Origin of the sequence: Pseudomonas moraviensis (assembly GCF_900105805.1) — a bacterium.
Classification (GTDB): domain Bacteria; phylum Pseudomonadota; class Gammaproteobacteria; order Pseudomonadales; family Pseudomonadaceae; genus Aquipseudomonas; species Aquipseudomonas moraviensis_A.
In genome coordinates this window covers 1-111,831 of sequence record NZ_LT629788.1, presented here as the reverse complement: position 1 = coordinate 111,831, position 111,831 = coordinate 1, and the positions used below count along the sequence as shown (strand labels likewise).

The 111,831-nt window shown below is 59.5% G+C and carries 117 protein-coding genes and 2 pseudogenes (1 of these 119 only partly in view); 49 read left to right on the top strand and 70 right to left on the bottom strand.

Annotated features, from left to right (window positions below):
• From BLU71_RS00595 to BLU71_RS00500, 20 genes are all read right to left on the bottom strand, one after another.
• Positions 1–1,805, bottom strand: partial view of a phage tail tape measure protein gene (locus tag BLU71_RS00595; RefSeq protein WP_083352078.1) — the 5' portion only. The gene continues 1,366 nt to the left of window position 1, outside the view; only the first 1,805 of its 3,171 coding nucleotides appear in the window; its start codon is at positions 1,803–1,805; the stop codon falls past the left edge of the window.
• Between the two features lie 10 nt (positions 1,806–1,815).
• Positions 1,816–2,064: a DUF1799 domain-containing protein gene (locus BLU71_RS00590; protein ID WP_083354289.1), complete on the bottom strand. Its 249-nt coding sequence runs from the start codon at positions 2,062–2,064 to the stop codon at positions 1,816–1,818.
• Between the two features lie 62 nt (positions 2,065–2,126).
• On the bottom strand, positions 2,127–2,510 hold the full coding sequence (locus BLU71_RS00585) for a phage tail assembly chaperone (protein ID WP_083352077.1): 384 nt from the start codon (positions 2,508–2,510) through the stop codon (positions 2,127–2,129).
• Positions 2,511–2,513: 3 nt separating this feature from the next.
• Positions 2,514–3,167, bottom strand: a complete 654-nt coding sequence (locus BLU71_RS00580; RefSeq protein WP_083352076.1) for a phage tail protein — start codon at positions 3,165–3,167, stop codon at positions 2,514–2,516.
• A 72-nt stretch (positions 3,168–3,239) separates the two neighbouring features.
• A complete protein-coding gene (locus tag BLU71_RS00575; RefSeq protein ID WP_083352075.1) occupies positions 3,240–3,656 on the bottom strand; it encodes a phage tail terminator-like protein in 417 nt (138 codons plus the stop codon).
• Positions 3,653–4,090: an HK97 gp10 family phage protein gene (locus BLU71_RS00570; RefSeq protein WP_419866578.1), complete on the bottom strand. Its 438-nt coding sequence runs from the start codon at positions 4,088–4,090 to the stop codon at positions 3,653–3,655. Before BLU71_RS00570 ends, BLU71_RS00575 begins: the two co-directional genes overlap by 4 nt.
• Positions 4,090–4,476, bottom strand: a complete 387-nt coding sequence (locus BLU71_RS00565) for a hypothetical protein (RefSeq protein ID WP_083352074.1) — start codon at positions 4,474–4,476, stop codon at positions 4,090–4,092. Before BLU71_RS00565 ends, BLU71_RS00570 begins: the two co-directional genes overlap by 1 nt.
• The gene (locus BLU71_RS00560; RefSeq protein ID WP_083352073.1) at positions 4,476–5,516 is read right to left on the bottom strand and encodes a hypothetical protein; all 1,041 of its coding nucleotides are present in this window, start codon (positions 5,514–5,516) and stop codon (positions 4,476–4,478) included. The genes BLU71_RS00565 and BLU71_RS00560 overlap by 1 nt, the downstream gene beginning before the upstream one ends.
• The gene (locus BLU71_RS00555; RefSeq protein WP_083352072.1) at positions 5,513–6,034 is read right to left on the bottom strand and encodes a DnaT-like ssDNA-binding protein; all 522 of its coding nucleotides are present in this window, start codon (positions 6,032–6,034) and stop codon (positions 5,513–5,515) included. The genes BLU71_RS00560 and BLU71_RS00555 overlap by 4 nt, the downstream gene beginning before the upstream one ends.
• Positions 6,035–6,084: 50 nt before the next feature.
• A complete protein-coding gene (locus tag BLU71_RS00550) occupies positions 6,085–6,477 on the bottom strand; it encodes a hypothetical protein (protein ID WP_083352071.1) in 393 nt (130 codons plus the stop codon).
• A gap of 12 nt (positions 6,478–6,489) precedes the next feature.
• A complete protein-coding gene (locus BLU71_RS00545; protein WP_083352070.1) occupies positions 6,490–7,452 on the bottom strand; it encodes a DUF2184 domain-containing protein in 963 nt (320 codons plus the stop codon).
• A 1-nt stretch (position 7,453) separates the two neighbouring features.
• Positions 7,454–7,933 carry a structural cement protein Gp24 gene (locus tag BLU71_RS00540; RefSeq protein WP_083352069.1) on the bottom strand — a complete coding sequence of 160 codons (480 nt, stop codon included), beginning with the start codon at positions 7,931–7,933 and terminating at the stop codon, positions 7,454–7,456.
• Between the two features lie 10 nt (positions 7,934–7,943).
• A complete protein-coding gene (locus BLU71_RS00535) occupies positions 7,944–9,074 on the bottom strand; it encodes a DUF2213 domain-containing protein (RefSeq protein WP_083352068.1) in 1,131 nt (376 codons plus the stop codon).
• Positions 9,071–10,870, bottom strand: coding sequence for an anti-CBASS protein Acb1 family protein (locus tag BLU71_RS00530; RefSeq protein ID WP_083352067.1), 1,800 nt, complete (start codon positions 10,868–10,870; stop codon positions 9,071–9,073). Before BLU71_RS00530 ends, BLU71_RS00535 begins: the two co-directional genes overlap by 4 nt.
• A complete protein-coding gene (locus BLU71_RS00525) occupies positions 10,867–12,147 on the bottom strand; it encodes a terminase large subunit domain-containing protein (protein ID WP_083352066.1) in 1,281 nt (426 codons plus the stop codon). Before BLU71_RS00525 ends, BLU71_RS00530 begins: the two co-directional genes overlap by 4 nt.
• Complete coding sequence (locus BLU71_RS27600; protein WP_083352065.1) at positions 12,122–12,769, bottom strand: terminase small subunit; 648 nt, start codon at positions 12,767–12,769, stop codon at positions 12,122–12,124. Before BLU71_RS27600 ends, BLU71_RS00525 begins: the two co-directional genes overlap by 26 nt.
• Before the next feature lie 148 nt (positions 12,770–12,917).
• Positions 12,918–13,139, bottom strand: coding sequence for a YodC family protein (locus BLU71_RS00515; RefSeq protein WP_083352064.1), 222 nt, complete (start codon positions 13,137–13,139; stop codon positions 12,918–12,920).
• A 116-nt stretch (positions 13,140–13,255) separates the two neighbouring features.
• On the bottom strand, positions 13,256–13,438 hold the full coding sequence (locus BLU71_RS27595) for a hypothetical protein (RefSeq protein ID WP_083352063.1): 183 nt from the start codon (positions 13,436–13,438) through the stop codon (positions 13,256–13,258).
• Complete coding sequence (locus BLU71_RS00505; RefSeq protein WP_083352062.1) at positions 13,398–13,784, bottom strand: hypothetical protein; 387 nt, start codon at positions 13,782–13,784, stop codon at positions 13,398–13,400. Before BLU71_RS00505 ends, BLU71_RS27595 begins: the two co-directional genes overlap by 41 nt.
• Positions 13,781–14,095, bottom strand: a complete 315-nt coding sequence (locus BLU71_RS00500) for a phage holin, lambda family (protein ID WP_162276419.1) — start codon at positions 14,093–14,095, stop codon at positions 13,781–13,783. Before BLU71_RS00500 ends, BLU71_RS00505 begins: the two co-directional genes overlap by 4 nt.
• 178 nt (positions 14,096–14,273) lie before the next feature.
• Here BLU71_RS00500 and BLU71_RS00495 point away from each other — a divergent pair, with 178 nt between their 5' ends.
• Together BLU71_RS00495 and BLU71_RS00490 are read left to right on the top strand one after the other, a co-directional pair.
• Complete coding sequence (locus BLU71_RS00495) at positions 14,274–14,456, top strand: type II toxin-antitoxin system HicA family toxin (protein WP_083352061.1); 183 nt, start codon at positions 14,274–14,276, stop codon at positions 14,454–14,456.
• Between the two features lie 50 nt (positions 14,457–14,506).
• Positions 14,507–14,971, top strand: a complete 465-nt coding sequence (locus tag BLU71_RS00490) for a type II toxin-antitoxin system HicB family antitoxin (protein WP_083352060.1) — start codon at positions 14,507–14,509, stop codon at positions 14,969–14,971.
• A gap of 262 nt (positions 14,972–15,233) precedes the next feature.
• On the opposite strand, the gene BLU71_RS00485 is transcribed toward BLU71_RS00490, so the two are convergent.
• The 11 genes from BLU71_RS00485 to BLU71_RS00430 all read right to left on the bottom strand — a co-directional run bounded on the left by BLU71_RS00485 (position 15,234) and on the right by BLU71_RS00430 (position 21,312).
• Positions 15,234–15,503, bottom strand: a complete 270-nt coding sequence (locus BLU71_RS00485; protein WP_083352059.1) for a hypothetical protein — start codon at positions 15,501–15,503, stop codon at positions 15,234–15,236.
• 167 nt (positions 15,504–15,670) lie between these two features.
• Positions 15,671–16,252 (bottom strand): hypothetical protein, encoded by a 582-nt coding sequence (locus BLU71_RS00480; RefSeq protein ID WP_083352058.1) that lies wholly within the window; start codon positions 16,250–16,252, stop codon positions 15,671–15,673.
• A complete protein-coding gene (locus tag BLU71_RS00475) occupies positions 16,249–16,860 on the bottom strand; it encodes a recombination protein NinG (RefSeq protein WP_083352057.1) in 612 nt (203 codons plus the stop codon). Before BLU71_RS00475 ends, BLU71_RS00480 begins: the two co-directional genes overlap by 4 nt.
• Positions 16,851–17,174: a hypothetical protein gene (locus tag BLU71_RS00470; protein WP_083352056.1), complete on the bottom strand. Its 324-nt coding sequence runs from the start codon at positions 17,172–17,174 to the stop codon at positions 16,851–16,853. The genes BLU71_RS00475 and BLU71_RS00470 overlap by 10 nt, the downstream gene beginning before the upstream one ends.
• Entirely contained in the window at positions 17,164–17,571 is a 408-nt protein-coding gene (locus tag BLU71_RS00465) for a recombination protein NinB (protein ID WP_083352055.1), read from the bottom strand. The genes BLU71_RS00470 and BLU71_RS00465 overlap by 11 nt, the downstream gene beginning before the upstream one ends.
• Complete coding sequence (locus tag BLU71_RS00460) at positions 17,568–18,140, bottom strand: hypothetical protein (RefSeq protein WP_083352054.1); 573 nt, start codon at positions 18,138–18,140, stop codon at positions 17,568–17,570. Before BLU71_RS00460 ends, BLU71_RS00465 begins: the two co-directional genes overlap by 4 nt.
• A gap of 1 nt (position 18,141) precedes the next feature.
• Positions 18,142–18,948, bottom strand: a complete 807-nt coding sequence (locus BLU71_RS00455) for an ATP-binding protein (RefSeq protein WP_083352053.1) — start codon at positions 18,946–18,948, stop codon at positions 18,142–18,144.
• Positions 18,938–19,720 (bottom strand): hypothetical protein, encoded by a 783-nt coding sequence (locus BLU71_RS27590; RefSeq protein ID WP_083352052.1) that lies wholly within the window; start codon positions 19,718–19,720, stop codon positions 18,938–18,940. Before BLU71_RS27590 ends, BLU71_RS00455 begins: the two co-directional genes overlap by 11 nt.
• Entirely contained in the window at positions 19,720–20,520 is an 801-nt protein-coding gene (locus BLU71_RS00445; protein ID WP_083352051.1) for a phage antirepressor protein, read from the bottom strand. The genes BLU71_RS27590 and BLU71_RS00445 overlap by 1 nt, the downstream gene beginning before the upstream one ends.
• Before the next feature lie 328 nt (positions 20,521–20,848).
• The gene (locus BLU71_RS00435) at positions 20,849–21,064 is read right to left on the bottom strand and encodes a hypothetical protein (protein ID WP_064588254.1); all 216 of its coding nucleotides are present in this window, start codon (positions 21,062–21,064) and stop codon (positions 20,849–20,851) included.
• Between the two features lie 32 nt (positions 21,065–21,096).
• Positions 21,097–21,312, bottom strand: coding sequence for a transcriptional regulator (locus BLU71_RS00430; protein ID WP_083352049.1), 216 nt, complete (start codon positions 21,310–21,312; stop codon positions 21,097–21,099).
• Between the two features lie 109 nt (positions 21,313–21,421).
• Between BLU71_RS00430 and BLU71_RS00425 the strand changes: the two genes are divergently transcribed.
• The 12 genes from BLU71_RS00425 (at position 21,422) to BLU71_RS00370 (ending at position 27,973) form a co-directional block, all read left to right on the top strand.
• Complete coding sequence (locus tag BLU71_RS00425) at positions 21,422–22,144, top strand: XRE family transcriptional regulator (protein WP_083354287.1); 723 nt, start codon at positions 21,422–21,424, stop codon at positions 22,142–22,144.
• A gap of 15 nt (positions 22,145–22,159) precedes the next feature.
• Positions 22,160–22,537: a zinc ribbon domain-containing protein gene (locus tag BLU71_RS00420; RefSeq protein ID WP_083352048.1), complete on the top strand. Its 378-nt coding sequence runs from the start codon at positions 22,160–22,162 to the stop codon at positions 22,535–22,537.
• Between the two features lie 464 nt (positions 22,538–23,001).
• Positions 23,002–23,280, top strand: a complete 279-nt coding sequence (locus BLU71_RS00415) for a hypothetical protein (protein ID WP_083352047.1) — start codon at positions 23,002–23,004, stop codon at positions 23,278–23,280.
• Positions 23,281–24,263: 983 nt separating this feature from the next.
• Positions 24,264–24,500: a hypothetical protein gene (locus BLU71_RS00405; protein ID WP_083352045.1), complete on the top strand. Its 237-nt coding sequence runs from the start codon at positions 24,264–24,266 to the stop codon at positions 24,498–24,500.
• The gene (locus BLU71_RS00400) at positions 24,497–24,730 is read left to right on the top strand and encodes a hypothetical protein (RefSeq protein ID WP_083352044.1); all 234 of its coding nucleotides are present in this window, start codon (positions 24,497–24,499) and stop codon (positions 24,728–24,730) included. The genes BLU71_RS00405 and BLU71_RS00400 overlap by 4 nt, the downstream gene beginning before the upstream one ends.
• Positions 24,727–24,921 (top strand): hypothetical protein, encoded by a 195-nt coding sequence (locus tag BLU71_RS00395; protein WP_083352043.1) that lies wholly within the window; start codon positions 24,727–24,729, stop codon positions 24,919–24,921. The genes BLU71_RS00400 and BLU71_RS00395 overlap by 4 nt, the downstream gene beginning before the upstream one ends.
• Before the next feature lie 241 nt (positions 24,922–25,162).
• Complete coding sequence (locus tag BLU71_RS27190; protein WP_156889202.1) at positions 25,163–25,309, top strand: hypothetical protein; 147 nt, start codon at positions 25,163–25,165, stop codon at positions 25,307–25,309.
• A gap of 11 nt (positions 25,310–25,320) precedes the next feature.
• Positions 25,321–26,187: an ATP-binding protein gene (locus BLU71_RS00390; protein WP_083352042.1), complete on the top strand. Its 867-nt coding sequence runs from the start codon at positions 25,321–25,323 to the stop codon at positions 26,185–26,187.
• On the top strand, positions 26,184–26,855 hold the full coding sequence (locus BLU71_RS00385) for a 3'-5' exonuclease (RefSeq protein WP_083352041.1): 672 nt from the start codon (positions 26,184–26,186) through the stop codon (positions 26,853–26,855). Before BLU71_RS00390 ends, BLU71_RS00385 begins: the two co-directional genes overlap by 4 nt.
• 9 nt (positions 26,856–26,864) lie before the next feature.
• Entirely contained in the window at positions 26,865–27,107 is a 243-nt protein-coding gene (locus BLU71_RS00380) for a hypothetical protein (protein WP_083352040.1), read from the top strand.
• The gene (locus tag BLU71_RS00375; RefSeq protein ID WP_083352039.1) at positions 27,104–27,568 is read left to right on the top strand and encodes a hypothetical protein; all 465 of its coding nucleotides are present in this window, start codon (positions 27,104–27,106) and stop codon (positions 27,566–27,568) included. Before BLU71_RS00380 ends, BLU71_RS00375 begins: the two co-directional genes overlap by 4 nt.
• Before the next feature lie 75 nt (positions 27,569–27,643).
• A complete protein-coding gene (locus tag BLU71_RS00370) occupies positions 27,644–27,973 on the top strand; it encodes a hypothetical protein (protein WP_056785320.1) in 330 nt (109 codons plus the stop codon).
• On the opposite strand, the gene BLU71_RS00365 is transcribed toward BLU71_RS00370, so the two are convergent.
• On the bottom strand, positions 27,966–28,532 hold the full coding sequence (locus BLU71_RS00365) for a hypothetical protein (protein ID WP_083352038.1): 567 nt from the start codon (positions 28,530–28,532) through the stop codon (positions 27,966–27,968). The two genes, BLU71_RS00370 and BLU71_RS00365, sit on opposite strands and share 8 nt — an antisense overlap.
• Positions 28,533–28,627: 95 nt before the next feature.
• Between BLU71_RS00365 and BLU71_RS00360 the strand changes: the two genes are divergently transcribed.
• From BLU71_RS00360 to BLU71_RS00305, 12 genes and pseudogenes are all read left to right on the top strand, one after another.
• A complete protein-coding gene (locus BLU71_RS00360; RefSeq protein ID WP_083352037.1) occupies positions 28,628–30,691 on the top strand; it encodes a DNA cytosine methyltransferase in 2,064 nt (687 codons plus the stop codon).
• On the top strand, positions 30,688–31,002 hold the full coding sequence (locus BLU71_RS00355; protein WP_083352036.1) for a DUF4406 domain-containing protein: 315 nt from the start codon (positions 30,688–30,690) through the stop codon (positions 31,000–31,002). Before BLU71_RS00360 ends, BLU71_RS00355 begins: the two co-directional genes overlap by 4 nt.
• Complete coding sequence (locus tag BLU71_RS00350; RefSeq protein ID WP_231982454.1) at positions 30,999–31,763, top strand: hypothetical protein; 765 nt, start codon at positions 30,999–31,001, stop codon at positions 31,761–31,763. Before BLU71_RS00355 ends, BLU71_RS00350 begins: the two co-directional genes overlap by 4 nt.
• 46 nt (positions 31,764–31,809) lie before the next feature.
• Positions 31,810–32,688 (top strand): annotated as a pseudogene (locus tag BLU71_RS28030) (hypothetical protein).
• 49 nt (positions 32,689–32,737) lie between these two features.
• On the top strand, positions 32,738–32,932 hold the full coding sequence (locus BLU71_RS00340) for a hypothetical protein (RefSeq protein ID WP_083352035.1): 195 nt from the start codon (positions 32,738–32,740) through the stop codon (positions 32,930–32,932).
• A 50-nt stretch (positions 32,933–32,982) separates the two neighbouring features.
• Positions 32,983–33,231: a hypothetical protein gene (locus BLU71_RS00335; RefSeq protein ID WP_083352034.1), complete on the top strand. Its 249-nt coding sequence runs from the start codon at positions 32,983–32,985 to the stop codon at positions 33,229–33,231.
• A gap of 43 nt (positions 33,232–33,274) precedes the next feature.
• A complete protein-coding gene (locus tag BLU71_RS00330) occupies positions 33,275–33,517 on the top strand; it encodes an excisionase (protein ID WP_083352033.1) in 243 nt (80 codons plus the stop codon).
• Positions 33,498–34,601: a phage integrase Arm DNA-binding domain-containing protein gene (locus BLU71_RS00325; RefSeq protein WP_083352032.1), complete on the top strand. Its 1,104-nt coding sequence runs from the start codon at positions 33,498–33,500 to the stop codon at positions 34,599–34,601. Before BLU71_RS00330 ends, BLU71_RS00325 begins: the two co-directional genes overlap by 20 nt.
• 50 nt (positions 34,602–34,651) lie before the next feature.
• Positions 34,652–35,014: an ArsC family reductase gene (locus BLU71_RS00320; RefSeq protein WP_083352031.1), complete on the top strand. Its 363-nt coding sequence runs from the start codon at positions 34,652–34,654 to the stop codon at positions 35,012–35,014.
• A 31-nt stretch (positions 35,015–35,045) separates the two neighbouring features.
• A complete protein-coding gene (dapD, locus tag BLU71_RS00315; RefSeq protein ID WP_073476070.1) occupies positions 35,046–36,080 on the top strand; it encodes a 2,3,4,5-tetrahydropyridine-2,6-dicarboxylate N-succinyltransferase in 1,035 nt (344 codons plus the stop codon).
• A gap of 147 nt (positions 36,081–36,227) precedes the next feature.
• Positions 36,228–37,433, top strand: a complete 1,206-nt coding sequence (locus tag BLU71_RS00310) for an aminotransferase class V-fold PLP-dependent enzyme (protein WP_083352030.1) — start codon at positions 36,228–36,230, stop codon at positions 37,431–37,433.
• The gene (locus BLU71_RS00305) at positions 37,430–37,834 is read left to right on the top strand and encodes a SufE family protein (protein WP_083352029.1); all 405 of its coding nucleotides are present in this window, start codon (positions 37,430–37,432) and stop codon (positions 37,832–37,834) included. The genes BLU71_RS00310 and BLU71_RS00305 overlap by 4 nt, the downstream gene beginning before the upstream one ends.
• Before the next feature lie 104 nt (positions 37,835–37,938).
• On the opposite strand, the gene tcdA is transcribed toward BLU71_RS00305, so the two are convergent.
• Positions 37,939–38,757 (bottom strand): tRNA cyclic N6-threonylcarbamoyladenosine(37) synthase TcdA, encoded by an 819-nt coding sequence (gene tcdA, locus BLU71_RS00300; RefSeq protein ID WP_065615290.1) that lies wholly within the window; start codon positions 38,755–38,757, stop codon positions 37,939–37,941.
• A gap of 214 nt (positions 38,758–38,971) precedes the next feature.
• On the opposite strand from tcdA, the gene BLU71_RS00295 reads away from it, so the two are divergent.
• From BLU71_RS00295 to BLU71_RS00280, 4 genes are all read left to right on the top strand, one after another.
• On the top strand, positions 38,972–41,563 hold the full coding sequence (locus tag BLU71_RS00295; RefSeq protein WP_083352028.1) for a glycosyltransferase: 2,592 nt from the start codon (positions 38,972–38,974) through the stop codon (positions 41,561–41,563).
• 239 nt (positions 41,564–41,802) lie between these two features.
• A complete protein-coding gene (dapE, locus tag BLU71_RS00290; protein WP_042606970.1) occupies positions 41,803–42,954 on the top strand; it encodes a succinyl-diaminopimelate desuccinylase in 1,152 nt (383 codons plus the stop codon).
• Entirely contained in the window at positions 42,954–43,763 is an 810-nt protein-coding gene (locus tag BLU71_RS00285; RefSeq protein WP_042606969.1) for a putative RNA methyltransferase, read from the top strand. Before dapE ends, BLU71_RS00285 begins: the two co-directional genes overlap by 1 nt.
• Before the next feature lie 75 nt (positions 43,764–43,838).
• Entirely contained in the window at positions 43,839–44,216 is a 378-nt protein-coding gene (locus BLU71_RS00280) for a hypothetical protein (protein ID WP_064364265.1), read from the top strand.
• Between the two features lie 91 nt (positions 44,217–44,307).
• Here BLU71_RS00280 and BLU71_RS00275 read toward each other — a convergent pair whose 3' ends face one another.
• Positions 44,308–44,517, bottom strand: coding sequence for a cold-shock protein (locus BLU71_RS00275; RefSeq protein ID WP_007908870.1), 210 nt, complete (start codon positions 44,515–44,517; stop codon positions 44,308–44,310).
• Positions 44,518–44,755: 238 nt separating this feature from the next.
• Between BLU71_RS00275 and plsB the strand changes: the two genes are divergently transcribed.
• The 3 genes from plsB to BLU71_RS00260 all read left to right on the top strand — a co-directional run bounded on the left by plsB (position 44,756) and on the right by BLU71_RS00260 (position 48,487).
• A complete protein-coding gene (gene plsB / locus BLU71_RS00270; RefSeq protein ID WP_083352027.1) occupies positions 44,756–47,257 on the top strand; it encodes a glycerol-3-phosphate 1-O-acyltransferase PlsB in 2,502 nt (833 codons plus the stop codon).
• Between the two features lie 117 nt (positions 47,258–47,374).
• Positions 47,375–47,770, top strand: coding sequence for a YbaY family lipoprotein (locus BLU71_RS00265; protein WP_083352026.1), 396 nt, complete (start codon positions 47,375–47,377; stop codon positions 47,768–47,770).
• Between the two features lie 27 nt (positions 47,771–47,797).
• Positions 47,798–48,487: a DUF4197 domain-containing protein gene (locus tag BLU71_RS00260; protein WP_064364267.1), complete on the top strand. Its 690-nt coding sequence runs from the start codon at positions 47,798–47,800 to the stop codon at positions 48,485–48,487.
• A 7-nt stretch (positions 48,488–48,494) separates the two neighbouring features.
• Here BLU71_RS00260 and BLU71_RS00255 read toward each other — a convergent pair whose 3' ends face one another.
• The 3 genes from BLU71_RS00255 to BLU71_RS00245 form a co-directional block, all read right to left on the bottom strand.
• A complete protein-coding gene (locus tag BLU71_RS00255; protein ID WP_083352025.1) occupies positions 48,495–49,874 on the bottom strand; it encodes a Fic family protein in 1,380 nt (459 codons plus the stop codon).
• A gap of 575 nt (positions 49,875–50,449) precedes the next feature.
• Entirely contained in the window at positions 50,450–53,521 is a 3,072-nt protein-coding gene (locus BLU71_RS00250; protein WP_042606963.1) for an efflux RND transporter permease subunit, read from the bottom strand.
• Between the two features lie 6 nt (positions 53,522–53,527).
• Positions 53,528–54,628 carry an efflux RND transporter periplasmic adaptor subunit gene (locus BLU71_RS00245; RefSeq protein ID WP_083352024.1) on the bottom strand — a complete coding sequence of 367 codons (1,101 nt, stop codon included), beginning with the start codon at positions 54,626–54,628 and terminating at the stop codon, positions 53,528–53,530.
• 94 nt (positions 54,629–54,722) lie between these two features.
• Here BLU71_RS00245 and BLU71_RS00240 point away from each other — a divergent pair, with 94 nt between their 5' ends.
• On the top strand, positions 54,723–55,358 hold the full coding sequence (locus BLU71_RS00240) for a TetR/AcrR family transcriptional regulator (protein ID WP_064364271.1): 636 nt from the start codon (positions 54,723–54,725) through the stop codon (positions 55,356–55,358).
• A 107-nt stretch (positions 55,359–55,465) separates the two neighbouring features.
• Here the strand turns inward: BLU71_RS00240 and BLU71_RS00235 are convergent, their stop codons facing one another.
• A complete protein-coding gene (locus BLU71_RS00235; protein WP_083354285.1) occupies positions 55,466–56,248 on the bottom strand; it encodes a class I SAM-dependent methyltransferase in 783 nt (260 codons plus the stop codon).
• 92 nt (positions 56,249–56,340) lie between these two features.
• On the opposite strand from BLU71_RS00235, the gene BLU71_RS00230 reads away from it, so the two are divergent.
• Positions 56,341–56,961 (top strand): energy transducer TonB, encoded by a 621-nt coding sequence (locus tag BLU71_RS00230; RefSeq protein WP_083352023.1) that lies wholly within the window; start codon positions 56,341–56,343, stop codon positions 56,959–56,961.
• Between the two features lie 3 nt (positions 56,962–56,964).
• Here BLU71_RS00230 and BLU71_RS00225 read toward each other — a convergent pair whose 3' ends face one another.
• The 7 genes from BLU71_RS00225 to ppc form a co-directional block, all read right to left on the bottom strand.
• Positions 56,965–57,657, bottom strand: coding sequence for an extensin family protein (locus BLU71_RS00225; RefSeq protein ID WP_083352022.1), 693 nt, complete (start codon positions 57,655–57,657; stop codon positions 56,965–56,967).
• Between the two features lie 2 nt (positions 57,658–57,659).
• Complete coding sequence (locus tag BLU71_RS00220; RefSeq protein ID WP_064364272.1) at positions 57,660–58,496, bottom strand: isocitrate lyase/PEP mutase family protein; 837 nt, start codon at positions 58,494–58,496, stop codon at positions 57,660–57,662.
• A gap of 30 nt (positions 58,497–58,526) precedes the next feature.
• Entirely contained in the window at positions 58,527–59,387 is an 861-nt protein-coding gene (locus BLU71_RS00215) for a DUF72 domain-containing protein (RefSeq protein WP_083352021.1), read from the bottom strand.
• Positions 59,387–59,695: a hypothetical protein gene (locus tag BLU71_RS00210; protein ID WP_024011752.1), complete on the bottom strand. Its 309-nt coding sequence runs from the start codon at positions 59,693–59,695 to the stop codon at positions 59,387–59,389. The genes BLU71_RS00215 and BLU71_RS00210 overlap by 1 nt, the downstream gene beginning before the upstream one ends.
• Before the next feature lie 310 nt (positions 59,696–60,005).
• Positions 60,006–60,680 (bottom strand): tRNA (adenosine(37)-N6)-threonylcarbamoyltransferase complex dimerization subunit type 1 TsaB, encoded by a 675-nt coding sequence (gene tsaB, locus BLU71_RS00205; protein WP_065615304.1) that lies wholly within the window; start codon positions 60,678–60,680, stop codon positions 60,006–60,008.
• A gap of 94 nt (positions 60,681–60,774) precedes the next feature.
• On the bottom strand, positions 60,775–61,425 hold the full coding sequence (adk, locus tag BLU71_RS00200; RefSeq protein ID WP_042606954.1) for an adenylate kinase: 651 nt from the start codon (positions 61,423–61,425) through the stop codon (positions 60,775–60,777).
• A 300-nt stretch (positions 61,426–61,725) separates the two neighbouring features.
• The gene (gene ppc, locus BLU71_RS00195; RefSeq protein WP_083352020.1) at positions 61,726–64,356 is read right to left on the bottom strand and encodes a phosphoenolpyruvate carboxylase; all 2,631 of its coding nucleotides are present in this window, start codon (positions 64,354–64,356) and stop codon (positions 61,726–61,728) included.
• A gap of 212 nt (positions 64,357–64,568) precedes the next feature.
• On the opposite strand from ppc, the gene BLU71_RS00190 reads away from it, so the two are divergent.
• From BLU71_RS00190 to BLU71_RS27185, 4 genes are all read left to right on the top strand, one after another.
• Positions 64,569–64,913, top strand: a complete 345-nt coding sequence (locus tag BLU71_RS00190; RefSeq protein WP_042606952.1) for a hypothetical protein — start codon at positions 64,569–64,571, stop codon at positions 64,911–64,913.
• A gap of 355 nt (positions 64,914–65,268) precedes the next feature.
• Positions 65,269–65,673, top strand: coding sequence for a DUF4398 domain-containing protein (locus tag BLU71_RS00185; RefSeq protein ID WP_024011747.1), 405 nt, complete (start codon positions 65,269–65,271; stop codon positions 65,671–65,673).
• A gap of 55 nt (positions 65,674–65,728) precedes the next feature.
• Positions 65,729–66,517, top strand: a complete 789-nt coding sequence (locus tag BLU71_RS00180) for an OmpA family protein (RefSeq protein WP_083352019.1) — start codon at positions 65,729–65,731, stop codon at positions 66,515–66,517.
• A 197-nt stretch (positions 66,518–66,714) separates the two neighbouring features.
• Positions 66,715–69,237, top strand: coding sequence for a hypothetical protein (locus BLU71_RS27185; RefSeq protein WP_156889201.1), 2,523 nt, complete (start codon positions 66,715–66,717; stop codon positions 69,235–69,237).
• Positions 69,238–69,305: 68 nt separating this feature from the next.
• Here BLU71_RS27185 and BLU71_RS00170 read toward each other — a convergent pair whose 3' ends face one another.
• The 15 genes from BLU71_RS00170 to BLU71_RS00105 form a co-directional block, all read right to left on the bottom strand.
• Positions 69,306–69,635 (bottom strand): hypothetical protein, encoded by a 330-nt coding sequence (locus tag BLU71_RS00170; protein WP_064364277.1) that lies wholly within the window; start codon positions 69,633–69,635, stop codon positions 69,306–69,308.
• Entirely contained in the window at positions 69,632–70,537 is a 906-nt protein-coding gene (locus BLU71_RS00165; RefSeq protein WP_064364278.1) for an alpha/beta hydrolase, read from the bottom strand. Before BLU71_RS00165 ends, BLU71_RS00170 begins: the two co-directional genes overlap by 4 nt.
• Positions 70,538–70,687: 150 nt before the next feature.
• On the bottom strand, positions 70,688–71,938 hold the full coding sequence (locus tag BLU71_RS00160; protein ID WP_166554750.1) for a flavohemoglobin expression-modulating QEGLA motif protein: 1,251 nt from the start codon (positions 71,936–71,938) through the stop codon (positions 70,688–70,690).
• Positions 71,939–72,122: 184 nt separating this feature from the next.
• Positions 72,123–72,836 (bottom strand): TetR/AcrR family transcriptional regulator, encoded by a 714-nt coding sequence (locus tag BLU71_RS00155; RefSeq protein WP_039762412.1) that lies wholly within the window; start codon positions 72,834–72,836, stop codon positions 72,123–72,125.
• A 105-nt stretch (positions 72,837–72,941) separates the two neighbouring features.
• A complete protein-coding gene (lysS, locus tag BLU71_RS00150; protein WP_042606948.1) occupies positions 72,942–74,444 on the bottom strand; it encodes a lysine--tRNA ligase in 1,503 nt (500 codons plus the stop codon).
• 114 nt (positions 74,445–74,558) lie between these two features.
• Positions 74,559–75,654 (bottom strand): peptide chain release factor 2 gene (gene prfB, locus BLU71_RS27180; protein ID WP_116658289.1). Its coding sequence is split into 2 segments (ribosomal slippage): positions 74,559–75,581 and positions 75,583–75,654, totalling 1,095 coding nucleotides; the frame shifts between segments, so codons are not numbered across the junction.
• Positions 75,655–75,961: 307 nt separating this feature from the next.
• Entirely contained in the window at positions 75,962–76,963 is a 1,002-nt protein-coding gene (locus tag BLU71_RS00145; RefSeq protein WP_083352017.1) for a response regulator, read from the bottom strand.
• A gap of 48 nt (positions 76,964–77,011) precedes the next feature.
• Positions 77,012–78,022: a chemotaxis response regulator protein-glutamate methylesterase gene (locus tag BLU71_RS00140; protein WP_042606945.1), complete on the bottom strand. Its 1,011-nt coding sequence runs from the start codon at positions 78,020–78,022 to the stop codon at positions 77,012–77,014.
• A complete protein-coding gene (locus tag BLU71_RS00135) occupies positions 78,019–80,289 on the bottom strand; it encodes a hybrid sensor histidine kinase/response regulator (protein ID WP_083352016.1) in 2,271 nt (756 codons plus the stop codon). Before BLU71_RS00135 ends, BLU71_RS00140 begins: the two co-directional genes overlap by 4 nt.
• Complete coding sequence (locus tag BLU71_RS00130; protein ID WP_042606943.1) at positions 80,286–80,969, bottom strand: chemotaxis protein CheW; 684 nt, start codon at positions 80,967–80,969, stop codon at positions 80,286–80,288. The genes BLU71_RS00135 and BLU71_RS00130 overlap by 4 nt, the downstream gene beginning before the upstream one ends.
• The gene (locus BLU71_RS00125; RefSeq protein WP_083352015.1) at positions 80,969–82,237 is read right to left on the bottom strand and encodes a CheR family methyltransferase; all 1,269 of its coding nucleotides are present in this window, start codon (positions 82,235–82,237) and stop codon (positions 80,969–80,971) included. Before BLU71_RS00125 ends, BLU71_RS00130 begins: the two co-directional genes overlap by 1 nt.
• Entirely contained in the window at positions 82,234–82,770 is a 537-nt protein-coding gene (locus BLU71_RS00120) for a chemotaxis protein CheW (protein WP_064364284.1), read from the bottom strand. The genes BLU71_RS00125 and BLU71_RS00120 overlap by 4 nt, the downstream gene beginning before the upstream one ends.
• Positions 82,770–84,392 carry a methyl-accepting chemotaxis protein gene (locus tag BLU71_RS00115; RefSeq protein WP_064364285.1) on the bottom strand — a complete coding sequence of 541 codons (1,623 nt, stop codon included), beginning with the start codon at positions 84,390–84,392 and terminating at the stop codon, positions 82,770–82,772. The genes BLU71_RS00120 and BLU71_RS00115 overlap by 1 nt, the downstream gene beginning before the upstream one ends.
• Positions 84,393–84,469: 77 nt before the next feature.
• Complete coding sequence (locus BLU71_RS00110; protein ID WP_231982452.1) at positions 84,470–85,558, bottom strand: acyltransferase family protein; 1,089 nt, start codon at positions 85,556–85,558, stop codon at positions 84,470–84,472.
• A 5-nt stretch (positions 85,559–85,563) separates the two neighbouring features.
• A complete protein-coding gene (locus BLU71_RS00105) occupies positions 85,564–86,676 on the bottom strand; it encodes an acyltransferase family protein (RefSeq protein WP_156889200.1) in 1,113 nt (370 codons plus the stop codon).
• A 914-nt stretch (positions 86,677–87,590) separates the two neighbouring features.
• Between BLU71_RS00105 and BLU71_RS00100 the strand changes: the two genes are divergently transcribed.
• The 8 genes from BLU71_RS00100 to BLU71_RS00065 all read left to right on the top strand — a co-directional run bounded on the left by BLU71_RS00100 (position 87,591) and on the right by BLU71_RS00065 (position 98,779).
• Positions 87,591–88,106 carry an Hcp family type VI secretion system effector gene (locus tag BLU71_RS00100; RefSeq protein WP_007949952.1) on the top strand — a complete coding sequence of 172 codons (516 nt, stop codon included), beginning with the start codon at positions 87,591–87,593 and terminating at the stop codon, positions 88,104–88,106.
• A 133-nt stretch (positions 88,107–88,239) separates the two neighbouring features.
• Positions 88,240–90,282 carry a type VI secretion system tip protein TssI/VgrG gene (gene tssI, locus BLU71_RS00095; protein ID WP_083352012.1) on the top strand — a complete coding sequence of 681 codons (2,043 nt, stop codon included), beginning with the start codon at positions 88,240–88,242 and terminating at the stop codon, positions 90,280–90,282.
• Positions 90,272–91,015 carry a DUF4123 domain-containing protein gene (locus BLU71_RS00090; RefSeq protein WP_083352011.1) on the top strand — a complete coding sequence of 248 codons (744 nt, stop codon included), beginning with the start codon at positions 90,272–90,274 and terminating at the stop codon, positions 91,013–91,015. Before tssI ends, BLU71_RS00090 begins: the two co-directional genes overlap by 11 nt.
• Entirely contained in the window at positions 91,012–95,850 is a 4,839-nt protein-coding gene (locus tag BLU71_RS27955) for an RHS repeat-associated core domain-containing protein (RefSeq protein ID WP_083352010.1), read from the top strand. Before BLU71_RS00090 ends, BLU71_RS27955 begins: the two co-directional genes overlap by 4 nt.
• Positions 95,847–96,263 carry a hypothetical protein gene (locus BLU71_RS00080; RefSeq protein WP_064364373.1) on the top strand — a complete coding sequence of 139 codons (417 nt, stop codon included), beginning with the start codon at positions 95,847–95,849 and terminating at the stop codon, positions 96,261–96,263. Before BLU71_RS27955 ends, BLU71_RS00080 begins: the two co-directional genes overlap by 4 nt.
• Positions 96,264–96,637: 374 nt before the next feature.
• The gene (locus BLU71_RS00075) at positions 96,638–97,861 is read left to right on the top strand and encodes a hypothetical protein (protein WP_231982450.1); all 1,224 of its coding nucleotides are present in this window, start codon (positions 96,638–96,640) and stop codon (positions 97,859–97,861) included.
• A 178-nt stretch (positions 97,862–98,039) separates the two neighbouring features.
• Entirely contained in the window at positions 98,040–98,327 is a 288-nt protein-coding gene (locus tag BLU71_RS00070) for a barstar family protein (RefSeq protein WP_064364374.1), read from the top strand.
• Positions 98,328–98,434: 107 nt separating this feature from the next.
• A complete protein-coding gene (locus BLU71_RS00065) occupies positions 98,435–98,779 on the top strand; it encodes a hypothetical protein (protein WP_071174496.1) in 345 nt (114 codons plus the stop codon).
• A gap of 124 nt (positions 98,780–98,903) precedes the next feature.
• On the opposite strand, the gene BLU71_RS00060 is transcribed toward BLU71_RS00065, so the two are convergent.
• Both BLU71_RS00060 and BLU71_RS00055 read right to left on the bottom strand, forming a co-directional pair.
• A complete protein-coding gene (locus BLU71_RS00060) occupies positions 98,904–99,626 on the bottom strand; it encodes a tellurite resistance TerB family protein (protein WP_064364376.1) in 723 nt (240 codons plus the stop codon).
• Positions 99,627–99,804: 178 nt separating this feature from the next.
• Positions 99,805–99,990, bottom strand: a complete 186-nt coding sequence (locus BLU71_RS00055) for a hypothetical protein (RefSeq protein ID WP_016771524.1) — start codon at positions 99,988–99,990, stop codon at positions 99,805–99,807.
• Between the two features lie 403 nt (positions 99,991–100,393).
• Here BLU71_RS00055 and BLU71_RS00050 point away from each other — a divergent pair, with 403 nt between their 5' ends.
• Entirely contained in the window at positions 100,394–102,022 is a 1,629-nt protein-coding gene (locus BLU71_RS00050) for a glucan biosynthesis protein D (RefSeq protein WP_064364377.1), read from the top strand.
• A gap of 177 nt (positions 102,023–102,199) precedes the next feature.
• On the opposite strand, the gene BLU71_RS00045 is transcribed toward BLU71_RS00050, so the two are convergent.
• From BLU71_RS00045 to BLU71_RS00035, 3 genes are all read right to left on the bottom strand, one after another.
• A complete protein-coding gene (locus tag BLU71_RS00045) occupies positions 102,200–103,306 on the bottom strand; it encodes an NADH:flavin oxidoreductase/NADH oxidase (protein WP_041478189.1) in 1,107 nt (368 codons plus the stop codon).
• Between the two features lie 267 nt (positions 103,307–103,573).
• Complete coding sequence (gene recJ, locus BLU71_RS00040; RefSeq protein ID WP_065615862.1) at positions 103,574–105,283, bottom strand: single-stranded-DNA-specific exonuclease RecJ; 1,710 nt, start codon at positions 105,281–105,283, stop codon at positions 103,574–103,576.
• Between the two features lie 54 nt (positions 105,284–105,337).
• Positions 105,338–105,880: a YaeQ family protein gene (locus BLU71_RS00035; RefSeq protein WP_007908961.1), complete on the bottom strand. Its 543-nt coding sequence runs from the start codon at positions 105,878–105,880 to the stop codon at positions 105,338–105,340.
• Between the two features lie 146 nt (positions 105,881–106,026).
• Here BLU71_RS00035 and BLU71_RS00030 point away from each other — a divergent pair, with 146 nt between their 5' ends.
• Positions 106,027–107,226 (top strand): CaiB/BaiF CoA transferase family protein, encoded by a 1,200-nt coding sequence (locus tag BLU71_RS00030; RefSeq protein ID WP_065615861.1) that lies wholly within the window; start codon positions 106,027–106,029, stop codon positions 107,224–107,226.
• A gap of 222 nt (positions 107,227–107,448) precedes the next feature.
• On the opposite strand, the gene BLU71_RS00025 is transcribed toward BLU71_RS00030, so the two are convergent.
• From BLU71_RS00025 to BLU71_RS00005, 5 genes and pseudogenes are all read right to left on the bottom strand, one after another.
• The gene (locus BLU71_RS00025; RefSeq protein ID WP_016771530.1) at positions 107,449–107,730 is read right to left on the bottom strand and encodes a DUF3509 domain-containing protein; all 282 of its coding nucleotides are present in this window, start codon (positions 107,728–107,730) and stop codon (positions 107,449–107,451) included.
• Positions 107,731–107,893: 163 nt separating this feature from the next.
• Positions 107,894–108,301 (bottom strand): response regulator, encoded by a 408-nt coding sequence (locus BLU71_RS00020; RefSeq protein ID WP_042606921.1) that lies wholly within the window; start codon positions 108,299–108,301, stop codon positions 107,894–107,896.
• A gap of 117 nt (positions 108,302–108,418) precedes the next feature.
• Positions 108,419–109,792, bottom strand: coding sequence for a transporter substrate-binding domain-containing protein (locus BLU71_RS00015; protein ID WP_064364380.1), 1,374 nt, complete (start codon positions 109,790–109,792; stop codon positions 108,419–108,421).
• 120 nt (positions 109,793–109,912) lie between these two features.
• A pseudogene (gene thrC, locus BLU71_RS00010) lies at positions 109,913–111,324 on the bottom strand (threonine synthase).
• Between the two features lie 105 nt (positions 111,325–111,429).
• The coding region (locus BLU71_RS00005; RefSeq protein ID WP_156889199.1) for an ACT domain-containing protein at positions 111,430–111,831 on the bottom strand (402 nt) is incomplete at its 5' end.

Below are 111,831 nucleotides of genomic sequence, written 5' to 3'. Positions count from 1 at the left end.
TTTTTGTATTCGCCGAGGATCAGCGACAGCTGGTTTTTCGAGTCGTTGAACTCGGTCAGATTTACCGCTGAGGTAGCGGCTTTCGGATCCTTGTTTTTGTCGCGGATGTTCTGAATCGTCTTCGAGACAACCGCTTCCTGCACCAGTGGGTCGTTGGGGTTCGCCTTCCGCAGCGCTTCGACGTCTCGCTTGTACTCCTTGATCAGCTTGTTGCGCTTCTCCTCGTTGGTGAGGTTGGAATCGCTGATTGCTTTGAGTCGCAAGCTTGCGTCGATACCGTCGCGCTCGGTTTTCGCCCGGTCAGCGTCAGCCTTGGCGCCGGCGGTGATTTCCTCTTTGCGCTTTTGCAGCAGGACGATCTGCTGCTCAAGGAACTTGGTGGACTGGCTATTGGCGCCCAGTTCGTCGCCGAAAAACGACGAGAGGAAGCCGCCGGACTTACGCCCATCAAGGATTTTCTGGTAGTTGGCGATCTGCGAATCAATCGACTGGGTACGACCAACATCCAGAGTCGCGTCCAGCGCGCCGGCCGCTGCTGCTTTGATTTTTTGCCAGGCGCCCTCAATCAGGCCGAGATTCGCTGTCACCTCACCGGTTCGATTTTTGATCGTATCGGCATAGGTGTCAGTGAGCAGCTTCGCCGCCCCGATGGTGTCGCCCTGCTCTTTCAGCGCCACGATCTGCGAATAGACCGAGGCAGTGAGGAAGTTGTACTGGTCGTTCAACTCCTTCGCCGCGGCGACGGGGTCCTTGGCAATCTTCGCGAACTCGGTGATCGTTTCGTCGATGGCTTTGCCGGTGGCCTTCTCCATCTGCAGGGCGGCTTCGGTGATCTCTTCGAAGCTGCCACTGGCAATCTTCCCGTTGCCTGCCAGCTTGGCCAGCACCTCGGCAGCAGCGCCTGTGGTGCCGACCGTTGCGCTTACCTGCTGCGCCATCGACGCCAGCTGAGTAGCGCTTGTGCCGGCAGAGTTGCCGGTGAAGATGATTGCCTTGTTGTACTCGTCGGCCTCTTGGCTGCCCTTGTAATAGGCCAGCGTCAGCGCGCCCACTGCCGCCGCAGCGACAGTGAACGGGTTGACCAGGCCAAGTACGTAACCGCCAAGAGCCCTGGCTGCCGGGCCCGCACCGCCAAACATATCTTTGAGCTGGCCGCCTTGCTGGAGGAAGACGGTGAGAGGGGCTTGTCCGCCCTGCAGCGAAGTAACGATGTCGGTGAACTGTGCAGGAACACCCCGGAGAGCATTCTGCAACTGCTTGGCCGACATTTCGGACTGCACAGCAGACTTACTGAACGATCCGAGTCCTGCGCCCGCCTCAACGCTCTGCTTGCTGATCTGACCAAATACCGGATTCCCCGGTCCTGTCCAAGCACCAAGACCTTTCATTCCAGTCGAAAGGAACGTCAGCTTCTGTCCAGACTCGGCGAACGCATTGCCAGCTGTTTTGGTGGAGACGGTCAGCGAATCTAGCCACTTCCGTGCTTCCTGAGTCGAAGATAGCGACTCGACGAATGTGCCGTTTTTAATGGCGTTGCCGAGAGAGAACATGCCAGCTTCTGCGGCGGTAGTGCCACCGTAGAGCTTGCGGAATGACTCAGTGGCTTGGTCGACGTCTCTAGCCTGATCTTTCAGCTGCGCCGACGACTTCCGCGACGATGCTTCAAGCTTTTCTGCGCTTTCGGATACGGCCTTGACCGATTTTTCTGCGCGCCCACCTGCTGCCGTGAGCTTGTCGAGGTCGGAGCTCGCCTGCGCAGCATCGGTCGAATCGACCTTGATGCCGAGTTCAGCAATAGAAGTCATGCGGGCTCCGTTATTTCGATTCGCTCATCACGAGCATGGCTTCTGCTTCCATGACACGGATGTCGTGGAAGACTTCAGGGATTTCGCGCCGCTTCATGCCCAGCATCGAGGCCACCGGCGGCAAGGCGTTGTAGTCCAGCCCGGTAGCCCCACCCATGCCTACGCGCCACTGCGTGGACATCGCCTCGAACAGCAGAAAGGCCCGCCAGTTGTCTGGCCAGACCTCGAACTCTTCTTCAGGGATGTCGGCGAGCGTCATGCCGAAGGCTGCCAAATCAGCTTCGGACGGCCCGGGCTCGTAAAGGACGCGGGCGGCGCCGGTCAGTTTCCCAGGCGGGCCGGTTGATAGGCGCTCTGGTACGCGGAAAGCACAGCCTGAGGAGCGCCAATGCAGGTGGTGACCAACGCCGTCAGCGACTCGTCCGAGAGCTTCTCGTCGAAGCCCCAGCCCTCGATGATGTCCTTGAGCTGGCCGACCTGCAGCGCGATTTCGGCGCCGGTCGCTTCCTGCCAGTTCAGCTCGTCTTCCTGCACCTTCTTGGCATGCTCGTCGCGCGCCGCATTCCACTTATCGAAGTGCGCGGCCAGGGCCAGCCGATCCATGTACTTGAATTCGAACTCAACACTGACCGGCTCAGCGCCAACGCGTGGAATCGCGACCTTTTCCTTGAAGGTTGGGTTCTGGGATATCTTGATCTTGGCCATGGGTTACACCGCCGCTGCGTAACGGGTTGGGCGGCCAGCGAGCGACAGAGTGATGATTCTGGTCATCAGGTTGTTGCGGCTGAGCGCCGGGGTCGACGTAATCGACACGTAGCAGTTGTAAACGATGCTACTGCCGCCTGGTAGATTCAGGCGAAGCACACGGGTCTGCTTGTCTTCGTCAGCCGCTTCGACGATGGCCACGTAAGGCAGGTCAGGATCGTCGGCGACAGTGACCGCCATACTGATTGGGTTCTTGGTCGTTGGAAGCTGGCGATCATCATCATCTGCCAGAAACCCGAAGGTGAGGAACTGCTGATCGCCGCCGCTGGAGTTCAGGTCGGTGATCTGCGATATCTCGGTAAAGCCGGTGACTTCGCGCACGGAGCCAGCACCGGAGCCCGCCGGATACGGTTGGAGGTTGGTGGTGTTGATACCTTCCAGCGCAAAAGTACCGGTCAGACTGTTCGCAACGCGGGCAGCCCGATCATTCAAGCGAGTCCAACCCGAGGTCACAGCGATAATGTCGCCATCAGACAGGCCGTGCGCTGCTGCGGTCGCCACGGCTGGGTTGGCATTGCTCAGCGCTGTGACAGGAATGGCAGGGCCGAATGCAGATGCGATTTCGAGCGTGGCGCCGTTGGGGAGTCGAAAGCCCATGGTTGTGTTTCCTCTGTGCAGAAATGACAAAACCCGCTCAATGGCGGGCTCTGGGTTTGCCCAACGGGCGGTTTAGTTGGTGTCGGACCGGTATTGAAACGAAGCCGACACCGTGAAGGTGTTGCCGTCTGGTATCCCCGGCCCGGGCGCTACCGGCGTCATAACCAGTGCGACAAGTCCGGCGCGGGGAATACGCAGATTGAGCGGGAACAGCGCTGCCAGTTCATCAACGATGCCGCTCGCCTCGGTCCGGTACTTGCCGGAGGGCGTAACGATGTTGACCTGAAACACGCCGACGTAGACCCGGTGGTCGCCGCTCAGCGTATTGCTGGCCGTTACAGCCGGCAACGTGAAAGCCCGCAGGTACGTCTCAGCAGCGGCAGGCGTGTAGGTTTCATTCTCGACCACCACTTTCAGCGGCTTGGTCCGAGCCTTTGCCCACGCGAGCAGTCGCGACTCGAAAGCAGCGGCAATGATGTTGTGGCTCATACCTGGTTGTTCCTGATGGCTTCGAGAACGATCTGCTGAAAGCGGGCGAGCGTGATTTGCACCATGCCTGCCGGCGCCTGATCAGAATGGCCGTACTCAAGAGGAATGCCGTACACCAGGTTGTTGACGATGTAGGCGACTTGCCCGGCCTCAAGATTGCTCACCTCGGCGACCAGTGCGGCGATGGTCTCGTGCCCTGCCTTGTCGAAGGTGTCGATGCTGTGATTGGATGGCGAGCCTACGCTGAACTGCCAGTTTCCTTTGAATCGGCCTGTGTCCACCGGCGACAACCGAATGACCGAAGAGCCGATCTCGATGACCACCTCGCGGAACACGTCGTCGATTGCTTCCTTCGCCCGCTCAGCGAATGCCGCAAGGCTCTCCGCAAAGCTGCCCTCTTGGCCGCCGTAACGGCCGGTCATGTGATTGGCCATTACTTGCGCACCTGAAGTTCGAAGCCGACCGCGAGGCCGGCAAAGTTCCACGGAGCAACGGCTATCACCGTGTACACCGTGCCGTCGAATGTGATTTTGTCGTTGCTCTGTGGTGCCGGCATGTCTTCGCCAGTCAATTGAACCGGCGACACCAACAGCTTCACGTCGCCGCGAACGATTAGCGTGCCATCGATGTACTTATTGTCGTATTCCTCGCGGAAGCCTGATCCGTTCACGACCAGCTCGCTGGGTGCAGGCGGCGCATCTGGGTCGTATTCCCCAACGATCTCCCGACGGAGGACTAACTCCAACCCTTTCCCGCCCTTACTGCGCGGCGCAAGCATGCGGGTTGCCGTAGCCTTGGCGCGGTCATAAATGTCTGGCATCACTTGCGCCTTATTCTGTAGATGGCGGAGCATCGGCATCCCGCGCGGTCTTTCCACCCCGCTCCAAGCGATGCATCACCCGGATAGCGAAGAAGTGCACCAGTGGGGCTCTGGAAAGGCTGATCCTTCTGCACAACCTGCCCGCCAAGGATCGTGTGAGCATGGCGAACCTTATTGTCGCGGCGATCGCGCCATTCCTTTTCTACCGAATCGCGATCAAGCCCTTGAGCAATCAACTGCTCATACACCTGGTCCCGGCCAGCACCGAAGGATTCCAGCGCCTCAGCCTTGGAAAGCATCTCGGCGTAGGTCTTCATCAGCCGATCAGCGTAGCGACCGGCGATCTTGTCGACGTCAGCCCGAGCAACAGGCGTACCGGCATTGATGGCGCGGTTAACGACGCTGTCGAACCGACGATCCCGGCGCTTGCGCTGCAAATAGTTGCGCATCTCGTCAGGATTTCCGCTCAGCAGTTGCTGACGGGCATTGATGACGTACTGCGCGTAGTTACCGGGCAGGCCAATCACACCACCTGAGCGCGAGCCTGTTTGCGCGCTTACTCGTCCAAGTAAATCGAGCGCCGCCTGCCGTGGGCTGCGGGTCATCGGCGTGGCGCCTATTTCGACCTGCAGCGAAGGCGTAGCCACAGTGCGGCTGCGCGAACCCATGACTGCCCTGATCGCCTCGCGCACGTTCACATCAGCGTCGCGTCGAATCTCGGCGGCTTTCTCCATCAGCCACTGCTCTGGCTCAGGCTTGCGGACGTCGAATTCAAATCGCCCCAGATCCTTGGGGATTGCGATCGCCTTGATCTCGAACTTGGCGCCTGCTAGGTAAACATTTCGAGCCAGCTCGAGGAAAGCCGCCAGCGCGCCCAGGCTCAGCAGCGCTGCCAGCCCGTTTTCGTCCTGTTCGGCTATCAGCCGCTCAACTTCAGCCACCTTTGCCGCGCCTACCACCAGCTTGATCTGGTCCATGTAGGCCTTCTGCATCGCAGGCTCCATTCCCTCGATGGCCTGGATGATCTGCGCCGGGGTCATACCACGAACACCGCAGGAAGCGTGTAGCGAGCCACCAGCACAGGAGCGATCATCTCGTCGATGATGCTGATCACCGGCCTGACCGACGCCGCGCCATCTGCGCCCGCCGCGACAGAGAATTCCTCCTCAATCGGGCCAACCTTCTGACGCTTCACCGTGGATGCGGCCACGAAGTCAGGGCTCAGGCTGCCCGGCTCGACCAGTTCACGCAGCGCTGCTTCGTACGTTGCCTGTTCAACCTCAACCGGAACTTGATCGGGCGGGATTGCATGACCCTCGTAATCCTCAGCGCCAGTGCGCGGCCATTCCCTGGCTTGCCCCCTGCCCTCGGTCTTCACGCCGGGGAACAATGACTGCCACACGCCAGAAGCCAGCAGCTTCCGGTAGCGGCCGTCGATGTAGACCGATGCCCGGATCAGCGCGGCCTGCTTCGCCACGTCATCGCCGGTCCACGCGGCATTCGCGCGCGCAGCGTGATAGGCGTCGGCGGCTGCGACGGTTCCGTAAAAGTCTGGCATCGGGATATCTCGAATAGGTGGAGCGTCATGCGCTCCGGTTTTGCGGGGTGTTACGCCTTGGCGGCAGCCAGTGCGGCCTGCAGGGCTTCCAGATTTGCTTCGGCGTCGAACTCAACGTTCAGCGCCTTCAGCTCGTCGATGACCTTCTGCTTTTCGGCATCGGCAGCAGCCTCGGCTTCTTCCAGCTTCTTGCGCAGGGTTTCGACTTTGCTGTTGCCAGCGGCATCGATGCCCAACGCCTTCAGCTTGGCGAGCAGTTCCGCCTTTTCTTCGCCGTCAGCGGCAGGCGCCTTGCCATCGACGCTCATGAAGGCGAGACGCGACGCGCCTTTGTGCCCTTCTGGCGTCAAGTCCAGGTCTTGCGTTTCACCAGCGAGGACGTAGACAACGCCAGCCGTGGTGTGCACGCCCTGAAGCGCCTTCGAGTTGTTGGTCACTTTCATGTCGACCTCCTATCAGGCTGCTGGTGGGGTGATTTCGTCGAGGTACGCCACGGCGCCCGGCAGACGGATCTCGGTGCCGCCGGTACGCGCGATAATGCCGGTCTCGAAACCCATGATGGACTTCTGACGCGGAGCCAGCACGCGGCGCGGCATTGGCAGGTGGAAGCGAACCACCTCCGGATCCTTCCGGTACGCAACCAGGCGACCGCCGCCATCAGCGGAAGCATTGCGAGCTTCGCGCAGGGGAGCGATGTCCAGAGGCAGGCCGGTTTCAGCAGTGTAGATGTTGTTCTTACGAACGTACTCCAGCACGGTGATCATGCCGTCGCCTACGCCCAAGCGAGCCGTTGCGATGTAGCGGAATGCATCAGGTGGCAGGCGCAGCGTGTCAGCCCACTCGACTTCGCCGGTGTTGGTTCGGATCGATCCCAGCACACCGTTGATGTCGGCCATGATCTGATCGACAGTCTTGGCGGACCAGAAAGTGGAGCTGCCGGTACCGGTAGCGGCCGCATCGACGCGGGAAACGTTGCTGTCGTTCAGCAGGCCGGTCCAGCGCTTCTCGGTGCTGCCGACGAATGCGATGGAGTTCAGCAGGCGCTCAACCTTGTCAGCAGCGGAGTACGCTTTGGTGCCGCTCAGGTTGATGCCGTACAGCTGCGCCTGGTTCACTTCTTCCAGGTTCCATTCCCAGCCAGAGCCGATCATCGCGAAATCGTGCGATGCCTGATCGTGGGTCGCGGAGTTGAACGGCATGTCGGTGCCGGAGCCGGACAAGAACTTCGCTTCGCCGGCGGTATCGACGGTGAAGAAGGTGGTGCCGATGGCCCACGGTGCGCCCTCGGTCACAACCGGGATGCTTGCCGCGTAGTTAAACGCGGGATAACGGCGCGTGTAGATGCGGGTTTCGATGTTCCGGCCTTGGGCCAGAACAAACGGGAACGCCGACTGAGCGTCTTCAAAGACTTGAGGCATGTTAAGCGCTCCGATGTTTGAGGGAGATTTCGACGATGTCGCCGTTCGCACCAGTGGTGTCGAAGAAGGCGCCCGGGATGAGCACGGCGCCTGCGGCAGCAGTGGTCACGTAGCGATTGGTGGCGGCGACGTAGTACACGTCATCACCAGGCACCACCGCAGCGCCGGCAGTGACATACATCTGGCCGTCGGTCATGAAGGCACCGGTGAAGTCCTGCGGATAACCGTCGATCAGCGTGGAGCCGGTAGCAACCGGTGGAACCGCAGGGCTCAGCACGGCCAGCCCGAGGAAAAGAGTGCCGGTGGCGGCGATCTTGTGATCGTTGCCTGCACCCGCAACGCGGAAGCCCGGTGCCCCGAAGACAATGCCCTCGGCGTTCGAGACGGTGCGGCTGATCTTGTTGCACTTCTCTTCGTTGGCGACCAGGCCGGGCACGCCCTTGGCTGGAGCGTTGGTGTACGTGGTTTGGTAAGTAGCCATGGTGTGCTCCTTATGCCTTCGGCAGGTGGGCGGTTTGCATGTCCGAAATCATCTTCAGGCGTGCTTTTTCCGAATCATCGCCGCCGGCTGCACTGTCCTGATGGATCATGTGGTGACGGAACGGGTCATTGGCCGGGTTCTTGGCAGCGTCCTCGACCAGGATCTCGAAGCGCGCGTCGATGTAGGCATCAGCCTTGCCGGCCACGGCCGCATCGCCCAGCTTGGCGACCACGACAGCCTTGCGGATGTCGGCGTCGGTCTTCCCGGTGTAGTCGGCGTCAGCGATCGACTTGGCCTTGCTGATCAGGTCAGCGCGGGCGGTGACGCGCTTGTCGATATCGGCATCGCTGAGCTGCTTGGCCTTGAGGGCGTCGATCTCGGCGTCTTTCTTCGCCAGTTCGCCATCCTTCAGCGCCAGCGCAGCGGTATGCGCGTCGGTCAGGGATTTGATGTTTACCCCGGCATCGGCCAGCTGCTTGGTCAGCTTGTCGATCGCCTGGGCGCCTTGGTCGGTCGTCTGGACGGACAGGCCATCAACGATGACCGTACGCAGTGAATCAGCCATGTCATGGCCTCCTTGGGGGGTGTGTGGTTTATGGTCACCGATGCGAAGGTGCTCGCCACCCCGAGCGCGATGCTCAAGGCTGAGGTGATTCATTTTCATAGGGCCGAGGAAGCAGTCGTACTGCTCGCCATCGGGGGAAACGCCATCCTGAAACACGACCTCGGCGCCGTAGCCCATGGACAGCTCGCGCTTGCCGGACTCGTAGTCCTCGATCGCCTTGGCGTCCATCAGCACCAGCGGCACCTTGACGAACTGCCCGTCGCGGACAACCTCGCCACCGGTTTGGCCGATCGCGACGTCTTTCCAGTTCTTGGAGTTGACGCCGTCCCCGCCCGGGTGGCCGTTGGTCATTGGCCGGTATGCGTACGAGTGCATGGCGTCAGCGTGAAATACCGCGCTCTCTGGTCGGTACACACGAACGATCGGCTTATCCCGCAGACCGTGTTCGTTGTCCGGGTCGATCTCGGTACCCAGATAATCCTGAATACCGGTGCGCGCGACCCGTGCCTCGGCCACCAGATAGCCGTCCTCGGTGCGCCGCACTCCCGTGACTGGCACGGAGTCGGTGAAGATCATGGGGCGAGCTCCTCGAAGATCTCTGGACCCAGCTCAATCGCGCCACGGTATGGCTCGACCTTGTCGATATCGACGCTGCCAGGTTCGTAGGTGAAGGTGATGTGGGGCTGATAGTCCGGCCAGTCCCAAGAGGCTCCCGCCTCAACGATCGTGACGTGCCGCCAAGCCAGCTCGGAGCTGTTGAACAGCAGCACCACCGCGCCTTCGCCGAACTTGTCGATCAGCCTTGCGCCACCTGGTGCAATCTTGAGCTGGCCCTTGCCATCGCCGGACCATGACTCGCCGACCTTCATCCAATCGACCGGGTTACGGCTGTAGGCGACGGTGACGTGCAGGTCAGCATCTGGGACTGTGGATTCGAAGCCCTGCGACTTGGCCCACTCGATGATCTCGCCACCGTTGATGACCTTGCGGGACACATACAGAGAGCGAGGCGCGGCGTCAGTGATCGCTTTCTTCGCCACCGGCTGATCCGCAGCGGTGCCCGGCAGATCGGCGTCGTCATCGTCGTCATCGGGCAGCTCGCGGCCGAACTTCTCGATCGCCGCTTCCAGCCCCGGCATAACGCTCAGCTCAACCAACAGGTTCACAGCAGCAGTCGAAAGCGCATCCTCAGGGAACAGGCCGGAGTCTTTCAGCGCCTTGATGGTATCGGCGGTGGTCTTGCCGATATCGGCTCGCTCTTTCGCCGTGGCCTGCCAGAGTGGCGCCCAGGTGTAGTGCACCTCTTTCGGCCGACTGCCGAGCGCGGAGCGGATCAAGCCCTCATCCAGCACGCTCATGGCTGGCTTGATCTCCAGCTTCTGGCGTGACGCGACGTTGTCGTAGTAGTTGCGAGTGTTCTCTTCGCCATTGGCGCCCAGCCCTGTCGAGGACTGGCCGAACATGCGGGTGCCGGGGATATCGAACGCGCCGGCGACGCCCTGCTCTGTCTTGGCGATCACCTCCGGCAGGTTGCCGAAGCTGGCCGACTTCGAGCTGTGCGTCTCTTGCCCGTCGAGAATCAGTGTGCCGTTGATGCCTTTGGCAGTGGCAGCCAACCGCAAGCGCTCCAGCAGCAAGCGCTCGTAGTTCTTGTCTTGCATGCTCGACATCAGGTTCGGGATGTTGATGACGTCGATCTTGGCCTCGTAGACCAGGCTGACCACGTTGGCGACCGTCTCGTCGTAGTGACGCACAGCCGGCATTGCCGACAGCAGCACCGAGTCGCCCCAGCCGAAGCCAGTGCCTACGGCAAGCTCAGAGTCTGGATGCGGCACGCCGACGAAGATGACAAGACGCGACGGATGAATTTCCACCGTGGAGCCCGGCAGCCGGTACGCCTTTGGCTTGCCGAAGCGCGGGCTTTGCGGGTCCTGCTCGATCTCCGTGGCGCTGAGTTGACGGCGGGTCATTACCGTCAGGTACTTGATGCCGCCCTTCCCGATTCGATCCGACTTCAGCTCAGACGCTGTGTCACGCTCACCGGTGCCGATGAACACAGCAGCACCACCGAACAGGCGGGCCTTCAATAGGGCCTCAAGAATCTTGCCCTTGACGTTCAGGCGATCCTCTTCGGCTTCGATCAGCTCGATCTGAGCCTTGTCGGCCTGCCAGTTGCGCCAGTTGCGGCACGCATCTACGGCCGGAATACTCACGCCCTTCTGCGCTGTCCATGATCCACGGAAGGCGTTCAGCAGTTGCTGATCGTCCATTACAGGAAGCGCGTAGTGCGAGTGCGATGCCTTGTCGCGCGCAGTGCCCAGTCCTGCGACCAGGTTCTGCAGGCTGTCTTTCAGATAAGTGAATGCGCTCATTGGTCGCTCACGTTCGCGAGTGTGTAGCTGCCCGCAATCGGGAAGCGCTGGACAATGAAGTAGCCGAGTGCGTCGACCGGGTCTTCAGTGCCGTCCTTGTTGGGTTCGCCTTTTTCGTCGTAGGCCTGCTGCTCAAGCACCTGCGTACTCACCGGACAGTTGTCGGTGTTCACCAGGTAGCGGCGTTTCTGATCGATGTTGAGCATCATGGCGTTCACGGCCAGTACCCGATCGCGAACCGCTGGGTTCGAGGGGTTGACCATGACCATGAAGCCGGCCGCGCGGAGCAGGCTGTGATCCGACTCGCTGCCGCTGACGCTCTTGCGGTTCTTGCCGCTGGCGTCCGGGTAAACCGTGATGCTGTGGCCCGGATATCGCCGTTTGAGCTCAACGATCATCGCCGGCGTGTCGAACAGGTGAGTGGCCTCTTCCAGCAACAGCGGCAGGCCGTCACGAATGACATGCACCGTCGCGGCCATCCGGTTGATGTTGAAGTCCATGCCGATGTGCAATTGCTCGCCCGGGCGGATCGTCGCGTCGATGTGGTTCTGCTTTCGGCAGAAGTTCGGGTAGACGCTGCCCGACGTCAGGTTGACGAACAGGCCGTCGATGTATGCATCCACCAGGTTGGCCGGGTACGACTCACGCAGCGACTTGATGTAGTCCTTCGGCAGGTTTTTCGCGTTTTGCCGCGTCGAAGCGTGCACGATGCCGTACAACGGGCGCTGGCTCGGGTTGGCGGCAAGCTCCTTGACGAACTTGCGATAGACCCAGTTGAAGCCCTCCGGCGTCGTGGTGACGTCGATGGTGTTCATGGCTCGCGTAGGCCAAACCGTAGACATCCGCGCGATGATCTTCTTCCACGCGCTGTCAGCCTTCTTGATCGCCATGCAGTCGATCTCGTCGACCAACGCATGAGCGATGTTGAAGCCGACGATGCGGTGCGGGTGCTCCATGCTCTTGCAGACGATCGTCGACAGGCACCGGCCTCGGTTGTCGCGCAGGTACACGCGCTTCTTGCTCGGCACGATGTCGGCGAACAGACCGAAAGCCTCGGCCACCACCGGCATGGTGTCGTAGAAGATGTCCGCGATCTGCGGATAGGTCGGCGCGAAGTAGCCCTGCGGAATGCCTGGATGCTCCAGTGCGTTGATGCACATCCGGACACATCCCACGAACGTCTTGCCGCTACGGTAGCCTCCGACGAACGCTGAAAACTTCTTGGGGTGACTGATGAACTCGAACTGCGGCTTATTCAGCTTCAGGGTCGCTTGCATCTTCTACCCCGATGATTACTTGCTTGGGCTCGGGCAGGCCCTGATTCGGGTCTTCCAGTTCGCGGCGCAGCTTCTCGTTGAGCAGGCGCTTGTTCTCGACCTCGATGCGCTTGAGCTCGGTGTCGAGATCGGCATGGCCAGGCGGCGAGAACATTCCAAGGTGGCGGCCGATATCGACCAGTGCGCCCTTTTTGTCGTGCAGCTTGACCTTCAGGCCATCCCTACTCTGGGACACCTCGGCAATGGCGCCGGCGGTGTTGTCGTCGATCTCGGTTGAGTCGATCAGCGCTAGCCCGTGGTACGGGACCATGTCCTCTGGCGCGTCGTCCTCACCATCGACCATGCGCACCTGCGTCTCGCCCCAGCGCACGACCTTACGGATGTCGCTGAAGCCGATCTTCGCGAGTTCTTTCAAGACCATGTCCTGAGTGATCTCTACCCGACTGGACCTCGCTTTCATCCCCTTTTCAATTGCTGACTGGATGTCAGGTTTTGTCAGGTTCTCATTGCTGATGGATCTGGCTGTCCTTTCGCTATACCCCGCGCGGATAGCGGCTTGCGTGGCGTTAAGGTCTATCAGGTACTCGTCGACGAAGCGCTGCTGTTTTGCTGTCAGCGCCATAGGGATTCCTTGAGACTTTTTGGTGCCTCGCTCAGGCGTTTAATGAAATGGAAATATCGAAGTTGCTATGGCGTGAGGCATAAAAAAAGGCCGATATCCTTGAAGGACTCGGCCCAAGCTCAGCATTTTTCAAATCACATACAACCTATCAACCACGGCCTATCGCAATGCCCATTGCTGGCAACGTATAGATCTTGAGTGTTTCCGCATCGAACACGTCTTCAAACCGTTTTGTCTTGTCAAACCACTGGCACTTGACGCCATCTTTCGGCCCGGTTCCGTAACCGCTGTAGTCGCCCAACTCAACGACCGTCATCTTCGGACCACCACTGCGCAACACAACTACATCGCCCTTCTTGAACTCAGCCATATCAATCTCCTGTGAGTGGAGATATGTCCATGGGGATCAAATGCCATCATTTCAATAGCAAATACGATTTAAAGATGTCGCGACACAATTTGCACTCTCGCGAAACGTGTCGCGACCTACTTGCTCTGACTGCGCTTGATCTGCGCGTCCACCTGGTCTGCACAGGTGTCGAGCAGGTTGATGGCTTGGTTCTTCAGCTCCCACAGCTGGCCGTTGTCAGCGAGGTCTTCATCAGCTACCCGCTCACAAGGCACCAGTTCAGGGGGCTCGACTCTTACCGCCGCTGCCTTGGTTACCACCGCCGGCTTTCCCGCGCAGGCCGTCAGGCAGAGGCTGAGCAGCCCAATCACGAACAGGCTTGCTGTTGCGCTTGAGTTCTTCAAAGTTCTTCTCCGCCTTTCTGGCTTTGGCCTGGCTGGCCTGTAAGCGCTTATTCAGGTCTTTCTGGTAATCGGCGTTGCGCTGGGCTTCGGCGCGTAGCGTGGTGATCGTGGCCTGGCTTTCGAGATTGGCGTCGACCGCCTTTTTCTTCTCGCTGGCTTCGAATGCCACCTCCCCGCGAAGGGCAACGACGCGCGACTGCTGTATCCCAATGAGGAGCAAGCCAACCAGGGCAATGATGATTGCTGCAGCGAAGGTCTTCATGCGGCATCCGCCTTGCGACCGAGGAATCGGGTCACCAGCTCGCGAATGGCCGTCACGCCGAGGAAGCCGATCGTGCCACCGGCAGCGACCGACAGACTGGAAGGCCAGGCCATCCACTCGATAATGCTGGACGCGACCAAGCTCAGCGATCCACAGATCAGCGCCTCGAAAACGATACGGCGCTTACTGGTTTCCTTCGCGTCGTACATGACTCGAAGCAACGATACGGTGATGGACATGATCACGCCCTGCCAGAGCGGATTGCTCAACGCCAGCCAGATCTTGGCCCATGTGTCTGGCTTGTCAGGCATGTTTGGCATCCGGGTTGCCTCCCCCTTGGGGAGATTAGATTGATCGGCCTGTGCAGATATTTGCAGGGGATCCGAATTAAGAATTTCCGTTTCCGAACGCGAGGGGAAATACACATAAGTGTTTACACTAAACACTTATGTGTTTAAACTGGCTCCATCAACACACAAAGGAGGGTTGATGAAGTACAGCGAGTTCAGAAGATGGTTGGAGGCCCGAGGGGTCGAGTTTTCGAAGTCAGCAAAAGGCAGCCACTTCAAGATTCGCTACAAGGACCGGCAAACGATCTTTCCAAGCCACGGATCGAAGGAAATAGGTGAAGGGCTTCGGAAAGAGATAATCAAACAACTGGGCCTCAAATGAGGCCCCAACTCATCTGCTCGCGACAAGTCAGCTCTCAACAGAGGAAATTTATGTACAACTACAAAATCGTCGCTCACGAAGAGTCCGATCATTTCTGGTCGACATGCCCAGACATCCCAGAAGCTCATAGCGCTGGGGATACGCTGGAGGAGCTGCTGGAAAATGCTGCCGATGGGCTTACCTTGGCGCTCTCGATTTACGTGGATCAAAAACGTGAAATTCCTCACGCGTCCGGACAGGGCGATCACCACGTGCGGCTTTCGGCCGTCACGCTGGCAAAAATCATCCTCTGGAATCAATTGATCCACACCGGAAAATCAAAAGCAGACCTGGCTGCGATGCTGGGTATCTCTCCTACAGCAGCCGCTCGGCTTGTTGATTTCGAGCACACGTCGAAGATGGAAAGCTTGGAGGACGCTCTCGATCAGTTCGGCCTTCGACTGCAGATCGTGAAGGAGCATGCATTTGCCGCTGGCACCGGGCGACCTCCAAAAGGTTTGGCTCCGAGGCCCTGAATAGGTGCGCTCGTCTTTCCGAGCTGTCGGCCAAAGACGATCCCAGCGTCGACGCCCCTTTGCATCGATCTCGCTGCTCCTGTCTCGCGCCACCCTGAAAGCATTGTGAGGTCAGGGTGCGCGGGCTGCCGGCGTTGATCCGTGCGTCGCACTATCCGGCTATCGACGTCCAGGTCTTCCCGAAGGCTGCCCTGGCTGCAGGTGAATTTCAGGCAATAAAAACCCGGCGCGGTGGCCGGGCTTGTAAATTCGTTAATGCTGATTATTTCGACTGCCTGAGCAACTCGTTGATAGCCCCCACGCAGATAGCCACTGGCGCATCAGTCGACGGGAAGGCAAACAGGGTTCCTGTTGGACGCACAGCGCGAATATATGGCAGGTCGGTTATCCGATCCGCGAACGCCTTCTCGATGCAATAGGCGATCACTTCCCTCTCGCACTCAACCCGCCACAAGTAGCTATTACCGCTCAACTGCTCAACATCGTCCTTGATGGACTCGATCGAGACATGGCTCAGAGTATACGTTGTCATATCAAGCTCCTTTTGGTTGGAGCCGAGATGATACATGCAGCGATTACCTGAAACGGAAAAACCCGGCGCAATGGCCGGGTTTCGTGGATCATTGAGTAAGTTGCCGGAGGCAAAACTCTAACAGTGGCGAAATCATGCCATGAGCCGCACGGGAACGCAATAGGCCCTCAAGCAGCCTCGCGCATTTCGTAAATCACGGCGGCAACCGGGCTCAAAGCGCGGCGATCCAAATCCTCGCAGCACTCGAAAATCAGCTGGATTACACCGCCCCAATCCCGCTCCCAGTTGCACGATTCCAGCCGCACCTCGTACACCTGCCACATCCACGCCCGGAACTTCTCGGCGTTGGCCAGCGGGTCCTCGTTTGACGATTGGCCGCCTTGGTGCATGTACCGGTACCGGCGCATGATCCCCTTCACCACATATTCCAACTTCTCCCGCTTCGCGGCCGTCATGCGCGGCGATCGAGTTTGCACCAGCACGAAAACAACCTCTTCCGCCGCCTCGCGGATATCGTCGCTCTGCTCGGCTGCGTACATGAAATCACCGAAGACGCGGATCTGCGGATGTAGGCGCTCGATTGCTGATTGGATGTGCCCAGCAAGTGCGCCGTGCACAGCATGATTTGCCGTTGGCCCACGCTCAGTGCTCTGCACTACAACGCCGAGCTGGACGACGTCGGAGGTCTGGCCGGGGGCCGGGTTGTATTTGCAGTCATGCCAAGCCTGGCGCGCTGAGTTGATTTTCATGCTGCAGCCCTCTTCAGTTCGCGGGTCTTGGCCCGGTATTCGGCCTTGATGGTTTTGATTTCCCCGATGGTGTACTTGCGGGGCTCATGAGGCCCTTCGAGCCAAGCCACGGTTTCGGCGCCGATGCGCTGCACCAACCGGATGCGGTACTCGACCGCGTTACCGGACAGATTGCGGTTGCACTTCACGCACTGGCGGTGGATGTTCAGCGGCTCGAATCGCAGCTCAGGGCAGGCGCCGACGGATCGGTAATGGCCGGCGTCCCAGCGGCTGCCCGTCATCAGGTCGTTGTCGTTCGGCATGGAGTCGCAGCTGATGCAGGGCAGGTGCGCGTCACGCAGGCGGACGTACTCGTTCACTGCGGCCTGGGCCTCGCGCAGGTGATCCGCCCTGGTCTTCAGCTTCTCCTTGCGCACCTGGATCTCGCGGCGGTCGCGCTGGGCGATTGCCTTGCGAGCTTTCTCGGTGTTCGCCGGCGCCATGGCCAGCGCGCACTTCGGACTGCATACCGCCTGCCCCAAGCGCTGCGGCGGGAAGCTGATGCCGCACGCTGGGTTCTTGCACTTCTTCGGCTTCGGAGCCTTCTTCTCCTTGAGGGCTACGCGCATGGTTCGGCCTCCTTGGCTTTCTGCTGCTCGGGGGTGAAGTCGCCGCGCAGGGGCATCAGCCATTGCTGTCGGCACGGTCCAGACCGGACCATGATTTCAAACTGGATATACCCGCCAAAAAGAGACTTCGATCCGTCCAGACTTTCCACGATCCAAGTGGGCACTTCGCGAGGCTTGAAGCACACGCCCTCATGCATGAAGGAACCGCTGTTGGGAGCGATGTACTCAACTAGGCGAACCGTTTTCCCGATATTCTTCGGCGCCGCCGAGTTGATGATCAGGGCCAGATCGCCCGGCTTGAAGTTACTGGTCATAGCGGCCGTCCCAGTGGTCAGTTGCGCTCCACTTCACGTCATGCTCGGCGCCGAACGCATGCATCAGCTCGAACAGATCGCTGAACCACTTCTGCGATTGCTTGCGGGTCGATACGGCCATCACCACGAAGCCACCGTCGAGGCCTGGCTCCGCACGCTGCTTCTCCAGAGAGGCACTGAAAAGGCACTTCCAGTCTTCACTGGTCAGCTTCTTGCCGTGCCAGACCACCTGCTCGGATACGTCCTTGAGCATTGCCCACATCTTGCGGTTGCAGACGTCAGGGCGCTTCTCGTCGCGGATCACCACGACCTTCGGCTTGCTCAGGTCGATAGCGTGCAAGGCGCCGGCGAGGCGGTTGATATCGCTTCGGTCGCGGATTGTGTATTCGGGGTTCATGGGTTCTCGCTCCTACAGGCAGAGCGCTCTGGAACGGGCGTTTCAGCCGAAGTGGACCCTTGCTCGCTCCCACAGGTGAGCGGCCGCTCGTTGCTCATAGCCGTCGCGGCATTCCAGACCTTGCACCAGGCGCATTCGGTTCCAGACTTTGCGCCGTTACCTTGATCCCAAACTCCGGGGATGGCGTGACAGTGCCCGGGCGCGTTGCCATTGCGGCTGGTCTGGTTAGGTATCTCGCTCACTACGCAAGCCATCACGCTTCGCAGCGCCTCGTTCTCGGCCTTGAGTTGCTCAATCTCCTTGAGCGTCCCAGCCTTGGCATGCGCTGCTGCAGCGTCGGCGATCCCCTTGACCGCTTCGGTTACAGCGGCGCGGATGATCTGGCGCTCCGGCGATGCGGAAAGTCGATCGTTCTCGGCCAGCAGCTCCAGCGCCACCTCCTCCACGGTCTTCTCCCCGAGGAATTCCTGCAGAGCCTCGGTGTTGCGCTTCCAGTCTGCGCAGTCGGCACGGTAGGACGCGGCTTCGGCCCACAGCAGCTTCTGGAGTTTTTGTTTGTCGATAGTCATTTCAGAAACCCTCCTTGCCGCGCTGAGATTCCCAATCGAACGGGACAACGATCATTCCGCCCTCGCGCAAACGGTCGACGCAGCGGTCACCCATGGCGGCCGGCAACTGGCTGGCTTCGAGATTGGAGATCACCACCGTCGGGCGCTCCTGCTCGTACCGGCCGTTGATGATTGCGAACAGGGTCGTCAGCTCGAAGTCGCTCGGCTGCTCCTTGCTTACGCCTACCTCGTCCAGCACCAACAAATCGGGATCGATCAGGCTCGACAGGATCTCGGCCTCGCTGCGTTCGCTGTGCTTGTCGTACGTGGAGCGGATCGCCTGAAGGATTGCGCCGACAGTGCGGTACACGGCCGTGCGAGACGTGTTGTGCAGCAGCTCGTTGGCCATGCCGGCGCCGAGGTGCGTTTTGCCGGTACCGGGCTTGCCAATCATCACCATGCAGCGACCGGTCTTCAGGATCTCGTCGAAGATCTGGACGTAGTGCTGGCAGAACCGCAGGGCTTTGCGCTGGCCTTCGTTCTCGGCCTGGTAGTTGCCCAGGGTGCGAGTGGTAAAGCGTTTCGGGATCAGCGCATCGCCCAGCTTGCGAGCGAGGGACATGCGCAGTTCCATCGCCTTGTTGGCCTTCTCGGCCGCGTCGGCTTTCTCGCGGGCAATACGGCTGCATTCGGGGCAGTTGCTTCTGAGCTCCCGGCCTAGAACGGCATAGACCTTCTGCTCGTAGGCGCCGTGGGTTTCGCACTCAGCAGGCTGAATGCGAGTGCCCGGCGGCAGTTCCTGCGTGGCTTGGACTTGCTCAGAGCGCATAACTGCCGTCCTCCCGCATCTTCAGGCCTGATGTGTAATCGCGATCGGCGAAGCCGGTGTGGCGGGATTGCGGGAACGGGTGCACGTTGCTGGCGACCTTGTCCGGGAAAATGCCGGTCCAGCCGTTGGAGATCGAGGTGGCGAGCACCTGATCCGGCGCGGCATGGCCCAGTAAGGCCTTGGCCTGCTGCTCACAGCTCTTGGCGGTCAGCGGCTTGCGGATTTCCTTGCGGTGCTGGCACCAGTCGGCCCATGCCTTTTCGGATACATTCTCGGGCTTGGCAGTGAGCGGATCGAATTTGCCAGACTTCGCCGGTGCGCCAGCACCATGCTTTTGATCTTGCTCTTTCTTCTCTTCTCTTCTCTTCTCTTCTCTGGTCCGCGTTTTGTCCGCATCGCTTGCGGACACATTGCGGACAGAGTTGTTTTTGCGGTCGTTACGCTTGCGCTCGCTGTCGTTGGCCCGGCGCTTTGCACTGGCGCCGTTGTGCTCGTCAAAGCGAGGCATTACAAGGCTTCCATCGTCCTGCACGGACGCCCATTCCACTTCGATCATGGCCTGGGTAAAGCCCGGCCAGCCAACCACCGCGTCCATCGCATCGACGCTGTAACCGTGCAGCACACCGTCGTCGGAATGGGTGTCGAAGATGCTCCACGCAATGTGCAGTCCGCCAATGATCCGAAGTCTGTCCGCTTTCAATGCGGACACCATGCGGAAAACTTTCGGATGTGTCTGAAGGTCGATTCGCATTTTGATCCAGTCCCCGGCCATTACGCGGCCCTCAGTGCTTTGTCATGGGTGAACAGTCCGTCCCAGGTCTTCTTCATTGGCAGCTCGCCAGCCAGGTAAAGGTCATACAGGCGCACGGCGCCCTTCTTGAGCAGGACTGGTGTGAAGGAAACGAACGGCTCTTTGCCGTGGGGAGTGACTTCGTGCTGATGCTCGGTCATGTACTTGTCGCGGGCGTAAGACGCCACACGGAAGCGCAGTCCAGATTTGCTCTCGTTGTAGAGCCAGCTGCGGCCTTCGAGGAACTTGCCCACCTGCATGACGTTGACCCCATTGAGGCCCTTGCAGAATTGGGTGTGCGTCATCCCCTCTTTGAACAGGTTCTCCATGGAATGGATTTTCGAGGCTTGGGCTTCGACTTGGATCGACAGCTGCAGACGCTGCTGCTCGGCCTCGAACGCGATCTGGATAAGATCCATGCGGGAGAGTTCGCGAGGCTGAGACAGGGCATTGATCTTGGAGACGACCGAGCGGCGAACTGCTTTCGACTCCCGCATCGAGATCAGAAGGCACTGATCCTTGGTCAGCATCAACGCCTCAGAGGCTGGGCCGCGCTGATTCCTTACTACGAAAGTTTCGTAGTATTCGCCGTCCAGCTCGTCGCGGCACCGCGCGGTGAAATCATTGCGACGAACTTCGCTTTCGCCAAATTCCTTTCGGGCCGCGTTGACCAGGTCGAGCAATTCGAAGCTGCTCATTTTTTCACGCGACACGTTTTCACCGTTGCCAAATTGTGTCGCGACACTGGCCGGGGTATTGATCGTTGGAATTGATTGGTGCATGATTCGCTCCAGTTGTTACTGCTGTTGAAAAAGCCACCCTCGTCCGGTGGTTTTTTTATGCCTGTTGAAAAGTGGGCCCTTCTTCAGGCCCTGTGTGAGGGCCTCACCTATCCGGTAGAGGGCCTCTTAAGTCCCACCAGTGTCAGGACTGGCGCTTTGTGCCTGCCAACGAAGACCGTTGCTCCCGAGGTGATTGCCTCGAGAAGGATCTCGTTTACCGCCTCTTCAAACGTCCACCCTCTTGCCTCCATGAGTTGGTGAACTTTGGCGCGGGTCTCTGGCGGCACGTTTTCTTCTGTGAACTGCATTCGTGCCCTCCTGAGGGCCTCTAGCCCGCGATATTCTTGAGGTCCTTAAGGTCCTCGGGCATGAGTGCTTCGATTGCGCCATTGACTGCTGCCCACTCCAACATCTCGAAAAGGTACGTCGCGTACTCCCGACGGCTTTTGTCGGCGGCGCGCTGCAACTGTCGATCGAGCAATGGATACAGACGGATCTTCCTGGCGATGTCTCGGCGCTGGTTGAGGGGGTCTTTGAAGCCCATACGGGGATTGCTCCTTGGTGATTGAAAAATGGTTATGCGGCTTTACTGGTTTCGTCGGGGTACAGGTCGGGGCGCAAGTCATGGCGGGATACGCCGGTTGCCTGCTCGACGGGAATTACACGCTCGGCCGGAACCCGGCCGGTGGCGCACCAGCGCTGTACGTTTTGTGGCGTACAGCCAAGGACGCGAGCGAGGGCCGACTGGCCGCCTGCTGCCTTAGCTGCACGCTCTGCTGCGTTCTGTTCCATAGCGTCCTCGTTAAACTGGTAATTACAACGCAAAGTTACAGCTTTTGAATCGCTACTACAAGTGAGAATTGCAATGCTATCTACAAGTTCGAGTTGTATTCTCGCGGCCATGACTACTACCTCTTCCCGAATCGCTGCAGCCCGCGAGGCTGCTGGACTGAATCAGTCCGAGCTCGCGCGCAAGCTCGATGTGAGCCCGCAATCCGTCCAAGCCTGGGAATCCGGGCGAACGGTCCCGAGAAATCCGAAGATCAAAATGCTGAGCGACGTGCTAGGGGTTTCGGTTGCCTACCTGATGGGCGAGACCGGCCCGCTCGAAAGCCAGAGCCGCACTGCCGACACTTCGTTGAGCTCAATCGAAACGTGGGATGACGAGACGCCTCTTGGTGACGACGAGGTCTACGTCCCCTTTCTCAAGGAAGTCGAGCTGGCGGCTGGCACTGGGCGATTCGCAATAGAAGAAAGCGACAGCGCAAGGCTTCGCTTCTTCAAGAAGGATCTGCGCAACAACGGCGTTCAATTCAGCAACGCCAAGTGCGTGACGGTGAGCGGCAACAGCATGATGCCGGTGCTGAGGGATGGCGCCACAGTGGGCGTCAACATGGGCAAAAATTCGCTCGGCGATATCGTCGACGGCGAGATGTACGCGGTGAACCATAACGGTCAGCTTCGTGTGAAACAGGTTTACCGGACTCCGACGGGCATCAAGCTTCGCAGCTTCAACCACGACGAGCATCCGGACGAAAACTACACCTTCGAGCAGATCCAAGAGCAGCAGATATCGATTCTTGGACATGTTTTTTGGTGGGCGATGTACTCTCGCGCAAATTGAATCAGAGGCTTCAACATGGACGAAGCGGTAAAGACCTGCCCTTATTGCGCAGAAACGATCAAAGCCGAAGCCATCAAGTGCAAGCACTGCGGCACCAGCCTTCTGACTGGAACGGTCAGCGGCGAACCGCCAAAACCAGCCCGCAAGCCGATCTGGCCATGGTTCATATTGGTTCCGCTGGTTTTGTTCGGATTGCTCCTTGTGATCGGCGCTCTATCGGGACCGCCTTCGGAAAAAGATCGTGATCGCCTGGCTATAGACCTGTGCTGGAAGGACTACGACGACCAACTGGCATCCGCGCAGACGAAGACGTTCGTGCGCGGCGCATGCAGAGGCATGGTCGACAAATTCGAAGCGAAACACGGTAGATCCGCAACACTACGTCGAGACTAAACACCTCGCTATCAAATAGAGCCCGCCAAGCGCGGGCTTTTTTACGCCCGCAGAAAAGACCACCCATGCATAACTGCAAAAATAATTACAACTCTTGCTTGCACATTACAATTTTCAGTTGTAGATTTGCCTCAACGCCAAAGCAAGAAGGCGCCAGGGCCTCAACAGACCCGCCGCTCTTTAACAACCAGCGCCATGAACGACTACCCGGCCAGTCCGGTTAGGTCACTCCCGGCTCCATCGGTGGGAGGTCAGTAAACCGATGAACAAAACCGCACTTGCCTCTACCGGCGACCGGCGATCCGACAGGCCCGAAAGCCTGCCAACGCGCAGACCACTGCGACGGCGGACGAGGTGTTGACCGAACTGAGTGAATGACCTGGTAAGCGGGTGCGGAGAAAAACAGATTTCACTGGCTGGCCTTGGCGACAGGGCCAGACGGGAAATCAACCGAGGGTTACGCAATGAACCAGATTTCAATCGTTGGGTACGAAAGCGAATGCAACTGCGAACACTGCGGTCGCTCGCTGAAGCACGGAATCAAGTTGAGCGACGGCCGTATCGTCGGCGCTACTTGCTTGGACAAGAAACTGACCATGCCGCGCCTGTACCAAGGCAATAAATTCCGCTTCGGCGCTGAGTTCATCGTGAAGGTCGCAAAGGTTGTGCAGTTCTACAGCCCGGCGAACTGGTCGCGATTTGGTGTATCGGCATCGTCAGCAACTTTCGAGGCGGCGCAATGAGCGCGGCATGGCCTGACGAGATCAGCGCGCTCGAACGGTTGGTGTCTGGAGCCAAGCGGCACGGAATATCAGAAGACAGTGTCGCTTTCATACGGAGTCGATACGAAATGCTGGGGTTGATGGTCGAGGCATATCAGAAAGCCTTGGATGAGATTGAAAAGATAGAGACAACCAGCGCCACGACAGCCTGTCGTTAACTGCCCTTATGCAGCGATGGTTGAGAGCGTGGGTGGTCACGCTGAAAGCTGCCTTGAACCCACCCGATCCTCTCTATGAGAGCGCATCGGGGTGTGATCTGAATCCTGCCGCCAAGCAGCATAGCTTCCATCCAGCGAGACCCGGAGGAATGAACACGGGTTGATGCAGGGATTGGCACCTGCCAGATCACACCCCGATGCGGACGAAGCTGCGGCCTATAACCGCCCACCTGCATCACCGCAACACGCAGATGAATGCCCGGGCTGACGGGCAAGTGTAAGACCTGAGGGATCGCGGGAATCGTGGCCGGTAGAGTGAGTAAGCGCCCAGATGGCCACGGCGAGTCCAAGAATAAGCGGCTGAAACCTTCGCCCCGGTGAAACTCCGGTGTCACTAAGGCCGCTAATAGTAATGCCGGGATCAGCTCCGGCCATCTGCATCACCCCATTCAATAGGTGGCCACTGCCTGCCCAGTGAGCGAGTGATAGGAGCTACCGCCATGAAGCGCTAACCAGCCGTTGCCGAGCAACAGCCTACCCGGCCGCTACAGTGTCGGGCGCTTGGGCCGACGAGAGAATATCGGCCCCGGAGAGCGCGCCTTGTCAGCGCCCCGAAGCGGGTATAGCCCACAGGATCTGCTGGTGACATCAGCGCCGGAAAAGTAACCGGCAACCCTTCCCCGACCAATCCCGAATGCACTCCCCTCCGCGCCCAACGGCAACCAGCGGAGCGGATGAGTGCATCCGAGTTTTGTTGGATCAACACCCGCCACCACGGAGGCGACCATGGCAACCAGCTATGCAGACAGTGCGCAGGCCCGAGAGTGGGATCGGCGCTTTGATGAATGGGGCCGCCCCAAAGCGCCGAAGGTTGAAGACTTTCACGACTACGAAGCCGCAGCGCAAGAACTCACAAAGCGTCAGGCGCTGATGGCAGCTCAAGAGTTGGTCGACCGCAAAGCGCGGGCCAAGCGAGTCGCGGCAGCGGTGGTCGCCTACGGCGAATTCTGGGGGCTCAAATGAACATCCAGCAGCGCGACCATCAAACGGCGGTGACCTGGATCGAGGGCGAGATCAGCAACATGATCCGCGACCTCGGCAAGCCCAACGCCAGCGCCGCCGCGACATCCTGCATCACCCTGGCCTTCATGCTTCGTGCCATCGACGACAGCGAGCACCGTCACTACCGCGCTCGCATCGACCAGATCTACGCCACCTACAACGCCACCGCCTCGCAAGGAGCTGCAGCATGACAACCCCTTTGGTGAAATCGCTGGTCGATGAGCAGCTCGACGACATCGAGCGCCGCATCGCGATTCTCGGCTTCGGCCTGCCCTTCAATGAAGTGATCGGCCGCAAGCGGGAGGATCTGGTCGACAGCCTCCCGCAGCGCCTGTCGGTGACCATGAAAGGCGGACGCATCGCGGTGAGGGCTCGGCCATGAATCTATTGTACTGGTTTCTCGTTGTGATCTTGATTGCCGGTGCCGGCGCCTACGGTGTCATTCGCGATGGCTCGGGCACTTGCCAGGTTCCGCGCTCCACCACCTATCACGTATTCCGATGACCAGCCTTCAGCGTGCACGCCGCATCCTGATTCGGCGCGGCTCGTTTCGGGTCCTCTTGATTTACACCTTCCTGATGCTGCTCAGCGCTCTCGCCGATCGCGTCACACAGTAGGTACCCATGAACCACTCCCCCCGCTTGGCCGCCCAGCTCGACTGGATGACGGTCGGCGCCTTCTCGCCCGAGCAGTTCAGCGGCGAGCAGCGCAAAGAGTACGAAGACGAAGCCCGCCGCATCGAACAGCAGTGGGACAACCAACCGAACTGAGGAAACTCGCAATGTTCAAGAAAGCCGAACGCAAGCAGGCCAAGCTACGGCTGGCACTTGCTGGGCCATCTGGTTCAGGCAAAACCTACTCCGCTCTACTGCTCGCACAAGGGCTAGGCGGGCGAATTGCAGTGATCGATACGGAGCATGGCAGCGCCTCGCTGTACGCGGACATCGCGGACTTCGACACGCTTGAACTGCATGCGCCCTACTCGCCTGAACGATATGTCGACGCCATCACCGCTGCCGAGCAGGCCGGTTACAGCGTGCTGATCATCGACAGCTATTCCCATGAGTGGACAGGCTCCGGCGGATGCCTTGAATCGAACGAGAAGCTTGCCCACCAGAAATTCAAGGGCAACACCTGGGCGGCCTGGAACGAGACAACGCCGCGCCACCGGAGGCTGACCGACAAGATCCTGACCAGCTCGCTACACATCATCTGCACCATGCGGAGCAAAACGGAAACCGTGCAAGGCGAAGGGAAGAAGATTCTCAAGCTGGGCATGAAGTCTGAGCAGCGAGACGGCACCGATTACGAGTTCACCGTCGTGCTGGACCTCACTCACGACGGGCACACCGCCATGGCGAGCAAGGATCGAACAAAGTTGTTCGAGGAGCCTGAACTGATCACCGAAGAGACCGGCCGGCGATTGCTGGCGTGGCTGAACTCGGGTGTAAGCCCTGAGGAGCGCGCCAAGGAGCTGCTGGTGGATGCACTGGCCGATATCGCCACAGCCAAGGACATGGCCTCGCTGCAGTCGGCATTCAACGCGGCCAAAGCCATCGCCGTCGGCTTTGACGATCTCGTTCAGCAGGTCGTGGCCGCCAAAGACAAGCGCAAAAACGAACTTTCCCCACAAAGGCAATCAGCATGACCGCATACATCTTTGATAGCGAAACAACCGGCTTGAACGATCCGCATCTGGTCGAGGCGGCCTGGCTGAAACTGAGCGGCGTCAGCAGTCTCGCGGTGACTGACTCTTTCCTGCACCGCTACAAGCCGGGCAAGCCGATTGAGCTGAGCGCGCTCGCCACCAGCCACATTCTCGATGAGGAACTGGCTGACTGCCTGCCACACACCGATTTTGCCCTGCCCAGCGACGTCGTCTACCTGATCGGGCACAACGTCGACTACGACTGGCGCGTGATTGGCGAACCGGATGTAAAGCGAATTTGCACCCAGGCCCTGAGCTCGAAGCTGTGGCCGAACGCGGGCAGTCACACCCAGTCGGCGATGATCTACCTGCACTACCGCGCCGAAGCGACCGGCCTGCTCCGCAATGCCCACGCCGCGCTCGACGATGTGAAGAACTGCCGCCTATTGCTGGTCAAGATCCTCGATCAACTCGCTGCTGAGCTTGGCCGGCCGGTTAATGACTGGGAGGAGCTCTGGCAGATTTCCGAGGATGCACGCATCCCGACGGTCATCGGATTCGGCAAACACAAGGGCACCGCCTTCGCGGACTTGCCAAGCAACTACCGGCGCTGGCTTTTGAACCAGCCCGACCTTGACCCATTCGTTCGTAAAGCGCTTTCGCGCTGATGGTGACTCATGATCAGCAACCACCTCAACCTCGTCGAGCAGCACCGACCCGACGCCGAGTCGATCGCTGCACGAATCGCGCAGTACCTGGCCGCCGGCGGACGGATCGACCAACTGAAAAGCCCGCCGCGCAATCCGCTCCCACCGCCCCGCTCGAAGAAAATAGACCCTGAAACGGTCCTCAAGCGCCGGCCGAAGCCGATATCGGCCGCTGACCGCAAGGCTCTGCGCAAAATGGCGGACTCGCTATGAAGTCGAAACGCAAACCCAACAACGGTTTCGCCCGGGCTGAGCGCAGCTGCCGGGCGCTGCTGCGCACCAACCACGTCGCGGTCGTGAACATCGATCCCAGCGGCAGCCAGATCATGGCGAACTGGAAGAGCTGCAAGCAGATCCGCAGTCTGGCGATCGCCAACGCGATCTTCGATTTCTCCTACCGCTGGACGATCTACATCGCCGCTATGTGCCGAGACGAGCGCGGCGCCGAGTACATCAAGTCGGTGGAGATCTCGCCGGACGGCATCTACAAGGTCGAGCGCCTCACCGATGCCATCGAGCATTACTACCTGGAGCTGCGCAACAGCGCGAACCCGAACCATCTGGTGGCGTCAGGCTGGATCGCCATTCCCGACGAAATATCGATGGACGAAGCCCAAGCCGCGAAGCTGTTCTACGCCGCCGGCGCCTGGCATCAGGTGAAGGTAGCTGCGTGAGACGTTCCAGACCACAACAACGCAAACGACAGACCTGGCTGGACTTGCCGGCCAGCGGAATTGAAGAGGTAGGCCATGGCCAAGAGCAATGCAGATCGCTCAGCGAAAGCCGCGGCGAAGAGGAAGGAGCGCGGCGAAGAGGAAATCAGGCTCCACTGCCTGCCCGGTACGCGCCAAGCACTTGCTGAGTTGATGGCCTGGAGCGGCATCGAGGAACAAGGCGAGGCGATCACGCTGATGATTCACCATCTGCACGGACTTGGCCCGGGCGGCGCCCTTCCCCTGCTCACACCGCCGCGACACGAAATCACGATAAGCGAAAACGTGTCGCGTATTTTTGAACTGGAATCACGCCGCGCGATTTCTCGCTATTCAGACGATGAGATACTGGATCCGATTAATTAGTGTTCAGGCGAATAATTTCGAAATGTCCCAAGTAAAAAGAAATTCCAAAGGCGCAGCTAGCAAAGAACACAACCGCCGAACCCCACTTGAGTATTTGAAAGGAAATCTCGCCTCTTTTAACACGCCTCCACTCGGACTTAAGTATTGCCTGACTCTGGACCACAATGCTTTCGATTAGGGCCTCATAACGCTCAGGATCAGAACCAATCCCATCAGTATCCGAAATCAGTTTCAAAAATTCTTTATGTTCATCCTTGTTCATCCTCAATCGAATTCGGTTGATAAGAAGTGCTATCTCAATGAAGTCATTTTCTTTGGAGAGGACGTACTCGGAAATTTTCTCCTGAGATAGGTTTTTGGTTATTTTCGATATGCTTGCCACAACCATGAAATGTGCGACCAGCTTTGACACATCGTCTCTCAGCCCGTCGATCCACGCCTGCCTGAACTCAGAGGTTTTCTGATCTTTTGCGAGGATCGCTAGCGCAAGCGAAATGCCCCCGCCTATCAGAGCAACAGCAATGGCCCCTATGAGAGGTATTAGTAGGTCCTCCTTCACGCTGTTCCTCCTGTTTAGTAATTGATTCGGCCCCATGCCGGGCCGAACACAAATACCCCACTTATACGAATCACGCCAGCCGGCGAGGATCCCCTATGTCCGCACAACAGAAGAAACACCCCTTCGATTTCAAAACTCAATACGGACTCGGCTTCAGCACTCAGGACGATGAGATCGTTGTCGACTTCTTCTGCGGTGGCGGCGGCGCCGGCACCGGGCTGGAGATGGGCCTTGGCCGCGCGGTGAATGTCGCGAAGAACCACAGCCCGCAAGCGATCAGCATGCACACCGTGAATCACCCGGGCGCCGTGCACTACACCACCGACGTGTTTGACGGTGATCCGGACACCGAGTGCGGCGGCAAGGCCGTGGGCTGGTTCCACATGTCGCCGGACTGCACGCACCACAGCCAGGCCGCCGGCGGCCAGCCGCGCAAGCGCGAGATTCGCAATCTGTCGTGGATCGGCCTGAAGTGGGCCGGCAAGAAGAAGCCGCGCGTTATCAGTCTGGAAAACGTGAAACAGATCCTCCAGTGGGGGCCGCTGATCGCCAAGCGCTGCAAGTCGACCGGCCGCGTGATGAAGCTGGGCGGTGCCATCGCCGAGGCTGGCGAAGTCGTGCCGGTCCACCAGCAGTTCCTGGTGCCTGACCCGAAACGCCGCGGTCAAACGTGGGCGGTGTTCGTCGCCGAGCTGCAACGCCTGGGCTACGCCGTTGAATGGCGGGTCATCAAGGCCTGCGACTTCGGCGCGCCGACCAGCCGCGAGCGACTGTTCATGATCGCCCGTTGCGACGGCCAGCCGATCGTGTGGCCTGAGCCGACCCACGCGAAGAACCCGGCGAAGGGCCAAAAAAAGTGGCGCACCGCCGCAGAGTGCATCGACTGGACCATCCCGAGCAAAAGCATTTTCGACCGGGCAAAGCCGCTGGCACCCGCCACCCTGCGCCGGATCGCCAAGGGCATGAAGAAGTTCGTCATCGATGCCGCTGACCCATTCATCGTGCCGATCGCGAACTGGTCGGGCGAAAGCGTTCAGTCTGCCCATGAGCCACTGCGCACGGTGACGTCTTGGCCGCGTGGCGGATCGTTCGCCATGGCCAGTCCGATCATCGCGCCAGCAACGCATCAGGGCAGCGATCGCATCAACGATCCCCACGCCCCACTGCCGACTGTGACGTGCGCAAATCGCGGCGAGTTGACGCTGATCAGCCCGGTGATGGTCACGGCTGCGCACGGCGAAGGTAAGCCGGGCGGCGTTCAGCGCTGGGGGGACGGCAGCAAGTTTGCTGGTGACCCGCTGGGCACAGTTACTGCGAGCGGCGGGCATTCAGTCGCCGCCGCGCACCTGGTGAAGTTCAGGTTTGCGGACGATGGCAAGGCACTCTACGAACCGCTGCCGACCATCACCAGCGGCGGCGACTACAAGCGTCCCGCCGGCGCCGCCCACGCCATGGGAATCTCAACGGTGTTCATGGCCCAGATGAACGGCGGGTTCAACACCACCGACGCCAAGAGCGTCGACGATCCTATGACCACTGTGACGAACACCGGTAGCCAGCAGCAGCTGGTGACGGCGACACTGATCACCAACACCACCGGTCACGCTGCAACTGATCTGACGAATCCGGTACCGACAGTCACAACAGGTCAGCATCATGCGGTTTGCTCCGCCCACCTGACTACGTTGCGGAAAAATTGCGTTGGGCGCGGGATGGATGAGCCGGTGCCGACAATGACTGCCGGGGCGGAGCATCACGCGCTGCTGGAGTACACGCTGTCACCTGAGCACGAAGAAGGCGCACTGCGAGTCGCCGCATTCCTGATCAGCTACTACGGCACCGAGAACATGAGCGCAGCCGACGCGCCAGCACCAACCATCACCACCAAGGATCGGCTGGGCCTGGTCACCGTCACCATCAAGGGCACGCCTTACGTGATCGTCGATATCTGCCTGCGGATGCTGCAACCGGCCGAGCTCTACAAGGCTCAGGGCTTCCCCGCCGACTACATCATCAGCCACGGCGCCGACGGCAAGCCGTTCACCAAAACCCAGCAGGTACACATGTGTGGCAACAGCGTAAGCCCGCCGCCGATGGCCGCGCTGGCTCGGGCGAACGATCCATGGAAACAGTCGGTACAACAGCAGGTGGCAGCATGAAGCGCATCTACCTCAGCGGTCCCATGACCAACATGCTGGACCTGAACTTCCCGCTGTTCCACTCGACGGCCGCCACCCTGCGCGCCGCCGGGCACAGCGTCATCAACCCCGCCGAGCTCAACCCAGACCCCGGCACCTGGAGCGAATGCATGCGCCGAGACATCGCCGCCCTGATGGAATGCGACACCGTGGCCACCCTGCCCGGCTGGCAGGACTCTCGCGGCGCCAGCCTCGAAGTCCACATCGGCAAGGAGCTCGGCATGAAGGTTGTGAATGCCCATGATCTGGTATCGATGGAGATTGCAGGATGAACGAGCAAACCTTTCAGCGTGAAGACCGTTACATCGTCATCAAACACACTGATATGGAAAAATTGCCGCACCTGGTCCGGCGCAACTTCTCCGGGCGTTGCCGGAACTTCTACGAGCAAATGTTGATTGCCGGCGCGCCTGCTCGCCGGTTTCTGGTGATCGAGAGCGACTGGCCTGAGTACGCGCCGGCCTGGCAGATGATCGAACGGCGCATGACCGGGCAGCCGCCCGTGACTGCTGCCGAGGAACTTGAAGCGGTGCTGCACTGGCGTGATAAGCACGCGGTCGCGATCAAAGAGCGTGACGCCCTGCAGCAGCGCCTGAACGCAGCGGATCAGCGGATTGATGAGCTGGAGCAAGACAAGGCGCGGCTTGACGCTCTGGATTCCAATTGCTGGGACGTTCGCTTCATCAGCAGCCCCAACGGCGACGCCGGCGACAGCAGCATCAACATCGAGGTCGTCGGCCATTGGATGGATCAGCCGTTCGAGCGCGTCATTGGCGAGAACTACAGCGAGAATCTCCGCGCTGCCATTGACCAGGCCATGACGGCTCCGGCTTACCCACCTGCCCGTCCAGAATATCCTGAGCCGGAATCCGGCATGGATGACGACTGGCATATGAACCCGTGCAAGCAAGGTCACCGCGATGTCGGCGCGGCCGGCGGTGTGGCGGCGTGCAACCAGTGCGACGAGAAGATCGAAGCAGCCACCACGCAAGAAGCCTTCGAGCGCTGGAACGCAACGCACCCTCAGCAGTAACTCCCTCCCCCTTCAAAGTCAGCCGCTATAGCGGCAAGGAACCGGCATGCCCAGGAAAAACCACCTCATAGTCGACTCCGGCTGCACGCAGGACAACGAGCGCTGGTCGCTATCGGCCTGTGGCCTGAATGAAGAATCCGAAGTCGAGTGGGACGGTACCCACAACCGCGATCTTGTCAGTTGCAAGCGATGCCAGGCGAAAATGGCCAAGCCCCGCCCGGCGCCGGAACCCTTCCACAAAGAGCGCCCCATCCTTTTCAACGGAGCGATGGTTCGCTCGATCTTGTCCGGGCAGAAGACGGTCACGCGCCGGCTAGTCAAAGGCAACCAGATCCCGAGCCGCAGCAAATCTGACTCACCGGAACATCAGTGGATCGCAGTGGTTCAAGACCATCCGCGCTGGGGGTTCGCTGCTTTCGGTGCGACTGAGGAGGAGTGCGCGGCGGAGCTGGCTATGTACGGTGGTTGCCCTTACGGGCGGCGAGGCGATCGCCTTTGGGTTCGCGAAACCTGATACTGCGATCACGACGAAGTCATGCGCGGCCCTTACCTCAAACCGGATGACTTGAATGTCAGTGAGGCACGCGACGACGGCACCCTGGTTTACGCCGCCGACGGGCTTACCCCATATGAAGCCGATCAGCCAGTCTGGAAGCCAAGCATCCACATGCCGCGCTGGGCCTGCCGCATCCTGCTGGAGATCACCGACGTGCGCGTCGAGCGGTTGCAGGAAATCACGTACGAACAGGCCGCAGCCGAGGGGGTGCATCGCGGGCCGCTCCGCGAATGGTGCGCGAGCGACGAAGGCGGCGCATGCCACAAATACCCGATACCAGCATTCCGCGACCTTTGGCAATCCACCGGAGGCGACTGGGACGCCAACCCGTGGGTCTGGGTCGTCGAGTTCAAACGGGTGACGCCATGATCGCCCTCGCCTGGTTCGCCTACGTGTACTGCTACAAGGGGCCGCGGTGATGAGAGTTGTTCCACACACCGGCTGGCTTCGGCGCCGGCTTGAAGCCGCAATCATCGTCTTGGCTGCTTGGCTCATCGACGGCCGCAACGTGCAGCGATCGGGCGTCGTATCCCGCCGCGATAACAACGACATGCGGTACATGGCGGAAAAGCTCGAAGACATCGCCGATCGCATCAAACGCCAGTACCCGTAACCCCTCCCCAACTCAACAGCCTGCCGGTGTACGGCGGGCGAGGAATCCGCATGCCCGAATTAACGTACGACCAGAAGCTGGTGGATTACGCGACGGCGCCGAGAGCATCCGCCGGCACCATCTGCCAGATCGAGAACGGCGACTTCGTGAAGCATTGGTGCGGCAAGCTGCGCGGCAAGTTCATCCAAGTCGGCCCCACCTGGAAGGCCGCCAGCAAACAGCAAGCAATCGAAAAAGCTCGAGAGTTTCGCGAGCAGTGCAGGGCAGAAGCAAAAGCAAAAGGCTTGCTGCCTGCATAACCCATCACCACCTTCTGCCGCCACGCGCGGCATGGAGCATCACATGAGCAAAGTCACCCTGGATGAATGGGCGGCGGCCGAGTTCAAGACGCCGCCCAGCCCCAACACGTTGCGTAAATGGGCGCGCGAAGGCCGGATCGCGCCAGCACCGGTGAAGCACGGGCGCAGCTACTATGTAGACTCCAACGCCCACTATCAGGAACCTGACCAGCAACCAATCCGCATTGTCGGCGGCAGCCTGATCAGCAGAATAGAGAGAGCACGCAATGGCGCCCAGGCCGCGTAACACAGGGTCAAAGGATCTTCCCCCGAATCTCTACCGCAAGACCGACGCACGCAACGGCGGCACCTATTACACCTACCGCGACCCGATCAGTGGTCGCGTGTTCGGTCTGGGCAAGGACAAAGAATCAGCGATCCGTGAGGCGGTCGCTGCGAATCACGCCGACGCCATCAAGCCAACGCTGACCGAGCGCATCAGTGCGCCGGCGCCAGCACCGGGCAAACTGTTCTCGGAATGGCTGGATGAATACCGCGAGCTGTTCGCCGAGCGCAAGCTGTCCGCAAGCAGCAACAAAAACGTGCGCATGCGGATAAACCGGCTTGACGCCGAGTTCGGTTCGAAAGGGATAAAGGAAATCACCACGATGGATGTGGCCGATTACCTTACAGGTATGGCCAAAGAAGGAAAGGCGCAAATGGCCAGGGCGATGCGCTCGCTGTTGCGAGACGTGTTCGCCGAGGCTCAGGCGCGGGGGTGGGCAGACACCAACCCGGTCGAGCTGACGAAGGCGGCGCGGGTGAACATCAAGCGCGAACGGCTGACGCTGGAACTGTGGCAGGCGATTTACGCTGAGGCGACGAAGCCATGGCTTCGCAGGGCAATGGAGCTGGCAGTGCTGACCGGCCAGCGCCGGGACGATATCGCCTCGATGCTGTTCAAGGATGTGCACGACGGCTTCCTGCATGTCGTGCAGTCCAAGACCGGCGCGCGCCTGCGCATCAGCACCGAGCTGCGGCTTGACTCGGTCGGGTTGGACCTATCAACCGTCATCAAGCAATGCCGCGATCGCGTTCTGTCACAACACCTGGTGCATCATGCACAGGCGGCGGGCCGGGCGAAAGCTGGTCAAGCGGTAGTGCTGGATACGCTGAGCTCCGCATTTGCCGAGGCTCGGGACAAAGCCGGCGCGAAGCTGGGGATAACTTTCGGGCGGCAACCGCCGTCCTTCCATGAACAGCGATCGCTTGCCGCGCGCCTTCATGAACTCGAAGGTCGTGATGCCCAGAAGCTGCTGGGACACCGCTCGGCCGCAATGACCGACGTGTACCGCGACAGTCGAGGCGCCGAGTGGATCGACGTGGCATAATCACCGGCTAAATTTTGGGGCGATATTGGGGAAGTTTTGGGGAGGATTTTATGCCCAATGAAATCAAGCACTTACAGCTTTACGGCATCAAAGCCTGCGACACCATGAAAAAGGCGCGCACCTGGCTCGATGAACACGCTGTCAGCTATGACTTTCACGATTACAAGACCGCCGGTATTGACCGTGAGCACCTGACCCAATGGTGCGACGAGCACGGCTGGCAAACGGTGTTGAACCGCGCAGGCACGACCTTTCGCAAACTCGACGACGAATGCAAAGCCGATCTCGACCAGCCGAAAGCCATCGAACTGATGCTCGCCCAACCCTCGATGATCAAGCGCCCGGTGCTCGATCTCGGTGACCGAACCCTGATTGGCTTCAAGCCAGATATCTACGCGGCCGCTCTGAAGTAAGCAGCCCGTCACTCTTCGTAGAGGTATTCACATGTCCAATTCCCTGTTCAGCATCGCCTTTGGTGTCGGCACCCAGAACCGTCAAGGCGCCTGGCTGGAAGTTTTCTACGCACAGCCACTGCTCAATCCTTCGGCCGAGCTGGTCGCGGCGGTTGCGCCGATCCTCGGTTACAGCGAAGGCAACCAGGCCATCACCTTCACCACCGCCCAGGCTGCGCAACTGGCCGAAGCGGTGAAAGGCATCGATGCCGTGCAAGGCAAGCTGCTGACCCGTCTGGCCGAAAGCCACAAGCCGCTGGTCGCCACCCTGCTGGCCGAAGACGCGCAACTGACCTCCACGCCTGAGGCCTACCTCAAGCTGCATCTGCTCTCGCACCGCCTGGTCAAGCCGCACGGCGTCAGCCTCGCCGGTATCTTCCCGCTGCTGCCGAACGTGGCGTGGACCAGCCAAGGCGCGATCGACCTGAGCGAACTGGCGGAAATGCAACTCGAAGCGCGTCTGCGCGGCGAACTGCTGGAAGTCTTCTCGGTGGACAAGTTCCCGAAAATGACCGACTACGTCGTACCGGCCGGCGTGCGTATCGCTGATGCAGCACGTCTGCGTCTGGGCGCCTACGTCGGTGAAGGCACCACCGTGATGCACGAAGGTTTCATCAACTTCAACGCCGGCACCGAAGGCCCGGGCATGATCGAAGGCCGCGTTTCCGCTGGCGTCTTCGTCGGCAAGGGTTCGGACCTGGGCGGCGGTTGCTCGACCATGGGCACCCTGTCGGGCGGCGGCAACATCGTGATCAAGGTCGGCGAAGGCTGCCTGATCGGCGCCAACGCCGGTATCGGCATTCCACTGGGCGACCGCAACACCGTCGAGTCGGGCCTGTACGTGACCGCCGGCACCAAGGTTGCGCTGCTCGACGAACACAACAATCTGGTCAAGGTGGTGAAGGCGCGTGAACTGGCCGGTCAGACTGACCTGCTGTTCCGTCGCAATTCGGAAACCGGTGCTGTGGAATGCAAGACCCACAAATCGGCGATCGAACTGAACGAAGCGCTGCACGCTCACAACTAAGCGCCTGGACGATCGATTGTAGGAGTGAGCCTGCTCGCGATAGCGGTGTATCCGTTGCGGATACGTTGACTGACACACCGTCATCGCGAGCAGGCTCACTCCTACAGGTTTGGCGTACATCCCGCCCAATTTCACAGGGCTGAACCCATGATGATTCCCTCCCCCTGGCGCGCCGATTACCCGGCCATCGCCGCGCTGCAACGGCAAGACCAGACCTATCTGGACAACGCCGCCACCACGCAAAAACCCCAGGCCCTGCTCGACGCACTGACGCATTACTACGCCAATGGCTCGGCCAACGTGCATCGCGCGCAACACTTGCCCGGCGCCCACGCCACGCAGGCGTTCGAGGACAGTCGGCGCAAGGTTGCCCAGTGGCTGAACGCGGGTGACAGCGGGCAGATCATTTTCACCCACGGCGCCACCAGTGCGTTGAATCTGCTGGCTTACGGTCTCGAGCATCTGTTCGAGCCCGGCGATGAGATTGTCATCAGCGCTCTGGAGCATCACGCCAACCTGCTGCCGTGGCAGCAACTGGCGCAACGCCGCAACTTGAAGCTGGTGATCCTGCCGCTGGACGTAGACGGCCTGATCGACCTCGCCGCCGCCGTGCAGCTGATCGGCTCGCGCACCCGTTTGTTGGCGGTCAGCCAGTTGTCCAATGTGCTGGGTGCCTGGCAGCCACTGACCGCTTTGCTCGGCATGGCCAAGGCGCAGAACGCTCTGACCGTGGTCGATGGCGCGCAGGGTGTGGTGCACGGTCGCCATGATGTGCAGGCGCTGGGTTGCGACTTCTATGTGTTCTCCAGCCATAAGCTCTATGGCCCAGATGGCCTCGGTGTGCTGTTCGGGCGCAACGCTGCGCTGGAGCAGGTGCAGCCATGGCAATTCGGCGGCGAGATGGTGCTGGACGCCAACTATCACGATTCGCGCTTTCGCCCGGCGCCACTGGGTTTCGAGGCGGGCACTCCGCCGATTGCCAGTGTCATTGGCCTCGGTGCGACCCTGGATTATCTGGCCGGGCTGGATCAGCCAGCCGTGTCGGCCCACGAAGCGGCGCTGCACGACTATCTGCTGCGCGGCCTCGCTGCTCGTAATGGCATTCGTCTGCTGGGCAAGCCGCAATTGGCGCTGGCCAGTTTCGTCGTCGAAGGCGTGCACAACGCCGATCTCGCGCACTTGCTGACCGAACAGGGCATCGCCGTGCGCGCCGGGCATCACTGCGCCATGCCGCTGATGAAAAGCTTCGAACTGGCCGGCGCGATTCGCGTGTCGCTGGCGCTGTACAACGATTCGGAAGATCTCGAGCGCTTTTTCGAGGCCCTGGATCAGGCGCTGGAGTTGTTGCGATGAGCTTGCCGGTTGAAGCAGCCGAAGCGCTGCAGACTTTTCAGAATGCATCGGGCTGGGAACAGCGAGCGCGGTTGCTGATGCAGTTTGGTGATCGTCTGCCGCCGTTGGCTGACGCGCAAAAGTGCGAGGCCAATCGAGTGCATGGCTGTGAAAGCCAAGTGTGGCTGGTGGGGGATTTGCGCGACGGGCACTGGCAGTTCAGGGCGAGCAGCGATGCGCGGATGATTCGTGGCCTGGTGGCGTTGTTGCTGCTGCGGGTCAACGGTTTGTCGGCGACCGAGTTGCAACAGGTGGATCTGCCGGAGTGGTTCAATCAGCTGGGACTGTCACGGCAGTTGTCGCCTTCGCGCAGTAATGGCCTCAATGCCGTGCTCACGCGGATGAATGAGTTAGCTCAATAAAAGCGGCTGCTCCGCAGCCATCGCGAGCAGGCTCACTCCTACAATTTGGAATGCGTTCCCCTGTAGGAGTGAGCCTGCTCGCGATAGCGCCCTCAGCCTCAACTTCAAGCCTGAGGTTTTACTCGGTCAGCAGGGCGCCGCACCCCCGCGACAATCTTGTCCACAGCCTTGGTCGCCGCGACCATGCCGAACGTCGCCGTGACCATCATCACCGCGCCGAACCCGCCGGCGCAGTCGAGCTTCACGCCGTCGCCGACAAAACTCTTCTGCAGGCAAATGCTGCCGTCCGGTTTCGGGTAGCGCAGCTGTTCCGTGGAGAACACACACGGCACGCTGTAGTGCCGGGTCACGGTGCGCGAGAAGCCGTAGTCACGGCGCAAGGTCGAGCGCACTTTCGAGGCCAGCGGATCATTGAAGGTGCGGTTGAGATCGCAGACCTGAATCAGCGTCGGGTCGATCTGCCCGCCCGCGCCACCGGTGGTGATGATCTGGATCTTGCGGCGTTTGCACCAGGCGATCAGCGCCGCTTTGGCGTTGACCGCATCGATGCAGTCGATCACGCAGTCGATGTTCGGCGTGATGTATTCGGCCATGGTGTCGCGGGTAACGAAATCGGCCACGGCGTGCACCGTGCAATCAGGATTGATGCCGCGCAGACGCTCGGCCATCACCTCGACCTTGGGTTTGCCCACGGTGCTGTCCAAGGCGTGCAATTGGCGGTTGGCATTGCTGACGCAGACGTCATCAAGGTCGAACAGCGAGATCTCGCCCACCCCGCTACGGGCCATGGCTTCCGCCGCCCAGGAACCGACGCCACCGACGCCGACGATCGCCACATGGGCAGCGCGCAAGCGTTCCAGGCCCTCGATGCCATACAAACGGGCGATGCCTGCAAACCGCGGATCTTCTGTACTCATGACCATTACCCCAAAAACCGGCGCGCATTATAGGGCTACGCAGCGGCAAGTTTTAAGCTGCAAGCGACAAGTGTAAGAACTTAAGTCAGAGTCGGATGCCCAATGTCAGGCATTTTCCCGGCAGTTGTACGACTGGTTAACCACCGGTGTAGGATGCGCGCCACTCGGACGTCTATCCGACCGAATCTTCGTTCCACAGCCTTTGGAACCCGAAACAGCTATGTCATCGCGTAAATTTGGACTCAACCTGGTGGTGGTGCTGGCCATCGCTGCACTGTTCACCGGTTTCTGGGCGCTGGTCAATCGCCCGGTCACGGCGCCGAACTGGCCGCAGCAGATCTCCGGCTTCTCGTATTCGCCATTCCAGCAGGGGCAGTACCCCCAAAGGGATCAGTACCCGTCGGACGACGAGATGCGCCGTGACCTGGAAATCATGAGCAAGCTGACCGACAACATCCGTATCTATTCGGTCGACGGTTCGCTGGGAGACATTCCGAAACTGGCTGAAGAATTCGGCCTGCGGGTCACCCTCGGTATCTGGATCAGTCCGGATCAGGAACGCAACGAACGGGAGATCGTTAAAGCCATCGAACTGGCCAACACCTCGCGCAGCGTCGTGCGGGTAGTGGTCGGCAACGAGGCACTGTTTCGCGAGGAGATCACCCCTGAGGCGTTGATCGTTCTGCTGGATCGGGTGCGCGCTGCCGTCAAGGTACCAGTGACTACCTCCGAGCAATGGCACATCTGGGAGAAATACCCGCAACTGGCCAAGCACGTTGATTTGATCGCCGCCCACGTCCTGCCCTACTGGGAGTTCATTCCCGTCGACAAGGCCGGCCAGTTCGTCTTCGACCGCGCCCGCGATCTGAAAAAACTGTTCCCGAAAAAACCGCTGCTGCTGTCCGAAGTCGGCTGGCCGAGCAACGGGCGCATGCGCGGTGGTGCCGATGCTTCACCGGCGGACCAGGCGATTTACCTGCGCACACTGGTCAACAAGCTCAATCGCCAGGGCTTCAACTATTTCGTGATCGAAGCCTTCGACCAGCCGTGGAAGGCCAGCGATGAAGGTTCCGTCGGCGCCTATTGGGGCGTGTTCAATGCCGCGCGCCAGCAGAAATTCAATTTCGAAGGCCCGGTAGTAGCGATTCCGCAATGGCGCGTGCTGGCGATCGGCTCGGTGGTGCTGGCGCTGCTGTCGCTGACCCTGCTGATGATCGACGGCTCGGCCCTGCGCCAGCGCGGCCGGACGTTCCTGACCTTTATCGCATTCCTGTGCGGTTCGGTGCTGGTGTACATCGGTTACGACTACAGCCAGCAATACAGCACGTGGTTCAGCCTCACGGTGGGATTTCTTCTGGCACTCGGTGCGCTCGGGGTGTTCATCGTCCTGCTCACCGAGGCCCATGAACTGGCCGAAGCGGTGTGGATTCACAAGCGCCGGCGCGAATTCCTGCCGGTGCTTGGCGACTCGGACTACCGGCCGAAAGTCTCGATCCATGTGCCCTGCTACAACGAGCCGCCGGAGATGGTCAAACAGACCCTCGATGCACTGGCCGCGCTCGATTATCCGGACTTCGAAGTTCTGATCATCGATAACAACACCAAGGACCCGGCGGTGTGGGAACCGGTGCGCGATTACTGCGAAACATTGGGCCCGCGCTTCAAGTTCTTCCACGTATCGCCGCTGGCCGGTTTCAAGGGCGGCGCGCTGAATTATCTGATCCCGCACACCGCCAAGGACGCCGAAGTCATTGCGGTGATCGATTCCGATTACTGCGTGCACCCGAACTGGCTCAAGCACATGGTGCCGCACTTCGCCGACCCGAAAATCGCCGTGGTGCAGTCGCCGCAGGATTATCGCGACCAGAACGAAAGCACCTTCAAGAAGCTTTGCTACGCCGAGTACAAAGGTTTCTTCCACATCGGCATGGTCACCCGCAACGACCGTGACGCGATCATTCAGCACGGAACCATGACCATGACCCGCCGCTCGGTGCTGGAAGAGTTGGGCTGGGCTGACTGGTGCATCTGTGAAGACGCCGAGCTGGGCCTGCGCGTGTTCGAAAAAGGCCTGTCGGCGGCGTATTACCACGACAGCTACGGCAAGGGCCTGATGCCGGATACCTTCATCGACTTCAAGAAACAGCGTTTCCGCTGGGCCTACGGCGCGATCCAGATCATCAAGCGTCATACCCGCAGCCTGCTGCGCGGCAAGGACACCGAGCTGACCCGTGGCCAGCGTTATCACTTCCTCGCCGGGTGGCTGCCGTGGGTTGCCGATGGCATGAACATTTTCTTCACCGTCGGCGCGCTGTTGTGGTCGGCGGCGATGATCATCGTCCCGCAACGGGTCGATCCGCCGCTGCTGATTTTCGCAATCCCGCCGCTGGCGCTGTTTGTGTTCAAGGTCGGCAAGATCATCTTCCTCTACCGCCGCGCGGTGGGGGTGAATCTGAAGGATGCGTTCTGCGCGGCACTGGCCGGCCTGGCGTTGTCGCACACCATTGCCAAAGCGGTGCTGTACGGCTTCTTCACCAGCAGCATTCCGTTCTTCCGCACGCCGAAAAACGCCGACAACCACGGTTTCTGGGTGGCGATCAGCGAAGCGCGTGAAGAGCTGTTCATCATGCTGTTGCTGTGGGGCGCGGCGCTGGGGATTTTCCTGGTCAACGGCATGCCGAGCAATGACATGCGCTTCTGGGTGACCATGCTGCTGGTGCAGTCGCTGCCGTATCTGGCAGCGCTGATCATGGCGTTCCTGTCGTCGCTGCCCAAACCTGTGGCCAAGGCTGAGCCGGCACCGGTCGTCTAAATCCGCAACGCAGCACTAAACGGCGGCCAACGGTCGCCGTTTTGCTTTAAGATAACCGCCATTTTGCGGGGCTTGGCGGCGTCCCCGGTTCGACTGACCGAACCCAATCCCTGTAGGAGTGAGCCTGCTCGCGATGGCGGTGTAACAGTCGATATGTATGTTGACTGATTAACCGCTATCGCGAGCAGGCTCACTCCTACAGTTGTCCGCGCCCACATTCATGATCTTCGGAGTTTTCCATGACGGCCCACGCCGACCTATCGCCGACCCTTCAACTGGCCATCGACCTGATCCGCCGTCCCTCCGTGACCCCGGTCGACGCCGACTGCCAGAAGCAGATGATGCAGCGCCTGGGCGACGCCGGTTTCACCCTGGAGCCGATGCGCATCGAAGATGTGGATAACTTCTGGGCCACTCACGGCAACAACGACGGTCCAGTGCTGTGCTTCGCCGGTCACACCGACGTGGTGCCGACCGGCCCGGTGACGGCGTGGCAGATCGACCCGTTCAACGCCGTGATCGACGAACACGGCATGCTCTGTGGCCGTGGCGCGGCGGACATGAAAGGCAGCCTGGCGTCGATGACCGTCGCCGCCGAGCGTTTCGTCGCCGATTACCCGAATCATAAAGGCAAGGTCGCGTTCCTGATCACCAGCGACGAAGAAGGCCCGGCGCATCACGGCACCAAAGCAGTGGTCGAGCGTCTGGTGGCGCGTAACGAGCGTCTGGACTGGTGCATCGTTGGCGAGCCGTCGAGCACCACGCTGGTCGGCGATGTGGTGAAAAACGGCCGTCGCGGTTCCCTCGGCGCCAAGCTCACGGTCAAAGGCGTGCAGGGTCATGTGGCCTACCCGCACCTGGCGAAGAACCCGATTCACCTCGCCGCTCCGGCGCTGGCCGAACTGGCCGCCGAGCACTGGGACAATGGTAACGACTTCTTCCCGCCGACCAGTTTCCAGGTTTCCAACCTCAATTCCGGTACCGGCGCGACCAACGTGATCCCGGGCGATCTGGTGGCGGTGTTCAACTTCCGCTTTTCCACCGAATCGACTGTCGAAGGCCTGCAAAAGCGCGTTGCCGATATCCTCGACAAACATGGTCTGGACTGGCACATCGACTGGGCACTGTCCGGCCTGCCATTCCTCACCGAGCCGGGCGCGCTGCTCGATGCGGTGTCGTCGAGCATCAGGGACATCACCGGTCGTGAAACCAAGGCGTCGACCAGCGGCGGCACCTCCGATGGCCGCTTCATCGCGACCATGGGCACGCAAGTGGTTGAACTGGGCCCGGTCAACGCGACTATCCACCAGGTCAACGAGCGCGTGCTGGCGGCGGATCTCGATGTACTGACCGAGATTTACTACCAGACCCTGATCAAGTTGCTCGCCTGATGCTCGCGTGTCCGATTTGCAGTGAACCGCTCAATGCGGTGGACAACGGCGTGGTCTGCCCTGCCGGGCATCGATTCGACCGTGCACGTCAGGGTTATCTGAACCTGCTGCCGGTGCAGCACAAGAACAGCCGCGACCCGGGCGACAACCAGGCGATGGTCGAAGCGCGACGTGATTTCCTCAACGCCGGACATTACGCGCCAGTGGCCAAACGTCTGGCTGAATTGGCGGCCAGTTTTGCCCCGGAGCGCTGGGTCGACATCGGCTGTGGCGAGGGTTATTACACCGCGCAAATCGCCGAGGCTTTGCCCCATGCGGATGGCTATGCGCTGGACATTTCCCGCGAAGCCGTCAAACGCGCCTGCAAGCGCAACCCGGCGATTACCTGGTTGATTGCCAGCATGGCCCGCGTGCCATTGGCTTCGGGCAGTTGCCAGTTTCTCGCCAGCGTCTTCAGTCCGTTGGACTGGGAGGAAGCCAAGCGTCTGCTCAGCGTCGGCGGCGGCCTGATGAAAGTCGGCCCGACCCGTGGCCATCTGATGGAATTGCGCGAGCGTCTGTACGACGAGGTGCGCGAGTACACCGACGACAAGCACCTGGCTCTGGTGCCGGCCGGCATGGCGCTGGCCCATAGCGAGACGCTGGAATTCAAGCTGACCCTGGACAAGCCCGAGGATCGCGCCAACCTGTTGGCGATGACACCCCACGGCTGGCGTGCCAGTGCCGAGCGTCGCGCGGCCGTGATCGAACAGGCCGAGCCGTTCGAGACCACCGTGTCGATGCGCTACGATTATTTCGTTCTTCAATAACTTTTGGTCTCGGGCACAGGCCCGGGGCCGGCTAAATCCGCGAATGGATTTTTCAGACCCGCAGTGAGGACATCCATGCGCCAACCGGACATCGAGATTTACCTGAAAGACGCCGACGTCGACCACAAGGCCATTTCCGCCTGGCTCGGCGCAGCGCTGGGCCCGTGCAGCGACTGGGTGCAGAAAGGCCAGACGTACAAGTGCAAGGCCGGCAACGTACCGGTGACCTGGCTGCCGAAGGCCGTGGGCAAGTGGAACAGTCTGTACCTGGAAAGCGACCAGACGCCTTGGGACGATGACATCGCCTGCGCCCGCGCAGCCTTTGCCGCGCTGAACGTCGAAGTGCGTTGCGCACCGGGAACGTGGGTCGAAGAAGAGGGTGAAGAAACCGCCGATCGCTGGATTCGCATCAGCGCAGACGGAGAAGAAGAAATCACCTGGAAAACGGCCTGAAAGCAAAAGATCGCAGCCTTCGGCAGCTCCTACGGGGTCATGTGTACACCTGTAGGAGCTGCCGAAGGCTGAGATCTTTTGGTCTTCAAGGTTACAGGCCTACAACATCCTCGGCCTGCAAGCCCTTCTCGCCGGTAATCACCGCGTACTCGACCTGTTGACCTTCGGTCAGCGAGCGATGCCCTTCGCCGCGAATCGCGCGGTAGTGCACGAACACGTCCACCCCGTCTTCGCGCTGGATAAAGCCGTAGCCTTTGGCGTCGTTGAACCACTTCACGTTGCCGGTTTCACGTGTTGCCATCTGTTCATACTCCTTTTTTATTATTGAACAGGCTTTTCGCAGGAAAGCCTTTGAGGAACGTCAGCCTGCGTCCGACGTCCATGACAGGGCACCGGCAACAGAGCGCCGAGTATATGACAGGCGCAGAAACTCTCAACAGGAGATTAGTTCGGCGCTTTTTTGCCGATTTTCGGTGAATCCGGCAAACTGTCGCCCACTTGAGCAATCGCTCGGTTCTATTCACTCACGCAGAAGCCGTATGACCCGTTCCCCGTTCCGCCGTCTTGTGTTTGGCACCCTGCGCCGCCTGCTGTATCTCTGGGTTCGCTCCGAGACCATCAATCAGTCGTCGTTCACCCTCAACCTCGACCGCAGTCGTCCGGTGTTCTACGTCCTGCAAAACCCTTCGCTGACCGATCTGGCGGTGGTCGACACCGAGTGCACCAAGGCCGGCCTGCCGCGTCCGGTGCTGGCAGTGTCGGTGGGTTCGTTGATCGAGCCGGCGGCGTTTTTCTATCTGACCCCGGACCCGGACTGGCTCGGCCGCCAGGACAAACGCGGTGCGCCGCCGACCCTGACCCGTCTGGTCAGCGCGCTGACGCAGAACGCTGCCGAAGACGCGCAGATCATTCCGGTCAGCGTGTTCTGGGGTCAGTCGCCGGACAGCGAAAACAGCCCGTGGAAACTGTTGTTCGCCGACAGTTGGGCCGTTACCGGACGCCTGCGCCGGCTGCTGAGCATCATCGTCCTCGGGCGTAAGACCCGCGTGCAGTTTTCCGCCCCGATTCATCTGCGCGAACTGATCGATCACAACAAGGGCCACGAACGCACCGTGCGCATGGCCCAGCGCATCCTGCGGGTGCACTTCCGCAACCTGAAAGCCGCAGTGATCGGCCCGGACATTTCCCACCGGCGCAATCTGGTCAAAGGCCTGCTCAACCAGCCGCTGGTCAAACAGGCGATCCTCGACGAAGCCGAGCGCGAAAATATTTCCCCGGAAAAAGCCAAGGCTCAAGCCCTGCGCTATGGCAACGAGATTGCTTCGGACTACACCTACACCGCGATCCGTTTTCTCGAAGTGGTGCTGAGCTGGTTCTGGAACAAGATCTACGACGGCATCAAGGTCAACCACATCGAGGGCGTTCAGAACGTCGCGCAAGGTCACGAAGTGATCTACGTGCCATGCCATCGCAGCCACATCGACTACCTGCTGCTCTCGTATCTGCTGTTCCGCAACGGCCTGACCCCGCCGCACATCGCTGCCGGCAACAACCTCAACATGCCGGTGATCGGCAGCCTGCTGCGCCGTGGCGGCGCGTTTTTCATGCGTCGCACGTTCAAGGGCAACCCGCTGTACACCTCGGTGTTCAACGAATACCTGCACACCCTGTTCACCAAAGGTTTCCCGGTCGAGTATTTCGTCGAGGGCGGCCGCTCGCGCACCGGACGCATGCTGCAACCGAAAACCGGCATGCTCGCGATTACTCTGCGCAGTTTCCTGCGTTCGTCGCGGATGCCGATCGTGTTCGTCCCGGTGTACATCGGTTACGAGCGCGTGCTCGAAGGGCGCACCTATCTGGGCGAGCTGCGCGGGGCGAGCAAGAAGAAAGAGTCGATCTTCGACATCTTCAAAGTGATCGGCGCGCTGAAGCAGCGCTTTGGTCAGGTCGCGGTGAACTTCGGTGAGCCGATCAAACTGGCGGAATTCCTCGACGCCGAGCAACCGGACTGGCGCCAGCAGGAACTCGGCCCGCAGTTCAAACCGGCGTGGCTCAACGAAACCACCAACCGCCTCGGCGAGAAGGTCGCTCGGCACCTGAACGAAGCGGCGGCGATCAACCCGGTCAATCTGGTGGCGCTGGCGCTGCTGTCGACCACGCGTCTGGCCCTGGACGATCGCGCCATGGCACGGGTGCTGGATCTGTATCTGGCGCTGCTGCGCAAAGTCCCGTATTCGCCGCACACCACCTTGCCGGAAGGCGATGGCCGTGCGCTGATCGAGCATGTGAAAGACATGGATCTGCTCGCCGAGCAGAACGATGCGCTGGGCAAGATTCTGTATCTGGACGAGCAGAACGCCGTCCTGATGACTTATTACCGCAACAACGTCCTGCACATTTTCGCCCTGCCCTCGTTGCTGGCGAGTTTCTTCCAGAGCACCTCGCGCATGAGCCGCGAGCAGATCCTGCGCTATACCCGCGCGCTGTATCCGTACCTGCAATCGGAGCTGTTCATCCGTTGGAGCCTGGACGAACTCGACGCGGTGATCGATCAATGGCTGGAAGCGTTCGTCGAGCAGGGGCTGCTGCGTTTCGAGAAGGATGTTTATCTGCGTCCGGCACCGAGTTCGCGGCATTTCGTGCTGCTGACGCTGCTGTCGAAAAGCATCGCGCAGACCTTGCAGCGTTTCTACATGACCGTGTCCCTGCTGCTCAACAGCGGCCAGAACAGCATCAGCGCCGAAGAGCTGGAAGACTTGTGCACGGTCATGGCCCAGCGCCTGTCGATCCTCCACGGCTTGAACGCCCCGGAGTTTTTCGACAAGAGCCTGTTCCGCCATTTCATCCAGACCCTGCTCGACCTCGACGTACTGCGCCGCGACGAAGCCGGCAAGCTCAGCTACCACGAACTGCTTGGCGAGCTGGCCGAAGGCGCGGCCAAGCGCGTGTTGCCGGCGGAAATTCGCCTGTCGATCCGCCAGGTCGCGCTGCACCGCAGTGAAGATGCGGCGGAGCAGATTACCGCGTTGCCGGAAGCCTGACGCAAATCCCTGTAGGAGTGAGCCTGCTCGCGATAGCGGTTTTTCAGTCAACATCACTGTCGTCTGACACACCGCTATCGCGAGCAGGCTCACTCCTACAATTGAATGGAGTACTACATGAACAAACTGCTAACCCTCGCCGCCGCCACGCTGCTCAGCGCCTGCCAATCAACCACCCCCGGCAAGTCCAGCCTCGACGGTGAAGTCTTCTACCTGCAACGCATCGCCCTGCCGCCGAGCGCGACCCTGAGCCTCAGTCTGCAAGACGTGTCGCTGGCCGATGCGCCGGCCGTGGTCCTCGCCCAACAAAAAGGCCCAATCGAAGGCCAGGTGCCGCTGCCGTTTCATTTGAGCTACGATCCGGCGCAGGTCAAACCCGGCCACCGTTACTCGGTCAGCGCACGCATCGAGGTCAACGGCGAGCTGATGTTCATCACCACCGAAAACCACGCCGTGCAACTCGACGGCAACGACCCGCAGCCGCTGAAAATCCGCGTCGACGCCGTTCGTTAATCCATTTTTCGCCACAAGGAAGCCGCCATGCGCCGCTCTACCCTTCGCTTCGCCGCCGTCTGCGCCGGCCTGCTGATCTCTGCCAACGCCCTGGCCCTGTCGCTCAATGACCTGTCGCAGCAAGACGCCACCGGCGGCCTCAAGGACGCCCTGACCCAGGGCGCGCAGATCGCCGTGAAACAACTCGGCACCCCGGGCGGTTTCAGCAACAACCCCGAGGTGAAAATCGAGCTGCCGGGCAAACTCGGCAAAGCCGCGAGCAAGATGAAAGCCTTCGGCATGGGCGCCCAGGTCGAAGAACTGGAAACCGCGATGAACAAAGCCGCCGAATCCGCCGTGACCCAGGCCCAGCCAATCCTCGTCGACGCGGTGAAAAAAATGAGCGTGGCCGACGCCAAAGGCATCCTCAGCGGCGGCAACGATTCGGCGACCCAATACCTGAACAAATCCAGCCGCGAACAGATCCGCGCGAAATTCCTGCCCATCGTCAAACAAGCCACCGACAAGGTCGGCGTCGCGCAGAAGTACAATTCGTTTGCCGGGCAGGCAGCGGCATTCGGCGTAGTTGATGCCAAGAGCGCCAATGTTGAGAGTTACGTCACCGAGCAAGCACTCAATGGCCTGTTCGAGATGATCGGCAAGCAGGAAGAAACGATTCGTCAGAACCCGGCCGCTGCGGCGACGAGTCTGGCGAAGAAGGTGTTTGGTACGTTGTAAACGGGCATCACGCGGGGCGAAGTGATTCGACCCCGTGTCTTTTTTCTTCTACGGGCCCGCACAAAAAATACACCGCCTCCCGGCCCATCTGTCTTCTGGCGAATATTTGCAACTGCTCCAACCCTTCCAACATCGATTTCGCCTCACTGCCCGTGCAGGAAAAATTTTCCGCGACGTTGCTCGCCGTAAATTCCTTCGCTTCCCCGCTTTTAGCCACCTGATATAGGGCGCGCTGCTGTTGCGTCAGTTGCTCAAATACGCCAGAGCTGATCAGCCAACGGTCAAAATCCTCGGTGTCTGCCACGCTCTTGCGGTAAATATCGGTAAAGCCGACCACGGCTCGCAGAATGACAGAACACTGGAACTCGATGAAATAGGTCAGGTCCAGCTCATCCGCCTCGGTGTGCAGATAGGAGCGCCCGTATTTCACCGGTGCATTGCGTAGCAACAGGCTGATCGTAATGTAGCGAAAGCCCGCGAACTCATGTTTGAACATGAACCAGTAAAACAAGGCTCTCGCAACCCTCCCGTTACCGTCGCGAAAGGGATGTTCGTAACCCATGGCGAAATGCAGCGTGATGGCCTTGATCAGTGGATGCAAATAGTTTTTTTCCAGGATCGAGGCATCGGGCTGGTTGATCCAGCCGGACAGCCTCGCCAACCGCGAAACCAAACCCACCGCAGGAGGCGGTCGGTGCACGGTGTTGCCCGAACCATCCTGAACAACCACCTCATCATTGGTTCTGAACAATCCAGGGGAATACTGCTCGTCATCAATCCCCTCCACACCCACTCGATGGATCTCTGCAATCAGCTCAATGCTCAGAGGTTCATAACGCTTTTCCCAAGCGAAATTCATCATTCGATAATTACCCATGACCATGCGCTCATCCGGCGTCCGCGGCTGGCGCTGATGCTTGAGCATGTCCTTGGCAACACGAGTCGTGGTCGCCGCGCCCTCCAACTGGCTACTTGCGATGGCTTCGTCTTCGATCAAGTCATTGAGCAGACAAGAGAAATGCACACGTTCGCCGATCTGACTGGTCATGTAATCCAGCGCGGCCGTACTGGCGTGACGATCCACCACAGCCAAGGTTTTCTGCGCCAACGGCGTTGGCACATATTTGCCCCACTGCACCGGCTCGCCCAACGGCAACAAACGGATGTACTGGGCTGCCCGCGCCTTCTTCACCAACGCCCAACAAAGGTTGGCGTCCAATCCCGCAGGCCAGCGATAGCGCAACGCCTCGAATGGCAGATAGCGCCCCTGATCATCGAGGGGCTTGAGCAGCGCCAGATAATCCGCAAGTCGTTGCTTGTGGGGCGAGCGGGCCAACAGGTCGAAAACAGGATCCGTTCCGCCGCTTAATGTCGGTGGCTTCTTCATGGGACAGCCTCAAGGACTCGGAAAAACAGAACCCGGAGTACAGCATTCGACGGGCAGCGCCTCAAGATCGGAGGTTTCTGAAAAAGCTGTAGGCAGGCAGCGTGAATTGGCAAGTTGAAATGAATTGGCTGTCAGACCGCCTTCGCGAGCAGGCTCGCTCTCACAGAAAAGCAAAATCAAGATCAAAAGATCGCAGCCCTCGGCAGCTCCTACACAATGAGCGCAAGCTCGAGTACCGCTTTTGATCTTGCCGTGCCGGCCCCATCGGCAGGCTGAGTGGAGGGATTGATCCGGGCGTGGGAGCGCAGCGACCGTTTGGCGCAGCCAAACACAGCGGGAGGAGGTGCAGCGAAGCAAACCGGAGACGCTGCGCCCGGATCGATCCCGGAGCGAAGGAACCCCGAGCCCCAGCGAGGGGCCGAACGCCGGGGCCCAGCGTTTTGGTTACTTTTGGGCGTCTGCAAAAGTGACCCGCTGTAAGAGCGGAACCGCCAGCCGCAACACCCAAAAAAAACGGATATTCACTCAGAACACCCAAAGCATGGTCGGCCCTCAGGCCGCCACGCAACCACAACTCAAACGGAGTCTTTGCGAACCCTGAACCAGGCCGCATACAACGCCGGCAAAAACAACAAAGTCAGCGCCGTAGCCACAATCAACCCACCCATGATCGCCACCGCCATCGGCCCGAAAAACACACTGCGCGACAACGGAATCATCGCCAGCACCGCCGCCAGCGCCGTCAACACAATCGGCCGAAAGCGCCGCACCGTCGCCTCGATGATCGCCTGCCAAGGCCTGAGCCCGGCAGCAATATCCTGCTCGATCTGATCCACCAGAATCACCGAGTTGCGCATGATCATCCCGGACAGCGCGATCGTCCCCAACATCGCCACAAACCCGAACGGCTGCCGGAACACCATCAGAAACAGCGTCACCCCGATCAACCCCAGAGGTGCGGTGAGAAACACCATCGCCGTACGCGAGAAACTGCGCAGTTGCACCATCAGCAAGGTCAGTACCACGACAATAAACATCGGCACCCCGGCATTCACCGACTTCTGCCCGCGCTCGGAATCCTCCACCGTGCCGCCGACATCCAGCAGATAACCATCGGGCAATTCGGCGCGAATCGGGTCAAGCGTCGGCATGATCTGTTTGACCAGCGTCGCCGGTTGCTCCTTGCCATAAATATCGGCACGCACGGTCACGTTCGGCAGGCGGTTGCGGTGCCAGATGATGCCTTCCTCGAAGCCATATTCCAGCGTGGCAATCTGCGACAGCGCTACACTGCGGCCGTTATCGGTCGGCACCGCGAGGCTCGGCAATAACGACAACTCAGTGCGTTCATGCACGGTGCCGCGCAGCAGAATCTCGATCAATTCGTTATCTTCGCGATACTGGCTGACCGTTGAGCCGACCAGCGAACTCTGGAGGAATTTCGCCAGATTGGCGGTGCTCACGCCAAGTGCGCGGGCGCGGTCCTGGTCGATGTTCAGGTAGACGACTTTGCTCGGCTCTTCCCAGTCCAGATGCACATTGACCACATGCGGGTTCTCGCGAACCTTGGCCGCCACTTTGCGCGCCAGCGCTCGGACCTCTTCAATGTGTTCGCCGGTGACGCGGAACTGCACCGGATAGCCAACCGGCGGACCGTTTTCCAAACGAGTAACCCGCGAACGCAGGGCCGGGAATTGTTCGTTGAGGGTTTCGATCAACCAGTTGCGCAGCGCTTCACGCTCTTCGATGGTTTTCGCCAACACCACAAACTGGGCAAAACTCGCCGCCGGCAATTGCTGATCCAGCGGCAGGTAGAAACGCGGCGAACCAGTGCCGACATAGGCCACATAATTCTCGATACCGGCGTGCTCCTTGAGCAGCGCCTCGAGGCGTTTGACTTCACTGGTGGTGTTGGCCAGCGAAACGCCTTCGGCGAGTTTCAGATCAACCATCAACTCCAGCCGGTTCGAAGCCGGGAAGAACTGCTGCGGGACGAAACGGAACAGCATCACCGAGGCGATGAACAGGCCCACGGTGAGCACGATCACCGTCTTGCGATGCGCCACGCACCACTCCACCAGCCGCCGCACGCGCTGATAAAACGGCGTCGCGTACGGGTCCGGCTGACCATCGCCAGTGCCGTGTTTTGCCGCATGAATTTTCGCCAGATCCGGCAGGAGTTTTTCCCCCAGATACGGCACGAACATTACCGCCGCAACCCATGAGGCCAGCAAGGCAATGGTCACCACTTGGAAAATCGAGCGGGTATATTCGCCGGTTCCGGACTGCGCGGTGGCAATCGGCAGGAAGCCGGCGGCGGTGATCAACGTGCCGGTGAGCATCGGAAACGCCGTACTGGTCCAGGCATAACTTGCCGCGCGAATGCGATCGAAACCCTGCTCCATTTTGATCGCCATCATTTCCACGGCGATGATCGCGTCGTCCACCAGCAGCCCCAGCGCCAGTACCAGTGCACCGAGGGAGATCTTGTGCAGGCCGATCCCGAGGTAGTACATGCAGGCGAAGGTCATCGCCAGCACCAGCGGAATGGTCAACGCGACGACCATGCCAGTGCGCACGCCGAGAGAGAAGAAACTCACCAGCAGGACGATTGCCAGCGCTTCGACCAACACCTGAACGAACTCGCCGACCCCGGTTTTCACTGCGGCCGGCTGATCAGAGACCTTGCGCAGCTGCATCCCGGCCGGGAGATTTTTCTGGATCCGCGAGAACTCGCCTTCGAGCGCCTTGCCGAGCACCAGAATGTCGCCGCCATCCTTCATCGCCACGGCCAGACCGATCGCATCGTCGCCCATGAAACGCATGCGCGGCGCCGGGGGGTCGCTGAAACCGCGACGCACATCGGCGATATCGGAGATGCGGAACGTACGATCGGCGACGCGGATCGGAAAGTTCTTTATCTCATCGACTGTCTGAAAATTCCCTGAAACGCGTAGCTGCAAGCGCTCGCTGCCGGTTTCGAAGAACCCCGCCGTGGAGACCGCGTTCTGCTCCTCCAGTGCCTGCTGCACCGCTGCCAGCGGCAAGCCGAGGGTGGCGAGTTTGACGTTGGACAGCTCGACCCAGATCTTCTCGTCCTGCAGGCCGAGCAGTTCGACCTTGCCGACGTCCTTGACCCGTTGCAGCTGAATCTGGATGCGGTCGGCGTAATCCTTGAGCACGGCGTAATCGAAACCGTCGCCAGTCAGCGCGTAGATATTGCCGAAGGTGGTGCCGAACTCATCGTTGAAAAACGGCCCCTGGATTCCCGGCGGCAAGGTCTGGCGGATGTCGCCGACCTTTTTGCGCAACTGGTACCAGAGGTCGGGGATTTGCTTGGAGTGCATCGAATCGCGGGCAATGAAAGTGACCTGGGATTCGCCGGGGCGGGAGAACGACATGATGCGTTCGTACTCGCCGGTTTCCATCAGCTTCTTTTCGATGCGTTCGGTGACCTGGCGCGAGACTTCCTGCGCGGTCGCACCGGGCCAGCGGGTCTGGATGACCATCGCCTTGAAGGTGAACGGCGGGTCTTCGCTCTGGCCGAGTTTGGTGTAGGACAGCGCGCCGACAACGGCGAGCAAAAGCATCAGGAACAATACGATCTGGCGATTACGCAACGCCCATTCGGAGAGGTTGAAGCGCATCGGGGCTTACTCCTTGTTCGCCAGATTGACCACACGGTTGGAGCGATCCACCGGTCGCACCTGCTGACCATCGAGCAACACATGGACGCCGGCGGCCACCACCCAGTCGCTGGCGCTCAGGCCTTCGAGGACTGCCACGCTTTTCTCGCCGAACGGGCCGACCCGCACCGGGGTTTTCTTCAACGTGTTGTTGCCGTTGACCACCCAGACGTAGGTCGCGCCGTTCTCAGCGGTCAGCGCCGAAAGCGGAATGGACAGCGAAACACTGTCGGCCGCTTGCACGAACACCCGGGCGCTCTGCCCCAATTGCGCCGGGACTTTGCCGCTGGTGAAGGAGATACGCGCGGCAAAGGTGCGTGAGCGCGGGTCGGCGGATGGCGACAGCTCGCGGATCTGCCCGGCGAAGCGTTGATTCTGCTGCGCCCATAATTCCACGGTCACTGGCTGACCGACCATGAAGCGGCCGAAGCTTTGCTCCGGCAGGCTGATCAGGACTTCGCGCTCACCGTCAGTGGCGAGGGTGAACACGGTTTGCCCGGCGGCGACCACTTGGCCGACTTCCACCGAACGCTTGGCCACCACACCGTCCTGTGGCGCACGCAGCACCGCGTAACTGGCCTGGTTGGTCGATACGTTGAATTCGGCTTTGATTTGTTTAAGGCGGGCTTCGCCGGAGCGGTATAGATTTTCCGCGTTGTCGTAGGCCGAGCGGCTGACCATCTGCCGCTCCATCAGGGTTTTGTAGCGATCGCGCTCGGCGCGCACCAGGTTCAGATTGGCCTCGGCGGCGGCGACCTGCGCGCGGGTGGCCTCCAGTTGCAATCGTACGTCTTGCGGATCGAGTTCGGCCAAGGGCTGATCGGCCTTGACCCGCTGACCTTCGTCGACCAGTCGTCGGCTGACTTTGCCGCCGATGCGGAACGCCAGATCAGGCTCGTAACGGGCGCGAACCTCGCCCGGATAACTTTCCATCGCCTGCGCCGAAGGCTCGGGTTGCACCACCATGGCCGGTCGCACGGTGACTTGCGTCACCTCTTCCTGACCGCACGCCGATAACAGGAACGCCAGACTGACTGGCACGGCAAAGGACAACGCATGGCGGAACATGGTGACGGACCTTTCGCGAATGAGGCTTGGAATATTTATACTGGCGGGTATGGTATTAATAGCAAACTCACCAGTCCAGTATTAAAAGCGAAGAATGTCGAACAATCTTTCAGCTCCAAACGGCCCGGGCCGCCCCAAGGATCTGGCCAAGCGCCAGGCGATCCTCGACGCGGCGAAAACCCTGTTTCTCTGTCATGGCTACGCCAATACCAGCATGGACGCGGTGGCCAGCGAGGCCGGCGTGTCGAAGCTGACGGTCTACAGCCATTTCAACGACAAGGAGACGCTGTTTTCCGCCGCCGTCGTCGCGAAATGCGAGGAACAACTGCCGCCGCTGTTCTTCGAGTTGCCGGAAAACATCCCGGTGGAAAATGTGTTGCTGAACATTGCCCGAGGCTTCCACCAACTGATCAACAGCGATGAATCAGTCAACCTGCACCGCTTGATCATGGCGCTGGGCAGCCAGGACCCGAAACTGTCGCTGATCTTCTTCGAGGCCGGCCCCGAACGTGTGGTCAACGGCATGGAAGGTTTGCTGGCGAAGATCCATGCGAGCGGCGCGCTGAGCATCGACCAGCCACGCAATGCCGCTGAGCATTTCTTCTGCCTGATCAAAGGCGCGGGAAATTTCCGTTTGCTTTATGGCTGCGGCGAGCCGCTGACGGGTGAGGCGGCGGAGCGCCACGTAAGGGAGGTGGTGGGGTTGTTTATGAGGGCGTACAAACCCTGACAGTTTTGCGGTGCTTGTGCAGACCGCTTCGCGAGCAGGCTCGCTCCCACATTGGAATGCATTTCAACTGTGGGAGCGAGCCTGCTCGCGAATGGGGCGACGCGGTCTCAGGGCTTCAGCGCTTTCTTCGGATAAATGTCATACCGGCTCGATTTGCCATCCAGCGCATGGCTCGGTTTCGGCCCTTCGATGCACGGTGCCTTGCGCGGGCGTTTGACGACTACCCGGTGCGTGGCCAGGGCCAGCGCGGCTTCAAGCAGGGCCGGTGCATCCGGATCATCGCCCACCAGCGGGCGAAACAGGCGCATTTCCTTTTTCACCAACGCGGTTTTCTCGCGATGCGGGAACATCGGATCGAGATAGATCACCTGTGGCGGCTCCCCTTCCCAATGCCGCATGACCTCGATGGAGTTGCCCTTGAGCAATTTCATCCGCGCGACGATCGGCGCCACGTCGAAATCTTCCGCCGCCCGCGCCAGCCCATCCTCGAGCAGCGCGCCGATCAACGGCTGACGCTCGATCAGGCTCATTTCACAACCCAGACTGGCCAGTACAAATGCATCCTTGCCCAGCCCCGCGGTGGCATCGAGCACACGCGGGCGCACGCCTTGGGCGATGCCGACAGCTTTGGCGATCATCTGCCCGCTGCCGCCGCCATACAAACGCCGGTGCGCCGCGCCGCCTTCGACAAAGTCGACCCGCACCGGGCCCGGGGCGTCCGGGCCAAGCTGCTGCAATTGCAACCCCTGCTCGCCGACCTGCAAGGCGAACTCGCCGTCCGCCTCGCCGAGCGGCAAGCCGAGACGTTCGGCCCAGTGCTCGGCTTGTGCTTGAAACGTCGGGGCGAGGGCCTGGACATGGATGCGGCAGGCCGCGGGTGACTCGATCATGAAAAAACGCTCAAAAAAGTTAAGGATCGACAAAAACCGCCGATAAACCATTCAACGCGCATTTTGCCAGAGCTGAGCGGCAACCGAAAAAAATGTCAGGCATTCCTCCCACATCGATTGGCTACGTTTCGCCCCATGGCGACTTCAGCCGTCATAACACTCAAGCACTGAGCGGCGTCAGTCACCTGTGGCAGGATTTCTTTGCCCAGGCCCTGGCCGAACAGACGAGTGAAGTGGTGCCGGCCTGTGGCACGTTTCCACCGGTTGACCTGAACAGCCCGGAAGAACCGACCGTTGGCAGCGAGCTGCACGCGCACATCGTCAGCCAGCGCGAGTGCGATGTGGTTGAAACCGAAGTTCGCCCGCCAGAGCCGCTGTTCCTGCCGATCGCTGAATTCGAAATGGAACTGCTGGACAAGCCGTTCCCACCGTTCCCGCCAGAAGAACTCAAAGCCCAGCAAGAGCAGCAGGATTTCGACAGCAGTTGGGTGCGCCCGATCGTGATCAACAATGGCCAGCCGCTGCCTGAGCCAGGCCCCGCTCCGCAAAAACGCCCGCTGTACCTGCCGATCGCCGAGTTCGACCTGGACTTGCTGCAGAAGCCGTACCCACCGTTCCCGCCGGAAGAAATCGTCGAGCAGCAGAAGGCCCTGGACTTCGACAACGGCTGGGCTCGCCCGATCGTTCTGCAGAACCTGCGCCTCGCCGCCTGACCCTCAGCGACACACGCTCCAGCGCCCGACATCGACATGAAAGTGATTGCGATGGGCGGCGTTGTAATCCGGGCTCAACACCACACTGAATGACTCACAGGCGCCGCCACGCAGCTGACGCAAAAACTGTGCGTCCTGATTTTGTTTGGGCCAATCCTTGAGCACGCTGATCGTGCGTCCATCAGCCAGGCGGAAGCCGGCGATGTCCAGCGCGTCGGCACTGGCGTGTCGACTGAGCGCGCCGTTCTCACGGTTGTAGACATTGCGACAGGCGAAGCTGCCGAGATGGTCGACACGCGTGACTTTCTGGCCATACACCGATTGCGCGACCGGTTGCAGGGTGTGGTGTTCGAACATCGCGTAGGCCACCGCCAGCGGGCAGCTGGCGATGAAACTGCTGCTCAGCGCCACTTCACCGCCCTGCACACGCAGAGCGCCGATCAGCGGGCACTTCGCACCGGGACTGTCGGCCTGGCGGCTGACGCGCAGATCCGCGCTGCCCAGCGCCTGTGCGCACAGCTCAGGATCGCTGCGCAGACGCATGAGTTTGTAACCGGTCAGCCAGTTGGGCGCGGCTTTTACGTCCAGCGGTGCCCACGGATTCCACTGCGCTGGTACGTCCAGCCAGCCGCGCCAGACACTGACCGCTGCACCGCCGATCGCCAGCAACACCAACCAGAACAGCCAGCGCCCCATGCTCAGTCCTTGAAGAATTGATTGGCCTTGGCGTACGGCATCGACTGCGACGTGAAGCCAAACGTGCCGGACTGCTGGATTTCTTCAGCCGCGCGGAAAAATTCGCCGAACGCCGCCAGCGCCAGCGCCGATCCGGTGCTGATCCGCCGTACGCCCATTTCCTCGAGCTGTTGTACGGTCAGTTTCAAACCGCCAGACATCAACACATTGACCGGTTTCGGCGCCACGGCCTGCACCACTGCGCGCACTTCTTCGGCGCTGCGCAAACCCGGCGCATAAAGAACGTCGGCACCTGCGGCGGCAAATGCCTGCAAGCGGCGAATGGTGTCATCGAGGTCGGGATTACCGTGCAGGTAGTTTTCCGCGCGAGCGGTGAGGACAAAGGGAAACGGCAGCGTGCGCACCGCGGCGACGGCGGCTTCAATGCGCGCCACGGCGTGTTCGAAGCAATAGATCGGCGCGTCCGGACGCCCCGTGGCATCTTCGATCGAACCACCCACCGCCCCCGCCTCGGCTGCGCGCAGAAGACTCTGCGCAGCCTCGACCGGGTCATCGGCAAAGCCGTTTTCCAGATCCACCGCCACCGGCAGATCAGTCGCTGCGACGATCGCGCGGACATTGGCCAGGGTCTCGTCGAGACTCAACGCGCCGTCCGCCTTGCCTTGGGAGAACGCGTAACCGGCGCTGGTGGTGGCCAAGGCCGAATAACCCAGACTGGCGAGCATCTTCGCCGAACCGGCGTCCCACGGATTGGGAATCACGAAAGTCTCCTGACGATCATGCAGGGCCTTGAAGGCTTGGGCTTTAAGCAGTTGCGCCTGACTGGCTTGGACGTTCATCGACGGGCTCCCGGGCAGAAAAAAACCGCCTCAGAGCAAGCCAAGCTGCTCGACGGCGGGTTCTCTGTATAGCTCAGGCAGCGCGGGCAAGCCAGGCAAACGTTGCATCAGTTGCGCGTGAAAACGTTGCGCGAGTTTCGCTGCCAACAGGTTGTCGGCGGTGTGCAGGAAGATGTACGGGGTGCGGCCCTCTTCGATCCATTCGGCGATTTTCGCCACCCACGGCACGAGAAACGCATCGTTGGCCTCAAGCTCGGGATGGCCGATGAAGCGCACCTGCGGAAACTGCGTGAACGCTGCGGGACGGGTCGGCACGCGTGGCTTTTTCGATTGCGCGTGGATCACCGAAGACTCGGTCGACAGGCAACTGAACAGCGCACGCGGGTCGAGACAGATGCGCTCGACGCCGCGATCCAGCAGCAGGCGATTGAGCAGGCGCTCGCTCTCGCCCTTGGCGAAGAACTGCTCATTGCGCACTTCCACCGCAAGCGGGCAATCCAGCGCGTCGATGAACGCCACCAGTTCCGGCAGACGCTGCGGTGTAAAGCTTTTCGACAATTGCAGCCACAGCGGCGAAACACGCTCGCCCAACGGCTTGAGTAATTGCAGGAAGGTTTTGGCAGCAGTCAGTTGCTCGCGCAAGTCGCCACTGTGACTGATGTCGCCGGGGAATTTGGCGGTGAAGCGAAAGTGCGCCGGCATGATCTCGGCCCAGCGCTGCACGGTGGCTGGCGAAGGGCTGGCGTAGAAGGTGGTGTTGCCTTCGACGGCGTTGAACACCTGGCAATAGAGAGCGAGAAAATCGGAGGTTTTTGCATCTACCGGATACAGATACTCGCGCCAGGCATTTTCGCTCCAGGACGGGCAACCGAGGTAGTAAGGCAGATCCATCAGATATACAGATCGAGGCCCAGCACGTCCGCATCCCAGTCGACAAATCCGGCGGTGCTCAGGTAGCTGGCCAGGGCCATGGCTACGCTTTTCTTCATCGCGCGGTGGTAGATCATGTCTTGCTGACGGGCAGGCAGGTTGCTCAGGCGTTGCGCGGTAGCTTGGGCAGCACGGGCTGCCAACTGCTCTTCGCTCGGGAATTCCAGCTCGCCGTCGATGATGTCGACGGACTCATCCAGCGCCGCATTGCCTTTGCGCGGCTTGCGCTTGATGGGATAGGACTGAGTGGAAACGCCGTCTATACGCATAATGTCATGCTCGGTATCGATGATGGCAATTTAGCGGCACTTGACCGACTTAGCAAACCGCCGAGTGATAACTAGAACACAGAAAGCGCAAAAGGTTTTAAGCGAGGGGGTAGAAACTGACGATTGACTGGATTCGGGATAAGGCACTGAATACCCGGCGGGCGCTTTTGTGGCGAGGGAGCTTGCTCCCGCTGGGCAGCGAAGCGGCCCCGTTTATTCATCAGTCAAATCGCGAATGCAGGGTTTGCGACTGCTGCGCAGCCGAACGGGAGCAAGCTCCCTCGCCATAGGGAACAGCACAGACCGGAGATCAGCGGGCTTTGGGGGTGGCGACTTTATCGCGCAGGTAAACCGGTTGGGCGTCATCCGCCGGGATCGATTCGCCGCGCTCCCAGGCGAAACGCGCCAGCGTCAGCAGATCTTCAGCGTGGGGCAACATGCCGGCGTCGGAGCCGCTCAGATTGACCGCAATGCGCTCACCATAACCCCAACCGGTTCCGGCACCGAACCAGTCGCCGCTGGCATCGGCCGGCAACGCAGCCACTTCCGGCGGCAGCACGGCTTCGGCGCCAACCAGACGCATCTCCCCCGCCGTCTCGCGATAGCAGCCCCAATAAACCTCATCCATCCGCGCATCGATGGCGGCCGCCACCTGGCTGACGCCCTGCTCACGCAAGGCACGCTGCGCCAACACCGCAAGATTGGATACCGGCAGCACCGGACGATCCAGCGCGAACGCCAAACCTTGCACTACGCCGATGGCAATCCGCACACCGGTAAACGCGCCCGGGCCACGACCGAAAGCGATGGCGTCGACCGCTTGCAATGTGGTGCCCGCATCGGCGAGCAATTGCTGGATCATCGGCAGCAGCTTCTGCGCGTGCAAACGCGGGATCACCTCGTAATGGCTCGTGACCTTGCCGTCATGCAGCAAGGCAACGGAGCAAGCTTCAGTCGCGGTGTCCAGGGCCAGCAAGGTGCTCATCGATGTTTCCAAAACAGGGGTGGGAAAAAAGTGCGTCAGTATAAACAACTACGGCCCGCAAGCGGGCCGTGGATTGATGCTGCGGTCAGACTTTTCAGCTCAGCGCGGCCAGCACCTTGGCGGTGATCGCATCGACCGAACCCACGCCTGGAATGTGGCTGTACTTCGGCTTGCCACCATTGGCGGCAGACAGGTTCTGGTAGAACTCCACCAGCGGCTTGGTCTGCGAATGGTAGACCGACAGGCGATGACGCACGGTTTCTTCGGTGTCGTCCTTGCGCTGCACCAGCTCTTCACCGGTGATGTCGTCCTTGCCAGCCAGTTTCGGCGGGTTGTAGACGATGTGGTAAACGCGGCCGCTGGCTTCGTGAACACGGCGACCGGCGATGCGCTGGACGATTTCTTCGTCTTCAACAGCGATTTCCACCACGGCGTCCAGTTCGACACCGGCAGTGACCAGTGCTTCGGCCTGCGGAATGGTGCGCGGGAAGCCGTCGAACAGGAAACCGTTGGCGCAATCAGGTTGAGCGATGCGGTCCTTGACCAGCGCGATGATCAGGTCATCCGACACCAGGCCGCCGGCATCCATGATGCTCTTGGCCTGCACGCCCAGGGGAGTGCCAGCCTTGACCGCAGCACGCAGCATGTCGCCGGTGGAGATTTGCGGAATGCCGAATTTCTCGGTGATGAACTTTGCCTGAGTACCTTTACCGGCCCCGGGAGCTCCCAGCAGAATGACGCGCATCGATGTGCTCCTCAATTTTTTATATAAAAGCTTTACAAAACAAAGGATTCGCACGTAACCGGCGGATCCTGAAAATACGGGTCGTGGCCGCACAAACGGCCAAAGGCTGATCAAGATACACAGCAGGCTGCGCCCACACAAGACGCCAAAAGTCGGAGAAACCGACGCCCGCCGTGACCTCGCGACGCGGTAACCCAAGTCGCAACCCCAACATTAACTGTCGCCTCGCGGCACTTTCCTACGGCAGGCGTGGCGGCATCCGACCCTCATCGCGAATGCCGCCTGACGTGATCAGCAACCTTAGCCGGTATTGCGCAATCCGGCGGCAATCCCCGCTACAGACACCAGCAGCGCCTGTTCCACCGGGCTGCCCTGCTCGACTTCCTGCTGCCGCGAGCGCGCCAACAACTCCGCCTGCAATAGATGCAGCGGGTCGAGGTAGGTGTTGCGCAAGCGGATGAATTCGAGGGTGTCCGGGCTGTGCGCCAGCAGCTGCGACTGCCCGGTCAGACCGAGCACCACCGAACATGCCTGCGACAATAGGTCGCGTAACTGCGCGCCCAACGGCAGCAGTTCGGCTTCGACCAGACGCTCGTCGTAGGACTGCGCAATATCCGCGTCGGCTTTGGCCAGAACCATTTCCAGCATGTCGATGCGGGTGCGGAAGAACGGCCATTGCTCGCGCATCTGCCCGAGCAACTCCCCCTCGCCGCGCTCCAGGGCCTTGCTCAGCGCCGTCTCCCAACCGAGCCAGGCCGGCAGCATCAGCCGCGTTTGGGTCCAGCCGAAAATCCACGGGATCGCCCGCAGGCTTTCGATACCGCCGGCACGACGTTTGGCGGGACGACTGCCCAAAGGCAAACGTCCCAGTTCCTGCTCCGGGGTCGACTGACGGAAATACTCGACGAATTGCGGATTTTCCCGCACCACCTGGCGGTAAGCGCTGACACCGTCAGCCGCCAATTCGTCCATCAGATGCCGCCATTCAGGGGTCGGCGGCGGCGGTGGCAGCAAGGTCGCTTCGAGCACGGCGGCCAGATAGAGATTGAGGTTTTGCTCGGCGATGTCTGGCAGGCCGAATTTGAAACGAATCATTTCGCCCTGCTCGGTGGTCCGGAAGCGCCCCGCCACTGAGCCCGGCGGCTGCGACAGAATCGCCGCGTGGGCCGGGCCGCCACCACGGCCCACGGTGCCGCCGCGACCGTGGAACAACAACAGTTCGACTTGCTGCTCGCGGCAGATTTCCACCAGGCGCTCCTGCGCGCGATATTGCGCCCAGGCCGCAGCGGTGGTGCCGGCATCCTTGGCCGAATCGGAATAGCCGATCATCACTTCCTGCGGGCCGTGCAGGCGCGCGCGATAGCCCGGCAACAGCAACAGCCGTTCCATCACCGGCCCGGCGTTATCGAGGTCGGCGAGGGTTTCGAACAGCGGCACTACGCGCATCGGCCGCAGCACGCCGGATTCCTTGAGCAGCAGTTGTACAGCCAGCACATCGGAAGCGGCGCCCGCCATGGAGATCACGTAGGAGCCCAGCGACGCAGCAGGTGCGGCGGCGATTTCCTTGCAGGTGTTGAGCACTTCAGCGGTGTCCGCCGACGGTTTGAAATGCGCCGGCAGCAGCGGACGACGGTTGCTCAGCTCCTCGGTGAGGAAGTTGATGCGCTGCTCTTCGTCCCAGTCTTCATAGCGGCCGAGGCCGAGGTAATCGGTGATTTCCGTCATCGCCGAACTGTGCCGCGTGGAATCCTGGCGCACATCGAGACGCACCAGGAACAGGCCGAACGTCACCGCCCGACGCAGGCAATCGAGCAACGGCCCGTCGGCGATGACGCCCATGCCGCATTCGTGCAGCGAGTTGAAACACAGCTGCAAAGGTTCGAGCAGATCGCGATTGTCGTGCAGCACATCGGCGGGTGCCGGGGTCGGCGCGGTCAACGCGGCATGCGCCCAATTGCGCGTAGCTCGCAAGCGTTCGCGCAATTGTTTGAGCACTGCGCGATAGGGTTCGGCGCTGTCGCCTGCCTTGGCCTTCAGCGCGTCGCTGGCCTGCTGCATCGACAGTTCGGCAGCGAGATGATCGACGTCGCGCAGGTACAAATCAGCGGCCATCCAGCGCGCCAGGAGTAAAACTTCTCGGGTCACTGCTGCGGTGACATTGGGGTTGCCGTCACGGTCGCCGCCCATCCACGAGGCGAAGCGAATCGGCGCGGCTTCCAGCGGCAAGCGCAGGCCCGTCGCAGCGAACAGCGCCTGATCGGCCTTGCGCATATGGTTGGGGATCGCCTGCCACAAGGAGTGCTCGATCACCGCAAAGCCCCACTTGGCTTCATCGACCGGGGTCGGTCGGGTGCGGCGGATTTCCTCAGTGTGCCAGGCTTCGGCGATCAGCCGCTGCAGTTTGGTCTGGATCTGCTCGCGCTCGGCGCTGGTCAGGTCGCGATGGTCCTGTGCGGCCAGTTGCGCGGCGATCGCGTCGTACTTCTGGATCAGGGTGCGCCGCGCCACTTCGGTCGGGTGTGCGGTGAGTACCAGTTCGATTTCCAGCCGCGCCAGTTGCCGGGCCAGAGATTCAGCGCTGTGGCCTTCACTGCGCAGGCGCGCGAGCAGTTCCGGCAATACCCGCGACTCGAACGGCGCCGGCTGCGACTCCTCGCGGCGATGGATCAGTTGGTACTGCTCAGCGATGTTGGCCAGGTTGAGAAACTGGTTGAAGGCCCGCGCGACCGGAAGCAATTCGTCTTCGCTCAATTGATTGAGGCTGGCGCTCAGTTCGGCGTCCATCGAGCCGCGCCGGTCGGCTTTGGCGCCCTTGCGAATCTGCTCGATCTTGTCGAGGAACGCCTCGCCGTACTGGTCTCGAATGGTGTTGCCCAACAGCTCTCCGAGCAGGTGAACGTCTTCGCGCAAGCGTGCATCAATATCGGTCATCAGCAGTTCTCCAGCGGTAATCGGGGACAGCGCAGAAATGAATGCTTTGCCAGAGAGTGCCGCTCTGCGCCGCTTCTTACAAGCAGGCGACGAATCGACTTAAACCTTGCGCGCGAAAGCCAGTCTCAACAGTAAGCCGTACGAAGGCCCGCCGCCGGCGCTGCCGGACACTCACCCAGGCCTGCCAGCAGCAGGCGCGAAATGAGGTCATCATGAAAATTCGTGAACTCGCCCAGCATTGGGAAGAAAACGCCAAAGGTCGCCTGACCGACACTGGCTACACGATTCACCTGGATGTGGAATCCGCTGCTCGCCTGGCGGCGATTGCCGAAATGTACCCCAAGCGTCATCCCGAGGAACTGCTCGGCGAACTGATCGGCGCCGCGCTCGAGGAGTTCGAAGCGAGCCTGCCGTATGTGAAGGGTTCGACGGTGGTGGCGACGGATGAGGAAGGTGATCCGTTGTATGAAGATGTCGGCCCGACCCCGCGTTTTCTGGCGCTGTCGCGGCGGCATCTGCATGACTTGTCGTCGGCTGAGAACAAGCAGAAGCACTGACCCGACACAAATCAAAACTGTAGGAGCGAGCCTGCTCGCGATGGCGTTTTTCAGCTACCCCATGCGTGGCTGACCCACCGCTATCGTGAGCGGGCTCACTCCTACAATGGATGGTGACATCCTGAATATTTACCCCGCGCGTACCGCTTCCGACCATCAAAGTTCCCGCCCCAGAGCCTTGTCCAATCGGTCAATTTAATTTTTGGCGATAGGCCATCTTTTCTGAACTTTTCAAAAATGCCGCCGGTCGGAACTGGTAACCACGCCTGGAACGAGCGTTTCAATTCGCGTCAACAAGCGATGCTTTCGGCTCCTCTGCCAGGATGGATTCAGTTGTATTTTCAGGAGATGCCTAATGGAGTTGAAGACCATGAAAACCCAAACCTCGTTTTCCCACCTGCGCGGTCTGAAACTGGCCGCTCTGGCCATCGGCACCAGCTTCGTGCTGGCCGGTTGCGCGGGTAATCCACCGACCGAGCAGTACGCCGTGACCCAATCGGCCGTCAACAGCGCTGTCAGCGCTGGTGGTACCGAGTTCGCTGCGGTGGAAATGAAGCAGGCTCAGGACAAACTGAAACAAGCTGAAATCGCCATGCACGACAAGAAGTATGACGAGGCCCGTCGTCTGTCCGAACAGGCTGAATGGGACGCTCGCGTCGCTGAACGCAAGGCTCAGGCCGCCAAGGCCGAACAGGCTGTGAAGGATTCCCAGAAAGGTGTTCAGGAACTGCGTCAGGAAAGCCAGCGCACTGTGCAGTAAGCGCGCATCCCGACCGCAAAGCTGAAACTCTTACCGATAGAAAGGACGACAAATTATGCGTAAGCAACTGATGATTCCCGCTCTTCTGGCCGCAAGCGTTGCACTGGCTGCCTGCTCCACCCCGCCTAACCCGAACCTGGAACAGGCGCGCACCAACTACGCCGGCCTGCAGGCCAACCCACAGGCAAGCAAAGTCGCGGCACTGGAAACCAAAGACGCCAGCGACTACCTGGACAAGGCCGACAAGGCTTATCTGGATAAAGAAGACGCGGCCAAGGTTGACCAACTGGCCTACCTGACCAACCAGCGCGTCGAAGTGGCCAAGCAGACCATCGCCCTGCGCACCGCCGAAAACAACCTGAAAAACGCCGCTGCACAGCGCGCTCAGGCTCGTCTTGATGCCCGTGACCAGCAGATCAAACAGCTGCAGGACAGCCTCAACGCCAAGCAGACCGATCGCGGGACGCTGGTGACTTTCGGTGACGTGCTGTTCGCCACCAACAAGGCTGATCTGAAGTCCAGCGGTTTGGTGAACATCAACAAACTGGCACAGTTCCTCCAGGAAAACCCGGATCGCAAAGTGATCGTCGAGGGTTACACCGACAGCACTGGCGCCGCGAACTACAACCAGTCGCTGTCCGAGCGCCGCGCCAACTCCGTGCGCACAGCGCTGGTGAAAATGGGCGTTGATCCAGCGCGTATTGTCACTCAGGGTTATGGCAAGGAATACCCGGTAGCAGATAACGGCAGCGTCTCGGGCCGTGCGATGAACCGTCGTGTGGAAGTGACCATCTCCAACGACAACCAGCCGGTAGCACCGCGTTCTTCGGTGAGCTCGAACTAAGCTTCACGTCGTAACGCAAAAGCCCCGCCTGATTTGTTTCAGGCGGGGCTTCTTTATGTGGGGGGATGGAAAATACGGACACACCTTCAATGATCTTCGGCTGCATACCGCCCCGTCTACTGTCAACTATGACAGTAGACGGGAATCTGTACCCGTAACAGGCTATCACTTGTCAACCACCTGCCAAGGTAGCCACCATGAAGCGATCAATCATCGCTGTCGGATTGTTTTCAACGCTGCTCTATTCAGTCATCAGTTGGAGTAATCCGGCGATCCCGCCTGAGCCTTTGTACGTTCCTGATGACATGATCATCAGCAGTGATCCTGAAGCACTAATACCCGTAAAAAAACGTCCAATTACGGGTATTCGAAAGGGACTCCTGGTGATCGGTCATTGGTCTGGGGAACCTGGCCTAGACGCTGGAAAAATTGCCGAACAGACCTTTTCAGCACACTGGAACTCGCTGAGTTCATACGTCTCGGCCGCGTCCGGCAACAGATTGAAACTGGAGGGCACACAGATCGCGGCAGATTTTGGTAAAAAGCCAGAGAGGTGCAGCGCCTCAGGTAGTCTTGAAGCAGCGCGCCAGGCCGCTGTTGCCCAGAACATTGATCCCGCCGCTTATCATTACCTGCTTGTGGCGGTGCCCTGTGGCGGCGGTGCGATCGCTACGATGCCGGGAAATTGGATCTGGGTAAAAGGAATGCCAGGCTCTCCGCATGTCTGGAAACACGAATTCGGTCATAACCTAGGTTACCCGCATGGCGGCTCGTTTACCAAATGTCCGGTAAGCAACGCAATTGTCAAGGCACCAGAAGCATGTAGCTATATCAGTTATGGTGATACGGGCGACTCAGTATCGGGCGGCGGAACACTCTACCCGGCCATCAACCGTTGGTTTTCCGGCTGGCTGGACGACTCACAAGCTTCGGCGATCAGCAAGACAGGATTTTATCGGCTGGGCGTACTGGGAAAGGAAGGACCTCAACTCTATTTGATCAATCGGCCGACAGAACCACGGTTGATCGCACTTGAGTACCGCCAGCCCACGCCATTCGATGAATTCTCTCCCACCGATAATCGCGTCACTGGCGTCTGGATCAGATATTCGTCATTGAACGGAACCGTGCGCAACGTCCAATTGGATGCTACGCCGGAGACTGCCACGGCAGCGGATCCGACGTTGCAGGCAGGGCGTACCCTAGAAGACGCGACGGCAAAAGTAAAAATCAAGGTCTGTGCCACCGATAAAAGCGGGGCATCAGTTGTGGTTGCATTCAACGGGCAGGGTCTACCGGATTGCACGACAGCTGTCCCGCCACCACTATTAATGACACCCCAGCAAAATGACCAGACGACGCCCAGACCTGTATTCAGCGGAACAGCACGCCCCGGAGCAACCATAAAGATCGCAGAAGCTGCAAATCCAGAGAACTTCTTTGCAACGGACGTCGCAGACACACAAGGCAAATGGTCGATCATTCATCCTGCCAGAATGCAGGCGGGGCAAAAAACCATCGTGCTTCGGCAATACTTTGGCGATGAAGCTTCGGTGGCTTCCGAACCACGTTCATTCAAAGTTACCGAACTCGTGGACTTGCAACCTCCCATTATTTCGACTCCCGTTGAGAACAGCGAGGCTGGTCTCAACCCGTTGATTTCGGGCACAGCGCTCCCAGGCGCCCACATCCGGGTCACCAAGGTCAATGGCCCTTACAATGTACTGGCGGAAACAGACGCCGACGCCTATGGCAAATGGTCGGTGCAAAGTGAATGGAGCCTGCCGATCGGACCTTTTTCCATCACGGCATGGCAAAGCATCGACGGCAAGCGCTCGCCATGGAGCGCCAACCGAAAAATCACAGTTGTTGATGCACTTGTTGCGCCCATCATTGAAACACCGACGGAAAACGGTCAGACCGGGCAGCATCCAATGCTCTCCGGCACGGCTCTCCCGGGCGCCCACATCCGGGTCACCAAGGTCAATGGACCTTACAATGTACTGGCGGAAACAGACGCCGACGCCTATGGCAAATGGTCGGTGCAAAGTGAATGGGGCCTGCCGATCGGACCTTTTTCCATCACGGCATGGCAAAGCATCGACGGCAAGCGCTCGCCATGGAGCGCCAACCGAAAAATCACAGTTGTTGATGCACTTGTTGCGCCCATCATTGAAACACCGACGGAAAACGGTCAGACCGGGCAGCATCCAATGCTCTCCGGCACGGCTCTCCCGGGCGCCCACATCCGGGTCACCAAGGTCAATGGACCTTACAATGTACTGGCGGAAACAGACGCCGACGCCTATGGCAAATGGTCGGTGCAAAGTGAATGGGGCCTGCCGATCGGACCTTTTTCCATCACGGCATGGCAAAGCATTGACGGCAAGCGCTCGCCATGGAGCGCCAACCGAAAAATCACAGTTGTTGATGCACTTGTTGCGCCCATCATTGAAACACCGACGGAAAACGGTCAGACCGGGCAGAATCCAATGCTCTCCGGCACGGCTCTCCCGGGCGCCCACATCCGGGTCACCAAGGTCAATGGACCTTACAATGTACTGGCGGAAACAGACGCCGATGCCTACGGCAAATGGTCGGTGCGAAGTGAATGGAGCCTACCGGTCGGGCCGTTTTCCATTACGGCATGGCAGAGCATCGACGGCAAGCGTTCGCCTTGGAGCACTAGCCGGAAGATCACCGTGACATCCAACCCATAGTTTGAAGAGCACGTCACACTCCACCCCTCTGAATGCAAAGCGGTGGAGTGAGGGCTGGGCCTGCAGAATCACTGTTCCAACTGCTGCGGAGTCTCTTCGCCCATGCAACGCACGGCTTTCTTCTGCGCGTTGACCAGCACCCCGGTCAGGCCTTTCTGTTCGGTATCGAACAACACCAGCACGCCATCAATACACTGCGCCACTTGCGGCGCTGGGGTCAGCGAGACTTTGTAGTCCTCGCCCGGTACGGTCTTGAGCATGGTGAATTCGTTCAGCAGCAACGCATCCTCAGGCTTGGCGAAATGCAGATAGCCGTAGTACCACAGCGCTCCGACGGTGCCGAGGATGCTGCAGATACCGGTGATGATCAGCGGGATGGCGTTGCGTTCTTCAGTCATTGCGGGGTCTCATCTTCATTGTTCGGAGGCGGCGGATAGTTGGGGATTTCGCCGAGTCGGCGCAGGCCGTCGAAGTGTTGGGGATCGTCGAGATAGCGCAGCATGACCTGACGCCACACCGGGTCGCCGAAGGTTTGCACATGACCGCCACGAGTCAGCTGCAACACGCGCGGCGGCGGCGCTGCCTGATACAGGCGAATGCCGTTGGCCATCGGCACCAGCGGATCGTCGATGCTGTGGAAGATTAGCTTGGGCACGCCAGTCAGCTGCGCCATCGAGTTGATTGCGCTGTCGCCATCGGGTACCAGCCACGACAGCGGCACCTGCAACGGCCAGGTCAGCCATGAAGTGCTGAGGGCGAACTGGCCGACACTGCGATAACTGGCGGGCACGCCATCCAGCACCAGGGCCTTGAGTTGTTTTTGCCGTTCCGGGTGCTGCGCCAGCCAATGCACCGACATGGCGCCGCCCAGGCTTTGTCCGAGCAGCACCAACGGTTTGCCTTTGACCTCGGGCGCGTTGTCGAGCCAGGCGAACGCCGCGTCGATGTCCTGATAGATCGCCGGCAGGCTCGGCTTGCCCTCGGACAATCCATAACCGCGATAGTCGACCAGCAGCACCTGATAGCCATTCTTGGGCAACCACCAGCTCCCGCCCAGATGCATTGGCAGATTACCGCCGTTGCCGTGCAGATGCAGGACCGTGCCCTTGACCTCGACGCCGGGTTTGGCCGGCAGCCACCAGGCATTGAGTTTCAGGCCGTCGGCGGTGGTCAGGGTGACAGTGCGGTATTCGAGTCTGGCTTTGTCCGGGGTAAAGATCTGGCCAGGTTCGGGGTAGAACAGCAGCGAACTGCAACCACCGAGGGTCAAGAGCAGGCAAAGGATGCCGAGGATTCTCATCCGGTGAAACCTCGCAGAATTCAGGTTGGAATGCAGAACAAACCTGTAGGAGTGAGCCTGCTCGCGATAGCATTGTGTCAGTCGATATATCGGTTGATTGACACACCGCTATCGCGAGCAGTCTCACTCCTACAGGGGTGTGCGTTGGGTCTAGAGGATATTGGAGTAATCCGCTTCGATCCGGTCCAGGCTCAAATGGTTGAGGAAGTTGGAGAAACACATCCACGCCGACAACGCGTTCAAGTCCCGGAACTGGTCCGGCAGATACTTCGGCGGCACCACCAGCCCCTCATCCACCAGTTGCCGCAAGGTACGCATGTCTTCCAGGGTGGTCTTGCCACAGAACAACAGCGGAATCTGCTCAAGCTTGCCTTTGCGCACGGCCAACTGAATGTAGTTGTAAACCATGATGAAGCCCTTGAGGTAGGACAAGTCTTTGGTGAATGGCAGACCGGTCGGCGTCGAGCCGCGGAAAACCCGGCTGGCGTTGCCGTAGCTTTCGGCCATTTCGAAACCCTGCTCGCGGAAGAATTCGTAGATCTGCAAGAAGTCCGCGCCCTCCTCGACCATGTGAATCGCACGGGTGCGGTTGGTCAGTTTGCGCAGGCGACTCGGGTAGGAGGCGAAGGTGATGATTTCCATCAGGATCGCCAGACCTTCCTGCGTTACCGTCGACGAGGGCGGGCCTTTCGACAGGAACGTGCAGATCGGCTGGTTCAAACCGTTGAGCGTGGTGCCGACGTGCACGAGGCCTTCGTGGACTTCCAGTGCGCGCACATCGCGGTCGTTGAACAGCGCGTCGGTGCGGATCTTGATGTAGTCGGCGCCCGCTGCGGCGTCGGCGACGATGCCGTCGGACTCGAATACGCGAATGGTTTCCTCGGCCTCGCCGAATACCTTGTTCAAACGGGTTTGCAGCAGGTGCACGGCGTCTTTGGCGGTAAGGATTTTCGGCTCGTCCTTGAGGTCGCCGCGCCCGTCGATGTTGTTCAGGTAGTCGGACATCATCAGGCCAAGATCGGCCAGGGTCGGGTCACCGGCGTGGAAGGCATCGGACGCCGCGCCGTACAGCTCTTGCGAGATCAGGCCGAAATCCTCGGTGCCGCGCGCTTCGAGCATGCGCACGACCATGCGGTATTCCTTGCACATGCGCCGCATGATCTGCCCGACCGGGTTGAACTGGCCGAGCTGACGGGTAATGTCACGCTCGATGTTCTGGAATTCCAGTTTGACCTGGCTCGAATCGAATGACAGCGGACGGTTGAGGTAGTAGTCGCGATCCACCGCCGGCATTTCCTTGCCTTTGGCCTTGAGGAAGCCCTTGCGCACGTTGTCGTCCCACTTGACCGCATCGAGCACGCGGATCGGCGTCTGCGCCAGCACAATGCGATCGGACAACATGCGTATCGTCTGCTGGTAATCGTCCACCCGAAACTCCTGTAGAAAACGTGACGTGCTGAAACTCAGACTTTAAGCCTTTGTGGGAGCGAGCCTGCTCGCGAATGCACTGTGTCAGACAACGGAGATGTTGAATATCAGAGCGCTTTCGCGAGCAGGCTCGCTCCCACAGGTGTAGCGTCAAGCGCTAGACCGATGCCAGCACCAGGTGCATATACCGCGTCAGAATCCCGAGCATGTCCTCTTCGGCCAGGGGCTCGGCGTCATTGAGCAGGCCCTGATATTCCATCCGCCCGATAATCGCCGTCAACACCTTGGCATCCTGCTGCGGTTCGCGCGAGCCCAATACCTGGAACAACTGGCAAGTACCCTGCAGCAGAATCTGCTGATGCGAACGCACCAGAATGGCCAGACGCGGGTTGAGCAGCGCTTCCTGACGGAATGCCTGTTCAGCCATCAGATGCTCGCGGCGGTTGATCAATTGCCGGTGCACGTAATCGGCCATCAGCCGCGCAATGTCATCGGCCAGTTGCGAGCGCGATTCGGGGCTGCCGTCGGCGCTGACCACCATCTCACGCAACAGACCTTCGTTGTTGACCCACAACTTGGCCATGTACGCCGCGCTGCGTTCGACGTATTGGGCAAAGGTATCGGTGAGCAGGTCATCGATATCCTTGAAGTAATACGTGGTCGCCGACAGCGGCACACCCGCCTCCGCCGCGACCGCACGATGGCGCACGGCACGCACGCCGTCGCGCACGACAATGCGCATTGCTGCGTCGAGAATGTCCTGGCGACGCTGCTCACTGCCCTGTCGGCTGGCCTTGCGGCCCTGGTACTGAACACTTTCAGCGACCGCAGTGGCGATACCCGCTGCACCTTCTTGAGCTATTGCACCCATCACGACAGCACTTCCTCTGCTATTTGCAAATTAACCAATTGATACATTTGTACCAGACAGGCAATAAAAAGCCGCCTGTTTTAGGCGGCTTTTCAACTGAAACGTTTACGCTTGCGGTCGCATGTGCGGGAACAGGATCACATCGCGGATCGACGGCGAGTTGGTCAGCAACATCACCAGACGATCGATGCCGATACCTTCACCGGCGGTTGGCGGCATGCCGTACTCCAGCGCACGGACGAAGTCGGCGTCGTAGTGCATGGCTTCGTCGTCGCCGGCGTCCTTGTCGGCCACCTGCGCCATGAAGCGCTCGGCCTGGTCTTCCGCGTCGTTCAACTCGGAGTAGGCGTTGGCGATTTCACGACCACCGATGAACAGCTCGAAACGGTCGGTGACGTTCGGGTTGTCGTCGTTGCGACGGGCCAGCGGCGACACTTCGAACGGGTACTGAGTGATGAAGTGCGGCTGCTCCAGCTTGTGCTCGACCAGTTCTTCGAAAATCATCACCTGAAGTTTGCCCAGACCTTCGAAGCCCAGCACCTTGGCGCCAGCCTTCTTGGCGATGGCGCGAGCCTTGTCGATGTCGTTCAGATCATCGGCGGTCAGCTCAGGGTTGTACTTGAGGATCGAGTCGAACACCGACAGACGCACGAACGGTTCGCCGAAGTGGAACACCTTGTCGCCGTACGGCACGTCGGTGCTGCCCAGAACCAGCTGCGCCAGCTCGCGGAACAGTTCTTCAGTGAGATCCATGTTGTCTTCGTAATCGGCGTACGCCTGATAGAACTCCAACATGGTGAATTCAGGGTTGTGACGAGTCGAAACACCTTCGTTACGGAAGTTGCGGTTGATCTCGAACACTTTCTCGAAACCGCCAACCACCAGACGCTTCAGATACAGCTCTGGGGCGATACGCAGGAACATTGGCAGGTCGAGCGCATTGTGGTGGGTTTCGAACGGCTTGGCCGCGGCGCCGCCGGGAATGGTCTGCAGCATCGGCGTTTCGACTTCGAGGAAGTCGCGCTTCATCAGGAAGCTGCGGATGTGTGCGATCACTTGCGAACGGACGCGGAAGGTCTGGCGCACGTCTTCGTTGACGATCAGGTCGACATAGCGCTGACGGTAGCGTTGTTCGGTGTCGGTCAGGCCGTGGTGCTTGTCCGGCAGCGGGCGCAGCGACTTGGTCAGCAGTCGCACGCTGGTCATTTCAACGTACAGGTCACCCTTGCCGGAACGCGCCAGAGTGCCTTCGGCAGCAATGATGTCGCCCATGTCCCAGGTTTTCACCGCGGCCAGGGTTTCTTCAGGCAAAGTCTTGCGGTTGACGTAGACCTGGATGCGCCCGGTCATGTCCTGGATCACCATGAACGAGCCACGGTTGAGCATGATGCGACCGGCTACCTTGACCGGGATTGCAGCCTCTGCCAGCTCTTCCTTGGTCTTGTCCGCGTACTGTTTCTGCAAGGCATCGCAGTAGTTTTCGCGGCGGAAGTCGTTCGGGAAGGCATTGCCCTTGGCGCGCTCGGCAGCAAGCTTTTCCTTGCGCAGGGCGATCAGGGAGTTTTCTTCCTGTTGCAGGGCTTGCGGGTCGAGTTGTAGGTCGCTCATGTCTTTAAGTATTCCATCAGGTTCGTTGCCCCCGGGCCCTGCGGCCCGGGGATCGCCAGCAGGCTGGCTCCTACAGGGATCGAGTCGAGTCGCTCGATCCTGTTTTGGCGTCTGTTACAGGCCCGATTTCAGGCTGGCTTCCAGATACTCGTCGATATCGCCGTCGAGCACCTTGTCGCAATCGCTGCGTTCGATGTTGGTACGCAGATCCTTGATCCGCGAGGCATCGAGCACGTAAGAGCGGATCTGGTGACCCCAGCCGATGTCCGACTTGGTGTCTTCCAGCGCTTGCGAGGCAGCGTTGCGCTTCTGCATTTCCTGCTCGTACAACTTGGCCCGCAGCATTTTCATCGCGGTGTCCTTGTTGGCGTGCTGGGAACGCTCGTTCTGGCAGCTGACCACGGTGTTGGTCGGTACGTGGGTGATACGTACGGCCGAGTCGGTGGTGTTTACGTGCTGACCACCGGCACCGGAGGAACGATAGGTGTCGATCCGCAGGTCTGCCGGGTTGATTTCGATTTCCACCTTGTCATCGATCTCTGGCGAGACGAAAACGGCGGAGAACGAAGTGTGGCGACGGTTGCCGGAGTCGAACGGGCTCTTGCGCACCAGACGGTGCACGCCGATCTCGGTACGCAGCCAGCCAAAGGCATATTCGCCCTTGATGTGCACGGTCGCGCCCTTGATCCCGGCGACTTCACCGGCGGACAGTTCCATGATGGTGGCGTCGAAACCGCGTTTGTCAGCCCAGCGCAGGTACATGCGCAGGAGGATGTTGGCCCAGTCCTGCGCTTCGGTACCGCCGGACCCGGCCTGGATGTCCAGGTAGGCGTTGTTCGGGTCCATTTCATGGCTGAACATGCGGCGGAATTCCAGCTTGGCCAGATTTTCCTCGAGACGGGCCAGCTCGGCGACGACATCGCCCACTGCGCCTTCGTCGTTTTCTTCGACGGCCATTTCCAGCAGGTCGCGGCAATCAGCCAGACCACCGTTCAGTTCGTCGAGGGTGTCGACGATCTGCGCCAGCGCGGCACGCTCGCGGCCCAGCTCCTGGGCGTATTCAGGTTTGTTCCAGACACTCGGATCTTCAAGCTCGCGATTGACTTCGGTCAGACGCTCATGCTTTTGATCGTAGTCAAAGATACCCCCGAATAGTTTCGGAGCGCTCGGACAGGTCCTTGATGGTGTTCAGGATCGGGTTGATTTCCATGACGGGCAGCACTCGTTGGCGAACTTTTGAAAGCCGGCGAGTATAACGTAAACAGGCTGTCGCGGCAGCCCGTCTGGCGGTGAATGGGCCGAGATTGCTGCCCTCACCCTAGCCCTCTCCCGGAGGGAGAGGGGACCGATCGGGGGATATTCGGGAGCTACGCCGATCTGAAAGGGCTTTGCCGAATCCGTAATCGCCAAGACTGCAAATCCATAATCGCCACATTCTTTCAGGTCGCTGTCTGACCCGAGACGCCTCACCCCAGCCCTCTCCCTCTGGGAGAGGGCTGGGGTGAGGGCAATGGGCGTTATTCGATCCCGACCTGATTACGGCCATTGTTCTTCGCCAGATACAACCCACGATCCGCTGCCGAAATCAGCAACCGGCAATCACTTCCTGGCTGCGGCACCATGGTCGCCAGACCGATGCTGATGGTCAGACTGGAGCCCTCGGCCGGGGTGTTATGCGGGATCTTCAGCGCCGCCACGGTCTGGCGCAGCTTCTCGGCCAACAGCCGCGCGCCGCCCGGCGAGGTGTTCGGCAGGACCAGCACAAACTCTTCGCCGCCATAACGCGCCGGCAGGTCCGACGGTCGCGCGCTGGCCTCGCGGATCGCCGTCGCGACCTTGCGCAACGCTTCGTCGCCTTCTACGTGGCCAAAACTGTCGTTGTACGACTTGAAGTAATCGACGTCGATCATCAGCAATGACAGCTGCGTCTGATCGCGCAGCGAACGGCGCCACTCCAGTTCCAGGTACTCGTCGAAGTGACGGCGGTTGGACAGCCCGGTCAGGCCGTCGGAGTTCATCAGCCGTTGCAGCACCAGATTGGTGTCGAGCAATTGCTGCTGGCTGACCCGCAACGCACGGTAGGCCGCATCGCGTTGCAGCAGCGTCATGTACGAGCGCGAGTGATAGCGAATGCGCGCGACCAGTTCGATGGTGTCCGGCAGTTTCACCAGATAGTCGTTGGCGCCAGCAGAGAACGCCGCGCTCTTGATCAGCGGATCTTCCTTGGTCGAGAGGACGATGATCGGAATGTCCTTGGTCGCCGGGTGATTGCGGTATTCGCGCACCAGGCTCAGGCCATCGAGGCCGGGCATCACCAGGTCCTGGAGGATCACCGTCGGTTTGATCCGCACCGCCTGGGCAACGGCCTGCTGCGGGTCGGAGCAGAAGTGGAAGTCGATGTTTTCCTGATCCGACAGCCCACGGCGCACCGCTTCGCCGATCATCGCCTGATCATCCACCAACAACACCATGGCGGCGTTCTCGTCGGTTTTAATGTCGTCGATCTGTAAATCATTCATGAGCGGTCACCTGAGTACTGCGGGGGCCTGGATTGCCGATCAACCTGTTCATTTGGGGAAAATCTCCAGCAATCGTGGCGCTATCTTTTCCAGCGGGCGAATTTCCACCGCGGCATCGATCGCCGCGGCAGCCTTGGGCATGCCGTACACCGCACTGCTGTGCTGATCCTGAGCGATGGTCAAATAACCCTGCTGGCGCATGAGCTTAAGCCCTTGCGCACCATCGCGCCCCATCCCGGTCAATAAAACCCCGATCGCGTCACCGTTCCAGTAACTGGCCACGCTCTCGAAAAACACGTCGATCGAAGGGCGATAGATCTCGTTGACGGGTTCGGCGGTGTAGGCCAGCGTGCCGTTTTTCAACAAGCGAATATGGTGATTGGTCCCGGCCAGCAACACCGCGCCACTTTGCGGCGGCTCGCCTTCACGGGCCAGACGCACATCGAGACCGCTGGCGCTGGCCAGCCATTCGGCCATGCCGGCGGCAAACACCTGATCGACATGCTGCACCAGTACGATCGCCGCGGAAAAATCCTTCGGCAGGCCTTTGAGCAAAACCTCCAGCGCCGCCGGCCCACCCGCAGAAGAACCGATCGCCACCAGCCGCTGGCGTGACGGCGAACTGCGCGGCGAACTCGGCGCCGGGCGCGAACGTGGCGCCTTGTCGCCGATCAGCCAGCCGATGTTGAGGATCTTGCGCAGCAACGGTGCCGCCGCTTCCTGGGCATTGCCGGCGCCGATCGCCGGAGTGTCGACCACGTCCAGCGCGCCGTGGCCCATGGCCTCGAACACGCGGTGCACGTTCTGCTGGCGGTCGACGGTGACGATGACAATCGCGCACGGGGTCTCGGCCATGATCCGCCGCGTGGCTTCGACGCCGTCCATGATCGGCATGATCAGGTCCATCAGAATCAGGTCGGGGGTGTATTCGGCGCAGCGTTGCACCGCCTCGGCACCGTTGCTGGCGACCCAGATCACCTGATGCGCCGGCTCGAAGGCCAGTGCTCGGCGCAAGGCCTCCACCGCCAGGGGCATGTCGTTGACGATTGCGATCCTCATGCCCGCGCTCCTCCAATGAGCTCGACCACTGCATCGAGCAGGGCGTCGTCATGAAAACTGGCTTTGGCTAGATAATAGTCGGCGCCGGCGTCCAGTCCACGGCGGCGGTCTTCTTCGCGATCCTTGTACGACACGACCATCACCGGCAGCGATTGCAGACGGTTGTCGCGGCGCAACAGGGTGACCAGCTCGATGCCGTCCATGCGCGGCATGTCGATGTCGGTGATCAGCAGATCGAAGTTCTCCGAACGCAGCGCGTTCCAGCCGTCCATGCCGTCCACCGCCACCGCGACGTCGTAGCCGCGATTGAGCAGCAGTTTGCGTTGCAGCTCGCGCACAGTCAGCGAATCATCGACCACCAGCACCCGTTTGCGCGCCGCTTCGGCAGCCTGGTTGCCGTGGCGAGCGATGCGTTCCAGGCGCCCGGTATTGAGCAGTTTGTCCACCGACCGCAGCATGTCTTCGACATCGACGATCAGCACCACCGAACCATCATCGAGCAAGGCCCCGGCGGAGATGTCCTGAACCTTGCCCAGGCGCTCATCCAGCGGCAGCACCACCAGCGTGCGCTCACCGACGAAACGCTCGACCGCCACGCCGTAGATTGCCTCGCGCTCGCGGATCACCACGACTTTGAGGGTAGCGCCGGCGTTCTGGCTGGCCGGGCGATTGAGCAACTGACTCGCCGCCACCAGGCCGACATGGCGGCCCTCGTGCCAGAAGTGCTGACGGCCTTCGACCTGCACGATGTCTTCGGGGGCCAGGTCGCACATGCGTTCGATGTGCGCCAGCGGGAACGCATAGGCCTCTTCGCCGACCTCGACCACAAGGCTGCGCACCACCGACAGCGTCAGCGGCACCTCCAGGTGGAAACGACTGCCCTCGCCCGTCGTCTGTTCCAGCACCACGGCCCCGCGCAATTGGCGAACCATGTGCTGAACAGCGTCCAGACCGACGCCACGGCCGGACACTTCGGTGACCTTGTCGCGCAGGCTGAAACCGGGCAGAAACAGGAAGGTCAGCAGTTCTTCTTCGCTCAGTTGCGCTGCAGTTTCGGCTGGGGATAACTGCCGTTCGATGATGCTGCGGCGGACTTTCTCCAGATCGACACCATTGCCATCATCGCTCAATTCCAGCACCAGCAAACCGGCCTGATGGGAGGCGCGCAGACGGATCAGGCCTTCTTCGGGCTTGCCCTTGAGCAGGCGTTGTTCCGGGGTTTCGATGCCGTGATCGACGGCGTTGCGCAGCAGATGCGTGAGCGGCGCTTCGAGCTTTTCCAGCACGTCGCGATCGACCTGGGTTTTCTCGCCTTCGATCTCCAGGCGCACTTGTTTGCCGAGGCTGCGACCGAGGTCGCGAACCATGCGTGCCTGCCCGCTCAGCACGTCGGCGAAGGGGCGCATGCGGCAGGCCAGCGCGGTGTCGTAGAGCACTTGTGCACGCTGGCTGGCTTGCCAGGCGAACTCGTCGAGTTCGGCGTTTTTCTCGCTGAGCAGTTGCTGCGACTCGGCGAGCAGGCGTCGCGCATCTTCCAGCGATTCGAGCGCTTCCAGACTCAGCGCGTGCTCCTTCAGGTGAACGTTGAGATTTTCCAGCGCGCGCAGGCCGTTGTTCTGCATGCGCTTGAGACGCTGCATGGTCGCCAGATGCGGTTTCAGCCGCTGGGTTTCCACCAGCGATTTGCTCGACAAATCGAGCAGGCTGTTCAGGCGCTCGGCGGTGACGCGCAAAACGCGCTCGCCGCCTTCGGTGGTGCGTTTGTTTTTGCGCGGTGTCGGCTCGGCGAGCTCGTCAATAATCGGCGCCGACACCATTGGCGCTGGCTCGATCTGCAAATCGGCCATCGGCGGCGAAGCAACTACAGCGGCTGCTGCCGACGGATCGAGCAAACGCCCCATCAACACCACGTAGGCTTCAATGTCAGTCGATTGCGGCGCGTTGGCCGGGGTGGCGATGCGCATCAGCAGGTCGGTGCCCTGTAGCAGCGCGTCGATGTGCTCGGGGCGCAGTAACAAACGGCCTTCCTGCGCGCTGACCAGGCAATCCTCCATGACGTGGGCGACGCTGACGCCGCTGTCGATGCCGACGATGCGCGCCGCGCCTTTGAGCGAGTGCGCCGCGCGCATGCACGACTCCAGTTGATCGGCCTGGGTCGGATTGCGCTCCAGCGCGAGCAGTCCGGCGCTGAGCACTTGGGTCTGGGCCTCGGCTTCGAGGCTGAACAGTTCGAGCAGAGAGGCGTCGCGCATTTGCTCGGGGGTCATGTCAGGCTCCGGGTCACGGCAGACAACAGCTGTTCTTCGTCCAGCCAGCGCAGGCTGCGACCGCGATATTGCAGAACGCCACGGGTGTACCTGGCACTGGTCTGCGCACCGGACTGCGACGCGGCATCAAGGATACGTTCGTCGATGGCATGGATGCCGTCCACCTCATCCACTGGCACCACCACTGGCCCGCCGTGTGCGGCGATGATCAGCATGCGCGGCATGACTCGTCCGCCGCCGACCGGCGCAACGCTGCCGTCAAGGTCAAGCAATTCCACAAGCGACAGGCACGCGACCAGTGCGCCACGCACGTTGGCCACGCCGAGCAGGGCGCGCGAGCGCTGGTGCGGCAGCGAATGAATCGCCTGCAGCGGCGCGACTTCAACGAGGCTGCGCGTCGCCAGTCCAAGCCATTCCTCGCCGAGACGGAACATCAGCAAAGAGCGGGTCTTGACGTCGGTTTCGACTTTGCTGACCACCGCGTCGCGCTGGTCCTGCTGCAACGAATAGCGGTCGAGCAGGCGCGTGGCGGCGGCGGAATACACCGAGCAGTTGCGGCAATGGATGTGCTCTTCCAGCAACGGGCAGGACTTGTCGCCATGAATGCCGATGCGGTTCCAGCAATCGTCGATGGCGCGGGCGTCTTCGTGGGTAACGTTCAAGGTGTCGGACGCGCTCATCATTTACGCTCACTGTCGGCGGTGCGCCCGCTGCGGGCGGCGCGCTCCTGCAATCGTCGGGCACCCACCGAGTCGCCCTGGGCCTGGAGCAACGCGGCCAGGTGCATCAGTGCTTCGGGGTGTTGCGGTTCGAGATACAAAGCCTTGCGGTAATAACCCTGGGCTTCGAGGCTCAGCCCGGCGACATCGCTGAGCAGGCCGAGCCAGTAGAACACCTGCGCCACCGGTTCATGACTGCGCAGATACTGTTCGCACGCGGCACGGGCCTCGGCGCTTTTGCCTTCGTTGGCCAGTGCAGCAATCTGCGCCAGCAATGTCGCGGCGTCCGGGTCGGCGGTTTTTTTCGTCACTGGCAAAGCGGTCACGGCGGCAAACGGACGGCTGCGCACTGGTGCCGGCGGGGTGCTGCGCAGTGGTTGGCTGACCGGCACGGCGAGCGGTTGAGGCGTCGGCAGCGGTTCGGGGTGCGGCTCACTGTGACGGCTGAAAGCGAACGACTGCGCGATACCGATCGAGCGCATGCCCAAGCGCCCGAGCAGACTGCCCTCCGCCGGGCCGATAAACAGCACGCCGTCGACATGGGTCAGGCGCTTGAGCACTTCGAACACCTGCTTCTGGGTCGGTTGGTCGAAGTAGATCAGCAAATTGCGGCAGAACACGAAATCGAAGGCAGGCTCGTTCGCCAACAGCGTCGGATCGAGCACATTGCCGACTTGCCAGCGCACTTGTTCGCGAACGTATTCGTTGACCCGGTGGCCGTCCTGCTCGGCAAAAAAATGTCGTTCGCGGTATTCCAGATCCTGACCGCGAAACGAATTCTTGCCATACAACGCACGCCGCGCCTTTTCCACCGAGAGCGGACTGATGTCCATGCCATCGACCTTGAATTGATGCGGCTGCAATCCGGCATCAAGCAAGGCCATCGCAATCGAATAGGGTTCTTCGCCCGTGGAGCACGGCAGGCTGAGGATGCGCAACGCGCGCATGTTGTTGAGTTCTTTAAGCCGAGCTCGCGCCAGTTTGCCTAACGTGGCGAAGGATTCCGGGTAGCGGAAAAACCACGTCTCCGGGACGATCACCGCTTCGATCAGCGCCTGCTGTTCATCCCGCGAGCCTTGCAACAATTGCCAATATTCGTCGGCGTGGGCGGCCTGGGAAAGTGTGGTGCGCTGGCGTACGGCACGTTCGATGATCGCCGCGCCCACCGAGGCGACATCGAGGCCGATGCGTTCCTTGAGGAAATCAAAAAAGCGCTGATCACCACTCATGGCAGCGCCTCAAGCTGCGCCGGATCGCGCGGCGGATCGGGGAACAGCAAACTGCGCACGGCGTCATCGAGCAAGTCATTGACCCGCACCCATTGCAGCAATCCCTGCGCATCTTCGCGCACCGGGCCGAGGTACGGCGCCTCGCGGTTGTCGAGGCCGTAGGGCTGAAAATCTTGCGGATGACAGCGCAGTGTGTCGGTGGCCTGTTCGAGAATCAGCCCAAGCCATTGCGCGGGCTGCGAGTCATCCGGCTGATAATTGACCAGCACCAGCCGCGTGCTGGTGCGCGCCTCGGCGGGCTGGCCAAATGTCAGCGCGCTGAGATCGATCACCGGCACCACCGCGCCGCGATAGGCGACCACCCCGGCCACCCAATGCGGCGCGCGGGCAATCGGTTTCAACGGCAGGCGCGGCAGCACTTCGGCCACTTCGGTGGCGCGCAGGGCATAGCGTTCGCTGCCGATGCGAAACAGCAGGAACAGCGCCGGTTTCGCCACTGGCGCGGCGCCACGCTTGGCGATGATTTCGCTCATCAGACTTTGAATCGCGAAACGCCGCTGCGCAGGCCGACGGCCACCTGGCTCAGTTCGTCGATGGCGAAACTGGCCTGACGCAGCGATTCGACGGTCTGGCTGCTGGCATCGCCCAACTGCACCAGCGCGTGGTTGATTTGTTCGGCGCCGGTCGCCTGGGCCTGCATGCCCTCATTGACCATCAACACTCGCGGGGCCAGCGCCTGCACCTGATGGATGATCTGCGACAGCTGCTCGCCGACCTGCTGCACTTCGGACATGCCACGGCGCACTTCTTCGGAAAACTTGTCCATGCCCATCACCCCGGCCGACACCGCCGACTGGATCTCGCGGACCATTTGCTCGATGTCATAAGTGGCCACGGCGGTCTGATCCGCCAGACGCCGGACTTCGGTAGCGACCACGGCGAAACCGCGGCCGTACTCGCCCGCCTTCTCGGCTTCGATCGCCGCATTGAGCGACAGCAGGTTGGTCTGATCGGCCACTTTGACGATGGTCACCACCACCTGATTGATGTTGCCGGCCTTCTCGTTGAGGATCGCCAGTTTGGCGTTGACCAGATCGGCCGCGCCCATTACCGAGTGCATGGTGTCTTCCATGCGCGCCAGGCCTTGCTGGCCGGAACCGGCGAGCACCGAGGCCTGATCGGCAGCTGTGGACACTTCGGTCATGGTGCGCACCAGATCCCGCGAGGTCGCGGCGATCTCGCGAGAGGTCGCGCCGATTTCGGTGGTGGTCGCTGCGGTTTCGGTAGCGGTCGCCTGTTGCTGCTTGGAGGTGGCGGCGATCTCGGTTACCGAGGTGGTCACCTGCACCGAAGAGCGCTGCGCCTGGGAGACCAGCGACGTCAGCTCGGTCATCATGTCGTTGAAGCCGGTTTCGACCGCGCCGAACTCGTCCTTGCGATCGAGGTTCAGGCGCGAGCTCAGGTCGCCGGTGCGCATGATGTCGAGGATGGTCACGATCCTGTTCATCGGCGCCATGATTGCGCGCATCAACAGCAGCCCACAGAGGCCGGCGGCCAGCACCGCGACCAGCAGGGAAATGACCATGCTGACTTTGGCCGTCGCCACCGCGTCGTCGATGTTGGCCATGGCGGTATCAGCGACGACTTTGTTTTCGCCAATGATGTCGTTGAGTTTCATGCGCCCGGTGTACCAGGCCGGAGTCAGTTTTTCGTTGAATAACTTGACCGCATCCGCTTCAAGATTACGACTGCGCAGGTCCAGTACAGCGTTTTGAATCTCGATGTAGGTATCGTGATATTTCTCGAACAGGGCGAACTCGGAACGGTCTTCGTCGGTAGCCATGGTTTTACGATAGTTGGCCATCTGCTCTTGCAGACGCGCCTCGAATGCCTTGTAGTCCGCCGCATCTTCGCTGGAAATGCCCTGGCCTTCCTTGAGGCCGAGCAGCTCTTGGGTCTGCAAATAACTGTCGACCCACGCGCCGCGAATCATCGAGCTGTAGTAGACGCCGGGGATGGCATCGTCGCGCACGCTGTTTTCACTGGCCTCGATTTTCAGCAACCGCGAGTAGGACAGCACCACCATCAACAGCATGATGGCGATAATCACCGCAAAGCTCGCCAAGATGCGTTGGCGCAACGTCCAGTTCTTCACAGTGAATCCTCGTGCCTGATCGAAATGCGGGGAGTATAGCCGAGGGCGGTGTTTCATTTATAAGACGCTCTCGATCCTCAGGCCTGCGCTCTTTTGCTGGCGCCGCGCTGCAATTTCGAATTGATCGCCTTGGCCAAGCCAATACCTGGTTTTTCCAGCAATGCATAAACGACACTGGCCATTACCAGCGTCGCCAGCAAGTAGCTCAGAAAAACCACAACATCGAATTGTGCCTGCAGGTCTGTCGCATACGCCGCCCACTCCAGAAAGAACGGGTGTATCAGATACATCGAATAACTGATCGTGCCCAGGAACGTCAGGCTGTTGATGCTTTTGCGCAGGAACAACGTCACCACAAGGGCAATGGCCATACCGATCAGATAACTGGTCATATAAACCAGCGGATTTTCCTTGTAGCCCTGATCGGCGCTGTAAGCCAGCAGGCAGATAATCGGAAGCAAACACGCGAATAATGCCAACCAGACAGCGACGTATCGGTGAGCTTGCCCATGCGCCAGGCCCAGGCTGACATCCCGCCACAGACTGCCGAAAAACATGATTGAGAGGCACAACGGCAGCGCCACGGGGATCTTTTTGGCCAGATAGAACCTGGTGATCGCAAAGATCAGCGTCACTGCCAGCAACCCGATTGCCGCGCTGAGTCGCACCCAGGCTTTACCCAGGAGGCCGACGCTGAATAACGCCGCGCAAGCCACGTAGAAAAACATCTCGATGATCAGAGTCCAATACACGCCGAACAGATCCGGTGTTTGCACAGCGGCCTGCAGCATCGTCATGTTGATCAATACTGTGGAGAGCGGTACGGGCGTCGACAAAAACCAGTCCGAACTCGCAACCGCCAGAGCTATGGAGAACCAATACGCCGGATAGAGTCTGAAAAACCGGGAAACGGCGAAAACCGCCAGCGCATGCCGGCCCTGTTTCAAACTATAAGGAATGACCATCCCGCTGATCACGAAGAAGATCACCACCCCTACCTGCCCCAAGTTCACATGAGCAAAGAAGAAAGAGTCCCTGAGCGGGGTTCGTTCGATGAAGTGTGCTACCACCACGAACATTGCAGCGATGCCTCTCAAGGCATCCAGATGCGTCAGTCGATCTACCGGACTTCCTGCCCCGTCATTAGCAAAGGGTAAGATTTTCAAGGATCTCAGACTCCCGCTTCGATCGATGATGCCTTCGCTGCGCCGGCCGCTTTGCTGTTCGTCAATCGCGCATCGAGAATTGCATTGATATGCTGGCCCAATCGAATCGAGCGCTTCTCTATCAAGAAATAACAAAGTGATGAGAAGACAAGCGTGCTCAGACAATAAATAACAAAAACAGGAGCATTGAAACCGTTCTGCAGATGCACCTTCGAGTCAGCCAACTCCAGGAAGAACGGATGGATCAGATAGACTGAATAGCTGATCGTCCCTAGAAAAGCGAGCACCCGGCTTTCCAGTTTCAACACCGTGGTAGCCATCACAAAGAACGCCAGCGCAGCAAAATAACTACCGGTAAAATTCCAGGCACTTTCTTGCAGCCCTTGATCGATATCGTAAGCCAGCAGTGCGATGATCGGAAATGTGGTAACAAACATAGCGATCCAGATCACGCTGTATTTCTTTCCCGACGGATTTCGATCGATTTGATAGTTGCGCCATATCCCTCCAAACAACATCAATGAAAGCGATGACAGGATTCCAACAGGGGCAGAAACGGAATAATAATGTCGTGCCGCCGCTCCGGTCAGCGCAAGCAACAGGAGTGATATTGCCAGCCAGAAGCGTGTTTTCACGCACCCCAGCATTCCGACTAGACTCAGCGCAATACAAAGACCATAGAAAACCAGCTCGACAAATAAGGTCCAATACACACCAAACAAGTTGGCGTACCCTAACACTGCCTGAAACATGGTGATGTTTGCCAATACCCTGCTCTCTTCAAGCTCCCCCGAAATAAAAAAAACAATAGCAAAGCAGGCCAATATTACTGAGAGCCAATAGGCAGGGTACAACCTGAAAAACCTTGAAATCATGAACCGCCGGTTCTTTCCGGGATAATCCTTGAAACTGAACGGAATTACGAAACCGCTGACCATAAAAAAAACCACGACGCCGAACTGCCCCGGCCGAAAATAATCGAATACCACCCAGCTGAGTAGTGGCGTTCTTTCAATATAGTGAGAGCCCATGACTGTCAGCGCCGCCAGGGCCCTGAGCGAATCGAGGTAAATCAAACGATGACTGCTGACCATTCTGCTTGAAATATCCTTTTTCAATGACCTGCTCCGTTGAACAAATGACTAGGAGTTATATGTTTATTAATTGCGTTGATCTCACTGCAATAACAATCCGAAACGTGGCCCCGCTTGAGTAAGCGATCGGGTTAACCCACTCGTATTGATGTTCGGTCTCCAAACAAGGGTTACCCGGACCTCGAGCCTTCAGCCTGGATCGAAAATTTCTCTGCTCTGCGCTCAAGTGTGCTTCCAGATGTTGCTTGCGCTTTGAAGAGGCGCTCACAACCATGGTTGACTTCAACTCTTGCCGCGGGCCGTTGAGCAATGGGCTATCTGCGACACTTCGCACTGCAAACAACCTATGTCATTCGTCAGGCTCGGTCAGGTTCCGCGAAGAGCGGAGCATCCGCAGCGATACGTGCACTTAGAATGAATAATGGAAAAAGCATCGTTTGGGGGGCATTTCGCTGAAGCGAGTGCAAAAACAGGAATTTCCTACAGACATAGCCGTGCCGAAAATACTCGATTTCCTACATTCAGCTTTTACATAGTGATTCTGCGATCGCGCCATCGAAAGTTTCGAGGTGTGCTAACGCTTTCCGCCACACCAAAATTTCCTGCTCGCGAAACAACCCCCTCGGTCCCGGCAAATCCCCAACTGCGCAAGAAGTTGCGCAGTAGGTCGTAATATTTCAGGGGGTAAATCCTCTGCAGCCCAAGCAGTGCAAGGCCTGCAGCCAAGTGCGCAAGAAGTTGCGCAGTACTGCGCAACTTCTTGCGCACTTTCTTCTGATTATTCCGCTGAAAATCGCCCCGAAAGATCACCGACCACCATGGCGCCCCCGCCAGCCGGGCACCTCTCCAAACCTGGCACGCTCCTTGATACCCCTCAGCCACCCACCGGGCGATTTCGCCTCCGGGCACCCTCAATTTATCCGCAAGGAGAGCACCCCATGGCAACACCAGCGTACATGTCGGTTACCGGCGAAAAACAAGGCCTGATCACTGCCGGCGCGTTCACCGCCGACTCCGTTGGCAACACCTATCAGGAAGGCCACGAAGACCAGGTCATGGTTCAGGCTTTCACCCACGACGTGATCATCCCGCGTGACCCGCAATCCGGTCAGCCAACCGGTCAGCGCGTGCACAAGCCAGTCGTGATCACCAAGGTCTACGACAAGGCTTCGCCTCTGCTGCAAGCCGCACTGACTTCCGGCGAGCGCATGAGCGAAATCGTTATCCAGTGGTACCGCACTTCGGCCCAAGGCACCCAAGAGCACTACTACACCACCAAACTGGAAGACGCGATCATCGTCGCCATCAACAATAAAATGCACAACTGCCAGGATCCGGGCAACGCGCACTTCACCCACCTGGAAGAAGTGCAGTTCACCTACCGCAAAATCACCTGGACCCACGAAGTATCCGGTACTTCGGGTTCCGATGACTGGCGTGCTCCAGTCGTTTAATTACGGCTGACCGTTACACGCATCGGCCAGCTCTGCTGGTCGATGTTGTTTACGCCCCTCCAGAATTTCGCGTACGTTGAGCCGCTTTTTGCGGCCGTCGACGAGCGCCGCTGTACAGCACGAGGAACAAGGGATGTTCGCGCCGGCCAATGAAACCCACTTTGCCCTGACCATCGAAGGGCTTTCCGCCGACTTTCAGGTGTTTACCCTGCAAGGCCGGGAAGCCATCAGCCAGCCTTTTGTCTTTGAGGTGGAGCTGGTCAGTGAGCAGCCGTCGCTGGACCTCGAAACCCTGCTGCACAAACCGGCCTTTCTGCAGCTGTCGCCCGACGGCAGCGGCATTCATGGGCAGATCTACCGCGCCGCGCAAGGCGACTCCGGCAAGCGCCTGACCCGTTATTCGGTGACCCTGCGCCCGCGACTGGCGTACCTGGCGCATCGCATCAACCAGCGCATTTTCCAGAACCTCAGCGTGCCGAAAATCATCGGCATGGTGCTCGAAGAGCACGGCATCCAAAGCAACGCCTACGAATTCAAGACCGGCTCGATCTATCCCGAGCGCATCTACTGCGTGCAATACGACGAGTCGGATCTGCACTTCATCCAGCGCCTGTGCGAAGAGGAAGGTATTCACTACCACTTCCAGCACACCACAACAGGCCACAAACTGCTGTTCGGCGATGACCAGACGGTGTTTCCGAAACTGGCGCCGGTGCCCTATCAGCAAGACTCCGGCATGGTCGCCAGCAACCCGGTGATCAAGCGCTTCGACCTGCGCCTGGAAACCCGCACCAGCCGCACCACCCGCCGCGACTACGACTTCGAAAAACCGCGCCTGACCCTGGAAAGCGAGAACCGTGGCGACGCCCTGCCCGACCTTGAAGACTACGATTACCCGGGCCGCTTCATCGACCGCGAGCGCGGCAAGCATTTGGCCAAACGCGCCCTCGAACGTCATCGCAGCGACTTCCAATTGGCCGAAGGCAAGAGCGATCAGCCGTTGCTGGTCAGCGGCCATTTCCTCGCCCTGACCGAACACCCGAAAGCCAAGTGGAATGATCTGTGGCTGCTCACCGAAGTCCTGCACGAAGGCAAGCAGCCGCAGGTGCTCGAAGAGTCGGTGACCAGCGACACCACCGCGCTGAAAGACGATTTCCATCAGGGCTATCGCAACCGCTTTCAGGCCACGCCGTGGGACGTGCCCAACCGTCCACCGCTGCGCCACCCGAAACCGCGCATCCTCGGCAGTCAGAGCGCGGTGGTCACCGGCCCGAAAGGCGAAGAAATCCACTGCGACGAATACGGCCGGGTCAAAGTCCAGTTCCACTGGGATCGCGAAGGTCAGGCCGACGACAAGACCAGTTGCTGGCTGCGCGTCTCCAGCGCCTGGGCCGGCGCCCAGTACGGCGGCATCGCCATCCCGCGCATCGGCATGGAAGTGCTGGTCACCTTCCTTGAAGGCGACCCCGATCAACCGCTGATCAGCGGCTGCCTGTACCACAAGGAAAACACCGTCCCCTATCCACTGCCGGCGAACAAGACCCGCAGCACCTTCAAGACCCTGAGCTCCATGGGTGGTGGCGGTTACAACGAACTGCGCATCGAAGACAAGAAAGGTCAGGAACAGATCTACCTGCACGCCCAGCGCGACTGGGACGAAAACATCGAGCACGACCAGAAGATCCGCGTCGGCAACGAACGCCACGACACCGTCGAACAGAACAGCTACACCGAGTTCAAGGCCGAAGAACACCACACCGTCTACGCCGACCGCAAAGTCGAAACCCGCGCCAACGACCACCTCACTGTCGGCGTGAATCAGCACATCAAGATCGGCACCGGCCAATTCATCGACGCAGGCCAGGAAATCCACCTGAGCAGCGGCATGAAAGTGGTCATGGAAGCCGGCGCCGAACTCACGCTGGTGGGTGGTGGCAGCTTTATCAAGATCGACGCTGGCGGCGTGACCCTGAGCGGGCCGGTGATCAACATGAACTCCGGAGGCAGCCCGGGCAGTGGGACTGGTGCGGCGCCGTTGATGCCCGGTGTGTTGAAACAAGCCGACGCCGACAAGGCCGGCCAGGTCCTGACCCCGGCGCAGATCAACACCCTGAAACGTAACGCGCCGTTCTGCGAAGAATGCGAAAAATGCAAGGCAGGTGCCTGTGCCATCTGAACGAATTACCCCCAAGGACTGGCTGGCGCAACAACCGCTGCAAAGCGGCGAGCGCCTGTACCTGATCATCAGCGCCGCCAGCGACGCCGACGCGCTGAAAACCCTGTACCTCACCGAACCCACCGCCCAGCTCCTGCCGATCTGGGGCGGCACGCCCTACTCCACCTGGCAACCGGTGATGCCCTACCTCACCGAGCTCAAACCGAATTCGGCCTTCTTGCCCTGGATCGCTGAAACGGATGCGCTGGACTGGGGCTGGCTGGCGACATCGCGTTCAGCGCCGAACGAAGTGTTCGAACATCTGCGCAGCCTGACGCAGGTGAAGATGCCGGACGGCACTGAAGTGTTTTTCCGGTTTTGGGATGGGCGGCATATTTATCCGATCCTGCGGGGGCTTGGGGAGAAGGCCGGAGAGGTGCTGCCGGTGTTTGAGCGGTATCTGATCAACGGGCAGGCGCTGGAAGTGGGCACGCGGGTCGTGCCGAAGGTGCGGGACTGGCCGTGGTGGGAGGTGCCTAAGGAGTTGCTGGATGGGTTGATGGCAGAAAATCCATCCACCGTTATCGGCAACATGCTGCAGTGGCTACAGGAGGAACACGCCGATCTGTATTTCTCCTTTCCCGAATCGAACCTGAAACAAAAAGTGGCGCGCTTTGTTAAACGCACGCCACTCACGGAAGAAAACTTTACCGGGCTGTTGAAGGCCTATCTGGAAAAAGAGGTGGTGGTATGAGCGTTTTAATGGGCGGGATCGTTGGCGGTCTCACAGCAAAACAACCCGATGCTCAGGCCATCATCAACGACTTCAAGAAGTGCCTGAAGGATTACCGCGAGCATGCCGAAGCCTGGTACGGCGGCATTCTGGATGCGGAGCAGCAATTCAAAGTCGGTGACGAAGTTGGCACGGCTGACAAGGACAGCAAGAAGGAAAATACCCTTTATGCCAACTGTCCTGCGAACGGCAAGCTGGTGCTGATCCATAGTTTCGAGTCCGCGCGCTTTGTGCCGATCGGCAATACGCCAGTTCAACTGACACCGGTCGTCAATGGTCGCTTCATCGGCAAAAACGAAGTTGGACCGACCATCAATAAAACCATTGATGCATCAGGGATTCTTGAAGTTTCAGGCCTTACTCCCAATCAGCAATACAAAATCACCTTCTTCCCGAATCCTACGCGTGCCCAGATCGACAGTTTATTCAACTCCTACCAAGGTGTGATCGGCGAGCTGGGTGGCTGGCTACAAACCGAATGGAGCACCAGCTTCCTGCCGCTCTGGCAAGCTCACACCGATGCCTCCCTTGGAGGTCGCGCCTTGCAGGAGCTGGAAGCGGCCTGGGAAGGCTTCATGAAAGCGATTATGGGATTGTGGGGCGATATCAAAAGTCTCTACGACCTCATCGCCCATCCTCGCGAAAACTACGAGAAGCTGAAAAACTTTTTCACTGAAGAACAGATCAAGAAAATTTACGACGCCTCTGCCGACGCTATTCACACTGCTTTATTGATCGCGAGCGATGAGCCGTTGATGTGGATATACGTCGCGGCCATCGTGGCCTGGGTGAAAATGCTGCCGCCGCAGACTTGTACCGAAGTGCTGGCGCAAATGTCGACAGAGTTCCTGCTCAACATTTTGATCGGCGTTGTCTTGACTGGTGGTCTTGGCTTGGCCGTACGCGTGGGTACAAAGGCCGTCAAAGGGGTACAAAGCAGCGGCAAAGTCATAAAGCTGATTGAAGACTTCACCGGCATGTTGATGAAAGTCAGCAAGTCCAAAGCGACGCCCCATACCGAAGCATCGAAGCCGTTGCTACTCAATGGTGATTCGAAATTCAATCCGGCACGCAAAGCGGATGTTCAGATTGCGCCCCCCAAACCCGCCGAAACGGCCACAGCTCCTAAAAGCAGGCCACCGATCACTGGCGGAAGTGATTCGAATTTCAATCCGACACCCAAAGCGGATGTTCAGATTGCCGCTCCCAAACCTGCCGAAACCGCGACAGCTCCGAAGAGCAAGCTACCGGTCACCGGCGGAAAACTGGAATCCGATGCGCAGATTCAAACCCGTAAAAAAGATGAGCCAGCCTCACGGATCGAGCAAGTAGAGACCGTCGACAACGCCCCCGAACAGCCGAAGAACCCAGCAAAAAAACCTGCACAATGCGTCGACGACACATGCTCAGACGGCGAACCAGTATCGATGGTGACCGGTGAAGAGTTACTGACGCTCACCGATGGGGAACTGGGTGGCCTGCTGCCTTTTGAGTGGACACGCCTATACCGAAGCAGTGCAGTCGAAATTGATAGCCGCCTCGGCTATGGCTGGAGTCATTCACTGTCTCATCGCTTGCAGATCGACGATGAGGGTGTGCTGTGGACGGACAACGAGAACCGGCAAACCCGTTTTCCGATGCCCACGGAACAGCGGCCGGCCATCACTAACAGCCTGGCTCAGGCAGCGATTTATCTAGGTAATGAACCCGGCGAACTCATTTTGACCCAAGCCGGGGCAAAAACCCGCTTCTACCATTTCCGTGCCGGTCGACTGACCGCGATCAGCGATGCTTACGAAAATCGTCTGCACATCAGTTATGACTTCGTTGATCGTATCCAGCGCATAGATAACGGCGCAGGGCGCGCCCTTTTGCTGCGCTACGAAGACAGACACATCGTTGCTGTCGACCAACAGCAACAACGCCACGAATACAATGAACGCGGCGAACGCCAAGACCCATGGCTGACGATTCATACCCTCGTCACCTACCGATACAACGCACTCAATCAACTGATTTCTTCCACCAATGCGATCGGCGAAACCGAGCATTACCGCTACAACGATCAGCACGTCATCCTTGAGCGACAAATGGCCGGAGGGGCTAGCTTCTTCTGGGAGTGGGAGCGTGAAGGCAAGCTGTCCCGATGCGTGCGTCATTGGGCCAATTATGCGCAGATGGAAGCGCGTTACGAGTGGGACGATAAAGGCTCGGTCATAGTCCATAACGCTGACGGCAGTGAGCTGGTCTATGTGCATGACGAAAATGCACGCCTGGTCAGTGAGACCGCGCCCGACGGTGGTGAAACGCAGAACGCTTATGACGATCAGGGTCGACTGATTGCTGTTAAAGATCCCATGGGAGCGATCACCGAGTATCAGTACAGCGATGCCGGACGCTTGATTGCAGTGATTCCACCGGAAGGTGTTCCGACGCGTTACAACTACTTCAACGGTCAACTTATTGATGTCCAGCGCGGCAAGGCCCGCTGGAAATACGAACGCAACCGTCAGGGCGATATCACCCAACAAACCGATCCTGACGGCAACGAGACCTTCTACAGCTATGACCGTCAGGGACGCTTGCTGGAGATCCGTCACTCCGACGGCAGTCGTCATCAACTGGGCTGGAACAACCTCGGCCAATTGCTGGAAGAACGCCTGCCGGATGGAGGTCAACGCAAGTATCGCTACGATGCGCTCGGCCGGCAAATCACTCGCCAGGACGAATTCGGAGCGATCACCCAATACCAATGGGATGTCGTCGACCGCCTCACTCAGGTCACCCTGCCCGGCGGCGCCACACGTGCGTTTACCTACAACCCGTATGGCCGCGTCACCGCCGAACGCGACGAGCTCGGCCGTATCACCCGCTACGAATACGCCGACAACCTGCACCTCGTCAGCCGCCGCATCAATCCCGACGGCAGCCAACTGCGCTACCGCTACGACAATTCGCAACTCAACCTCACCGAGATCGAAAACGAGCGCGGCGAACGCTATCAACTCGATTACCACCCGAACGGCCTGATTCAGCAGGAAACCGGTTTCGATGGTCGTCGGACTGCCTACGAGTACGACCTCAACGGCCAACTGCTGAAGAAAACTGAATTTGGCGAAGACGGTAGCGAACTGGTCACCGAATACCAGCGCGATGCCGCAGGCCGTTTGCTGGTCAAGACACTGCCCGATGGCGAAGAGATTCATTACAGCTACGACGCGCTTGGTCGGTTGGTCAACGTCGACGACGGCCATTGGCCGCTCGCTTATGAATACGACGTGCAAGATCGCTTGATCACCGAGCATCAAGGTTGGGGCACCACGCGTTACGCATACGACAGCGTCGGCCAACTCAGCCACTGCCGTCTGCCGGATGGCTGCACGCTCGATTACCGTCATTTGTCCGGTGGACGCCTGAGCAGTATCGACCTGAACGGTTCACGCCTGACCTCTCACCAGTTCAGCGCCGGTCGCGAACAACAGCGCCAGCAAGGCTTGCTGCTCAGCCAATACCAATACGATGAACAGGGTCGACTTCAAGCGCACAGCGTCAACCAGCGGGACAAACACCTGTTCCAGCGTCGCTACAACTACGATGCCAACGGCAACCTCGCCGGCATCGACGACAGCCGCAAAGGCAACCGCAGCTATCACTACGATCCACTGGATCGCCTGATCAGCGTACGCGGCGCTATGCCAGAGACCTTCGCCCACGACCCCGCAGGCAACCTGCTCAGCCAAAATGAACTGCCTGCGGCGAACCTCGCCAACGTCAAAGGCAACCGCCTGCTGATGCAAGGCGACCGCCACTACGACTATGACGCGTACGGAAATATGATCCGCGAGCGTCGCGGCACCGGCCAAAAGCTTGTCACCGAATACCGCTACGACTGCCAACACCGCCTGATCGGCGTCAGCCTGCCGGGTGGCAGCACCGCAAGCTACAAATACGACGCCTTCGGCCGCCGCATCGAGAAAACCGTCGACGGCCACACCACTGAATTCCTCTGGCAAGGCGAACGCCTCATCGCCGAAAGCGCAGAAAAACGTTATCGCAGCTACATCTACGAGCCGGGCAGCTTCCGCCCGTTGGCGATGCTCGACGGCGAAGGCCCACTAAAGGCTGCCCCGTTCTACTATCAACTCGACCACCTTGGCACTCCGCAAGAGCTCACCGACTACAGTGGCGAAATCATGTGGTCGGCAAAGTACCGCGCCTACGGCAATCTCGCAGCGCTGGATATCAGCGAAATCGATAACCCGCTGCGTTTTCAGGGTCAGTACTTCGACGTCGAGACAGGGTTACATTACAACCGCCACCGCTACTACAATCCGAGCACTGGGCGGTTCTTGACGCCGGACCCGATCAAGCTTGCGGGTGGGTTGAACAGCTACCAGTACGTGCCTAACCCTACGGGGTGGGTGGATCCGTTGGGGCTGGTGTGTAAACAGACAAACGGTGCCACTCCGAAAAAGCCTCCGCAAAAAACGACCCCGCCCGAGGTTGGCGAGACACTTAAATTTGAGCATTTCGAGCAAGCGCGCAATAAGGCACTTGAATGGCTTGAAAGCAATGGATTCAAAGCAGAAAAGCCAACCATTGGGAAGTTTGGTACAAATGCCGGGAAGGTTGTAGGCATGCAAACCGCTGACGGCAAGACTGGCTATCGAATCGAATATGATGAAAGAAGCGGCGCACATATAAACGTTTGGTCAGGAAAAAAGCCAGCACCACATTACCTTTTCAATGCAAGCGAAAAAACCGTATTAAAATTACTAAAGGCATTTAAAAAATGAGCTACTTCGACGAAGAACTTGAGAAAGAATTGTTAGAATCCAGCATTAACTACATGAAACTTAACAATGATGCGCATGACAACGCCGTCTCACATATCAATAGAAATTTTCCGTTTATTGGATCAAAAATCGCTTGGAGCTCACTTCCCAACAGCATATCGCATTCAAAAAACACTATTAACAAAGCCATTGAAGAAATTTCAGAAAAAGCAAAAGACCTCAAAATAACTGAGATTACCTTTATCGGCGACTCGCTAACAGAGAATGCTTACAAATTCCACACCGCCGATCTTAAAAAAATAATAATGACATTCTCTGAAATACCGCAACACACCTATTTTTTCTCCGAGCAGTTTAGTTTGATAGGTTGCATAAGCAGCGAGGGCGAAATCAATTTTAGTGAGACCACTTAAACATGACACATAGCAGAAAAATAGGGGAAATCGATTTTCTATTGAAATAAATCCGCCCCCATTTGCGCCATTCAATCAGAGAAAACAAATATAAAAAACAGGATAATCACACTCATCATCGAAGATACTCTGAAAGCACTCGCAAACATTGAATTTACCTTGATTTTTCTACAAAAAATGGGAAGTTACTATAGCGACAAACCGGTTAAAGAATATCAAAAACTACAACCGAGCTCATTAACGATGACACGTCACTCAGCGACCAATCCAAGATCAAAAAATCATCAGCAAAAATTTTGCCCCAATTCCTGGTGAGGATTGACATGAATGACATAGAGCGTCATGTGGAGGGAATTGAATTCTGGAAGCCTTGAATGATTAGCCGTACGAAGAAATCGGCTGGGCCGCCTGATACGCGTGAAAAACACATCACTGAAACCTTCAAGGCGACTGTCAACTTAAACTCCCCATTCAAGAATAATGAAAAACAGAAAACTTATGCTCAACGCATAATCACCAGATCACATCTCTGCGACCACTCTCACGGATTAAATAACCAAAGGACTGTTATCTTGAAACACTTGAGCCGCACTCTCGCCTTGCTTTTAGCCTTCACCTTCTCCCTAAGCGCAATCGCGCTGTCACTACGATCCGAACAACGTCCCGACGGCACAACTGCCTTGTTGCTCACAAACGAAGCCAGTCCAGAACGGGCTTCCAAGCTTAACCAAGACCCGGCGGTTCGCTCTGCACTCGTTAATTTTTTTGGGTACCAAACCGGAAGTTACACCAATGACAATACGATGATCGTGCAGCAGGTTCTTGAAGCGCTCGATTCGGAAATGTCGACGTTTGTTGATGGTGTGCCTTCCGGCATAAAAGTAATCACCGCCATGGACGACGGTAATAATGGATTTGAGCGCGGCGCATTGCTGCTGGACGACAAGGGGCAGTTGCTCGCCGTAGGACTGGTCAATGGCCACTGCACCGTCAAGTCTCGCGAGGAACCATTGACTTGTAACGATGCGCCGGAAACCGTGCTGACCATTTTCCAGCCAGAAGGCGCCGGCAAGTCTGACGCCGATGCTTTGATCCCCTGGAGTAAGCAACTGCCTCCTATGATGGCGCTGTGGGCGGAGAGTGACGATCCAGAACGCCGAGCCGCTGCGCAGAAGATTGCCCACGTTGAGTACATCGTGACTCAGCCGAAACAGGGAGCCTGGACTGCGGCTCAATTACCTTCCGATTTTCCAAAAGCGATGCTGCCGTTGCTTCCGCAGCGAGCTCACTTGATTGGCGCCGGCGCTCACGGTGTCTTTACGACACCGGGTATGGAGGGCACGTCAATTGACGGTGACTGGGACAAAATAGCCGGACGCCCTCAGCATGAATATGAGGTCATTCTCAGGACTTTTACCGAATACGCGGATGTTATCGACTTCTATCAGCAACATGCAAAGGACGCCGAAGTCAGCGGCAACGAGCGCAAAGCGCTCGTTGAAGGCCGCATCAATGGTGGTACCTATAAAGTAGAAATCACCAATAGAAAAGAAGCCGGCACAGTGATCACGTTTTCCGCTTGGCGGCAGGAGGTCTAATTCATCTCTGAAGACAGAGCGATCATGTGGTCGCTTTGTCTTCTGAGCAAAAGGGACTGAGTAAAAGAGGACAGATTTCTTTCTTCAAACTGAATATAAATCTGTCCCCTTTTCTTAAGGCAGGCTGCTCAGAGCTGATGGGCGCTGTCAGCCCAATAGGAAAGTGGAAATAACCTGAATGATAATTGAACTTGACGGCCTATCCATTTCTTCCGAGCAGGATTTCCACAAGCGGATAGCTTCTGCATTTTCTTGGGCTCAGTACTATGGAAACAACCTAAATTCTCTGTGGGATTTGCTCAGTACGGACGTGGAGCGTCCGATTGAAATAGTATGGAAAAATTCGAAAGAATCTGAACAAAGCATGGGCGAAACTTTTAAAAAAATGATATTTATATTCGAGCGAACAGAAAATCAGGACATATCCCTGGGCTTAGATGAAAAATTCGAATACAAATTAAAGTAAAAAAATTGATACTTGCCAGCGCATTTATTCAACGCTGCAGTAAGCACGATTATCGTTTGAATGATCAGAGCAAAGTATTCACGAATGCAAAGATTCGGAGAGACCCAATGAGATCAAAACTCGAATACAAACTCCAACCCATCCGAGTACCAAGCGGCTGGACAATAACAATCAACAATCTGTTTGAGGTGGAGCTGACACCGGAGACTTGCAACTGGTTCTCTAGTTCGGTACTGATCGGAGGAGTCCGCCAGAGTACCGGCCATTGCTTTGACACGAGAGTCGAGCCCGAAGGGGATCCCGACGGAGAATTTGTGATTGATATGCTAACGATCGAATACGATAGAAGAGGTGAGCCAATCAAAAACTCCGAAAAGTTTCTAGGTGAATTCAGAACCAAAAGCAAAATCGAATTCATTGAAAGAATTGAAGATTTTATGATTGAGGCTTGATTACATCATTGTTCACGAATCAAAAAGATTAAAAACGGCTTTCCGAGCTAAATCTGTATTGACGCCTCAATAAGCGACACAGGAAAAATCGCAGCACAACACTGCGATTTCTCACCCCATAGAATCAATCTGCCGCCAACCGCACCTGCCTCTCCAACTCCACCTTCAACCCCGGCTCCAGCTTCAACTGCCGTGCCAGTTCATCCAGATAGCTCTTCTCCATAAAATTCTCCTCATCCACCAGCATCACACTGGCGATGTACATCTCCGCCGCCATTTCCGGCGTGCTTGCCGCGCGGGCGACGTCGGTGGGGTCGAGGGGTTTGTTGAGTTCGGCGTGGAGCCAGTGTTGCAGCTCCTGGTCGTTGTCGAGTTTGGTGAATTCGCCTTCGATCAGTTCGCGCTCGCGCTCGTCGATGTGGCCGTCGGCTTTGGCGGCGGCGACCAGGGCTTTGAGGATTGCCTGGCTGTGCTGCTCGACTTGCGCGGGTGGCAGGCGGTCGAGGGTTTGTGGTTCGCGTTGGGGTGCGCTGCCTTTCTGGGCGTTGTAGTTGCCGTAGGCCTTGTAGGCCAGCACGCCCAGCGCGGCGAGGCCGCCGTAGATGGCGACTTTGCCGCCGACCTTGCGGACTTTTTTGTTGCCGAGCAGCAGGCCCATCGCGCCAGCGGCCAATGCGCCGCCGCCCGCGCCGGAGAGCAGGCCGCCGAGGCCGCTGGAGCCTGACGAGCCGCCGAGCAAGCCGCCCAGTCCGCTGGCAGCCGACTTGTTGGAAGCGCCACCAGTCTTGTTCTGCAGCATTTCCTGCCCGGACTTGAGCAGTTGATCGAGCAATCCACGGGTGTTCATGTTCCGTCTCCAAACAAGGGTTATCCGGATCTAAGGCCCTCAGCCTAGTTCGAAAGTGCCCGACCCCGACCTGCGAGTGTGCTTCGAGATGTTGCTCGCCACTCAGAAGGGCATGTTTCAAGCGTTACCCAATTGAAAAGGGGCAGGCCTCTCGGCCTGCCCCCTTCTCCCCTCCCCCTTAGAATCGCGAAACACTGCGCATCGCATCCACCAAATACCGCATGGCGATCCGATCGCTCTCTGACAGCTCTCGATAACGCTCCACCAATTTCAATTCCTCGGAGTTGAGGCGGCGTCTTCTGCGCCCGCCGCCCAAGCAAGGGAAGATGCCCAACATTTCGGTGATGCCTTGTATTTTTGCCATGGACGATGTCCTTCTCTATTGAGTCAAGAAACTGCTGAACCTCACATCGCCCTGCCTCTTCGAGCAGCGTCGTGTGCCCCGCCGGCACGAAGGCTTGTATCCGGTCTTGCCCATAGAATAGGAATTAAATCGGCGTTGAAAAGTGGTTTTTAGAGTAATTAATCGAAAAAAGCAGATATGCCCTCTAAATCAGAGAGCCCTGTCAGAAAAATTACAGACATGTCTTGTTTCATTGCCAGATGACGCGATGCAAACAAGGCTTTTTGCCCGACAATCGAACCGATTAAGCTAGCGGGCATCTGTTTATAGTCCGTTGCGTTTGGCCGAAGGCATGACCGAACCGTAATTTCCGATCCGACACGTGCCAGGAAAGGCGCGGGATTGCACACGACAGGTTGTATTTATGCACCGCAGGAACTTGCTCAAAGCGTCCATGGCCATTGCGGCCTATACCGGTCTTTCCGCGTCGGGCCTGTTGGCCGCTCGCGCCTGGGCGGCCAATGGTGGCGCCGCCGATGGCGAGGCCCAGGCCTTCGATTTCGAGTCGTTGAAGCGTCAGGCCAAGCAGCTCGCCGGCAATGCCTATCAGGATACGAAACAGGTATTGCCGCCGACTCTGGCGACCATGACTCCACAGAATTTCAACGCGATCCGCTACGACGGCGAGCATTCCCTGTGGAAGGAGAACAAAGGCCAGCTGGACGTGCAGTTCTTCCACGTCGGCATGGGTTTCCGTCAACCGGTGCGCATGTACAGCGTTGATCCGAAGACGCGCATGGCTCGCGAAGTGCATTTCCGTCCGGCTCTGTTCAATTACGAGAACACTTCGGTCGATACCCAGCAGCTCAAGGGCGACCTGGGTTTCGCCGGTTTCAAACTGTTCAAGGCGCCGGAGCTGGATCGCCATGACGTGGTGTCGTTTCTCGGCGCCAGCTATTTCCGCGCAGTCGACGCCACTGGCCAATATGGCCTCTCCGCACGCGGCCTGGCCATCGACACCTACGCTAAGAAGCGCGAGGAGTTTCCCGACTTCACCAAGTTCTGGTTCGAAACGCCGGACAAAAACGCCACGCGTTTTGTGGTCTACGCCCTGCTCGACTCGCCGAGCGCCACTGGCGCCTATCGCTTCGACATCGATTGCCAAGCCGAGCGCGTGGTCATGGAAATCGACGCGCACATCAACGCTCGAACCACCATCGAGCAACTCGGCGTGGCGCCGATGACCAGCATGTTCAGCTGCGGCACCCACGAACGTCGCATGTGCGACACCATTCACCCGCAAATCCACGACTCCGATCGCCTGGCCATGTGGCGCGGCAATGGCGAGTGGATCTGCCGTCCGTTAAACAACCCGGCGACGCTGCAATTCAACGCATTTGCCGACAAGGACCCGAAGGGCTTTGGCCTGGTGCAGACCGATCACGAATTCGCCAACTATCAGGACACTGTCGACTGGTACAGCAAACGCCCGAGCCTGTGGGTAGAACCTACAACCGCCTGGGGCGAAGGCTCTATCGATCTGCTGGAAATTCCTACAACCGGCGAGACGCTGGATAACATCGTCGCGTTCTGGACGCCGAAGAAACCAGTGGCTGCCGGTGATTCACTGAATTACGGTTACAAGCTGTACTGGAGCGCACTGCCACCGGTGGGCACGCCATTGGCACGGGTGCACGCGACGCGTTCGGGCATGGGCGGCTTCACCGAGGGCTGGGCGCCGGGTGAGCACTACCCGCCGGTCTGGGCCCGGCGTTTTGCCGTGGACTTCACCGGTGGCGGCCTCGAGCGCCTGCCACAGGGCACCGGGATCGAGCCCGTGATCACTTGCTCCAACGGCAAGGTGCAGGACTTCAGCGTGCTGGTGCTGGATGACATCAAGGGTTATCGGATTCTGTTCGATTGGTACCCGACCAATGACAGCGTCGAGCCAGTGGAACTGCGCTTGTTCATTCGCACCAACGATCGCACGTTGAGCGAGACCTGGCTGTACCAGTATTTCCCGCCGGCGCCGGACAAGCGCAAATACCCTTGAGGTTATAAGGCGGCTGTTCTGGCGTCATTCGCGAGCAGGCTCGCTCCCACAGGGGTCCGCATTCCTATTGTGGGAGCGAGCCTGCTCGCGAAGAGGTCCGCCTGACAACGCAAACTTGTGCCGAATAGAAAAGCCCCGACCACCACCGGCTCGGGGCTTTTGCTTTCCAGCCTTCAATCAATCACGCAAATCAGACTCATGAATCGGCTGATCGCGATGGGTCGCGCGTTGGTATTGCGCCGGCCACACCGCCTTGCGCCCGCCCAGATCATCATCGGCGTGTAGCGGCCAGTACGGATCACGCAGCAGCTCGCGGGCGAGGAAAATGATATCGGCCTGGCAGGTGCGCAGAATGTGCTCAGCCTGCGCAGGCTCGGTAATCATTCCGACAGTGCCAGTGGCAATGCCTGACTCCTTGCGTACACGCTCGGCGAAGCGTGTCTGATAACCCGGCCCGACCGGAATCTCCGCGTTGGCCGCAGTCCCGCCCGACGACACGTCGATCAGATCCGCGCCAAGGGTGTGCAGACGCCGCGCCAGCTCCACGGTCTCATCCGGATTCCAGCCATCTTCAACCCAATCGGTCGCCGAAACGCGGACGAATACCGGCAGTTCTTCAGGCCACACCGCCCTCACCGCTTCTGTGACCTGCAGCACCAGACGGATGCGATTCTCGAACGAACCACCGTACTGATCGCGGCGTTGATTGCTCAGCGGCGACAGAAACTGATGCAGCAGATAGCCATGCGCGGCATGTACCTCAACCACGCTGAAACCGGCCGTCAGCGCGCGTTTGGCCGCGTCGACGAAGGCCTGGATCACTTCAGCGATCTGCCCTTCATCCAGCTGTTTCGGCTGCGTATGCTGCGGATCGAAAGCAATCGGCGATGGCCCGACCGGGGTCCAGCCGCCATCTTCGGGTTTGACGCTGCCATGCTTGCCGATCCACGGCCGGTGAGTGCTGGCCTTGCGCCCGGCATGGGCCAGTTGAATACCGGCGACCGCGCCCTGGGCGGTGATGAAGCGGGTGATGCGTTGCAGCGGAGCGATCTGTTCGTCATTCCACAGGCCGAGGTCTTCGGCGGTAATGCGCCCGTCGGCAGTGACCGCCGTGGCTTCGGTGAAAACCAGCCCGGCACCGCCCACCGCGCGGCTGCCCAAGTGCACCAGATGCCAGTCGTTGGCCAGGCCGTCGACGCTGGAGTACTGGCACATCGGCGACACGGCAATGCGGTTGGGCAGGGTCAGTTGGCGAAGGGTAAAGGGTTCAAGCAGCAGACTCATGGGGCACCTCTCGAATCAGTGGGCAGGCTCCAGGGTTCTGTTTGAAAAGTCGACGAGTGACAGAAAAAGGGTGCAGCACCCGCCCCCGCGGGCAAAAAATTCGACAAGACGTCACAAGGCCAATCAAGCAGTGCTTAGAGCCTAGTCGACAACCGGGAATGACGGAGGGTTCAGAGTAATTCAGTGTGTGAAAGGACACTTTCGCGAGCAGGCTCGCTCCCACAAAACTGCACCGTACCTGTGGGAGCGAGCCTGCTCGCGAATGGCTTAACGCGGTTCGATGTGAGCAATCATCAACTGCACAGTCTCGTTGCCACGAAACTCGTTAACGTCAAGTTTGTAGGCCAACTCGACCCATTGAATCGTCGGGTTCGGCCAGATATCCCGATCGATCCCAAACGCGATGCCATCGAGTTTCACCGAGCCGCATTCGCTTTTCAGCACCACTTTCAAATGCCGTTCGCCAACCACGCGCTGCTCGACCAGCTGAAACACGCCGTGAAACAGCGGCTCGGGAAAATGCTGACCCCACGGCCCGGCGTGGCGCAAGGCGCGGGCCAGTTCGAGGTGGAACTCTTCGACGGCCAGCGTGCCGTCCGACAACATGCGCCCGGTGAGGTCTTCCTCGCGAAGTTGCCTACGCACTTCGGCGTCGAATGCCTCGGCGAACAGCGGAAAATTCTCCTGCGGCAAGGTCAGACCAGCGGCCATCGCGTGACCACCATATTTGGCGATCAGGTTTGGATGCTGCGCCGCGACCACGCTCAGCGCATCACGTATATGGAAGCCCTGCACCGAACGCCCGGAGCCCTTGAGCAACCCATCACCAGCATCGGCGAAGGCAATGGTCGGGCGGAAATAGCGCTCTTTCATGCGCGAAGCGAGAATGCCGATCACACCCTGGTGCCACTCCGGATCGAACAGGCACAGACCAAACGGCATCGATTCGACCGGCAGATCCTTGAGCTGCGCCAGGGCTTCACGCTGCATGCCCTGCTCGATGGATTTGCGATCCTGGTTCATGCCGTCCAGTTGTGCAGCCATTTCCCGGGCCAGATTGGCGTCGCCGGTGAGCAGGCATTCGATGCCCAGGCTCATGTCGTCCAGACGTCCTGCGGCGTTGAGGCGCGGGCCGACGATAAAGCCAAGATCGGTGGAAGTGATCCGCGCCGCCTCGCGCTTGGCGACTTCGAGGATCGCCTTGATCCCCGGCCGCGCCCGCCCGGCGCGAATCCGCTCCAGACCTTGATGCACGAGGATACGGTTGTTGGCATCCAGCGGCACCACGTCCGCGACGCTGCCCAGCGCCACCAGATCCAGCAGCTCGCCAATGTTCGGTTGCGGTTTGCTCTCGTACCAGCCGAGGCTGCGCAGGCGCGCGCGCAAGGCCATCAATACATAGAAAATCACCCCGACGCCGGCCAGTGCCTTGCTCGGAAACTCGCAGCCTGGCTGGTTCGGATTGACCAACGCGTCGGCCTGCGGCAGTTCATCGCCGGGCAAGTGGTGGTCGGTGATCAGCACTTTCAGCCCGGCGCGCCTGGCCGCCGCGACGCCTTCGACACTGGAAATGCCGTTGTCGACGGTGATCAACAATTGCGGTTCGCGGGTCAACGCAACTTCGACGATTTCCGGAGTCAGGCCATAGCCGTATTCGAAACGGTTCGGCACCAGATAATCGACATGCGCCGCGCCCAACAGGCGCAAACCGAGCACACCGACGGTGCTGGCGGTGGCGCCGTCCGCGTCGAAGTCGCCGACGATCAGAATGCGCTGGCGTTGCTCCAGTGCCGTCACCAGCAGGTCTACCGCCGCATCAATGCCTTTGAGCTGCTGAAACGGGATCAAGCGCGCCAGACTTTTGTCCAGCTCCGCCTCCGACTGCACGCCCCGCGCCGCGTAAAGCCGGGTCAGCAGTGGCGGCAGATCACCGAGAAAAGGCAGTGTGGCAGGCAGTTGGCGAGGTTCGATACGCATGGGGTGACGGAGGCTTCTCTTTGATTCGTGGGAAATATCGGCGGTGTCGCGACTTTAGCCGCGCTCACCTTGCAGCCATTGCAACTGGACTTCGTGCTGACCGCGATCGTCGGTGACGAAGATCGTGCCTTCGCTGATCATCACGTCCCACTTGATGACGCGCGGCATGTCCTTGGCCAGGGTTTCCAGCACTTCCTGCGGGACGGCAGCGATGTTGACGTTTTTCAGATTCTTGATCGCCGGGATCACCTTGGTCTCCCACACGCGCAGGCTGCCGTAGGCCAACAGGCTGGTGCGTTCGGTACGGCGCGAGCACCAGGTCAGGCGGTCGGCATCCGGCTGGCCGACTTCGATCCAGTGCAGGACGCGGTCGTCCAGGCTTTTTTCCCACAAGGCCGGTTCATCCACGTCTGACAGACCACGGCCGAACGACAGCTGCTCGTTATACCAGAGCGCGTAGGCCAGCAGCCGCACAGTCATGCGTTCTTCGGTCTCCGAAGGATGACGGGCGATGGTCTGCTTGACGCTCTCGTAGACGCTGCGGTCGAGGTCGGTGAGGTTCAGTTCGAATTTGTAGGTTGTGGACGGCTGGGCCATGAACGGGCTTCTTGATACGAGGAAAGTCGGCAAGTCTAACCGATGCCACAGGCAATCATCGAATTGATGGCACTCAAGCTGCGGCGTCGGACAGCCGGCTATGTTAAAACCCTCTATCCGCTCAGCCTTGTCCTACAGGATTTCGCATGCCGTTCACCAGCAAACCGCTCTCGGGTCTGAAAGTCATTGAATTGGGTACGCTGATCGCCGGGCCTTTTGCCTCGCGCATCTGCGGCGAGTTCGGCGCCGAAGTGATCAAGATCGAATCGCCGGACGGCGGTGATCCCCTGCGCAAATGGCGCAAGTTGTACGAAGGCACCTCCCTGTGGTGGTTCGTCCAGGCGCGCAACAAGAAGTCGCTGACCCTCAATCTGAAACACCCCGACGGCTTGGCGATCCTGAAACAGCTGCTTGGCGAAGCCGACATCCTCATCGAAAACTTCCGCCCCGGCGTGCTGGAAAAACTCGGCCTGAGCTGGGAAACCTTGCATGCGCTGAACCCGAAACTGGTGATGGTGCGCCTGTCCGGTTTTGGCCAGACCGGGCCGATGAAGGATCAGCCAGGCTTCGGCGCGGTTGGCGAATCCATGGGCGGCCTGCGGTACATCACCGGTTTCGAGGATCGGCCGCCGGTGCGCACCGGGATTTCCATCGGCGATTCGATTGCCGCGCTGTGGGGCGTGATTGGTGCGTTGATGGCTTTGCGTCATCGTGAGGTCAAGGGCGGACTTGGCCAAGTGGTCGACGTCGCCCTGTATGAGGCGATTTTCGCGATGATGGAAAGCATGGTGCCGGAGTTCGACGTCTTCGGTTTCATCCGCGAACGCAGTGGCAACATCATGCCGGGCATCACGCCCTCTTCGATCCACACCAGCGCCGACGGCAAGCATGTGCAGATCGGCGCCAATGGCGATGCAATCTTCAAACGGTTCATGCAGGTCATCGGGCGCGACGACCTGGCGAACGACCCGGCACTGGCCAGCAATGACGGCCGCGACAGTCGTCGCGACGAGTTGTATGGCGTGATTGATCGCTGGGTCAATTCGTTGCCCCTGCAAAGCGTACTTGACCTGCTCAACCAGGCCGACGTCCCGGCCAGCCGGATCTTCAGCGCCGAAGACATGTTCAACGACCCGCAATATCTGGCACGGGAAATGTTCCTGCATGCCAAGCTGCCGGACGGCAAGGATTTCAAGATGCCCGGCATCGTGCCGAAACTCTCCGAAACGCCGGGTTCGTCGGAGTGGGTCGGACCACAGCTTGGCGAACACACCGCGCAGGTGCTTGGCGAACTGGGCTACGACGCGGCGCAGATCGCCAGGTTGCGTGAAGACGGAGCCATTTAAGCACCGCTGAGCATTCTGGTTTTCGAGCAACCCAATGCGCAGTGAGCAAACGCCAGGCAAAAAGAAACCCCGAGAAGTGGGGAGACGACTCGGGGTTAAACGTGGTCTGCTTCGAGACCCGTAGCAGCAAGCGACAAGCACCGGAGCACAATGCTTGATCCTGCTGTTATGGGGTCTGACTGACAGGGATGCAGGAAGGTTCCCACAAAAAATATTTCATCTTTACAGGGCCGGACGCTTGTCCAGTGCCGCATTGCGCAACGCCGCGATGACGCAGGGTTCCAGCCGTCCTTCGGCGATCATCACGTCGCGGTGCAGGCCGTCCACCACATCTGTCAGCAAGCGCTTGTCGCTCAACTGGGCCTGATTGAATTCGCGTTCCACCACAATGGCGCCGCTGCTGTTCTTCAGCGTCACCAGACATTCACCATGGCTGCCGCGAGGGGTCAGCGTCACCTGATACGGGCTCAGAGCCTCACCGAGCAATAGACTGATACTTTCCATCTCGATCTCCACTCAATAGTCCGAAAACACAGTGCTTGGGGCGTGTTCACATTAAATGACCACCGGCCCGAGAAGAAAGTTCTGCCTCTCACGCCCCAATCTCGTGGGGGCTGCGTCTGACAGAGCATGCACGGCGAAGATGACAGAAAAATAACCGTCCCCTTCAGGCCTCGATGAGTTCCGGCGGCGAGATCAGATAACTGTCCAGCAGGCCCCTCATCAACACTGCCGAGACCGGCGTTTGCAGACGCCCCAGCAGGCGCAGGCGTTGCTGGCGAAGCACCGGTTCCAGGTCAGTCAACAGGCTCTGCGCGACCGAGCCCAGCAGAATCAGCGCCCGTGCCTCATGGTGCGCGGCCAGATGGTGGATCAGGGCCAGGCCATCCCCACCCTTGAGTTGCGGATCGCAAATGGCGATATCGACCGCACCGCGGTGCCCTAGGGAACACAAGGCTGACGCTAACGAGGGCGCGGTCAGGACGTCGTAGATGCCGATGGCATTGAGCATTTGATGCAATGCCATCAGCTGGAACGGATTGGGTTCAAGAATCAGGACTTTAAGCGAGCGCATGGGCGACCTCTGGAGCGATCATCGCGGACTCTCACCGCAGTTGTCGTCCACTCTAGGCTAGGCGTCTTAAGCCTCCCATCAGAAAAGTAGTCGCGTCTTGCAGGACATTTCCCTTCTTCAATGCAGACATCGGCAGCCGCTCTCAGTCCGGCGTTGAGTGATGTCGGTCCAGCCACCCAACAAGCCGCGCAATTTGCCGTCACCGCTGTAAAACGGCACCGTCCACTGATAGACCTCACGTGGGCCGCCATTGAATAGCAGCTCGCGCTTGCTGAAGCGCGACTTGCGAGTCTGCAACTGCGCGATGAACTCATCGTGCAGCATCCGCGCGGTCGTTTCGGGAAACGCATCGACCTCGATCAACAACCGCCCCTGCATCTGGTCCAGGCGCACCGACAGCGCCTCTTCATAACTGCGGTTGCAGATGATCAGACGCCCCTGGAGATCGCGCACGAACACCGGATCCGGCATGGAATCGATCAGGGCATGTTGAAACGCCAACTGATCACCCAACTCCTTCTCCGCCTCACAGCGCAACTTGATCACCGCCGCCAGACGCCTGTTCCACACCAGCGACAGTATCCCGAAAACACCGATCACCCCCATCGCCCAGCATCCCCATTCAACCAACTGCTGCCAGATCGATGGCACGGGCGCCGGTGAAATGCCTTCGAGCCACTTAAGCCGGATCGCTCGCAACTCAGCGGCCGGGAAAGCTTCCAGTGCCTTGTTGAGAATACTCAGCAGCTCGGGCATGCCTTTTCGTACAGCCAGGTGATCGGCTTCCCACTTGCCCTCCACCAAGCCACCGACTTTGAGCATGCCCAGCGGATAGAGCTGCGCGCCGATTTCGTTTTCGATCGTGGCGTAGGCTTCACCACTTTCAACCAGCGCCCGGGCTTCGGCGTAGGTTTTCACTGAGCGTATTTCAATCGAAGGGAAATCACGCCGAATCACATCTTCCAGTGCGTGCCGGGCAGGTAGCACCAACACGCGCTTCGCCAGTTGCTCGAAAGAGTCCACCACTGGCGCATCCGCATGGCCGACAAAAACCCAGCCCGCACCACCGAAAGCGTGGCTGAAATCAAGGAACAGCTTGCGATCATCGCTCATGGCCAGGGTCGTACTGATGTCCGCAACCCCGCTTTGCAGGCGTTCGAGCATGTGGTCGGTGGAAAAGGATTCCTGGTGCTCGAATTGCAGCCCGGTCATCGCGGTGACACGCTTGAGCACATCGTTGTTCAGACCGTTCCACTGCCCGTGCTCGTCCTGAAACAGATACAGCGGGTATTGCACTGATGCCACTGTCACCTTCGGGTTTTCGCGAATCCATTGACGTTCGCGTGCGTCCAGTTCGACAGGCTGCACATTGACGGGCGCATTCGCCTGATCAAGTACCATTTGCGCTGCCATGGCGCTGTGCATCCACCCCAGCACCGCCGACAAAAACAACCAGCCCAGTGCCGGTTTCAAACCTCTGTAAAACAGCATTGCCATTTCCTTCGTGATCGACTCACCCGTCCTTCGTGGGTGAAAACCCGAGCAGTGTGGCAGCAGAAACAAAAAAGCCCGTCAGGAGACGGGCTTCAAAATGTGACAGCTTTTTCAGGCTTAGAGTGGCTTGCCGCGGTTGCCATGCTGGCTGACAAAGGCTTGCACGGCTTTCAGGTCGTTCGGCAGAACCGTGCAGCGCTCGTTTCGCTCAAACAAATCAGAAAGATGTGCAGGTAGTTCGAGCGCTTTTCCTACACCCGCTTTCTCCACTGCCTCGGGAAACTTGACCGGATGGGCAGTGCCCAGAATCACCATCGGGATGTCCAGACTGCGACGGCACTCGCGCGCGGCTTTGACGCCGATGGCGGTGTGCGGATCGAGGACTTCACCGGTCTGCTCGTAGACTTCGGCGATGGTTTCACAGGTCTGGGCGTCATCCACCGCCAGCGAATCGAACAGTTTGCGCGCTTCGGTCCAGCGCTCTTGTTCGACGCTGAAACTGCCGTCCTTTTTGAACGAGCCCATCAGGCCGGCGATTGCCGCACCGTTGCGACCATGCAGGTCGAACAGCAGGCGTTCAAAGTTGGACGAAACCATGATGTCCATCGACGGCGACAAGGTCGCGTGCAGCGTTTCCTTGACGTACTGGTTGCCGCTCATGAAGCGGTGCAGGATGTCGTTGCGGTTGGTTGCGACGATCAACTGGTTGATCGGCAGGCCCATGTTGCGTGCCAGGTAACCGGCGAAGATGTCGCCGAAGTTGCCGGTGGGTACCGAGAACGACACCGAACGCGCCGGACCGCCCAACTGCAGGGCCGCATGGAAGTAGTAAACGATCTGGGCCATGATCCGCGCCCAGTTGATCGAGTTCACCGCCACCAGACGCGTGCCTTTGAGGAAGCTCTGGTCGGCGAAGCTGTTCTTGACCATTTCCTGGCAGTCATCGAAGTTGCCTTCGATGGCGATGTTGTGGATGTTCTCGCCGAAGATCGTCGTCATCTGCCGACGCTGCACCTCAGATACGCGCTGGTGCGGGTGCAGGATGAAGATGTCGACGTTCTCGCAGTGCTTACAGCCTTCGATGGCCGCCGAACCGGTGTCACCGGAAGTGGCACCGACGATCACCACGCGCTCGCCGCGCTTTTCCAGCACGTAATCGAGCAGACGCCCCAGCAGTTGCAGGGCGAAGTCCTTGAACGCCAGGGTCGGACCGTGGAACAGCTCCAGCACCCACTCGTTGCCGTTCAACTGACGCAGTGGCGCAACGGCACTGTGGGCGAACACACCGTAGGTTTCTTCGAGGATCTTCTTCTTGAAATCGGCATCCGGATACTGCCGGTAACGAACGGGCGCATCACCCGGAAGGCCAGTTCGTGATAGGGCAGGCCGGCCCAGGAGGCGATCTCTTCCTGAGTGAAACGTGGCAGGTTTTCCGGGACGTACAGACCGCCATCGGTCGCCAGACCGGCCAGCAGGACCTCTTCGAAATTCAGGGCCGGGGCCTGGCCGCGAGTACTGATATATCGCATTTTTTTCAAACCTTCGGTTTGAGCTGCAAGCTGCAAGCTGCAAGCTGCAAGTAAAGCCAGACTGCTTCTCTCTTGCCGCTTGCCGCCCGAAGCCTGCCGCTGCTTTTAGTTCAAGTGTTCGACGCGGATCCGTACAACCGGGCCGTCGACGCCAGCCAGTGCTTCCAGCGCAGTAATCGCATCGTTGATACGTTGCTCGACCACGCGGTGGGTCAGCAGGATCATCGGCACCAGGCCGTCATGCTCTTCGACTTCCTTCTGCATGATCGATTCGATATTGATGCCGCGCTCCGACAGGATGCTCGCCACCTGAGCCAGTACGCCCGGGTGGTCCTTGGCGTGAATGCGCAGGTAGTAAGCGCTTTCGCAGGCTTCGATCGGCAGGATCGGATGTGCCGACAGCGAGTCCGGCTGGAAGGCCAGGTGCGGCACGCGGTTTTCCGGGTCGGAAGTCATCGCGCGAACCACGTCGACCAGATCGGCGATCACCGACGAAGCGGTTGGCTC

Excerpts from the sequence above, each read along its gene's own strand:
- BLU71_RS00590 (WP_083354289.1), bottom strand. The coding sequence starts at position 2,064 with ATGACGCTCGCCGACATCCCTGAAGAAGAGTTCGAGGTCTGGCCAGAC.
- BLU71_RS00585 (WP_083352077.1), bottom strand. The coding sequence starts at position 2,510 with ATGGCCAAGATCAAGATATCCCAGAACCCAACCTTCAAGGAAAAGGTC.
- BLU71_RS00580 (WP_083352076.1), bottom strand. The coding sequence starts at position 3,167 with ATGGGCTTTCGACTCCCCAACGGCGCCACGCTCGAAATCGCATCTGCA.
- BLU71_RS00575 (WP_083352075.1), bottom strand. The coding sequence starts at position 3,656 with ATGAGCCACAACATCATTGCCGCTGCTTTCGAGTCGCGACTGCTCGCG.
- BLU71_RS00570 (WP_419866578.1), bottom strand. The coding sequence starts at position 4,090 with ATGGCCAATCACATGACCGGCCGTTACGGCGGCCAAGAGGGCAGCTTT.
- BLU71_RS00565 (WP_083352074.1), bottom strand. The coding sequence starts at position 4,476 with ATGCCAGACATTTATGACCGCGCCAAGGCTACGGCAACCCGCATGCTT.
- BLU71_RS00560 (WP_083352073.1), bottom strand. The coding sequence starts at position 5,516 with ATGACCCCGGCGCAGATCATCCAGGCCATCGAGGGAATGGAGCCTGCG.
- BLU71_RS00555 (WP_083352072.1), bottom strand. The coding sequence starts at position 6,034 with ATGCCAGACTTTTACGGAACCGTCGCAGCCGCCGACGCCTATCACGCT.
- BLU71_RS00550 (WP_083352071.1), bottom strand. The coding sequence starts at position 6,477 with ATGAAAGTGACCAACAACTCGAAGGCGCTTCAGGGCGTGCACACCACG.
- BLU71_RS00545 (WP_083352070.1), bottom strand. The coding sequence starts at position 7,452 with ATGCCTCAAGTCTTTGAAGACGCTCAGTCGGCGTTCCCGTTTGTTCTG.
- BLU71_RS00540 (WP_083352069.1), bottom strand. The coding sequence starts at position 7,933 with ATGGCTACTTACCAAACCACGTACACCAACGCTCCAGCCAAGGGCGTG.
- BLU71_RS00535 (WP_083352068.1), bottom strand. The coding sequence starts at position 9,074 with ATGATCTTCACCGACTCCGTGCCAGTCACGGGAGTGCGGCGCACCGAG.
- BLU71_RS00530 (WP_083352067.1), bottom strand. The coding sequence starts at position 10,870 with ATGAGCGCATTCACTTATCTGAAAGACAGCCTGCAGAACCTGGTCGCA.
- BLU71_RS00525 (WP_083352066.1), bottom strand. The coding sequence starts at position 12,147 with ATGCAAGCGACCCTGAAGCTGAATAAGCCGCAGTTCGAGTTCATCAGT.
- BLU71_RS27600 (WP_083352065.1), bottom strand. The coding sequence starts at position 12,769 with ATGGCGCTGACAGCAAAACAGCAGCGCTTCGTCGACGAGTACCTGATA.
- BLU71_RS00515 (WP_083352064.1), bottom strand. The coding sequence starts at position 13,139 with ATGGCTGAGTTCAAGAAGGGCGATGTAGTTGTGTTGCGCAGTGGTGGT.
- BLU71_RS00505 (WP_083352062.1), bottom strand. The coding sequence starts at position 13,784 with ATGAAGACCTTCGCTGCAGCAATCATCATTGCCCTGGTTGGCTTGCTC.
- BLU71_RS00500 (WP_162276419.1), bottom strand. The coding sequence starts at position 14,095 with ATGCCTGACAAGCCAGACACATGGGCCAAGATCTGGCTGGCGTTGAGC.
- BLU71_RS00495 (WP_083352061.1), top strand. The coding sequence starts at position 14,274 with ATGAAGTACAGCGAGTTCAGAAGATGGTTGGAGGCCCGAGGGGTCGAG.
- BLU71_RS00490 (WP_083352060.1), top strand. The coding sequence starts at position 14,507 with ATGTACAACTACAAAATCGTCGCTCACGAAGAGTCCGATCATTTCTGG.
- BLU71_RS00485 (WP_083352059.1), bottom strand. The coding sequence starts at position 15,503 with ATGACAACGTATACTCTGAGCCATGTCTCGATCGAGTCCATCAAGGAC.
- BLU71_RS00480 (WP_083352058.1), bottom strand. The coding sequence starts at position 16,252 with ATGAAAATCAACTCAGCGCGCCAGGCTTGGCATGACTGCAAATACAAC.
- BLU71_RS00475 (WP_083352057.1), bottom strand. The coding sequence starts at position 16,860 with ATGCGCGTAGCCCTCAAGGAGAAGAAGGCTCCGAAGCCGAAGAAGTGC.
- BLU71_RS00470 (WP_083352056.1), bottom strand. The coding sequence starts at position 17,174 with ATGACCAGTAACTTCAAGCCGGGCGATCTGGCCCTGATCATCAACTCG.
- BLU71_RS00465 (WP_083352055.1), bottom strand. The coding sequence starts at position 17,571 with ATGAACCCCGAATACACAATCCGCGACCGAAGCGATATCAACCGCCTC.
- BLU71_RS00460 (WP_083352054.1), bottom strand. The coding sequence starts at position 18,140 with ATGACTATCGACAAACAAAAACTCCAGAAGCTGCTGTGGGCCGAAGCC.
- BLU71_RS00455 (WP_083352053.1), bottom strand. The coding sequence starts at position 18,948 with ATGCGCTCTGAGCAAGTCCAAGCCACGCAGGAACTGCCGCCGGGCACT.
- BLU71_RS27590 (WP_083352052.1), bottom strand. The coding sequence starts at position 19,720 with ATGGCCGGGGACTGGATCAAAATGCGAATCGACCTTCAGACACATCCG.
- BLU71_RS00445 (WP_083352051.1), bottom strand. The coding sequence starts at position 20,520 with ATGCACCAATCAATTCCAACGATCAATACCCCGGCCAGTGTCGCGACA.
- BLU71_RS00435 (WP_064588254.1), bottom strand. The coding sequence starts at position 21,064 with ATGGGCTTCAAAGACCCCCTCAACCAGCGCCGAGACATCGCCAGGAAG.
- BLU71_RS00430 (WP_083352049.1), bottom strand. The coding sequence starts at position 21,312 with ATGGAACAGAACGCAGCAGAGCGTGCAGCTAAGGCAGCAGGCGGCCAG.
- BLU71_RS00425 (WP_083354287.1), top strand. The coding sequence starts at position 21,422 with ATGACTACTACCTCTTCCCGAATCGCTGCAGCCCGCGAGGCTGCTGGA.
- BLU71_RS00420 (WP_083352048.1), top strand. The coding sequence starts at position 22,160 with ATGGACGAAGCGGTAAAGACCTGCCCTTATTGCGCAGAAACGATCAAA.
- BLU71_RS00415 (WP_083352047.1), top strand. The coding sequence starts at position 23,002 with ATGAACCAGATTTCAATCGTTGGGTACGAAAGCGAATGCAACTGCGAA.
- BLU71_RS00405 (WP_083352045.1), top strand. The coding sequence starts at position 24,264 with ATGGCAACCAGCTATGCAGACAGTGCGCAGGCCCGAGAGTGGGATCGG.
- BLU71_RS00400 (WP_083352044.1), top strand. The coding sequence starts at position 24,497 with ATGAACATCCAGCAGCGCGACCATCAAACGGCGGTGACCTGGATCGAG.
- BLU71_RS00395 (WP_083352043.1), top strand. The coding sequence starts at position 24,727 with ATGACAACCCCTTTGGTGAAATCGCTGGTCGATGAGCAGCTCGACGAC.
- BLU71_RS27190 (WP_156889202.1), top strand. The coding sequence starts at position 25,163 with ATGAACCACTCCCCCCGCTTGGCCGCCCAGCTCGACTGGATGACGGTC.
- BLU71_RS00390 (WP_083352042.1), top strand. The coding sequence starts at position 25,321 with ATGTTCAAGAAAGCCGAACGCAAGCAGGCCAAGCTACGGCTGGCACTT.
- BLU71_RS00385 (WP_083352041.1), top strand. The coding sequence starts at position 26,184 with ATGACCGCATACATCTTTGATAGCGAAACAACCGGCTTGAACGATCCG.
- BLU71_RS00380 (WP_083352040.1), top strand. The coding sequence starts at position 26,865 with ATGATCAGCAACCACCTCAACCTCGTCGAGCAGCACCGACCCGACGCC.
- BLU71_RS00375 (WP_083352039.1), top strand. The coding sequence starts at position 27,104 with ATGAAGTCGAAACGCAAACCCAACAACGGTTTCGCCCGGGCTGAGCGC.
- BLU71_RS00370 (WP_056785320.1), top strand. The coding sequence starts at position 27,644 with ATGGCCAAGAGCAATGCAGATCGCTCAGCGAAAGCCGCGGCGAAGAGG.
- BLU71_RS00360 (WP_083352037.1), top strand. The coding sequence starts at position 28,628 with ATGTCCGCACAACAGAAGAAACACCCCTTCGATTTCAAAACTCAATAC.
- BLU71_RS00355 (WP_083352036.1), top strand. The coding sequence starts at position 30,688 with ATGAAGCGCATCTACCTCAGCGGTCCCATGACCAACATGCTGGACCTG.
- BLU71_RS00350 (WP_231982454.1), top strand. The coding sequence starts at position 30,999 with ATGAACGAGCAAACCTTTCAGCGTGAAGACCGTTACATCGTCATCAAA.
- BLU71_RS00340 (WP_083352035.1), top strand. The coding sequence starts at position 32,738 with ATGAGAGTTGTTCCACACACCGGCTGGCTTCGGCGCCGGCTTGAAGCC.
- BLU71_RS00335 (WP_083352034.1), top strand. The coding sequence starts at position 32,983 with ATGCCCGAATTAACGTACGACCAGAAGCTGGTGGATTACGCGACGGCG.
- BLU71_RS00330 (WP_083352033.1), top strand. The coding sequence starts at position 33,275 with ATGAGCAAAGTCACCCTGGATGAATGGGCGGCGGCCGAGTTCAAGACG.
- BLU71_RS00325 (WP_083352032.1), top strand. The coding sequence starts at position 33,498 with ATGGCGCCCAGGCCGCGTAACACAGGGTCAAAGGATCTTCCCCCGAAT.
- BLU71_RS00320 (WP_083352031.1), top strand. The coding sequence starts at position 34,652 with ATGCCCAATGAAATCAAGCACTTACAGCTTTACGGCATCAAAGCCTGC.
- dapD (WP_073476070.1), top strand. The coding sequence starts at position 35,046 with ATGTCCAATTCCCTGTTCAGCATCGCCTTTGGTGTCGGCACCCAGAAC.
- BLU71_RS00310 (WP_083352030.1), top strand. The coding sequence starts at position 36,228 with ATGATGATTCCCTCCCCCTGGCGCGCCGATTACCCGGCCATCGCCGCG.
- BLU71_RS00305 (WP_083352029.1), top strand. The coding sequence starts at position 37,430 with ATGAGCTTGCCGGTTGAAGCAGCCGAAGCGCTGCAGACTTTTCAGAAT.
- tcdA (WP_065615290.1), bottom strand. The coding sequence starts at position 38,757 with ATGGTCATGAGTACAGAAGATCCGCGGTTTGCAGGCATCGCCCGTTTG.
- BLU71_RS00295 (WP_083352028.1), top strand. The coding sequence starts at position 38,972 with ATGTCATCGCGTAAATTTGGACTCAACCTGGTGGTGGTGCTGGCCATC.
- dapE (WP_042606970.1), top strand. The coding sequence starts at position 41,803 with ATGACGGCCCACGCCGACCTATCGCCGACCCTTCAACTGGCCATCGAC.
- BLU71_RS00285 (WP_042606969.1), top strand. The coding sequence starts at position 42,954 with ATGCTCGCGTGTCCGATTTGCAGTGAACCGCTCAATGCGGTGGACAAC.
- BLU71_RS00280 (WP_064364265.1), top strand. The coding sequence starts at position 43,839 with ATGCGCCAACCGGACATCGAGATTTACCTGAAAGACGCCGACGTCGAC.
- BLU71_RS00275 (WP_007908870.1), bottom strand. The coding sequence starts at position 44,517 with ATGGCAACACGTGAAACCGGCAACGTGAAGTGGTTCAACGACGCCAAA.
- plsB (WP_083352027.1), top strand. The coding sequence starts at position 44,756 with ATGACCCGTTCCCCGTTCCGCCGTCTTGTGTTTGGCACCCTGCGCCGC.
- BLU71_RS00265 (WP_083352026.1), top strand. The coding sequence starts at position 47,375 with ATGAACAAACTGCTAACCCTCGCCGCCGCCACGCTGCTCAGCGCCTGC.
- BLU71_RS00260 (WP_064364267.1), top strand. The coding sequence starts at position 47,798 with ATGCGCCGCTCTACCCTTCGCTTCGCCGCCGTCTGCGCCGGCCTGCTG.
- BLU71_RS00255 (WP_083352025.1), bottom strand. The coding sequence starts at position 49,874 with ATGAAGAAGCCACCGACATTAAGCGGCGGAACGGATCCTGTTTTCGAC.
- BLU71_RS00250 (WP_042606963.1), bottom strand. The coding sequence starts at position 53,521 with ATGCGCTTCAACCTCTCCGAATGGGCGTTGCGTAATCGCCAGATCGTA.
- BLU71_RS00245 (WP_083352024.1), bottom strand. The coding sequence starts at position 54,628 with ATGTTCCGCCATGCGTTGTCCTTTGCCGTGCCAGTCAGTCTGGCGTTC.
- BLU71_RS00240 (WP_064364271.1), top strand. The coding sequence starts at position 54,723 with ATGTCGAACAATCTTTCAGCTCCAAACGGCCCGGGCCGCCCCAAGGAT.
- BLU71_RS00235 (WP_083354285.1), bottom strand. The coding sequence starts at position 56,248 with ATGATCGAGTCACCCGCGGCCTGCCGCATCCATGTCCAGGCCCTCGCC.
- BLU71_RS00230 (WP_083352023.1), top strand. The coding sequence starts at position 56,341 with ATGTCAGGCATTCCTCCCACATCGATTGGCTACGTTTCGCCCCATGGC.
- BLU71_RS00225 (WP_083352022.1), bottom strand. The coding sequence starts at position 57,657 with ATGGGGCGCTGGCTGTTCTGGTTGGTGTTGCTGGCGATCGGCGGTGCA.
- BLU71_RS00220 (WP_064364272.1), bottom strand. The coding sequence starts at position 58,496 with ATGAACGTCCAAGCCAGTCAGGCGCAACTGCTTAAAGCCCAAGCCTTC.
- BLU71_RS00215 (WP_083352021.1), bottom strand. The coding sequence starts at position 59,387 with ATGGATCTGCCTTACTACCTCGGTTGCCCGTCCTGGAGCGAAAATGCC.
- BLU71_RS00210 (WP_024011752.1), bottom strand. The coding sequence starts at position 59,695 with ATGCGTATAGACGGCGTTTCCACTCAGTCCTATCCCATCAAGCGCAAG.
- tsaB (WP_065615304.1), bottom strand. The coding sequence starts at position 60,680 with ATGAGCACCTTGCTGGCCCTGGACACCGCGACTGAAGCTTGCTCCGTT.
- adk (WP_042606954.1), bottom strand. The coding sequence starts at position 61,425 with ATGCGCGTCATTCTGCTGGGAGCTCCCGGGGCCGGTAAAGGTACTCAG.
- ppc (WP_083352020.1), bottom strand. The coding sequence starts at position 64,356 with ATGACCGATATTGATGCACGCTTGCGCGAAGACGTTCACCTGCTCGGA.
- BLU71_RS00190 (WP_042606952.1), top strand. The coding sequence starts at position 64,569 with ATGAAAATTCGTGAACTCGCCCAGCATTGGGAAGAAAACGCCAAAGGT.
- BLU71_RS00185 (WP_024011747.1), top strand. The coding sequence starts at position 65,269 with ATGGAGTTGAAGACCATGAAAACCCAAACCTCGTTTTCCCACCTGCGC.
- BLU71_RS00180 (WP_083352019.1), top strand. The coding sequence starts at position 65,729 with ATGCGTAAGCAACTGATGATTCCCGCTCTTCTGGCCGCAAGCGTTGCA.
- BLU71_RS27185 (WP_156889201.1), top strand. The coding sequence starts at position 66,715 with ATGAAGCGATCAATCATCGCTGTCGGATTGTTTTCAACGCTGCTCTAT.
- BLU71_RS00170 (WP_064364277.1), bottom strand. The coding sequence starts at position 69,635 with ATGACTGAAGAACGCAACGCCATCCCGCTGATCATCACCGGTATCTGC.
- BLU71_RS00165 (WP_064364278.1), bottom strand. The coding sequence starts at position 70,537 with ATGAGAATCCTCGGCATCCTTTGCCTGCTCTTGACCCTCGGTGGTTGC.
- BLU71_RS00160 (WP_166554750.1), bottom strand. The coding sequence starts at position 71,938 with ATGTTGTCCGATCGCATTGTGCTGGCGCAGACGCCGATCCGCGTGCTC.
- BLU71_RS00155 (WP_039762412.1), bottom strand. The coding sequence starts at position 72,836 with ATGGGTGCAATAGCTCAAGAAGGTGCAGCGGGTATCGCCACTGCGGTC.
- lysS (WP_042606948.1), bottom strand. The coding sequence starts at position 74,444 with ATGAGCGACCTACAACTCGACCCGCAAGCCCTGCAACAGGAAGAAAAC.
- BLU71_RS00145 (WP_083352017.1), bottom strand. The coding sequence starts at position 76,963 with ATGAATGATTTACAGATCGACGACATTAAAACCGACGAGAACGCCGCC.
- BLU71_RS00140 (WP_042606945.1), bottom strand. The coding sequence starts at position 78,022 with ATGAGGATCGCAATCGTCAACGACATGCCCCTGGCGGTGGAGGCCTTG.
- BLU71_RS00135 (WP_083352016.1), bottom strand. The coding sequence starts at position 80,289 with ATGACCCCCGAGCAAATGCGCGACGCCTCTCTGCTCGAACTGTTCAGC.
- BLU71_RS00130 (WP_042606943.1), bottom strand. The coding sequence starts at position 80,969 with ATGAGCGCGTCCGACACCTTGAACGTTACCCACGAAGACGCCCGCGCC.
- BLU71_RS00125 (WP_083352015.1), bottom strand. The coding sequence starts at position 82,237 with ATGAGTGGTGATCAGCGCTTTTTTGATTTCCTCAAGGAACGCATCGGC.
- BLU71_RS00120 (WP_064364284.1), bottom strand. The coding sequence starts at position 82,770 with ATGAGCGAAATCATCGCCAAGCGTGGCGCCGCGCCAGTGGCGAAACCG.
- BLU71_RS00100 (WP_007949952.1), top strand. The coding sequence starts at position 87,591 with ATGGCAACACCAGCGTACATGTCGGTTACCGGCGAAAAACAAGGCCTG.
- tssI (WP_083352012.1), top strand. The coding sequence starts at position 88,240 with ATGTTCGCGCCGGCCAATGAAACCCACTTTGCCCTGACCATCGAAGGG.
- BLU71_RS27955 (WP_083352010.1), top strand. The coding sequence starts at position 91,012 with ATGAGCGTTTTAATGGGCGGGATCGTTGGCGGTCTCACAGCAAAACAA.
- BLU71_RS00080 (WP_064364373.1), top strand. The coding sequence starts at position 95,847 with ATGAGCTACTTCGACGAAGAACTTGAGAAAGAATTGTTAGAATCCAGC.
- BLU71_RS00075 (WP_231982450.1), top strand. The coding sequence starts at position 96,638 with ATGATTAGCCGTACGAAGAAATCGGCTGGGCCGCCTGATACGCGTGAA.
- BLU71_RS00070 (WP_064364374.1), top strand. The coding sequence starts at position 98,040 with ATGATAATTGAACTTGACGGCCTATCCATTTCTTCCGAGCAGGATTTC.
- BLU71_RS00065 (WP_071174496.1), top strand. The coding sequence starts at position 98,435 with ATGAGATCAAAACTCGAATACAAACTCCAACCCATCCGAGTACCAAGC.
- BLU71_RS00060 (WP_064364376.1), bottom strand. The coding sequence starts at position 99,626 with ATGAACACCCGTGGATTGCTCGATCAACTGCTCAAGTCCGGGCAGGAA.
- BLU71_RS00055 (WP_016771524.1), bottom strand. The coding sequence starts at position 99,990 with ATGGCAAAAATACAAGGCATCACCGAAATGTTGGGCATCTTCCCTTGC.
- BLU71_RS00050 (WP_064364377.1), top strand. The coding sequence starts at position 100,394 with ATGCACCGCAGGAACTTGCTCAAAGCGTCCATGGCCATTGCGGCCTAT.
- BLU71_RS00045 (WP_041478189.1), bottom strand. The coding sequence starts at position 103,306 with ATGAGTCTGCTGCTTGAACCCTTTACCCTTCGCCAACTGACCCTGCCC.
- recJ (WP_065615862.1), bottom strand. The coding sequence starts at position 105,283 with ATGCGTATCGAACCTCGCCAACTGCCTGCCACACTGCCTTTTCTCGGT.
- BLU71_RS00035 (WP_007908961.1), bottom strand. The coding sequence starts at position 105,880 with ATGGCCCAGCCGTCCACAACCTACAAATTCGAACTGAACCTCACCGAC.
- BLU71_RS00030 (WP_065615861.1), top strand. The coding sequence starts at position 106,027 with ATGCCGTTCACCAGCAAACCGCTCTCGGGTCTGAAAGTCATTGAATTG.
- BLU71_RS00025 (WP_016771530.1), bottom strand. The coding sequence starts at position 107,730 with ATGGAAAGTATCAGTCTATTGCTCGGTGAGGCTCTGAGCCCGTATCAG.
- BLU71_RS00020 (WP_042606921.1), bottom strand. The coding sequence starts at position 108,301 with ATGCGCTCGCTTAAAGTCCTGATTCTTGAACCCAATCCGTTCCAGCTG.
- BLU71_RS00015 (WP_064364380.1), bottom strand. The coding sequence starts at position 109,792 with ATGCTGTTTTACAGAGGTTTGAAACCGGCACTGGGCTGGTTGTTTTTG.